Raw genomic sequence first — 115,343 nt, 5'->3', positions numbered from 1 at the left:
GATTCAATCTGGAAATCCTTGTATTGGATGTTCTGAAAAGAACTTTTGGGACGAAGGACCATTTTTCACAAGAAGAGCAAAAATTCCTGGAACACAAACGACGATTAATCCTGAAAAGGTAGGGTTATATGCAACAGGAGCAACTGCTGCTGGGATTGCAGGGCATGCGGCATTAACTGCTATGAAGAAAAAGAAAGACGAAAAAGCTAATAGTGAAAAAAATAGTTCACAAGAAGGTTGAGGTGACAGAAAATGACTGAACGTATTGTAGTCGATCCGGTAACGAGAATAGAGGGTCACTTGCGTATTGAAGCTGATATTGAAAACGGTGTCATAAAAAATGCGTTAAGTTCCGGAACGGGCGTTCGAGGGTTAGAGCAAATTGTAACGGGTCGTGATCCTCGAGATGTGTGGGCTTTCGTACAGCGAGTTTGTGGCGTATGTACAACGACGCATGCATTAGCTTCTGTTCGCTCGGTAGAAGATGCACTGGATATTAAAATCCCAAGGAATGCGCAGCTTATTCGTGAAATTATGAATGAAGCTCAGTTTGTTCATGACCATGTCGTTCACTTTTATCATTTACACGCCCTAGATTGGGTAGATGTTGTGAGTGCATTAAGTGCTGACCCAGAAGAAACAAGTAAAATTGCTCAATCGATCTCTGACTGGGCGAAGTCGTCCCCTGGTTATTTTAGAGAAGTTCAGCAAAAGGTCCAGAAGGTCGTTGACAGCGGCCAGTTAGGAATATTTGCAAACGGTTACTGGGGCCATGAAGCCTATAAGCTCCCTCCAGAAGTCAACTTACTCGCAGTTGCTCATTATTTAGAAGCGCTAGAGTGGCAAAAAGAAATTGTTAAAATTCATACGATATTAGGTGGGAAAAATCCACATCCACATTATGTTGTTGGTGGAATGGCGACACCGATTGATATTAATCGTGACAATTCTGTGAATGCCTCACAATTAACTCAAATCTCTGAAATTATAGATCGAGCAATGGAATTTGTTAATAAAGTTTATATCCCTGACTTACTAGCGATTGGTTCTTATTATAAAGATTGGCTCCACGGCGGTGGAATTCAAAATTATATGAGTTTTGGTGATTTTTCTACAGGTGATGTTCGGGATACTAAATTATATCGAATGCCGAGAGGAATCATTTTAAATGGAAATTTAAATGAAGTATTAGATATTGACCTTCGAGACCCTGAACAAATCAAAGAATTTATTGATTATTCATGGTATACGTATGATGGGAACTCAGGGGGAGGGAAACATCCTTGGGAAGGTGAAACAACATTAAAGTATAGTGGTCCGAATATTCCATATAAAAACTTAGATGAAGAAGAAAAGTATACGTGGGTGAAGGCGCCACGCTGGCGTGAGAATCCTATGGAAGTAGGCCCTTTAGCAAGGATAATGGTAGGTTATGCGAAAGGACAACCGGAAATTGTAAACATTGTCGATGATACGTTAAATAAGCTTAATGTACCGCTTTCAGCTCTACAATCAGCACTTGGAAGAACGGTAGCAAGAGGCTTAGAAACTGCATTAATTGTTCAGTGGTTAAGAAACGATATGGATGCTTTATTAAACAATATTAAAAACGGTGACCAAGTAACCTTTGACCGCACAATGTGGGATCCGGACAATTGGCCTAAAGAAGCAAAAGGTGTAGGTTGGATGGAAGCGCCACGCGGAGCATTAGCCCATTGGGTCGGAATTGAAAATGGCAAAACAAGTAAGTATCAGATGGTTGTTCCAACGACTTGGCTGGCTTCACCGAAAGATAATAAAGGTCAAAGTGGTCCGTACGAAGCAGCATTAAAAGACACGCCTGTCATCGATCCTGATCAACCTATAGAAATATTAAGAATCATTCATTCTTTTGATCCGTGCCTAGCTTGTGCTGTTCACTTAACGGACTTGAAGAACAAAAAGACAACTGAGATTAAATTAAGTTAGGGGGGGAGGAAATGGCCGTTCCCGTCAATGAAAAGAGGAATGTCTCACAATCGGAAGACCAATTAGAAAAGGTTTACGTTTGGCAGTTACCTGTCCGCATTTTTCATTGGATTGCAGCATTCAGTATTCTAATCTTAATTATAACTGGTCTCTATATCGCTACTCCATTTTTCTCACCAACTGTTCATACTGATGCCACATCAAATGAAATGGGATGGGTTCGTAATGTTCATATTTTCACCGCCTTTATATTTACGTTGAACTTCATCTTTCGAATTTATTGGTTTTTTGCAGGTAATCAATATTCGAGATCAAAGCCGTTCACAAAAGAATTTTGGCTAGGAACTCTTGAGACTATTAAATATTATTTGCTTATGAAAAATAAAAAGAAACATTATATTGGGCACAACCCATTAGCTGAACTTAGTTATTGGATCTTCTTCGTTATTGGTTCAATTATTGCAATATTTACAGGATTTTTCTTACTTTTCGAACCACAGCCTCATACGTGGTTAGCCGCTCAATTTGCCTGGGTACCCTATATCTTTGGGGGAGATAGTTTTGGAGTACGCTCTCTTCATAATTTAGTAACATGGAGTTTTGTTATTTTTTCAATTGTCCATATTTACATGGCTTTTCGTGATGATTGGCTCAGTAAAAATGGTGCGATCTCAAGTATGTTTACAGGCTACAAAATTGAAAAGAAGCAGGAAGATAAAGACGATAACTAAATGTAGGTGAAAAGTTATGAGTACAAGTGAAGTTAAACAAAAACAAATAACGATTTTAGGTATCGGCAACACCCTCTATTCAGATGAGGGTGTTGGCGTTCAAGTTATTCCGCTTCTTGAAGATATTTTAAAAGATTACGAAAGTAAAGTGGAAATTATTGAAGGGGCTACCGATGGTATTAAGCTATTAGGTCCAGTAGAAGATACCGAGTATTTGATTATTATTGACGCGATCAATGCCGATAAAGAACCAGGGTCGATTATCACAGTTGACCAAGATGAAATTCCGAAATATTTTGGTGTGAAGATGTCAATTCATCAAGTCGGTTTTCAAGAAGTACTGTTTGCAGCACAAATTAGAGAGAATTTACCGAAACAAATGATCATGTTTGGCATTCAGCCTGAATCTCTTAAATTAGGCGTTGAATTAACAGATACTGTGAAAAGTAAATTACCTGATTTAGCATGTTTAATAAAGGAGAAAGTTGAAAGTTGGCTTGATCAGCATGAATAGGCTTCAGTTTTTAGCTGAATTAAGGAAAAGTTTAATAGACACAACGAAAGGAATTACTTTTCCTGTAATTTCCGAGGAAATTGAAAAGCTAGATGAGGTCGCGGATCATATTGTTGGTATACAGTGGTTCCCACTTAAAACAATGAGCCCGAGTTCTTTTCTCGGTGCACAAGACCGTTTTATAAATAATCATTCTATTTTATTTTTTTCAGATGGAAAGAGTTTAAAAGCATACGAAAAAAAATGCATAAGCTGCAATTGTTTAGCGCAATGGATAACTTATGAAAAAAAGTTAAAATGCTTTAGCTGTGATAAAACGTATGATGTACAGAAAGATTCCGGCGAGCTTACATGTGAACGCCACTCAATGAAAGAAACAAACGGAGAATGGTTTATCGGCTTGAAGAGTCAGTAAATCATTCTCTTTAATAAAAGCAGTTAGCAACCGTTGCGAAAGGAAGATGTCCATGCATGAAATGGCGTTAATGGGTGATATTTTAAAAATTATCGGTGAAGATGTACAGAAACGGAATTTTTCAAAAGTAGAAAAAATAGAATTAATTGTAGGGGAAGTTAGTAACGCGATGCCTGATGCATTAGAGATGGCACTGGAGATTTACAAAACACAATCTATTCCTTTTTTGGACAAGAATACGAAACTAGTCATTATTAACGAAGAAGCAAAAGCAAGATGCTGCGTTTGTGAATCAGAATACATCCCAGAAAAAAGGTTATCTGTTTGCCCTACCTGTTGTATACCAAGTGGAGAATTAATTTCAGGAGAAACGTTTAAAGTTTATTCATATGAGGGGAGTTAAAAAAATATGAAAATTACGTTAAATGAAGATGTATTAGCCGACAACAATAGTGCCGCCGCTTTTTTGAGAGACGAATTTATAAAAAGCAAGACACTTGTTATTAATTTGATGAGTTCACCTGGTGCTGGAAAAACAACATTATTAGAAAGAACGATTCAAGAACTAGCCAATGACTATAAAATTGGTGTCATTGAAGGTGATTTAGCGACAGAAATAGATGCAGATCGTATACGCGCTGCAGGAGCTCGTGCGGTCCAAATTAATACAAACGGTGGTTGCCATTTAGATGCAAGAATGGTAGCTAAAACGATTCCAAACTTCAATTTAGAAGAGATAGATATTTTATTTATCGAAAATGTTGGAAACTTAGTTTGTCCTTCGGGGTATGACCTCGGTCAAAAACATAAAGTCGCCATTTTAAGTGTTCCTGAAGGGAACGATAAAATCCCTAAATATCCGGTCATGTTTCGGCGCACAGAGCTCGTACTTTTAAATAAAATAGATTTACTTCCTTATTTAAATTTTGATGTTGATACTGCGATAAAGGATTTAAAGGGTATTAATCCACATTCAAAGCTAATGAACATATCAGCGACAACTGGTGAGGGAGTTGAAGCTTGGGTTAGTTGGATTAAAGAGGCTTATGAAACTCGATAAAGCTGTCAAAATTGTAGTGAAAGGGCGTGTTCAAGGAGTTGGATTTCGCCCCTTTGTATTTTCGATTGCAAAAAAGTACTCCATTAAAGGAACGGTTCAAAACAATATGGATGGGGTGAACATTGTAGCAGAAGGGACTGCCGCTAACCTCCATAGTTTTATCGAACAGCTACAAAATAATCAGCCACGCTTAGCAAGAATCGATCATGTACAGGTAGAAGCTACTGCAATGTTTGAAAATTATCAAACTTTCACCATTATAGAAAGTGACCGTAAAGGAAAATCTTCACTTGTCATCCCTGTAGATGCCAGTGTTTGCCCAGCTTGTATCGCAGAAATGACGGATGAATCTGATTTTCGTTATAACTATCCATTTATTAATTGCACCGAGTGTGGGCCGAGGTACACGATCATAAAAGCGTTACCTTATGATCGTCCCTTTACGACGATGGAGAAATTTAAAATGTGCCCAGATTGTAAAGAAGAGTATGAAGACCCCCTTGATCGTCGTCACCATGCTCAGCCAATTGCTTGTCCGAGCTGTGGTCCGAAGTTATCGTTACTTTCAATGGAAGGGACTGTGGTCACCACAGGAGAAAGTGCTTTAGAGCAGTGTAAATGTCTACTAGCGAAAGGAGCAATTGTCGCGATCAAAGGGATCGGTGGCTTTCACCTTGCTTGTGATGCAACGAATGAAACTGCTGTTAGAGAACTAAGAAATAGGAAAAAACGTCCGAAGCGCCCGCTTGCAGTTATGGCTAATGAACGTAATACGATCGAAGAAATAACGAATTTATCGGAGGCTGAAAAGCACTTACTCGACTCTCCGGAATCGCCAATTGTCGTCGTTAAAAAAAATAATCATCAATTGATCCCAGAGTGTGTTGCTCCAGGGATGAAAACGATTGGTGTAATGTTACCTTATACACCGCTACACAAATTGCTTTTTATGAAGGCTGATTACGAAGTGTTAATCATGACGAGCGCTAACCCGTCAGGATTACCAATGTTATATCAAGATAATGAAATATTTTCATATTTAAGAGGAATTGCTGACTTTATTTTAACTTCCGATAGAGAAATAGAGCATCCACTTGATGATTCCGTTGTTCAAATCGTAAATAATGAGCTTCAGTTTTTTAGGCGAGCAAGGGGATACGTACCAGACCCTTTTTTTATAGATACTAATATAAATGGAATTGTAGCATTAGGTCCTCAGCAAAAAAATACGTTTGCAATAGGTCGAGGTGAGCAAATTTTTATTGGGCCGCACATAGGGGATATGGGAAGTGTCGAAGTAACGGATCATTTTTTACATGAACTTAAACATTTAATGAAGTGGGTAGGGATAAAGCATGAAGTCATTGCTGTTGACAAGCACCCCAATTATGAAACTACTTCGTTGGCAAGTGAGATGGAATGTAATCGCATTATTAAAGTGCAGCATCATCATGCTCACCACGTTTCTTGTATGGTTGATAATCAGATAAAAGAGGCTTGTTTTGGCATTATTTTAGATGGAACAGGCTATGGTGATGATGGGAATATTTGGGGATTTGAACTTTTGTACGGTGATGCCCTTAGTTATGAACGATTAGGTCATATGTCATATTACCCATTACCAGGTGGAGAAAAGGCGGTAAAAGAACCTTGGCGCAACGCCATCAGTTTGGTGCTATCCCACTGTGAGGGTGGTTTATGTCATTTACAAAAACTTTTTCCTTACAAGAAATCAGAAATTGAGACCATTCAACGAATGTTGAAACAAAACCTTAATAGTCCACTTGCTGGAACATGCGGTAGGTTATTTGATGCTGTTAGTGCTTTATTAAAAATTTGTGATATATCTACGCATGACGGTGAGGCGGCGATTCGTTTATCGGAATTAACCGATGAAACAGAGTGGGTTAACGATTACTATCAATTTAGTGTTATTGAGAACGGCGGCTTATTAGAAATTTCGCTTAAAGAAATGGTAGTAGAGTTATTGGAAGATATTCAGAAAAGAACTGAACAAAAACGAATTGTACAAAAGTTTCACCGTACTATTGTAGAAATGTGTCTAGGTTTACTTATGAAAGCATTTGAACAAAGGCCGTATCTAAATAAACAAGTCGTTTTATCAGGTGGTAGCTTTCATAATCGCTTCCTTTTTTATCATCTTGTGAGGCTATTAAAAGAGAATGGTTTTGAAGTTTTTACACATAAAAAAGTACCGTGCAATGATGGTGGAGTTTCATTAGGTCAGTTAGTCATAGCAAGCGCTCAAACAACGAACAAGAAGGGGGAGTAACACACATGTGTGTAGGAGTACCAGCAAAAATTATAAAAGTTGATGAGTATTCAGCGGTCGTTGATGTGATGGGCTCAAAAATGACGGTTGGAATTATTTTTATTCCTGAAGTAAAGTTAGATGATTATGTGATTGTTCATGCAGGACAGGCGATGTCGATTGTTGACGAAGAGTATGCGAAAGCAAGTATTGAAGAATGGAGGAAGATGGTCAATGATCGAGACGCTTAAACAGTTTTCTAGTAGTACGATCAGTCAAGCACTACTGAAACAAATCGAGCAAAAAGCGGGAGAATATAAAGAGAAATTTGGTCGTGAGCCGGCATTAATGGAAGTGTGTGGCTCACACACGATGGCGGTCGCAAAAACGGGAGTGAAAAAGTTACTCGCTGGAAAAGTAAAATTAATTTCAGGACCTGGTTGCCCAGTTTGTGTCACTGATCAAAAATCAATAGATGCTATGATTCAATTAGCCGAAAGCGATGAACGAATTATTTGCACGTTCGGAGACATGGTGCGTGTCCCAGGAACAAACCGAGCATTAATAGATGCGAAAACAGACGGGAGAGATGTGAGAGTCGTTTATTCTCCTTGTGATGCTGTAGAAATTGCCAAAGAAAACCCCGATAAACAGGTTGTTTTTTTAGGGATAGGCTTTGAAACAACGATTCCTGTATTAGCTGTAGCATTAAAAAAAGCTGATGATGAAAGGGTAACGAATTTTTCAATGTGGGTGACTACGAAGTTAGTTGAACCGATATTAAGAAAATTACTAAACGAAGGAGATGTTCAAGTCGACGGTTTATTGCTTCCTGGTCACGTTTCAATTGTTCTAGGAAAATATCATTATCAATATTTAGTGGATGAATATCGTGTTCCAGGAGTGATTTGTGGTTTTGAACCTGCAGAGCTTTTAAGTGGAATTTATAAGTCTATCGAACTATTATTAAATGAAAACCCTGAGATCATCAATTCGCACCAACATGTCGTTCGTGATGAGGGGAATCGTCAAGCTCAACTTATGATCGATCAGTACTTTCAAGTTTGTGATGAAGCTTGGCGTGGTATTGGAGTGATCGAAAATAGTGGTTTAGATATTCGTGACCAATTCATTCACTTAAATGCGAAATCCCGTTTTGATATTAAAGCAGGTGAACCGAAACCAACAAGATGTCGCTGTGGTGAGATTATTAGAGGGTTAATACCACCTGAGGAATGTAACTTATTCGCTAAAGCTTGTACACCTGTTAATCCGATCGGACCTTGTATGGTTTCGAGTGAAGGAAGTTGTGCAGCATCGTATCAATATTTGAGGGAGGAATAATAATGGTAGAAAAAATTAGTCTTGCCCATGGAGATGGTGGTGAACTCGCGCACCAACTTATTCAAAATGTTTTTATAACAACTTTTGGTCATCATGATCAAGCAAAACTAGATGCTGCCATACTGCATATACCTCAAGAAAAGTTAACGATCTCTACGGATAGCTTTGTCATTAAACCAACTTTTTTTCGTGGAGGTAATATTGGCAAACTAGCGATTTGTGGTACGGTTAATGATCTTGCAGTTAGTGGGGCTACTCCATTATATATTACGGTTGCTTTTATTATTGAGGAGGGATTTTCGATTCCACAACTACAGAAAATTGTCTCTTCAATGGCCGAAGAAGCAAAGAAGGCAAACGTTAGAATCGTTAGTGGAGACACAAAAGTCGTTGAACGAGGTAGTGTTGATGGGATCTTTATTAATACGACAGGAATTGGTGTCATAAATACTGAAGAAATGTTACCGAAAACGATTGATAAACAAGATGTGATAATTATTAGTGGGACGATTGGTGATCACGGCATATCAATTTTAAGTGCGAGAGGTGAACTCGGATTAGTTACTGAACTTAACAGCGATTGTGCCTCTTTAAATGATCTTACAAGTGAAGTTTTAAACGTGTCTAGTCGAGTGAAAATGATGCGCGATCCCACTAGAGGTGGCGTGGCAACAACACTCGTTGAGATTTGTGAAGATTTTAATGTGACAATCGAGATTAATGAAGATGCCTTACCAGTAAAAGAGGAAGTAGAAGGAGCATGTGATATATTAGGTTTCGATCCACTGTATTTAGCAAATGAAGGTAAATTGCTATTAATTGTTGCCAAAGAAGATGAAGAAAAGGTGTTAGCTGTGCTAAAAAAATTTGACATTGGTCGCGAGGCAACAACGATTGGACGTGTAAGCGAAGTTGAAACTAATGGTAGATTATTTTTGAAAATGTTGTTAGGCAGTCGCCGTCGCTTAAACCGTCTTGCCGGGATGCAATTACCGAGAATTTGTTGATTTCATTAATAATTGAATGCTTCATAATCTTCGCCATGGGTAGCCCTATGGCGTTTTTTGTATTATCACAATTGAGTGAATTTCATAATTACCAAAAATGAGCCACATCGTGCAATATATAGTGTGCGAATGGTTTTGACGCAACTATATATTGATCTTAGTGGGGAAAAAAGAATTATGAAATTTATTGAATTTATCATCAGATCATCGATAGTTTTAAATAAACTTCTTCTTGGTGAAAAGGTAAACTTTTTAAATATGAGACCTTTTTCACAAGTTAGTCATACATTTCGAAAACTACTCATTAATCGCATCATATATTAATTATAGGATTCACTTCAGGAACTGCCCTTCCAGCCAAAGTGAAAGGACTGAATTTTATGGAAAATAAAGATTACGAAAATAATGAGTGGTATAACTTAAGTGTGGAGGAAGTTGCATCGAAGTTGGAAGTAGTTATTGATGATGGTTTAACTGAAGAAGAAGTCAGCGAAAGAATTAATGTGTATGGGAATAATGAATTACCAGAACCAGAGAAAGAATCATTAGCAATAAGGTTTTTAAAGCATTTTAATGATGTACTTATTTATATTTTACTATTTGCGGCTGTAATAACGATTATTCTTGGTCATTATATTGATACTGCTGTTATTCTTATGGTTGTGATTATTAATGCCTTTATCGGTTTTTTTCAAGAAAATAAAGCCGAAAAAGCTTTGAACTCGATAAAAAACTTATTGTCACTAAAGGCAAATATATTGAGGGATAGAGAGAGAACGGAGGTTGACTCCTCACAATTAGTGCCTGGGGATATTGTTATCGTTAGTAGTGGTGATAAGATACCAGCAGATATGAGGCTCGTGCAATGCGAAAACTTACGAATAGAGGAAGCTGTTCTTACAGGAGAATCGATACCAGTTAAGAAAGTTTCAGAAAAAATTGAAGGTAAAACAGCTTTAGGTGATCAAATTAATATGGCTTTTTCAGGAACAGCAGTGACAGCAGGAACAGGAGTAGGGGTTGTAACTGCGACTGGTAAAGATACTGAAATAGGTAAAATAAGTAAATCGCTTTCAGAAGTTGATGAAATAAAAACACCTCTTATAAAACAAACAACTAAATTCGGAAAAATGGTATCTTTAGTTATTTTAGTTGCGGCGGTTTTCATGTATGCATTTGGTTATTTTATAAGAGGCTTCGATGCTGCAGAATTATTACTTGCCGTGATAGGGCTTGCAGTAGCAGCGATACCTGAAGGTTTACCGGCGATCGTCTCGATTATTTTAGCAATTGGTGTACAAAATTTGGCTAGAAAAAAGGCAATCGTTAGAAATCTCCCCTCTGTTGAAACGCTCGGTGCGGTCTCTGTCATTTGTTCAGATAAAACGGGGACACTCACCAAAAATGAAATGACAGTGACATCAGTTGTGACAGAAAGTGCCGAGTACGAAGTTACAGGAACGGGTTATTCTCCTGAGGGAGCTATTTTGAAAAATGGAACGCATATAAAGCTAAGTCAAGAATATTTGCTAAAAGAGATGCTGAAGTGCTTTAGAACATGTAACGATGCTAGTATACGTAAAACGGAAAATAACCAGTGGACGATAAATGGTGATCCAACAGAAGGTTGTCTCATTACATTAAGCGAAAAGGCTGATGAAAAAGTTGGAAAATTAAAGGTACAATCAAAGGTCCCTTTTGATTCTGAATATAAATATATGGCTGTATTAGTTGAACAAAATAATGAAAAAGTGATTTATATAAAGGGAGCACCTGACCGTTTGCTAGATATGACCGACTTAGAGCCATCAGATCGAGCATATTGGGAAGAAAAAGTACAAAAATACGCAAGTACTGGTCAAAGAGTTATCGGAGCAGCTTATAAAAAAGTGCCTCAAAGTGTGACCACTATTGATCATGAACATTTAACCGAGGGTGTTCAACTTTTAGGTTTAGCAGGCATTATGGATCCACCTAGAGAAGAAGCGATTTTAGCGATTGAAGAGTGTAAAAAAGCAGGAATAAAAGTAAAAATGATTACTGGTGATCATAAAAGTACGGCGATGACGATAGGAAAAGTTATGGGAATTGGCGATGGAGAAACCGCACTTGAAGGTAAAGATATTGATCAAATGTCCGATGAAGAGCTTGCAGAAGCAATTATGAAATTTGATATATTTGCTCGAACTAGCCCAGATAATAAATTGAGAATAGTGAAAGCCCTGCAAGAGAAAGGTCAAATTTGTGCAATGACCGGTGACGGTGTTAACGATGCACCTGCACTAAAAAGAGCAGATATCGGTGTTGCTATGGGTATAAAAGGAACTGAGGTTGCTAAAGATGCTTCACAAATGGTTCTCGTTGATGATAATTTTAAAACGATTGTAAATGCTGTCCAAGAAGGAAGAAGGGTGTATGATAACTTAAAGAAAACGATCCTTTTTATCCTCCCGACAAATGGTGCGCAAGCCTCTCTAATCATCGCAAGCATTATGTTTGGGATAGCGATGCCGCTAACACCAGTCCAAATTTTATGGGTGAACATGGTCATTTCTGTTACTTTATCTTTAGCTTTTGCCTTTGAACGTTTAGAAAAAGGAACAATGGAAAGGCCACCTAGAGAACTGAAAACCCCATTGTTAAGTGGTTATTATATATTTAGAATTATATTTGTTGCTTTAATGATTAGTGGTGCTTCACTCGTTTTAAACATCCACCTTCATAATCAAGGTTATGATCAAGCAGTTGTAAATACCGTTACATTGCATACGATTGTGATTCTCCAATTGTTTTATTTATTCAACTGTAGAAGTGAACGAAACTTTGCATTTAATAAAGATTTCTTTACAAATAAAGCTGTGTGGGTCGTCTCAAGCTTCCTAATTGTTTTACAAGTTGCGCTTATTTACGTTCCATTTATGAATACAATATTTGGTACCGCACCAATAAGTTTCAATTACTGGATCATTGCGATCATCATGGGGGTAGTAATTTTATTGATCGTGGAGGTTGAGAAAGTAATAACAAGAAAATTAGGCCTGTTTGTAAAGTGATATTGTTACAGAATAGATATGGTTAGGCACCAAATGAGGCCACCCAAAAAAAGTTTCAGACACTTATGGGGCAGCCTATTTTTATTTAGAAGGTTTAATGTGTGTGATCATACCGTCTTTATGAATGTACAACGGAATGTCTGGACGGAAATCGAGAAAACCTTCTTGCATTAAAACATGGTAGTTTACTCGAAAATTTGGATCAAAGGTAATAATGGGGGGCTGTTTGAACTGTTTGACATACCCATCAACAGCACGTTGAACACTATCTAGGGTGGCTGGTATTTCCTTTTCTTCCTCTTCAAAAATATCAAAGGTTTCTTTTGACATATAAAAATTTTTCGTAGGAATGCCCCCTATAATATGAGCAAGTTGTTCAAAATCAATGCTATTATCCTCGTTCACTAATATTGTAGTAAACACCCCTTTTGATAATCTATCAGAAAAGGTTATTACTGCGTTTCGGACATCTTGAATGGTAACATCTATGAATGGATATTGCTTTTTTTTCTTTTTACGTTTCGACCAGAACATGAATGCCCCTCCCCTCAAGGTGACTAACTGCTTGTTAATCCTTAAAATCAGGCATAATATACTTTTTGATCATTTTATAACCTGTAAAACTAGCTAAGCCTATTCCAGTGAAAAGTCCGATGAGTGTAAAAAGAGGATATTTTCCATAAGTCATGTCAAAATGAGTTCCTAATTTAAAACCAATAATACAAGAAAGAGCAAACATAATCCCAATACCTAAGTGTAATGAGGAAGCTTTTAAAAGCGTTTCTAAGTTCAGTTTTTGTTTATAAAGTACTTTTTTTATTTCATGTTCCATTCGAAAGGTTACGTTGTTTTCCTTAAAGAAGTCATCTAAATGATGCTCAATCGATTGCTCATTATTTTTCAAAAACATGGCTTTTTTTTGATATTCACCTCTTGAGTAATGAACATATACCCACTTTTCCTCATCGATAAATTCAAATTTCTCTTCGAAGTTGTCGTGCTTCTTTATGATCGTTCTCTTCATCTTCTATGCCCCCTGATTTAAACGTTTTTTTTGTTCTTCAACCGCTTTAGCACGAATTTGGTAAGCTTCATCACGGGCATTCTTAAGCAATTGTTCCGTTTCTTCCTTGCACTTCTTACGCATTTCCAATACTTCACGTCTCGTTTCTTCTAATAATTTCGTTTGTTCCTCTAATTTTTGTTTTGCTTCTTCTTTATATTGTTCAGTGACAGTAAGTTGGTTTTCGATATGCTTTTTCCGATTTTCTAATGCGTCGACAATTTTTTTGAAGCACAGCTTGTGAAGAAGCCAAAAGAGAACGGTAAAAATAAACGCTTGATAAAGCATGGTGCCTAACGCGACTGGAATTCCAAAGATCGTAATATCGCCCATAATCGATCCTCCTTGTTAAGATTAATGTTGTAGCCTTAAAGAAACATAAACCATCGTTAGCGTAACGAAAATATATGCTTGAAGCGCGCCGATAAATAGTCCAAATGCTAGCCAAATTAAAAGTGGTACAGCGGCTAGTATTCCAACAAAAATCCCTTTTTTTATTGAACCTATGAGTAGTAACAACATGATTTCTTTTGCGTACATATTTCCAAAAAGTCGTAATCCTAACGTTAGTGTGTTACTAAATTGTTCCATTATATTGGTAGGCAACAATGCTTTAAAGGGCTTAACATAACCGGTGATGTAATGATTAAACCCTAAAGTTCGAATGTCATTGTAATGGGAATAAACGATCATCATAATCGCTAAAGTGATTGGTACATGAGCATCAGATGTTGGTGATTTCCACCATATAGCGTGATCCTCTCCTGCAATAATCGTAAAAGGAAGCCCTAGTATATTGGCAGTGAAAATATAGAGTAATAGAGTAATTCCGCACGATAGCGTGAACATATTTCTAGAGGATCCGATTGTATTCCTCATTATTTTTTGGACGAATTCAACGATCCATTCGATCACATTTTGTCGACTAGTAGGAATTTTGGTCGTTACTGTTTTAGTAGTGAAGTAGACGAATAAAAACACAAGTAGTGAGGCTACTGTAGTAGTAAGGACAATGGAGAGATCGAAGGTCAATGAAAACCACTGGACAAGTGGACTTGAGTGGTGCATATTAGTTTCCCCCTCCCTTAAATAGAGAAAGCGTAGATCGATCATTAGTATTTCTAAAATTGTTTAAGGTGAATGGTTAATATATTACTTTCTTACTATATGTATATGGCGCTTCACATGCAGACGTTATGCTTAATGTGCTGAAAATTGTGAACTATTTAACTATTTTTTAGGAATTGTGTAACTTTTAATTTATAGATCTACCTTTTTTATACTCCTTTAATTTTAAGGTATACAAATTTGTTTGATATTTATAAAATAAAAATAATGTTTAGAATATTATAAAATAAATAAAGGTGATTGGGGGAGTTTGAAATGTTTATTCAACAACCGTTTGATGAATTTTTAGGATTTCAATATGTAAGAACGAATGAAAAAGAAATAAAGGTAACGTTACCGATAAAAGATTTATTTTTAAATAGTGTTGGTGTTGTTCACGGGGGAGTTATTTCATCATTAGCTGATGTTGCCATGTGTAACACAATACAGACAGATGTTTGTGGGGTACAAAAAGTTGTTACTGTAGATCTTAAAGTGACATTTTTAAAAGGCGCAAAAGGAAAGAACTTAGTAGCTTGTGCAGAGCTAATTAAGTCTGGAAGAACGTTAACTCATGTCGATTGTTTTATTTACGATGATAATGAAATATTAGTAGCTAAGGCAAATGGAGTTTATGCTAATTACTGATTTTTAGTGGCCGACAGTTTTACATATTTATAAATGTACTAAATGTGTCACAAAAAACATCAAAAAAATGGAGTATAGTTAAATAAAATAGAATGAGAGTAAAAGGGAAAATTCTCTTCAATCTAAATGAAGTTAATAATTGTAAATAAATATTTTAGAAGGTTTAACTGGAGTAGAAAGGGGGTACACATGAACTTAGTTTCTTTAACAAAATATTCTACTCTTTCGTTTTTAAAAGGTATTTTAGTAGCAAGCATCACATTATTAGGGGCATTTGTTGGATATATAAGCGTTCTTTTATTAGGGCTTTATACACCAAATACACCTACTTTTTTAGAAGATTTCATGAGTACGTTTTACTTTCTACTTATTACAGCGGTCATTGCAGCACTCATAGGCGAATTGTTTTTAATGCTAAAGCAGCGATTTATAGAAAGATTTCTTTCCATTTTTATCTACCACTTTTTCTTTTACTTTATAATAAGAATTGGAGACGCCTTTTTTTTAAATACAAAAGCTGGGTTTTCATATGAGGTAATAAGTCATATATTTCCTTCCTTCCTATTTGCTCTTGTCGTAGCACTATTATGGCGTCCGGTGGGTGAATTAACCTCTGTATTTAATGAAGCTTCTACCTATTTTAAATTTAGAAGTAATAAAAATTGGTTTTTTCGCTTCTTTATTGCCTGGATATGTTTTGTACCAATTTATTACTTTACGAGCTGGTTACTATCTCCTTTTATAGAACCTTACTATTCAGAAATAGGCGGTGAAGTACTAGTTGTTTTTAACTTTTACACTACGGTCATAATTAAATTTGTTATAGGAGCCTTGTTAGTTGCGATTTTAATGCCGATTTTTATTTTATGGAAACGTTCGAAAACTTCACTATTATTTTGGGTAGGTTTTCCTATTTTCATGCTGGCGGCGGTTTATTCTTCGCTTATTCAATTTTGGTTCCCGACAGGAATAAGGTTTCCTTACTTGATTCAATACACAGTGATCTGTTACTTGATAGCAATTATTTTTGTTCAATTGTTTTACGTACCTGATGAAAATGAAATTATTGATGACCATTTGAAATGGATGTATTGAGAAAAAGCTACGTCAGAGACGTAGCTTTTTCTTCTTTGACAACTTTGTCACATTTTTAGTTTAGTTGTGATTTATTTCACACGTTCAGAGTGACTTTCTTCACATTTCAAGCAATCCCCTAAAGATACAATGAGGCTTAGAGGTATATTAAAGTTGCCATTATAATCATGAGAGGTAAAGGGGGAAGCTTGAAATGGAACTTACAAGAAGAAGTTTACTAAAAGCAGCTGCGATTTCATCAGCTATGATTGCTGCTGGTTGTAGTCAAAAATCAACACAAGAGCCGAAGGAACCTGAGAGAGATCCAGCGGACATTGAAGCGCAATCGATTGAACCAGACGAATGGAAAACGTCTGTTTGTCGCTACTGTGGAACGGGTTGTGGAGTTTTAGTCGGTGTCAAAGATGAAAAAGTAATAGCGGTTAAAGGAGATCCTGATAACCGTTCAAGTAAAGGTTTAAATTGTATTAAAGGATATTACTTAGGGAAAATCTTATTTGGTAAAGACCGGCTAACTAAACCTTTAATTCGTGAAGACAATTCGAAAAAGGGGACAATGGATGGCTTTCGTGAGGCATCCTGGGAGGAAGCACTTGATTTAATTGCTAGTAAACTAAAAGAAGCCCATGAAAATGATCCGAATTCAATAGCTTTCTGGGGTTCTGGGCAACAAACGATTCATGAAGGCTATGCATCGGCTAAGCTATGGAAAGCTGGTTTATTAAATAATAATATAGATCCAAATGCAAGACTATGCATGGCGAGTGCTGTTGCTGGATTTATGTCAACATTCCAGTCAGATGAACCAATGGGCTGCTATGATGATTTAGACAAAGCAGATGTATTTGTAACTTGGGGTGCGAATATGGCGGAAATGCATCCCGTATTATACTCACGTTTAACTGCCAGAAAGTTATCTGACCCTAATGTTAAACATTATGACATCACAACCTATCATACTCGTACTTCTGAGACAGCTGATAAAGTAATGGTTTTTAGACCGCAAACGGATTTAGCGATCGCTAACTGTATTGTAAATTACTTATTAGAAACGGAGTCCTATGATAAAAAATTTGTTGATGAACATTTACAATTCAAAGCAGGTACTGAAAATCTAGGGCACTCTTTGAAAGATGATTATGATCAGACAGAAAAAGGTCAAAAAGCAGATGCTAATTGGAATATTAGTTTTGACGAATTTAAAGAAATGGTTTCAACGTATACATTTGAATATGTTTCTGAATTGTCAGGAGTTCCTGCCGCAGACTTAGAAGCGTTGGCAAAAGAGTTTGCAAATCCCAATAAAAAAATTATGTCTACGTGGACGATGGGAGTTAACCAACATACACGCGGAACGTGGATGAACAACTTAATTTATGATGTTCACCTTTTATCAGGAAAAATTAGTGAACCTGGCAGTGGCCCGTTTTCTTTGACAGGGCAACCTAGTGCTTGTGGCACTGCTCGTGAAGTCGGTGTGTTCTCCCATCGCTTACCAGCAGACTTAGTTGTGAGTAACCCTGAGCACCGTCGTTTTAGTGAAATGATTTGGAATTTACCAGAAGGATATTTAGATGCCATTGAAAAACCAGGACTTCATACAGTTGCTATGTTCAGAGAGCTTGGAGTGGGTAATGTAAAGTTTCTTTGGAGTATGTCGAACAACTGGGGTCAAACGATGCCGAAAACGAACCGTTATCGTGGAATCGATGAAGATGGTAAAGGGGTTATTGATGGGTTTATTGTCGTATCAGACGTGTATCCTACTCGTTCAACGGAGATGGCTAATGTCGTTTTACCGGCTGCAATGTGGGTGGAACGTGAAGGCATGTTTGGTAATGCGGAACGCCGGAATGCCATCTTTGAGAAGTGCCAAGAACCTCCTGGAGAAGCGAAGTGGGATTTATGGGCAATTGTACAAGTAGCTAAAAGAGTACTCAAAGGCAAAAAAATTGGTGACAAAGATGCTTTTGATGTGATTTTTGGTAAAGAGGGAACAGACATATGGGATTACGAAAAAAATAATTTAATCGAAGATCATAATGACGTTTGTCGCAGAGTTTTTAATGAATATCGTTTATTTTCGGCTCCTCACGTTCATCCGAATCCAAAAGTACAAGAGTTAGGATTTAAATTAAAAACGAGTGCTAAAGAGCTTGCTCCATACGATGAATACTTGAAACAACATGGGATTCGTTGGCCAGTTCGTGAAGTTAATGGAGAATGGATGGAGACGAAGTGGCGCTATGCTCATGGAAAACAAGAGGATGGTTTTGATCAAGTAGGAGTAGAAACGTTCGGTACTCCAGGTAAATATAAAAACCTTGATTTTTACAAATCTAATGATCATCGCCCAACCGTTTTCTTTCGCCCGTTTGAAGATGCTCCTGAAATTCCAGATGAAAAATATCCATTTTGGTTATGTACTGGTCGCGTTCTCGAGCACTGGCATAGCGGAACAATGACACGACGTGTTCCGGAATTGCATCGCGCAGTACCTGAAGCATTGTGTGAAATCCACCCTGATGATGCCAAAGCAATCGGTATTCAAGATATGGATTGGGTTATTGTTAAGTCGCGTCGTGGTGAAACGAAAGTGAAAGCAACTACTACGGGGCGTGGAAAACCACCAAAAGGTTATGTGTTCGTGCCTTTCTTTGCGGAAGAAACGCTAATTAACGACACAACGTTAGATGCATACTGTCCAATATCGAAACAGCCTGATTTCAAAAAAAGTGCTGTTAAAATTATGAAGGCATAGGGGGGAGACGAGGATGAAAAAACAAAATTACTTTCTATTTGCTGTCTCTTTAGCCATTGTGATCTTTGCGATCGTAGTTGGTGTATCGTTGTTTAATAATTCAGGAAGTGAAACAGCGCAATCACCACAAAGTACTGCAGGACAACAATCTACACAACAGGCAAACGTACCACAATTAAACGAAGAACGTGCAGATGCAGCAACAATGGTCTTAATTTCTGCACCAACATTACAACCGGCTGATCATGCAGGGCGATGGGACCCAAAAATAAAGGGTGATAGTTGTTTAATGTGTCATGCGCAAGGAGCAAGAGAAATACCGATTGATCACTTTGTTGATGAAGATCGTAATAAAGGGATTGTTGGAGAGAGATTTACGTGTGTTACTTGTCACGGTTTAGATACAGGTGACCCAAAACCAGCGTTTAATCGAGATAACTAATTTTAGTTACGGAGGTGTAAGCATGGTCATATCAGGATTTATGCTAATTACAGTAAAAGGAAAAACTGAGACAGTCATAGAACAACTTCACAAGCTTCCGGGAGTAGAGGTACATCATATTGAGCAGGGCGTAAAATTGATTTTAACCCTTGAAGCTCCTTCGGTTGATGAAAGTTATCGCGTCGGCGAAAAGTTTAAAGAAATTGATGGCATAGTATCGATATGTCTCGCTTACACAAACTTTGAAGATGATGAGGCGATGCAACACCAAGAATCAGTGATCAAACAATGACCGAAAAATTAAACCGTAGACAGTATATAAAGGAGAATTTTCGTTCGTCGTTTCAATTTTTAGGTTCCATTATTGGCGCTACAATAGAGCATGAGCGAAACTTTATTCGTCCCCCTGGAGCAGGGGAAGAACTAGGTTTTGTGGCTACATGTAGTCGTTGCGGTGAGTGTGAAGATGTTTGTCCTACGGCAACTATTAGTCTTTTTTCGAGTGACTACGGTGCAAAGCTAGCAGGAACACCATATATTAATCCGAATGAAATACCTTGTACGTTTTGTAATAAATGTATTACAAGTTGCCCAACGGGGGCACTAGAGGAAAGTGGAGAAAATGAAAAGATAGGAATTGCAGAAGTTGTTACTTATAACTGTTTGGCACATAAAGGGACTCTTTGCGATTATTGCGTTAGAGCATGTCCCTTAGGACCAATTGCTATATCAATGGAGGATGGAAAGCCGGTTATAAACGAAGAAAATTGTAATGGTTGCGGTCAATGTGTATCTGCTTGTATTCAATCTTATAAAGGGATTTATATTAGGGTGTAAAAGAACTGTGCAAGTGGCGTATCGGTAGCAAAAAAGAGGGCGCATTATCACCAGGGGCCGTTACCTATCGCAAAACTCCAATTTACACAATATAACGCACGCCTAATCGCACCGAAAAATGCGGTGTTTTTTGGAGACAAGTAATGATCCGGTTGATGAACTGGATCATTACTTGTATTATTTTCAATCGCTTCTTGAACTAATTCTAATCCTTTAGTTCAAGATGGAAATTGTACAGTATCGGGTAGTAAGCATTATGGGGGGAGTGTGCAGTAGACGTGGGTTGATGCAACGGAATTACATCATCTGTAAAATACATATATATAAAACCACGTATGACGCGTGCGAATTCCAGTATTTGTAAATCAAGCCGGTCAAAACCAGTGATAAGCGAGTGTGAATTCCAGTATCTGTTAAACGCGCTGGTCAAAATCAGTGATAAGCGAGTGTGAATTCCAGTATCTGTTAAACACGCTGGTCAAAACCAGTGATAAGTGAGCGTGAATTCCAGTATCTGTTAAACACGCTGGTCAAAACCAGTGATAAGTGAGCGTGAATTCCAGTATCTGTTAAACACGCTGGTCAAAACCAGTGATAAGCGAGTGTAAATTCCAGTATCTGTTAAACGCACTCGTCAAATCCATTGTATGGTCTAGGGTGACGCCAAATGATTACTCTCCTCGACTCAAAACAAGAGAAGAGTAATCCAAATGCTTGAATGATTACTCTTCTGAGCTCAAAGCAAGAGAAAGGGAATCGAAAGCTTAAAGTGAGCATTTTGCTCTCTCTTTTATATTGCAATTGCACACTCCCCCCGTAATACGAAAAAACACGATGTTGCACACTCTCCCCATAAAACGTAACTAGAGAGTGCGAACTACTGCACATCATCCCAAAAAAGTGACTACTAATTGTGTTGCAATTTAGTAGTCACTTTTCTTGCTACCTTTTATCGTTGTGTTGTCGTCCTGCTTGTCCAGCTTCGACATAAGGCTCACGAGCAAACTCTTGCTGAGGCGAGTTTCCTAAAGGGCTTACGTGTGCCCCGTGTTTGTTTTTACCTTCTTTTCTTGGGTTACTTTTTCGTTTTGTCAAAGAAAATCAGCTCCTACATTAAATTAAGTGAAACATGAACATTAATATTATGAACTTTTTTTCTTATTATATTTTAATGAATTTCATAATTCATTATTTTCGCCACTAAGATCAATATATATAGTTGCGCTAGAGCCATTCGCAAAGTATATATTGCGTGGTGTGGCTCATTTTTGGTAATTATAAAATTCACTCATTTGAGTAAATGTCATAGTTACTAAAAATGAGCTCTATAAACTATATGTAGTTGCGAGAGATTTAACGCAACTACATATGTGGCTTATGGCGATTATATTGAGTTATGAAATTCATTAATTTATCGTTAATTTTAGCTTTCACAACCTAAAGCGCTATGGTATGGTTACATTGATACTTTTTAAAATTATGGAGTTGGAGATATGCTTGAAACAAGTTTTGTAAATGATCAACCGTTAAAAGTTTTGAAAAAATACTTTGGTTATAGTAGCTTTCGTAAAAATCAACATGAACTAATATCTACAATATTAGAAGGAAATGACACGGTTTGTATTATGCCCACTGGTGGTGGGAAATCGATTTGCTATCAAGTTCCAGCAATGATTTTTAAGGGGATTACAATTGTCATAAGTCCGTTGATTTCGTTAATGAAAGATCAAGTTGATACACTAAATAACAGTGGAATTCCTGCTGTGTATTTAAATAGTACGGTTTCACAAAGGGACCAAGAGCGGATAAGCGCTGGATTAAAACAAGGTGCTTATAAACTTGTGTATGTCGCTCCTGAACGTTTAGAATCAAGTTCATTTATACATTTTCTTCAACAATTACCGATTGACTTTATTGCTGTCGATGAAGCACATTGTATTTCACAGTGGGGGCATGATTTTCGACCGAGCTATGCTAAAATTGGTCAATTAATACAACAGTTTTCTCCACGGCCCGTTGTAGCTGCACTTACAGCGACGGCGACGAAACAGGTAGCCGAAGATATAGAAGTAGGACTTAAGCTTAATACTCCATCATCGTTCATTTCAGGATATGAACGCGAAAATTTAGCACTATCAGTGGTGAAGACGGGAAACAAGCGGAAATACTTGCTCGACTTTATTCAACGTTACAGCGGTGAAAGTGGCATTATTTATACAGCGACGCGAAAAGATGTGGAACAGTTACACAACTATTTAGAAAAAAACGGAATATCGTCAGCAACGTATCACGGTGGAATGTCAGAGTCGGCACGAGCGGAAAATCAAGAAAACTTTATTTTTGATAATGAAAAAATTATCATCGCGACCAACGCTTTTGGAATGGGAATCGACAAATCGAATGTTCGCTATGTGCTTCATTATCAACTCCCGAAAAGTATGGAGGCGTATTATCAAGAAGCGGGTAGAGCCGGTAGAGATGGAGAAAATAGTGATTGTGTATTACTGTACACGAGTAAAGATGTACAAACACAAAAATTTTTAATAGAACAGTCTGCATCTAATATCGATCGTAAAAGCCATGAATATAGTAAACTTCAAGCAATGGTTGATTATTGCCACACGACCAAATGTTTACAAAAGTTTATTGTTAACTACTTCGGTGATCTAGCAAATCATGAGTGTGAAAAATGTTCTAACTGTAAATCAGATCTAGAAGAAATCGATGTCACTTTAGAAGCACAAAAAATATTTAGTTGTATTGCACGAATGAAAGAGCGATTTGGAGTTACATTAGTAGCACAAGTTTTAAAAGGATCGAACAATAAACGAATTAAAGAACTCGGGTTAAAACAGTTGACTACCTATGGATTAATGAAAGAAAAAACTGAAAAAGAAATTGCCGAGATCATCCAACTTTTTATTGCAGAAGGTTACTTAGGATTGACTACTGGACAATATCCTACGGTTCGTTTAACTGAAAGAGCGGTTGCTGTATTAAAAAGTGGAGAAAAAGTATTTCAAAAAGTGAAACCAGTCAAAAAAGAAGAGCCGATTCACTCTGAACTTTTTGAGGAGCTTCGCCTATTGCGTAAACAGCTTGCAGATAACGAAAACTTACCTCCATATATTATTTTTTCGGATGCAACCTTAAAAGAGATGTGTAAGTATTATCCGAAGACGAAAGCAAACATGCTCCAAATAAAAGGAGTAGGGGAGATGAAGTTTGACAAATATGGAGAAGAGTTTTTAAAAGCAATCGTCTCCTTTACAGAAGAAAATCAAATTTCAGATGCAGGTCAACAAGCTAATGAAAAACCTGAGAAAATAGATGAAGAGCCTAGTTATTTGACAACAGTAAAAATGTTTAGCGACGGTAAAGAGATTAACGAGATCGTTTTGCAACGTGGACTAAAACAAACGACGGTTGAACAACATCTTGTACAAGGAGCGATGGATGCTATAGACCTAGATTGGGAGAGGGCTATACCCACTTCCTATCGTGAGTTAATTGTTAAAAAACATGAGGAAATTGGCGATGGGAAGCTGAAGTCTTTAAAGGAAGCATTGCCAGAAGAAATTAGTTATTTTCATATTAAATTAGCTTTGTGTTTGAAGGATAAATAGACAAGCGTTCTTATGTTTTTGTAATGGTGTTGCGGACATCTGTTCTGCTAATTAGGTAATAATTGCTTTATTTAAAGTAGAACAGACATATGTCCGCAGTAAAATCTTTCTATCTATTTCAGCACGAGTTCCTTAGCTGTAATTTTTTCTATTTCTTTAATAATTGCCGAAATAGAATCAGGGTCACGGCTATCATAAGTTTCAATATCTAATCTTAGTATCGGGCATACGGTAAATTCATTTATCCAATTATGATAGCGCTCATATAAGTCTTCCCAAAACTTAATTGGAGTTTCGATTTCCATTTTACGACCGCGCATATTAATTCTCTCAATAATTTTTTCGAGTGATCCATCTAAATAAATTAAAACGTCTGGCTTGGGAAAATAAGGGGATAAAGTCATTGCTTCAAACAACGAGCTGTACGTATCAAAGTCACGATCTGTCATATTCCCTTGATCGTATTGTAATTTGGCAAAAATACCAACGTCTTCATAAATACTGCGGTCTTGCACGTAACCATAACCACTTTCAAACATCGCTTTTTGTTGTTTAAAACGTTCTGCTAGAAAATAAATTTGTAAATGAAAAGACCATTGTTTGAAGTTTGAATAGTAATCTTCTAGGTATGGATTACCATCTACTTTTTCATAAGATGCTTTAAAATGTAGCGCATTTGCTAAGTTTTTTGTTAATGTCGACTTACCCACACCTACCGTACCAGCTAACGTGATTAGGGCATTATTAGGAAGCGTAGTATCATTCATTATTTTCAGCTCCATTACTAGTTATTTACACAAATTTGATGATCTATTTTAGAAAAAATCATTTCGAGGTCCGTTTTATTTTTAATGAAATCAATTTGATCGCCATCGAATGTTAATACTGGGACGTGAGGATGATCGTTAATAAACTTTTCCATGAATTGATCATAATCTTTAGTCAACTGAAGTAAATACGTTGGATCAATATTTTTTTCAATTTCTCTACCACGGAGTGAAATTCTGTCTAACAATGTATTTAAACTAGCTCTTAAATAAATAATTAAATTAGGCTCAGGCATATCAGCGGTTAATATGTAATAGATTTGTCTATATTTATCATATTGGCTCGCCTCTAAGGTACGTTCAGCAAATATTTGGTTTTTAAAGATATGGTAATCTGAAACTACCGGTACCCCTTTTGCTAAATAACCTCTTTCAATGTCCTCAAGCTGCTTATAGCGGTTGCACAAAAAGAACATTTCAGTTTGAAAGCTCCACTCTTTTATATCGTTGTAAAAGTTTCCTAAAAAAGGGTTTTCCTCTACAATTTCATTTAATAACGTATATCGATATTGTTTTGCAATTTCTTTAGCCAAAGATGATTTTCCAACACCAATTGGCCCTTCAACTGCAATAAACGGTACATTTTTCAACAGGTTTCCTCCTTTTTCAACAAACAAATAGACAAAGGTTATTTTAACATAGAGACCTATCTTCTGGTAGGGTTATTATTTTATAGTTTAAGAAAGGTTCTTTTATAAAGGGATAAAGTATTTGAAGAACTGTTGGCAACAATTTAAATAATTATGAAATTCACTTAGTGGAAAATTATTGTTTATATAGAAAAAATAGTATATAAGCCTTTTATTTAGGAAAAACTAAATTTGACGCTACATAAAGGAGGTTTGTGTATGGAAATTGAAATGAGTGCTAATGATGTAATTAGTTCCATTAATCAATTACATTCTGACGGAGAAGCTCTCGCTAAGAAGAAAGTAAAAAAATCTCATCCTGATCTAATGAGAAGTGCCCTCCATTACTTCCCTAGTTGGGAACATGCTATCAAAGAAAGTGGCATTGAGTAGTAAAAAGATAAGAGCAAAAAAACTCTCACGGTTTTTTGCTCTTATCTTTTTTTATCCCTTCATGTATCTAAACTTAACAACATTAGAGTTTTTATAGTATGATAGAAGAAAATAATATTAATGCTCTTTTCTAAAAGAGGTTTTCAAATGGGGGTGCTTATTTTGAGTAAAGTAAAAATCGTTACAGATTCGACTGTAGACGTTCCTAAAGAGGAGTTAGATGCCTTAGGAGTGGAAGTTGTACCATTAACAATTACTATAGATGGGAAGTCTTACGTTGATGGAGTTGATGTTAGTGCGAAAGAATACATTACATTATTAAAGGAAGCAAAAGACATACCTAGAACGTCACAGCCAGCTGCTGGTGTTTTCGCAGAAATTTATGATCGTTTAGGTGCCGACGGCAGTGAAATTATTTCAATACATATATCGAATGGAATGAGTGGTACTTTTAATTCAGCACAAAGTGGTGCGGAAATTTCTAAATCAAAAGTTACTGTCGTAGATTCGAAATTTATTTCTTTTGCTTTAGGATTTCAAGTAGTAGAGGCTGCGAAAATGGCTAAAGAAGGTAAAACAGTAGAAGAAATTATTAGTCGTATAAATCAAGTTCGAGAAAATAGTTCGTTGTATTTAATGGTAGATACGCTTGAATATTTATTAAAAGGAGGAAGAATTGGAAGAGGTAAAGCTTTAGTTGGTTCATTATTGAAAATTAAGCCAATTGCCTCCCTAGCCGATGGTGTATACACACCTGTTTCTAAGGTTCGGACATATCCTCAGCTTATAAAATACTTTATCAAGCAGCTACAGGATGAGACAGCCAATAAAACGATCAAATCTGTAGGGATCGCTCACGCTGATACGCTAGAATTAGCGACAAAAATTAAAGAAGCGATAATTGCTGAAACTCAATTTAACGATATTAGAATTGTTGATACAACTCCTATTATAAGTACACATACAGGACCAGGTGCGATTGCCTTAATGTATTTTGCTGAATAAGAGATGAAAGGCGATAAAAGAGGGTGGGCCAAAACAAGTGTCAAACACTTTTGGCCCACCTTTTTGCGCTTTCGCTTTTCTTATCAACCTCTTGGTACTCGTTTATTATTTTTTTTCGCCTTTGCAATGTCTACATTTTCATCGGCAAATTCTTCGTTATACACACTTTCAGTCGGGGTGAAATTATTCTTAGCAGCAGCATCACGGAAATGTTTACGTTTCGTCATAGCTACTCCTATTTGCCATTAAGCTGTTGTTCAGCCATTTGAACAAGACGCTTCGTAATTTCTCCACCTACTGACCCATTAGATCTAGATGTGTCGTCTGCATTAAGTTTTACTCCGAATTCTTGGGCAATTTCATATTTCATTTGATCTAATGCTTGCTCAACGCCAGGTACAACTAATTTATTATTATTTGGCATCTTAATCCCTCCTTGCCTATATACTTGCCTGAGGGAATGAATATATGAATTGTAATCTTATCCAACGTAGTTATTTATAGGCTAACTGTTCGATATTTACTGCTTTGTTCAATGAAATGCTTCATTGTTGAAATCTCTCCTGTGAACTAATTAATATGATTGTATCCTTCATAACAATAATCACCTCATAAAAAATATTTATCAAAATTATAACTTGTTTTTTCATTAGTTGGAAATGAAAATAATCAACAATAAGTTAACAATTGTCAAAAAGATTTAATAAAAAGATGATTTTTTTTCAAAAAGTGATAAAAAGCATTTTCAAATCAGTTAGAAATAGCTTAAAGTAATAGTGAGGTAATGGTCATCTGATGACCAGATGGTAAGGGGATCATATTTTAATCTTATTACTAATGTCCGCATAAAGCGCATGTATATCGCTGTGGGCAACAAAGTTGCCCAAAATAAGCTAAATTCAAATGAGAAAGGAATTAAAAAAATGAAACAAAAAAATCGGTGGTTAATCGCGTTATCAGCAGTAGCAATTCACACATCCATTGGTTCCGCCTACGCTTATAGTGTGTTTCAAAATCCACTTTCAGAAAAGCTAGGGTGGGAAAGTACCCAGGTTACATTGGCTTTTACAATTGCAATTTTTATTCTAGGAATATCTGCGGCCTCTTTTGGTCAGTTTGTTGAAAAAAATGGCCCTCGTAAATCAGCATTGCTTGCAGCAATTCTTTTTGCATCAGGGATTATTGGTTCAGGTGTAGCTGTTAGCCTTGAATCTTTACCGTTATTTTATTTGACATACGGGGTGTTAAGTGGAATGGGGCTTGGTTTAGGTTACATTTCACCAGTATCTACACTTGTAAAATGGTTCCCTGATCGTCGTGGTTTAGCGACAGGAATGGCTGTATTTGGCTTTGGAGCGGGAGCCTTAATCGCTGGTCCAGTTGCTGCACAATTAATTGGCAGCTTAGGTGTGGCTTCTACTTTCTTTATTTTAGGGGCTGCATACTTTCTATTCATGACTTTAGGTGCTTTATATATAGCTAAACCACCAGTAGGATGGGCACCGAAAGGAATGGATCCGTCAGCTGTAGGTGGAGGAAAGTACGATATTAAAGGAACGCAAGACTTAGCGCAATTAACAGCGAAACAAGCTTCGAAAACGAAAAGGTTTTGGTTGTTATGGGTGATGATGTTTATAAATATTTCAACAGGACTAATGCTAATTTCAGTTGCTTCACCGATGGCTCAAGAAAAAGTTGGAATGACTGCAATCGCAGCTGCTAGTATGGTAGGATTTATGGGTCTTTTCAACGGTGGTGGTCGAATTGGGTGGTCAAGTGCCTCGGATTTTATCGGAAGGTCAAGAATATATCCAATATTTTTTGCAATTCAATTAGTGGCATTTTTAATTTTGCCTAACATTACAAATGTAATTGCCTTTCAAATTTTGATTTTCTTAGTTTTAACCATTTATGGTGGTGGCTTTGCAGTATTACCTGCATTTATTGGTGATTTATTCGGAACAAAACAATTAGGAGCAATTCATGGTTTAATTCTTACTTCTTGGTCAATGGCAGGAGTGATGGGACCACAACTAGTAGCTTATATTCATGGAGCGACAAATAGTTATAACTTAACATTCTATGTTTTCGTTGGTTTCCTTGCAATTGCTTTTATTACCTCATTGTTAATGATGAAAGATATTAAAAGAGTTAAAGCACTTAATGAAAAGAAATTAGTTGAAAAAGCTAGCTAATGATTAATGATATAAAAAAGGAGCCGAAATCCTATTGGACCGGCTCCTTTTTTTATGCAAGTTTTGAAATTTTTACGGCACACGCTTTATATTCAGCGGTTCCTGAAATAGGATCAAATTCATCAATCGTTAATGAATTCGTTGGTACTTCAGCCCAATGGAAGCTCATAAAGACGTCACCTTTTTGCATCTTCTTACAAATTTTCGCTTTAACTTTTACTTTTCCACGTCTTGATGCTACTTCAACATATTCGCCATCTTCAATATTAAGGCTAGCTGCATCGTCAGCATGCATATCAACGGTTTCCTCCGTTTGTTTTAATTTAATCTTTTCTGGATAATAGGCCGTTTGCGAATTTGTATTATATTGCTCATAACGTCTTCCGGTAGTCAGTGTCAAAGGATACTCATCATCGGTTGGCTCCGCTGGTGGTGAAAAATCAACGGGAACGAATCGTGATTTTTCTTTAAGTTCTATCCCTTGATGGAATCTTTCATGTAATATAAAAGTTCCTGGATGATCGACTGACGGACAAGGGTAATTTAGGCCCCCTTCATTGTCAAAGCGCTCATACGTCATTCCACCAAACATATGCGGCACTAAAGATCTTACTTCATTCCAAATTTCTTCACTCGAGTTATAGTTCATTTCATAGCCCATTAAAGTAGCAATTTCACATAAAATTTGCCAATCTCCTTTTGTGTTAGGATGAGCCTCGATTCCTTGACGAGTTCTTTGTACACGACGGTCAGCGTTCGTATAAGTACCATCAACTTCTGCCCAAGATCTTGCTGGTAATACAACATCAGCAATTTTAGCAGTTTCATGTAAAAATAAGTCTTGAACTATGAGTAAGTCAACGTTACGAATAGCTTGTGTAGTGTGATGCATATTAACATCGGCTAAGATTGGGTTTTCACCAATGACATATAATGCTTTCATTTTGCCAGCAGTCATTTTTTCAAGCATCGCTGTTTGTGTATGACCGACTTCCGCAGGCAGTTCGGCCCCCCAGGCATCTTCAAAAATTTTGCGATCAGCTTCATTAACCACTTTCAAGCCACCTGTAAGCTGATTTGGTAAGCAGCCCATGTCTCCAGCACCTTGCACGTTGTTTTGTCCACGTAGTGGCATGATCCCTGTACCTTCTTTACCAATATTCCCAGTAAGAAGTGCAATGTTAGCAATATCGAATACGTTGTTAACACCAAAATGATGCTCTGTAATACCTAAAGTATAGGCGATCATTCCATGATCTGCAGAAGCATACATGCGTGCCACTTCACGAATATCATCAGCAGCAACTCTAGTAATTTCTGAAGCGTATTCAGGGGTATACATACTTACTTTTTCCTTTAGTTCATCAAATCCTTCTGAAACTCTTGCAATATAATCTTTATCGTATAAACCTTCTTCAATGATCACGTGCATCATTGCATTTAAAAGCGCGATATCACTTCCAACTTTAAGTTGTAAATGTTTCTCTGCAGATTTCGTCATATCAATCTTTCTAGGATCAATGACAATTAGCTTCACGCCATTTTTTACCGCTTTTTTGATACGATTAGCAACAACCGGGTGAGCATCAGTAGTATTCGAACCAATCAACAGTAATACTTCGGCTTTATCGAAATCTTCAAAACGGTTTGTCGGAGCACCATCACCAAACACAGTTGCCAGACCGGCAACGCTAGGAGCGTGTCATGTTCGGTTACAACCGTCAATATTATTCATTCCGAGTACAGCTCTAGCAAATTTTTGCGTCACATAGTTCGTTTCATTCGTAGCACGAGCACACGCAAAAATAGACATGCTATCTGGCCCAAAATCTTTTTTAAATGATGTAAGTTTTTCAGCAATAAATGATAAAGCTTCTTTCCAAGTCGCAGGTTGGAGTTCGCCATTTTTGCGGATAAGAGGTGTTGTTAACCGTTCTTTAGCATGGACATAATTGTAGGCAAATGAACCTTTTATACAAGTTTGTCCTTTGTTAACCGCACTTTCTTTATCCCCTCTTACTTTTACAATTTTATTATCCTCTACTTCTACTATAAGACCGCAGCCTGTACCACAATAACTGCATATCATTTTGACTTCTTGTTTCCCCATTTTAAAAAACTCCCCTCTCATTTTTCTATCAAACTACTTAGAAAATGTATTAATTCCAAAGAAATATACTAATATAAAGATTAGGAATAATAATACACTACTAATTGTATCAAAATTTCAAAAATATAATAAGTACAAAAATCACAAACTTCTACAATAGAAATTAAGGAGTTTTTGTGAATAATAACAAAAGGGTTTATTGCGTAGAGTATTAAGATGAAATTATTTCGTGAAACGAAAAAATGTGGTAAATTAATAAATAAGTTTAAAAATGAAAAATTAGCGTTTATTAAGTAGATAAGCATCAATAAAATAAACATTTTAAAGCTATATTTTCTAGGACTTAATATAGTTCTCGAAAATATAGCTTTTTTTTTGTAAAAGTTGTTTAGGGGTTTGTAGGTTAGCAGAAAGTTGGAATAGATTTCGGTCGGCATTTACTTCTTATATGGTGACGGGTGCTTCGTCATTACAGTTTTGTATAAAAAAAGAACGAGTAATTTCGTGAACGAGCCTCTAAAATTCGCTAGAAGATTACAGCGAAGAGAAGGAAATTGCTCGTTCTTTTCCATATTAACTGGTGACGGTTACCGTCATGAGCGTTTTGTATGAAAAAAAGAAAGAGTGATATCCTGTATGAGCCTCTAAAATTCGTTAGAAGTTTACAGCGAAGAGAAGGAAATCGCTCGTTCTTTTAAATATTAGATGGTGACGGAATATCGTCATGAAGGTTTCTACAAATATAATGTGTATTTTATGTTATGATAAGTTTAGTTTTTATTGGAACGCTGTGAGGTGGAATTGTGATGAACACGCGTAAAGCTTATCGAATGTTAATTGTCGCTCTTTTTTTTATTTTTATCAGTTTAATTTCCAGGTCTATTATATACCTTGTGCTATCAGTGGCGATTGCAACGATGATTATCTTTTTACTAAGTAGTAACAAGAAACTCAAATCTGATGGAAATGAAAAAAAACAGACAGAAATAATTGAAGTTCAAAATAGACGTTTAAGTAGTTTTTTATGGGTAGCAGTTGTTATTGGTGCTCTTCTGTTAGGGTATGGTTCACTTTACTTTACTGAAAATACTATTTTTCATCAATACGTGCCATTGCCAGAACAGGTGATGACGGCCATTTCTCTTACGACTATCGGGGCTGGTGTCACTTTAACTAGTCTATTTTTTATAATTCGTGAATCGCTTGTTGTAAAACAAAATGTAATCATATGTCAACAATGTAAAGCCGGAAATAACGGAAATCATTTATATTGCCATAGCTGTGGACAAAAAATTCGATGAATTAGAGCACCTTTAAAGTGTGTTCTTTTTTATTTTCGCTTCAATTTTCAAACAATTACGTGTATAATATATTTAGGCACACGAAGGACTAGCGGAGCAGAGGTGTTTAATTATTAAGGTTCAAAGTAGAAATTTATTAATAATGTGGATTTGTAACTTTTTAGTTGCAGCCAGCGCGACGATGATTTTGCCATTTTTATCATTATATATCGGGACATTTGGTGAGTATTCAAGTGCCTACGTTCAAAAATGGTCAGGATTCGTGTTTGGAATTACGTTTTTAACGGCGTTTTTAATATCACCTTTATGGGGAAGGTTTGGCGACAAGCACGGCCGAAAGAAAATCTTAATCATTACCGGCTTCGGAATTGCTTTAAGTACGTTTTTAATGGGTTATGCTTCGTCAGTTACGGAGCTATTTATTTTAAGAATGTTTATGGGTGTTGTAACAGGTTTTATTCCAACTTCAATTGCACTAATTTCTGCTCAAACAGATAAAAAAAGAGCCGGAAAAGTGCTAGCAACGGTCCAAACTGGCACAGTTTCAGGTGGTTTATTCGGTCCATTAATCGGTGGTAGTTTAGTAGATGCAGTCGGTTTTCAATATACTTTTATTTTAACATCGTCTGTGATTGCTTTTGCGACTGTGATTGTTGCAGTCGGTATTAAAGAAGTAATGAATAAAGAAGAGGAAGGAACAAGCAAGAAGAACTATAGTAGAAAAGAAGTTTTTCAACTTGTCTTTAAAAGTAAGCTTTTACTAGCAGTTATGCTTTTATCGTTTTTGATTCAAACGGCCAACTTTAGTGTGCAGCCGTTACTGGCATTGTATGTTGATGAATTAACGAGTGCTGCTAATCTAGCTTTTTTAGCCGGTTTAGCTTTTTCGATTACCGGATTAGGAAACTTAGTTTCTACAAGAAGTTGGGGTAATTTGGGTGATAGGATCGGTCATGATAAAGTGTTAATGATTTGCCTAGGCCTTGCCATTGTATGTTTTATCCCGCAAGCGTTTGTAACAAGTATTTGGCAATTAATATTTCTACGTTTTTTATATGGGATTACGATTGGTGGTTTAATTCCATGTATGACTGCATACATTAGACAGTTAGCGCCATTATCAATACAAGGTGAGATGTTAGGTTATAACCAAAGTTTTCGCTTTTTAGGGAATGTAGCAGGTCCAGTTTTAGGAGGAGTACTTTCGGGCTATTTCGGCATTTCGTTCGTCTTTTATTTTGGAGCGGTATTATTTATTGCAGGTATTACAATTTTATTCTATTCCTTAAAAGCTGATAAACTCACAAAAGTTGAGGAAGAACATACATTAGAGAAAGTGAAAGGTTTTTAATGAATTGAGAATATATATTTTTAGGATGGTAGCCAAGCGGATGCTTGGTTTTTTTTGTTCCCCAGTTTTCGTAACATTATTGATTTAGAGGTCTTAAGTTAAGACAAAGAAAAAAATTTTTGCTACAATTTTATATAAGAATAAAATTGAAAACCTATGATTTACTATTACGAAAGGAAGATGAAATCATGCTTCTTACGTTAAAAGAGAAAAAGTTTCTCATTAAAGTGCTAGCTAAACAAAAAAGAAGTTTTTGGAACTCTAAAGAAGAAAGGCAAATGGCTGAAGAGCTATTAGAAAAGTTTCAGCAAAATACTAGAAATGAAAAAATGAACGAAATGAAAAATTCAAGATTATAAAAATATTAATATGATGTGACTTGTTTTAGTACTTTTTATCCTAGATGGTTGCGGTAACCGCATTAGCGTATTGTATGTAAAGTATATCTAACAGAGGAAATGCCTTGATCATATATTATCAGGTTTACCTCAGAGGTGCAAACAGGCTATTCGCAATTAAAACGCATGCGATTTCACAAAGTTATCGCATGCGTTTATTATTATAGATCACAAAGTGAACAGTCTGGGGGATTGTGCAGTAGTTTGTATTCTCTAGGTAGTACGTATTATGGGGGGACTGTGTAATAAAGTTGTGATGGATGCACCTGGATTACACTATTTTAAAATTCACACAGTAAAAACATGGATTGAAGTATGGGTATTACAATTTTTGTAAAATGTACGTATCAAAACACGGATTGATGCATGGATATTACAGTTTCTGTAAAAATTACGTATCAATAAGCCGATTGATGCATGGATATTACAGTTTCTGTAAAAATTACGTATCAATAAGCCGGTTGATGCACGGATATTACAGTTTCTGTAAAATGCACGTATCAATAAGCCGATTGATGCACAGAAATTACAGATTCTGTAAAACTCACGCAACAAAATGCCGATTGATGCACAGATATTACAGTTTATGTGAAAATCTACGTATCAATAAGTCGATTGGTGCACGGATATAGTGTGCAATATGGGGATTATGCGCAGTAAAAGAGAGAACAGAATGCTCATTTTGAAGCTTTGGATTTCTCTTCTTTTGTTTGAGCTGAGAAGAGAAGTTATTTGGCGTCACCCTATACCATACAGTTGATTTGACGAGCGCGTTTAACAAATACTGGAATTCACACTCGCTTATCAGTGGTTTTGGTCAGTGTATTTAACAGATACTGGAATTTATACTCGTTTATCTATGCTTTTGACCAACGCGTTTAACAGATACTGGAATTCACGCTAGTTTATCAGTGGTTTTGACCAGCGTGCCCTCGCCTCTTCCTTCATTTGAAGCATGTCTTCCGGAAGAGGGGTAGAGTCCTTCTTATTTTGCAGGAGGTTTTCTATGATCCGTAGTGGCTTACGCTTCCTGAGAAAATCAATGGTCACATTATGAGCAATTCGGAACAGCCACGTTTTCGTTTCTGCCTGGCGCTGGAACGTTTCATAGTTGTTATAGGCCTTAATAAAGGTCTCATGGGTCAAATCCTCAGCCTGTTGGTAATCCCGAGTCATCACGCAAATATATTTAAAGACGGCATCGCTGTAAAGGTTATACCACTCTTCCAATTCTCCGTTTCTACTATTTTTTTCGGTCAAATGAACCACCACCTTCCGTACTGTAAAAAATTCGATATTTAGACGAAATGACGTGAAAAAAAGTTACATTTTTTTAGTTTTTTTTTAATTGTTTTAGCTAACTTATTTTTTTCTCAAAAAAGGGAGAAGCGATAGTAAGATGTGAGTTCCTATTTTTATAAAAGGTAAGAAAGCATTAAAACTTGGAAAGCTGTCTAGCTCCAGCGAGGCTTCTACTTGAATCAACTTCCTCGCTGCAAAGCTCAAGGAGTAATTCGAAGAAGTTGCTTCGCTGATCAAGGCGCTTGCGCCTTTCCTATAGAAAACTATTTTTCTATTAGGTGCTAGAGTAAAGAGATTATTGAATTGACAGTATCTTCCTCACAATTAAAGACATTGACGAAAATGTTTTTACTGTAATCAACTTTATAACCATTATAAGACAACAAGGAAATAATAAAATAAGCGAGTTTAAATTATTAATGATTTTAATTTACAAACTAACAAACCATCAAATGTATATTTGTACAAAAATTGTGATCATAATTTCATGTATTTTTATATAATGTAACATATTTATGAAAACAATTTAATTAGTATGTACTAATTAAATGATTATGATATACTAATATTAATTAATCGTTAAAGGGGAGAAACAACTTGACACAATTTCAGTACATTCGCTTATTTGAAGAGATAGATAAAAAGGACATTTCATTAGTAGGTGGTAAAGGGGCAAATTTAGGTGAGTTAACGCAAAAAGGTGTTAATGTTCCTCCTGGTTTTTGTGTGACGGCAACCGCATACAGTGACTTTATTGAAAAAAGAGATTTAAATAAAAAGATAAATAGTATCACTAATTGCATTGATTATGAAAATACAGCAGAGTTACAAATGAGGTCTCAGCAAATAAGAAGCTTAATTGAGAAAACAGACATGCTAGAGTCCATTGAAAAAGAAATTCGTGAAGCATACAGTCAGTTTAGTGAATTGGTAGGTGTTGATGATCCTGATGTAGCTATTCGCAGTTCGGCTACTGCTGAAGATTTACCAGAAGCATCTTTTGCTGGGCAACAAGACACGTATTTAGAAATTTGTGGCGTTAATGAAGTCATTAAACATGTCAAAAAATGTTGGGCTTCTTTATGGACGGCACGAGCCATTTATTATCGTGAAAATCAAGGTTTCGATCACTTTGAGGTTTCCTTAAGTGCAGTGGTTCAAAAGATGGTAAATAGCGAAAAGGCAGGTGTGTTATTTACAGCAAACCCTGTAACAAATAATCGTAATGAAATTATGATTAATGCATCATGGGGCTTAGGAGAAGCTGTAGTATCAGGCATAGTTACCCCTGATGAATATTTAGTTGATAAAAAAACGCTAACTGTTAATGAAAAGCAAATTGCGACGAAAAACGTCCTTATCGTTAAAAATAAAGAAGCCGTTGGTGCAGTTGAAGTTGCCGTGAAAGATTATTTAGGATATGAACAAGTAACATCTCAATGTTTAGTAGATGAAGAGATTAGTCATTTGTGTACTAGCAGTTTAAGGATCGAAGAAATTTATAATGCTCCCCAGGATATTGAGTGGGCGCTTGATAGTGATACGAAAGAATTATATATATTACAAGCTCGGCCGATTACTACATTAAAGGAGGAAGATGGAGAAGTGAAAGATACTAAAGTAGATCGTCGACCACTTGTACGTGGATTAGCGGCTTCACCGGGTATGGTAAGTGGCATAGTAAGAAAAATAAAAGATATTAGTGAAATTACTCGTGTTCAAAAAGGAGATATTTTAGTAACGGTGATGACAAATCCAGATATGATTCCTGCGCTAAAGAAAGCTGCAGCTGTCGTCACGGATGAAGGTGGACGTACGTGCCATGCAGCTATCGTTTCAAGAGAGTTAGGGATTCCTTGTATTGTCGGTGCTAATACGGCTACACAATCGTTAGAAGATGAAATGGAAATCACTGTAGATGCAACTCGTGGAGTTGTATATAGTGGCAATTTAGTACAAGAAACGAAGCAAGAAGTTGCAGCAACGAGTACTCAAACGGCTATTGATGAAGCTTTGCTTGCACAACTTGCCCCAGTTACTGGAACAAAAGTTTATATGAACTTAGGAGAAGCAGAATTAATTCATAAATATAAGAACCTTCCGTTTGATGGTATAGGGTTAATGAGAACTGAATTTATATTTACGAATATTGGTGTTCACCCGATGTATTTAGTTAGAACAGGACAAGAGGAAAAATTAATTGACGGTATGTCTGATGCTATTACAACTGCAGCTGAAGTACTATATCCAAAACCTTTAGTCGTTCGACTAAGCGATTTTCGTTCTAATGAATTCCGTGGACTTACAGGTGGAGAAGAAGTTGAGCCAGATGAGGCCAACCCAATGATCGGTTGGAGAGGTGTTTCTCGGTACATTTCACCAGATTACGAAGCCGGATTTAGGCTTGAATGTCAAGCAATCAAAAAAGTTCGTGAAGAATATGGCTTAACAAATGTTAATGTTATGCTTCCATTTGTACGTACCCCTTGGGAAGTTGTAAAAGTAAAGCAGATCATGGCTGAAGAAGGATTAGTTCAAAACAATCAATTTAAAATTTGGATTATGGCTGAAGTACCTTCTGTCATTTTTGACGCAGAACAGTTTGCAGAACTTGTAGACGGTTTTAGTATCGGAAGTAATGATTTAACACAGTTAATTATGGGGGCAGATCGCGATTCTGGCATATTAAATAGTATGGGTTACTTTGATGAAAGAAGTCCTTCAGTGAAACGGGCGATTCAAATGTTAATCGAAGCAGCTCATAAGCATGGTAAAACGGTTTCGATTTGTGGGCAAGGGCCATCACTTTATCCTGAACTTACAGAGTTTTTAGTAGAAGCTGGAATAGATAGTATTAGTGTCAACCCTGATACGATTGCCTATACAAGAAGGTTAATCGCCTCAGTAGAACAAAAACTTATTTTAAATAAATTGCGTAAACTATAAAATATGGCTATCCTATAATAGTGTCAGCCACCTCACATCTTTATATGGTGAGGTGGTTTGACATTTATGGATAGCCATTTTGTGTGGGAAAGTTGGTTTGTTGGTTAGTGGTTAGTTGGTTAGGACCTTGAGGTTTTGTATGGAAAAAGGTGGATACTTTCGTGAACGAGCCTCTGAGATTCGAGAACAATATGAATGGTAGGAAACAGCTTAGACTAAAGGGGAGATCATTATTTTATTTTTTATGTTAAGTTTTTTTATAATGTCAGCCGTAGCGGCTAGGTTCAAAAATGTGAACTATAGTCGTTACATTATCGTTTCACTCGTATCTATATTATTTTTATTAAGTGGTTGTGTGGAAGAATCTCACGATGAAGCACAAATAATTGACGAAGGTGTTGGGACGAGTGTAAATGAAGAAAAAAATCAACAACGTGATGAAACGATTAGTGAAAACAAATCGGAAAAAGAAGAATCTAATGGCAAAAAAGAAACAAGTAGAAATGAAACAATAGATGGCGGGGCATATATTCACTTTATTGATGTTGGTCAAGGCGATGCTACTCTGTTACAAGGTCCTGATTTTACGATTCTTATCGATGCAGGTCGTCATGATCGTAATGATGTTGTGCCTTATTTACAAAATATTGGTATTACTAAATTCGACTTGGTGGTTGGAACACACCCGCACGCTGATCATATCGGGCAATTAGATAAAGTACTAGAGGCATTCCCAGTTCAAGAAGTATGGATGTCAGGAAGTACTCATACGACGAGAACGTTTGAACGTGTGATAAATGCAATTATTGAACATGAGGTTGATTATTATGAGCCAAGGTCTGGAGATGAGTTTCAAATTGGCTCTCTGTTCATTAATGTTATTAACCCTGTAACACTTAGTGGTGATTTGCATGAAGATAGTATTAGTTTAGTGGCCACTTTCGGTGAAGTGTCGTTTTTATTTACGGGTGATGCTGAAAAGCAAACTGAAGAAGCGATGTTGCAAAGAAATGAACTGGTTGAAGCTGATATTTTCCAGTTAGGGCACCATGGATCAAGCACATCAAATATTGAAAAATTTTTGCGAGCAGTCGATCCTGACATAACAATTTATTCTGCAGGGGCAGACAATTCATACGGACACCCTCACCGAGAAGTCATTGAAAGGTTATATATGATGGATATTCCTGTTTACGGTACGGTAAGTAACGGCACGATTATTATCACAACGGATGGAAAAACGTATACTGTCGATCCCGAAGCTGTAACTTTACCAAAAGAAGAAAATGATCATGTGACTAACAGCGAAGATGAAGAAGAAAAGTCACCTCTTACTTCAGGAGAATGTATTGACATAAACAATGCCTCATTAGAACAGTTACAAAATATAACTCAAATAGGTGAAGAAAGGGCTAAGCAACTTATTGAATTAAGGCCATTTTCATCCATAAATGAGTTAACGAGAATAAACGGTATCGGATCAGGAAGATTAAGAGAGATAAAAGCAGAAGGGAAAGCGTGTGTAGGTTAATTTAGAATGTAAAATTTAAAATAGAAAATAAATATCAAAAAATTGTTATTTGAGTGAATTTCATAATTAGCAAAAATGAGCCATATCACGCAATATATAGTTTGCGAATGGTTTTGACGCAACTATATATTGATCTTAGTGGCGAGAATAATGAATTATGAAATTCATTGATTTATAAAAAAGATACTTTCGGAGGCAACTTCAATAATTTTACATTCGTCAATTTTACATTTTACAATACAAAAGTGGCATCCTAACGATATGTATGATTAACGTTAGGGGGTACTCATATGCGTCGTTTAGCAACACTTTTTAGCATAGTATTGATAGGTATAATCTCAATTTGGTATGTAAATGACCATGGCCAAGAAGAGTATTATGGTCAAACAGAAATGTCACCGATACAAATGCAAGCATTCGACAAAATCATGGCAGAAGATCTTTCATATACAACGTCAATGTTTATTGATCAGCTGAAAAATCAATTAATTCGTTGGAGTAAAAAAGATCTTTCAAATGAAGAACTATTAGAAAATTTCAACGAAGAGTTAATTGAACACCATCATTTTGAATCATTTGCCCTAGTCGATAATGGGAAAGTTGAAATTATCGCTGGGGAGATGGATGAAATTGATGTGGAAAAAATCGTCCATTCTTTTGAAGAAATTAAAAGCTCTGATCCGTACACGAAATCAGGAAATGAGTATATGCTAATGAGTTGTTCAATTGACGAGGGAAAAGAAGTTGTAGGTGAAATTGATTTATCGTTTGTCAAAAAATATGTACGTGATTTAGCACATGTAGCAGATGCAAACGGAAATTTATTTATTGGCGGGGATGAGGTTGATGTAGATTTTGAAGGAGATGGTATTCGACCAGCTGGTGCAGTTGAAAGTGTCCCTGAATTAGGTTGGAAAATTGTAGTTTCATCAGATGAAGAAAAGCAGGTAGAACCAGATTACGTAGATCATGAAGTTGTATTAAGCTTCGTAGATGGGGTTAATGGTGATGAATGGATTAAGCATTCTCCTTTAGCTCTCGTCAAAAATGGAGGACCTTACTATGTTGTTTGTGATGAGACAAGACCAACAGAGCAATTAGTATATGAACTAAGCTTGTTGGAAGAAATAGAGGCGGTAGAACCAAATTACTTTTACACAAAGCAACAACAGGAACCGTTTGTAAGAAGAGACGGAGAGTTTCCTAATGATGAGTTTTTTGAACCTTATCAATGGAATTTGACGCAAATTTTTGCTGAAATTGGATGGGACATTACTAGTGGTTCAGAAGATATACCGATAGCAATATTGGATAGTGGTGCAGACCCAGAGCATGAAGATTTAAAAGAACGCATCATAAAGGGGTATAACGCATTTAAAGACGATGGTGAGTTTTATGATGAACATGGTCATGGGACGCATGTTGCTGGTATTACGGCTGCAATGACAAATAATGATATTGGGATTGCTGGAGTTTCTTGGTTCAACCCAATTTTACCTGTAAAAGTGTTAAATGAAGATGCAGAGGGTACGGCATTTGAAGTTGCAAATGGAATTCGGTGGGCGACGGACAATGGGGCAAAAGTTATTAATATGAGCTTAGGTGATACTTTTAACTCAAGGATTATGCATGATGCGATCCGCTATGCATATAAAAATGATGTTGTATTAATCGCTGCAGCTGGTAATGACAATGTCGAAACTCCGATGTATCCAGCAGCCTACGATGAAGTCATTGCTGTTTCAGCGGTTGACAATCAGCGTCATAAAGCCATTTTTTCAAATTTTGGAAACCATATAGAGGTAACTGCTCCAGGAGAACATATCCCGAGTACATTTCTTGATAACTCGTACGTAATGATGTCCGGTACATCAATGGCTGCTCCTCATGTTGCTGGTTTAGCGGGGCTAATTCGTTCAATACGTCCAGAATTATCAAATGATGAAGTAGCTGACATCATTCGTTCAACCGCTAATGATATAGGGCCTGAAGGTTTGGACCCTTACTATGGATATGGTGAAATTAATGTGTTAAGAGCTCTTCAAACGCTACAAAATAATTAAGAAAAATAATTGTAGATTAACAATAATTAAAGAAGCGCTTGTGTGCGCTTAATAGCGACATGCTCTTGCAATGGTTTCTCGCAAAAAAAGAAAAGGAGACCGGCAAAAGTCGGTCTCAATCTTCATTATAGTCTCGCCAATTGGCGAGTTTTCTTTATATTTGGATGGTTTGTAGTAGTTCTTCAATTTGACTGTCGACAACTGATGTTACATGTTGTAAAAGTTTCATTTCGTTTTCAGTTAAGGTGTTTCCTTCCATTTGCCTGACCATTAATTCATAACCTAGGTCAAAATTGGGCATGTCATTAAATTGTTGCATCATTATGTTTCCTCCTTCGATAATAAAAATACATAAATCGACGGAGGTTCGTGTTCGGAAACTGGCTGGCATATTAAATTTATTCAATGAAGCCCCTGTAGCTTTGCGTCACCATTTTTCAATGGTTTTGCCCTTTCGTACGATTTATGTTAGATAAATTATATTCTTTTAATCATTATTTATCAACAATAAAATAGTAAACTTGATGAATTTGTCACAATTTTTATGAACGTTTGTAAGAAGAAAGCGCCTAAATTCACAGCAAATTATTGTGCTTGACTGACGTTTTGTACTAAATTAAGTAGATCGTCTAACTCTTGACTACACTTTACCGTTTTCTTTGAAGTTAGTCCTGTGATGTTAGCTAAATAAATCATTTGCATTCGTTTTTTTTCAATGACTAATTTTAACATTGCCTTTCGGTCACTCCTTAAAACTGCTGTGAAACAAGCTTTTATTTCTTTCATTATTATTCAACAAAATCCAAGAAAATTAAACAGTTTCGCTAAAACTAGTCATAAACCCCTATTTATAGTACGAGTTCGTCAAATGATTATTAGAATCGACAATGATCAACAAGGTAAACCAAGGTGCTTGAGCTTTTCTATGTCCAGCTCAAGCACCTAGCTTCTCGAGCGTTTCGGTCCATCAAGATTTTGCCTATACATGATGTAAATCAATGAGGAGGCAAAACGTTGCTTGCCCTCCAACGCTTGTCGAAGCTCCCAAGGTGCTTGAGCTTTTCTACTAATATTCGATTTCGTCGTATGATTTTGGTTGGGGGTCGCGTTCATCAGGGGTATGAACATCGTATTTGATTTTGACGTCGGGTTCTTCGTCAGTTCGCTGTTTTTCGTTTACATTAATATTTTCTTTTTTGATTTCTTTCAATTTTTAACACCTCTTTTATGTTATGATATTCCATATTATTTCCTTTCTTTAAATTTTCATGTTGTAAAATCGACATTTTATATTATTTAATGAATTTCATAATTCAATATTATCGCCATTAAGTAACTATAAGTAGTTGCGTTAAGTCGTTCGCAACTACTTATAGTTTGATAAGGCTCTTTTTAGGTATTTATGAAATTCACTCAGATAGGAGAGTATGCAGTGGCTGATAATAGTAAAGAACTCATCTTTGATTGGGCTAAACAAGAAAAAGTTTTCTTGTACAAGCTAGGGTATGTTTTTTTGGTTAATGAAGAGAAGGTTGAAAATGCTGTTTTTACAACAATTAAATTATTGCAAGATGAGTTTCAAACCATCGATGGCCGATTTCAAGAAAGATTCATCAATACTTTTATAAAGGAATGTTTATCACAAGAGACAAAATCAGCCGAATTAATTGTTGGAAATGATAGTTTAAAACAACTATTTAAGTTAAAAGCAACAGAAAGATATTGTGTTTATTTAAAATATATCCTTAACTTTCGTAATGACGAGGTCGCCCAGTTTTTAAATTTACGGGAGGATTCTGTGATAGATCATTTAGTTGGAGGATTCGAACAGCTTGTTATCAACTCATCCGAACAAAATAGTAAAATTCCGATACATAATCTCTTATACTATCATGAAGGAAAACTAAGTTTTGACCAATATAAGCTTGTGAATGATAAACTATCACAGAACGAATGGTATAGAGAGCTATTAGAAAAACTGATCGGTGTTATGAATGAATTACAACTATTAGGGAACGATTTAATGCCTTCACCCTATTTTTTAGAGCCAAACAAACCATTGACGGAAAAACAAATAAAGGGAAAGAAACGGAAACAACTTTTTTTTACATCGGTAGTTAGTTTTATTTTTTTGGTCGGTATTTTAATAAGTTCCATTGGTGTGGGCGAGTTAGGTATGAGGTGGAAAGTTTGGACAGCGGAAACAGTCGGGTATGGAGAAAATGTTTATGTAACTGCGATAGATCAAGATATTGAGATTACCGTCACACAAGTTGCAGCAGATGATATGCAAACGATCATTTTTTATGAAGTTAGTGATATTGATGATAAGTACCACTACGTCACTGAATTTCATTCAGATAGGTTTGAAGTTCTTGAAACAGATATATGGGACGGTAATGCCCGTGACATTCACAGTCAGCCTCGAACATTTCTAAGGTATTTATCTGAAGATGAAATAAGTGAAGGTCGCCTATTTTTACCACCTATTAAAAACGATCAAGAAACGATCACAATTCGATTTCACCAGCTAGAACAAATGAACAAAGGGTTAGACTTATGGGATCGTGAAGCAAGACACTTTCAAGATCGAGAACTTATTTCAGGTGAATGGGTTTTAGAAGTACCGATAAAAAAATATGAAGCAAAGACGATAAATGTAGATCAAACCATTAAGGTAGAAGATCATAAAGTATACTTCGATGTTTTAGAAGTGAGACCAACCGGAACTTATTTAGTATATGAGCTTGAGCCTTTAAATGGCACCGAAGATGAGTACCACTATCAAGATTTACATTTTACTAAGATTGAAGGCGACGGAAAAAGGTATCAACCAGATTATTTTCTAGACAGGTGGCGTTACGAAAGTGTTAGCCCAAATCGGTGGGTACGCACGTTTCCTTTTGAATCGATTTATTATGATCAACCGAATGAGCTTCAATTGTTTTTAGGGCGACTTGTCGTTCAACATAATGTTAATGAAGAGGTCGAAATTGACATTGAAAGTTTACCGATGGAAATTGATTTTCTCGATACGAAAATTACTTTTGCGGACGTTAAGCTAGAAAACCCATTTGCGATCGTTCTCAAAGAGGAAGAAGACGAAAATCGCGGCTATGATAGTTTCCATTTTGATTTACATCCAGACTATTATAGTTTTAGTTGGGATGGAATATCTCGGTGGGGAATGTCTTCTGAAGGTATTTATGTCGATAGTGAAGGTAATCGTTTTAGTGATTATGAAGAAGTCCTCAAAAGTGCTAACATATATGACTTTTATAATATGCGCTATATTACTACTGAACAACGGATGGAGTTTTATTTTGAAGATTTTAATATTGATGAAATAGAAGATCTAAATTTCCCAAATAAATTTATGATTCACGGTTATACAACTTCTAAAATAATTGATGAAGAAATAAAAATAAACTTAAGTGAGTGAATTTCATAATTACCAAAAATGAGCCATATCACGCAATATATAGTTTGCGAATGGTTATGAAATTCAAAAAAGTGATAAATAATGTTTTTTTGGACTGGTTTAAAATAAGCAAAGACGTGTTTTTAAATCAGTCCTGTTTTTACAACTTCAATAGAAATGGATAGCCCTGAGGCCCTCAACATTGTAAAATGGTAAATATTTTAGAGATACGAGGGAATATTGTTACAGAATAGAAAACTCATATGTAACGCTTTCTTTTTTTACCGTTGTGGAGTAAAATGTAGATGGAAATTACATATTTTATAAAGGGGGATTATATTGTTACCAGTTAAAGCTTGTATTTTTGACTTAGATGGTGTGATTGTCGACACTGCGAAGTATCATTATTTAGCTTGGAGGCGGTTAGCTAACGAGTTAGGGTTTGATTTTAGTGAAGAGGACAACGAAAGGCTAAAAGGCGTTAGTCGGATGGATTCACTTAATATTTTACTTGAAATCGGTGGAGTACAATTAGATGAAGCCCGTAAAGAAGAATTAGCTAAAAAGAAGAATGAGTGGTACGTTGAACTCATTGCTCATATGGATGATAAAGAAATATTAGCAGGAACAACACAATTTTTAACAGAACTTCAAAAAGTAGGTGTGAAAATCGCCTTAGGTTCAGCTAGTAAAAATGCAAAAACAATACTAAAGCGAATAGGTTTAATGGAAATGTTTGATGTTATTATTGATGGAACAGATATTTCTAAAGCAAAACCGGATCCCGAAGTTTTCTTATTAGGAGCAGAAGCTTTAAAAGTAGAACCAAGTGCTTGCGTTGTTTTTGAAGATGCAGTGTCTGGGGTAGAGGCGGCATTGAGTGCCGGTATGCGTGTTGTTGGTGTTGGTTCTAAGGAAACGCTTTATAAGGCAAATGATGTTGTTAGTTCGTTAGCAGAAATGACGCTAGATAGGTTAGAAAAATAACTAGCCTTTATTTTAACAAAAAGTGTGCAAACGGTTGCCTTTTAATAGTTTAATAGAAGGGGTTGTTAAAAACTATGAAACAATATTTAAAGCTAGATGAATGGTCAATTATTGAAGAAGGTTTCGATCCAGAAAACCACGAAGTGTCGGAAAGTGTATTTAGTATCGGAAATGGTCACATGGGGCAAAGGGCAAACTTTGAAGAAGACTATACAGGGAAAACACTTCAAGGAAGCTATATGGCAGGGGTTTATTACCCAGACAAAACTCGTGTTGGGTGGTGGAAGAATGGCTATCCAGAATATTTTGCGAAAGTATTGAATTCAACGAACTGGATTGGTTTGAAAATCGAAATTGATGGCGAAAACTTAGACCTGCATAACGTAAATGTAAAAGAATTTGTTCGTGAGTTAAATATGAAAGAAGGTTATTTAGAGCGAACGTTTATTGCAACGTTAAAAGAAGGAAAAGAAGTAAAGATTAATACGAAAAGATTTGTTAGCATTGTTGATAAAGAAGTAGGTACAATTCGTTACTCGGTTACACCATTAAACTTTAACGGAGAGTTAAAAGTAACTTCATATCTTGATGGTGATGTAATAAACCAAGATGCCAATTATGATGAAAAGTTTTGGGACCATGTTGCTACCGAAGTAACAAACGATTATGGATCTGTGACTGTTAAAACGAAAAAGACCGAGTTTGTGCTATGTTCGACAAAGAAAACAGAACTCGTTCATAATGGAACGAAAGTGTCGTTTGCACCTGAGCTAATTGAAAAAGAAAAATTCGTTGGACATGCGTTTGCACAAAATCTTGAACAAGGAAAAGAAACGGTTATTTATAAATATGCTTCAAATGTTACATCAAGAGATCATGACGCTTCACAGTTAATTAAAGTCGGAATGGAGAGTTTACAAGCTGCTTTAAATAAAGGCTTTGAAAAGATGGAGGAAGAACAGCGCCAAGCGTGGGCTGATAAGTGGAAAGAAAGTGACATCGTGATTGAAGGTGATGTTGCCGCACAACAAGGGATTCGCTTTAACATTTTCCAATTAAATCAAACGTACACAGGAGAAGATGATCGCTTAAACATTGGTCCTAAAGGCTTTACCGGTGAAAAGTATGGTGGCAGTACGTATTGGGATACTGAAGCTTATTGCCTACCGTTTTATTTAAGTACAGCTGATCCCAAAATCGCGAGAAATTTACTTGTGTATCGCTATAAGCATTTAGAGAAGGCGATAGAAAATGCTGAAAAACTTGGTTTCTCTGATGGTGCAGCCCTGTACCCGATGGTAACGATGAACGGCGAAGAATCTCATAACGAATGGGAAATTACTTTTGAAGAAATTCATCGAAACGGTGCGATCGCCTATGCGATTTATAACTATGTAAACTATACGGACGACAAGTCGTATTTAGGTGAATATGGATTAGATGTTTTAGTCGGAATTTCTCGCTTCTGGGCACAACGTGTCAATTACGTAGCGGCAAAAGACCAATATATGATGCTAGGTGTTACAGGACCAAATGAATACGAAAACAATGTCAATAACAACTGGTATACGAATCGTATTGCTGCTTGGACGTTAGAATATACGCTTTCTGTGATGGATTATCTTAAAGAAACAGATGCTAACCGCTATGAAGCGTTACAGAAAAAGCTAAACATCAAAGGTGATGAAACATCAAAATGGGTAGAGATTATAGAAAAGATGTATTACCCATTTGATGAAGAATTAGGAGTATTTTTACAGCAAGACGGTTTCCTTGATAAAGAGTTAATACACGTAAAAGACTTAGATGAAAAGCATCTCCCGTTAAATCAAAATTGGTCATGGGATCGCATCTTACGCTCATGCTTTATTAAACAGGCAGATGTACTTCAAGGAATGTATTTTTTAAATGATGAATTTGATATGGAAACAAAAAAGAAAAACTTTGATTTTTATGAACCAATGACCGTTCATGAATCATCATTATCACCGTGTGTACATTCGATTTTAGCTTGTGAACTAGGTTATAAAGACAAAGCGTATGAAATGTATTTACGTACAGCGCGTCTTGATTTAGATAATTATAACAACGACACAGAAGATGGTTGTCACACAACAAGTATGGCTGGAACGTGGATGAGTGTTGTCCAAGGGTTCGGTGGTTTAAAGGTTAGAAACAACCAATTAATTTTAAATCCGTTTATTCCAGGAGAGTGGAAGTCATTTTCATTTAAAATCGTCTTTAGAGGTGCATTATTAAATATAAATGTTACCGATGAAACTATTCAAATTACGAATGAAGCAGATGTAACTACTCCGCTTATCGTTCACGGCACTAAATATGAAGTGAAAGGTAACGATACATTATCCATTCAGTATTAATGAATTAAAAAGGGACTGTCCCATAAGTGTCTGACACCAGGCAAAAATCACTAAATATAGACGTATAAATTTATTATCCGTCTATATTTGGTGCCTGACGGTGTCTGACACTTTGTTTGGGATAGCCCCTTTATTATTAAAACATTATTCAATCATTTTAAACGATTTGTTCGCAAAGCTCTTCGTCAATGTAGTATTCAGGTTTGGTTGCTCCTCTTAACATTAATTCACGGAAAAGCATACGATATTCTGAAATCGAATATGTATTATTTAAATAGCATAAAGAAGCGAAATCTAATAGTTCATTGACGTTTGAGGGCTTAGCTTCCTTTTCTAAAATAAATTGTTCAATAAGTAATTTTACTACCATAATAATGAACCTCCTCCAAAACTTTGAAAATACTTTTCTTGTTTCATCTTAACACGAGATGATAGCGATCTTTTTATTTTAGAATTTTTTAACTTCAGACATTTTTTTACATATATAGTTTATTTCCGCAAGTTTTATCGACAAACTAAATATTAATGGTGTAACTTGCCCGACTTTAATTTTTACATGCTAAATGGTGACGATGAATTGTCGTTTTTGTATGAAGAATGTCCGGACGATTTCTTGAGTGAGCCTCTAAAATTCGCCAGAGGTTTACAGCGAAGCGAAAGAAATCGTCCGGCATTTACATCTTAGATGGTGACGGATATGCCGTCATGATGGTGTTGTATGAAAAGTGATGTTTATTAAAGGTATTTTTACTAGTTTTGACGTATTAAGTTAATGGTGGAGTATTTTATCCATAATATTATATTTGAATGTAGGAAAAAAAATGCTTATTAGTTGAGGTGGAAATGTGAAAAATAATCAAAACATTATTGAAGTCGATAAGGATAGCGATCGTATTGTCGCCTATGTAGTGACTGAACCGAAAGACGTTTTGGAACAATTAAATAAGTTAGAGGAAAAAGAACATTTAAGTAAAAATTTTATTTATTTGAAAAAGCAATATTTGATTTTTTTTGCAGAAGCAAATTATAAAATTGAAGGAACGATGGCACGTTTTTTTGATGGTGAAGATGCAGTTTTAGTGTCAAAGTTTTTTAATAATGAAAGAAGTCGATCGAATTCTGACGAAAAAAATAAAGAAGTATTACAAATCGTAAGTAACGATACAAAAAATTTTGAAGACATCATAAAACCAAACGATGTAACGATTGAAAGGTTATGTGAAGATGACTTACAAGGGTTAACAGAATTATATAAAAAAGTTTTTGATCAATATCCAACGAACATTTTTGATGTAAACTATTTAAAAGAAGTGATTGAGGCTGAAAAATATATTTTTGTTATTGCAAAAATCGATGGGAAAGTAGTTGCAGTAGCTTCAGCAATGTTAACACCTTATGGTGGCGCAGAAATTACCGACTGTGCTACAGACCCAGCTTATCGGGGACAGCAATTATTAACCCATATCATTATTGAATTAGAAAAAGTTCTTATATCTCGTAGTGTATACATGTTTTATTCGATTACAAGATCCGTTTCCGTTGGCATGAATATGACAGTAAAGCGACTTGGTTATCATTTCGAAGGAACTCTTATTAAAAACTGTGTCATATCTTCTGGTTTGGAAGACATGAACGTATGGACGAAAAATGTAAAAAAATAAGAGAAGGGTGTTCCAAAACAAAGTGTCAGACACCGTTAGTCACCGAAATATAGACAGATGTTAAATCTATCTGTCTATATCACCTAGTTATGTGTGGTGTCAGACACTTTAGGAACTCCCTCTATTTAAGCTTTTTCCTTCAAGGTACCTCGTTCTTTTTCTGTTTTTGATTTCCACTTTTTCTCTTTCAATAAATCTCTCTTTTGGCGTTTATCCTTTAATGAAGCATGGCTATTATCAGTTTCATAGTTTTTACGTTTATTGATCCTCTGTGTTCCATTAGGAACTAACGTCGACTTTTGCTCCTTCATTAAAGCATGAACTCCAGTTGTTGTTTCTTCTTCTTGAATATTATAGTATTCATTAAAATATTCATCCGCTGTTCCGCTTTCGTAATTATTTGGTTCCGGATAGGATGTTATCACACCTTCAAAGTTTCGCAATATCACTTTTTCAGCACTTTGAGAAATGATGTAGTTAGGCTGGACAGAAATTTTACCCCCGCCTCCTGGAGCGTCAACTACAAAAGTAGGGACAGCATATCCAGAGGTATGACCACGTAGTCCTTCAATTATTTCTAATCCTTTAGAAATAGGAGCTCTAAAGTGGCCGATCCCTTCTGATAAATCACACTGATAAATATAGTACGGACGTACTCGTATTTTTACGAGGTCATGCATTAATTTTTTCATGATGGACGTACTATCATTAATTCCTTTTAAAATAACAGATTGATTTCCTAAAGGTATTCCAGCATTCGCTAACATTTCACAAGCTTTTTTCGATTCTTCGGTAATTTCTAATGATGTGTTAAAGTGAGTATTAATCCAAACTGGGTGATACTTTTTTAACATGTTACATAAATCTTCGGTAATTCTTTGTGGAAAGACGACAGGCGCTCTTGTACCAATTCTAATAATTTCAACATGAGGAATGTTGCGTAAATTTTTCAAAATATACTCTAAGATTTGATCATTAATGAGTAGTCCGTCTCCGCCAGAGATCAAAACGTCACGGATCTCTTCGTGTTCTTGAATATAGTTAATGACAGCATCTAATTGTTTTTTAGGAACCCCCATCCCAATTTGCCCGGAAAAACGTCTTCTCGTACAGTAACGACAATACATAGAACATTGGTTAGTGACTAAAAATAACACGCGATCAGGGTAGCGGTGAGTAAGGCCTGGTACTGGTGAATCCTCATCTTCTGATAATGGATCTTCTTTATCGTATTTTTCTTTTTCGATTTCAGCTGAAATAGGAACAGATTGCATCCTAATCGGACAGCGCGGATCGTCTGGGTCCATTAATGAAGCGTAATAAGGTGTTATGTTTAACGGTATCGTCCTTGTTGATATTTGAACGCCTTCTTCTTCATCTTCCGTAAGGTTAACGACTTTCTTTAAATCTTCCACCGTTTTTATCGTATTCGTTAGTTGCCAAATCCAATCATTCCACTGTTCATCTGTAACATCTTTCCATAATTCAATCTCTTTCCAATGCCTTTTCGGTTTGTATAAATCGTATTTCAAACAAATGACCTCCTACATTCTTTGTAATGTACACTTAAATATAATGCAATAAGTGTGCCAAGTTGCTTTTTGAGTTTTTGTAAAAAATAATCACTGGATAGAGCGCTGAATTAGGTCTCAGTAAGCTTAAATAGAGCCCGACACTATTAAAAAAAACTCATTTTGAACGAACGGCTTGTTTTGTGCTGAATTTTCGGCATGAGGACAAAAGAATAGATGCCGATTATTCGGCACCTTTAAGATTATATTTTGAAATTTTATATTGTAACGTTTGTCGGGGGATACATAGTAATTTAGCTGCTTCCTTTATGTTCCAATTGGTTTCTGATAAAGCTGATTGAATGAGCCGAATTTCTGTCTTTTCCATCGTCTCTTTAAGAGGTTGTATTTTGTTTGAAGCCTTCGTGTTGACTCTTTTTAAAAAATAATCAGGCAAATGGTTATATGTGATTGTATCATTATCAACCATGTTCATAGCTGCTTCAATAATATGTTCCAACTCTCTAACATTCCCTGGCCAATGGTACGAATGAAAAAGTTCACTGACATCATCATTAATGGTAGTTACAAGTTTTTGGAACTTATAGTTATATTTTTTTATAAAATGGGAGGTTAAAAGTGCAATGTCTTCTTTTCGGTCTCTTAAAGGAGGTAGGTGGAAAGAGACGACGTTTATTCGATAATAGAGATCTTCACGAAGAACTTCTTCTTTCACACAATGTAGTGGATCTTCATTCATAGCAACGATAACCCGTGTATTAACAGAATATCCATTCGTATTACCGACACGGCGGATAACGCCATCTTCAAGGGCTCTTAATAGTTTTGCTTGCAAGTCTAAAGGCATCGAGTTTATTTCGTCTAAAAATAACGTACCACCATGCGCTAATTCGAATAAACCTGCACGGTCAACAGCTCCAGTGAAGCTACCTTTTGTAGTTCCAAACAATATTCCTTCTAATAGTGAAGAGGGGATCGCTGCACAGTTTTGCGCGATAAAAGGTTCCTCACGTCTAGGTGAACTGTTATGGATGGCTTGAACAAACAATTCTTTTCCTGTTCCTGTTTCACCACAAACTAAGATAGGAGATGGAGTTGCAGCAACTTTTAATGCAGCTTCTTTTAATTGTTCCATATGTTTATTTGCTGTGATGATATCAGTAAGTTGAAATTTGGCGTTTTCGTTATGTAATTGCAATTTTTGTTTTTTGTTCGTATGAATTCTTGCTTCTAAGTCTAATAATTTTTCTGACAATTTTTTTACTTTTGTTAGATTCCTCGCAATTTCTACAGCACCGATAATCTTTTCGTCAGAAAAAATAGGAATCGTTGTGTTTACTGTATCGACAACTTCGCCGCGTAAATTTTGATATGTTTGATGTTGGTTATAAATCGGTTTTTTAATACTTATCACTTTTAATAGTGTGCTTGTTTGTTCGCATAATGATGGAAAAACCTCTAGTAAATGTTTTCCGACAACTTCACCCATCGCAAGCCCGTCGTGACTGGCCGCAACTTTATTGTAATAAATGGTGACGCCGTTCTCATCAACAACATGAATGGCCTCATCGATACTATCTAAAATTGCTTCGAGCATTCCTGTTGTTTCAGAACGATTGTAAATCATCAAATATTTGCCCCCTTAATTAGATTAGAAATCTATTAAACATTTAAAAATCTATTTATAATTAGCTTATTTAAAAATTTCTTAATTCATTATAACATTATCATAACATGGATCATTGGACTATGAATTGTTGTGCTGGTGGGAGGGGCGTGTGCACATTATGGGGGGAGTGCGCAGTATCGTGTTGCTTCGTATTATGGGGGGAGTGCGCAGCAGTTGGGCGGACATGTACTGTGGGGTATGATGATGATTTTGAGTTACTTTTTGATGGGTGTGGCACTCGGTTGGGTCACGCAAGAAGCTCTCGCGTTACCTTTTGGTGAGTGTAACGCTTCGTTAGGTAACACGAGAAGGTCTTGCGTTACCTTTTGGGTGATGTGACGGCTTCGTTCGGGAACACGAGAAGGTCTCGCGTTACCTTTTGGGGGATGTCACGCTTCGTTCGGGCACGCGAGAAGGTCTCGCGTTACCTTTTTGGGGATGTCACGCTTCGTTCGGGCACGCGAGATCTTCTTGCGTTCCCTTTTAGTTGATGTGAAACTCGGTTAGGTCAAGTGAAAAATTCTTACGTGCCCTTTATCTGTAACCGTCAAATCATCCACACCTTCTAAAGATAATCTTTTTCTGCGAAAGAAACTGATTACTCTTCCTAACTTAAAACTAGAGAAGAGAAATCGAAACGCCGAACTGATTACTCTTCTCGACTTAAAACCAAAGAAGAGTAATCGAAACGCCCGAATGATTACTCTTCTGAGTTCAAAATCAGAGAAGAGTAATCCAAACTCCGGAATGATTACTCTTCTGAGTTCAAAATCAGAGAAGAGTAATCCAACGCTCGAATGATGACTCTTTCTTAGTTCAAACCAAGAGATGAGCGCGTGAATGATTTCTCTTCCTAGCTCAAAAAAAGAGATGAGTAATCCAAAGCATCAAATTGAGCATTCTGCACTCGCTTTTACTGCACACTCCCCCCATATCACGAAATAATTAGAAGTTTTTTACAGTAGTTAGCGAATAATTGTTTTGTTGGCTATTCCTTTGCTTTTCATCTTTTGTAGTTCATCGTCTGTAATATCACGAAAAGTGCGAAATGTATATCCGTTTTTTTTATAAAACTCAATAACGTCAGGTAAAATTTTAGCAGTCGCCTTATTAGGGACGACATCATGAAATAACGTTACGACAAGATCTTTGTTTCTTGACCCTTTTTTTATTTGCTCTATCATTTTTTTCGGTTCATTTGCGATCGGGCTTGCATCTCCGGAGGATACGTTCCAATCAATATAATGGTATCCCTTATCTCGAACATCGGCAGTTAAGTTAGGCATAAACTGTTTTCCGCCATATTGAAACGAACTATGATTGGAAGAGCCCCCTGGAAAGCGGAAAAATGGCGGTGCTTCAAATCCTAATATGGATTTATACACATCTTCAGTTTTATAAAAGTCTTTATAAAACGTATCAAAAGTGGTATATATAGCATAGTCATGCGAATATGAATGTGGTAGTACCATATGTCCATTTTCGTACGTATTGTTGACGATTTCAGGATACTGTTCCATTCGTTTGCCGATCGTAAAAAAAGTAGCTTTGACTTCATGGTCTGCTAAAATGTCTAATATTTCGTTCGTTAGCGTTGTTGGTCCGTCATCAAAGGTGAGGAATACTTTTTTATCGTTTTCATCTTTTGGGTGTTTGGCTTGAATCTCATCTTTCAAATCCTTTAATTGTGTGTTTAAATTGTTGATCTTTTCTTGTAACTGTTCTATTTCTATTTCTTGCTTGTCAATCGTTTGTTTCTTTTCATTGATGATCTTTAATTGTTGTTTTATTTTACTCGTATCTTCACGTTCATTCTGTTCTAACTGTTGCTCATTTTCTTTAAGTTCTTTATTAAGTTCTTCATATTGTTTTTCTACAATTTGAAGTTGTTTTTCTGTAGCTTTGAGTTTTTCGTTACTATATTTAAGTTCGCTCGAGCTTTGCGTAAAACCGATCAAATAAGCTAAAAAAGTAAACAGGACAATACATAAAATGATGATCGCATACAACCATTTATTTTTCATAACATAGCTCCTTTCCCCGCTGCTTTTTAATATGTTGTGTGCTATGTTAGTAAGCGCTTTTCAGGGCTTACCAAGGCTTGCTTTTTTCTTATGACCTTCTTTATTTTAGACGTTTTTTGTTAATTAATGTTACAAAACTATTGGTTTTATTTGGAGGTGAATGGATTGGATTGGCCGATTATTATAATTGTAATTTTAGCGATTTTCTTATTTATAAAAGTAATTAGTAAATTAGTTAGAATTCTTATTGGTGTAGGAATACTTGCAGCTATCGTCTATTTTTTTCTGTCATTAGATTTAGCAATGATTATGTTTTTATAAGAAGGGGAAATGTAAAAAAGATGAACAATTAACGAAAAATTGGAGGGGTAGTTTTGTCTTATCGAATTGAAAAGGATACCCTAGGAGAAATTCAAGTTCCATCAGACCGTTGGTGGGGCGCACAAACGGAAAGAAGTCGCCAAAACTTTAAAATTGGAACTGAAAAAATGCCAATCGAAATGATTGATGCTTTTTTAGTATTAAAAAAAGCTGCAGCAGTCGCCAATCAAAGGTTAGGGAACTTGGAAAATGAAAAAGCTGAAGCAATTGTTATGGCCATTGATGAGTTAAGAAGGAGTGCAAACTTTGAACATTTCCCTCTCGTCGTTTGGCAAACAGGTAGTGGTACACAATCGAATATGAATGTAAATGAAGTTGTTGCATATAAAGCAAATGAAATTTTGAAAAAAAAGAATTCAACAGTTGCAATTCATCCGAATGATGATGTGAACCGATCGCAAAGTTCAAACGATACATTTCCGACAGCGATGCATATTGCTGCACTAATTAAAGTCGAAGACGAGCTACTACCGAGTGTACAAAGCTTCAAAAGAACATTGGCAAAAAAAAGTGAGGAATTTGCAGAAATTATTAAAATAGGGCGTACCCATCTTCAAGATGCAACACCATTAACTTTAGGTCAAGAAATTAGTGGCTGGCACCGGATGGTCGAAAAGTGCGAAGTGATGATTAAAGAGGGAGTACAACATATAAAAGAATTAGCTATAGGCGGAACTGCAGTTGGGACAGGCATTAATGCACACCCTAATTTTGGTCAATATGTCGCTGAAGAAATAAATCGTTCAACAAATAAGTCGTTTATGACAGCTAAGAATAAATTCCATGCTTTAACAAGTCATGATGAGTTAGTTTATTTACACGGCTCCTTAAAAGCGTTAGCGGCCGATGTAATGAAAATTGCTAACGACATTCGCTGGCTTGCTAGTGGTCCACGTTGTGGGATTGGTGAAATTTCGATACCGGCTAACGAACCTGGAAGCTCAATAATGCCAGGAAAAGTGAATCCTACTCAAAGTGAAGCGTTAATGATGGTCGCTTCACAAGTAATAGGCAACGATGCGACGATCGGCTTTGCTGCAAGCCAAGGTAATTTTGAACTAAATGTTTTTAAGCCGGTGACTATATATAATTTCCTTCAATCAGCAACACTACTTGCTGACGCTATTCGTTCATTCGATGAAAACTGTGCGATCGGGATTGAAGCAAATCTGGATGAGATCGATAATCATTTGAAAAATTCATTAATGCTTGTTACTGCGCTTAATCCACATATCGGTTACGATAATGCGGCATCAATTGCTAAAAAAGCTCATCAAGAGGGGTTAACCTTAAAAGAGGCAGCTATAAAAAGTGGCCACTTAACCGAAGTACAATATGATCAAATTGTTGATCCGAAAAAAATGGTGACCCCGGATTTTTAGTAAGGCGAAATAATTGTACAATAATCTAGAGAACGAAAAATGGAGGGAGAATAAAGGTGTCTTTACAGCAATTTTTAGAAGAACAAAACAAAAACTTAGCAAAGCTTTATACAGAATACTCAGAAGCAAGCTGGAAAACAGCGACCACTGGAGATCCTGAGTGGCAAAAGCTTACTGTTGATCGTGGTGTTGCAATAAAATCTTACTACAGTAATAAAGAATTATTTGAGAAGGTAAAACAGTATTTGCAAGAAACGGAAATTGATTCATTACATAAAAGGCAGTTACAATCCCTTTACTCAAACCTTGTAGAAAACCAACTCCCTGAAGAAGTTTTACGAAAAATGGTAGAAACTTCAACGGAACTTAGCAGTACCTTTAACTTATTTCGAGCTACATTAGATGGAAATAAAGTTTCTGAAAATGAAATTCGTCAAATTTTAATCAATAGTAATGATTTAGATGAAAGGAAAAAAGCATGGGAAGCAAGTAAGCAAATAGGAAATGAAGTTGCCGAAAAAGTGATTTCATTAGTAAAGATACGTAACGAAGCAGCTCTAAAGCTAGGTTTTAAAAACCATCATGAGATGGCGTTCAAACTAAAAGAATTAGATCGAGACGAGATTTTTTCAATGTTTCAATCATTAAAAGACCAGTCTGATGAATCTTTTGCAAAAGTGAAGGGTGAATTAGATGAAGAGTTAGCAGAAAGGTTTGGAATTACGGTTTCAGAATTACGCCCATGGCATTATGCCGATCCTTTTTTCCAAGAGGCGCCTCCGGCCAAAGATTTAAATTTAGACCAATATTATGAAGGCAAAGATATTGAGCAAATCACTGTCGATACGTTTACAGCGATGGGACTTGACATAACAGATTTATTGGAGAAAAGTGATTTATACCCACGTGACAAGAAAAATCAGCATGCGTTTATGTCTAACATCAATCGTGACGGTGATATTCGCGTGCTTTGTAATATTAATCAGTCGGATTATTGGATGGCTACAATGCTACATGAATTTGGTCATGCTGTTTATGACAAGTACGTTGATCAAAACTTACCGTTTATGTTGAGAGGTTACTCTCACATTTTAAGTACTGAAGCTATTGCGATGTTTTACGGAAGAATGTCAAAAAATCCAAACTGGCTTGAACAGTTCGCAGGCGTTCCTAAAAATGAAGCAGAAGAAATTACTCCAAAACTAAAAAAAGCCTTGCAAAGACAAATGCTCATAGCAGGTCGTTGGATTATAACGTTCGTATTTTTCGAAAGGGAACTCTATGAAAACCCAGATCAAGATTTAAATGCACTTTGGTGGAAAATAGTAAAGGAAGTCCAGTTTGTGAACCCGCCTGAAGGTCGAGATGAACCTGATTGGGCAGCGAAAATTCACTTTACGATCGCACCTGTTTATTACCAAAATTATTTACTAGGAGAATTAACAGCTTCTCAACTTCATCATTATATTGAAAAAAATGTAACCGAAGACTTTTTCACTCATGATGTAGGTACATTTTTAAAGGATCAATATTTTATCCACGGTGGTCGCTATCATTGGAATGAAAAAATCGAAAAAGTAACAGGTGAGAAATTAAATCCACGATATTTTGTTGAGCAGTTTATGTAAAATAGTTAGGGGAGAGTGCTACGGTGAAAATTATTGATACACATTGCGATGCATTATTAAAGCTTTGGGAAAATAAAGAACGATCTTTTACAAATAGTCCAGAAGTAGATACAAATGTAGAAAGACTGCAACAAGGAAATGTCAAAGGGCAGCTGTTTGCGATTTTTATCGAACCAGAAACTCCTTCTGATGAAAAATACAAACTAGCCTTAGAGCAAATTGACATTTTCCACCGTGAAGTCGTTGGTAAGCACGAGCAAATTAAAAAAATTGAAAATTGGTCTGATTTTAACACGTTGCAAGATGGAGAAATTGGAGCCGTGTTAACATTAGAGGGTGCAGATGCCTTCGGAAACGATATTAATAAGTTAAAACACCTTTACGATTTAGGGGTTAAATCGCTCGGGTTAACGTGGAACAATGCTAACTTAGTAGCAGATGGTGTTGGCGAAAGCCGTGGTGCTGGTTTATCGGACTTCGGTAAAGAAGTAGTTCAGCTAAATAATGCTCATCAAGTACTTACAGACGTTTCACATCTAAGTATAAAAGGATTTTGGGATGTGATGGAATTATCGAAATACCCGATCGCTACTCATTCAAACTCAATTACATTGTGTAACCATCGTCGGAATTTAAACGATGATCAAGCAAAAGCAATGTTTGCCAATAACGGATTAATCGGTATTGTTTTTACCCCACCATTTATTAGTGAAACGGGGGAAGCAACAATAGCAGATGTGATTCGTCACATCGAGCACTTTTGTTCACTAGGGGGCGAAAAACATATTTGTCTTGGCTCTGATTTTGATGGCATCACTAAATATGTGAAAGGGTTGGAAAACTCTTCTAAATATCCAAAATTAGTTCAGGAATTATTAAAGCATTACACAGAAGAACAAGTAGCGGGCTTTTGCTATCAAAACTTCATGAACTTTATTCCAAAATAATAATGAAAATGACAATGAATACTTAATCGTATCAAATAACGCGTTCATTAATTCCTTACACAAAACTATTAATATAATTAAAAAGGTCTGTTCCATCAGTGTTAGACACATTGTTTTGGAACAGACCTTTTCCATATTAAACATGGTGTAATGTCATGAACGTTTTGTATGCTTAAAAATTTCAGCTCTCTTTTAGATATGCTATAATATTTATGGAATTGTATCGAGATTTAGGTGGTGGTTAACGTTGACGTTACCGTTTGAAAGTTGGTTTAAAGTAATTGAGAGTCGACGTTCGAGAAGAACATTTATTTCAAAACCAATTGAAGATGAAGTTATTGAAACATTGAAAAAAGTAATAAGTCAATTAAATAAACTACATAAAGATGTTAGCTTGAAATTAGTAGACAGTGCTCCCGATCAAATTTTGAAAGATGTAGTAGGTCCTTACGGGAAAATTACCGGAGCACCTACTTATATTGCTGTAGTTGTACAAAATATCGATCCGTTCAGTATGGAAAAAGGTGGATATATGGGACAAGCTCTTGCTTTAGAAGTTACTGTACAAGGCTTGGCAAGTTGTTGGGTAGGGGGAGTTTTTAATGAAAAGAGCTCTAAAGAAGTAAAACTTAAAAAGAATGAGAAGATAATTTCAGTTCTGCCGATCGGCTATGCTAGAAAAAACTATAGTTTTACAGAAAAAATGATGAGTCGAGTCGGTGACTACCAACAACGAAAGCCTCTTTCCGAGTTAGTTGAAGGTATGGAAGCAGATAAGTGGCCTACATGGATTGAAGCCGCTCTTCAAGCAGCTCGGCTTTCTCCATCCGCTTATAATCGTCAACCTGTGCGTTTCGTTATCGGAGAGGATTATTCTATTACTGTAAAGTTAGACAAACCAGACGAAGAAACAAATGTACCGAAAGAAATCGATCGCGGTATAGCGATGCTTCATATTGATCTCGCATTAAAGCACCACAACATCAATGGAGAATGGCACTATTGCGACAGCAAAAGAGAAGTCATTTTTAAAAAAGTTGAGGAGCAGTAATTATGAACAATAAAGTTGCAAGAGTTTTATTTGTTATCGGTGTATTGACAATTATTTTCGGTGGTGCCGTGGGTGTTTTCTTAATGCTTTCAGATTTCACTGGCTTACTATTTTTTATTAGTGCAGTTGTCAGTGGCGTTTTCGTTATCGGCTTTTCAGAAATCATTAAGCTTTTGGATGAAATTAATAAAAAGATAAAGAGTTAGGTAGTTGGTTAGTTAGTTTGTTGGTTAGGGAAGCGCATGATATTTACATACAAGGTAATGATGGGAATTCAGGCATGGTGGCTTTTTCGTCTTAGACGGTGACGTTGCATCGCCATGGGGGTTTGTATGGAAAAAGAAAGCGCTGATCGATGTTTTTTATATAATCCACCGTTACAGGAAATAATGAAAAAGTATTTAACTGAGTGAATTTCATAATTTGAATGTAAATGGAGGAGCAAATGAGCGAGTTCGTTAAACCAAAGGTTGTAGTAAGCAAATGTTTAGAATTTCAAGAGTGTCGTTACGATGGCGAAATCATTCGAGATCAAACCGTTCGTAATTTAATGCCTTACGTACAGTTTATTCCTGTATGCCCAGAGGTGGAAATAGGATTAGGAACGCCTCGCGATGTAATTCGCGTAGTTGATGATCACGGCTTAGATACTCTCGTCCAGCCAGCAAATAATCTAGACTTTACTCATAAAATGAACCAATTTTCCGACCAGTTTTTAAGTGAAGTTGGTGATATTGACGGTTTTATTTTAAAAAACCGCTCACCGAGTTGTGGTATTAATGATGTGAAAGTATATAGTGGTATAGAAAAGTCCCCGGTTGTGCGCACTAGTAGTGGATTATTCGGCAAAAAAGTACTTGAAGAGTTTTCACATTTAGCCATTGAGGATGAAGGAAGATTAAAAAATTTTATGATACGTGAACATTTTTTTACGAAACTATTTGCGATCGCCCAGTTTAAAAAGTTAAAAAGCGAGGGTCTGTTAGCCGACCTCGTAGAGTATCATGCTCGTAATAAATACTTATTCATGGCTTATCAGCCAGCCGTTTTAAAAAAACTCGGAAATATTGTTGGCAATCATGATAAGAACCCTTTACAAGAAATCTTTACTTTATATGAAAAGTATTTATATAACTTATTTGCAAAATTCCCGAAATACACATCAAATATTAGTGTTAGTCAGCATTTATTTGGCTATTTTTCGAAAGAATTATCAACAAAAGAAAAACAATTTTTTATACAAATGATTGATAAATATCAAAAAAAGAAAGTCCCACTTAGTAGTGTAACAAGTCTATTAAAATCGTGGGCAATTCGCTTTGATAATCCATATTTACTAAAACAATCGTATTTTGAGCCGTATCCAGAAAAGCTAATTGAAATTAGTGACTCTGGAAAGGGGAGAGATTATCGATAAAAAAACGGGGGAAGATACTATGAAGTTTATTCATACAGCCGATTGGCATTTAGGTAAACTCGTTCACGGAATTCATATGACAGATGACCAAAAAAGTATGTTACAGCAGTTTATTAAAGTGGTTGAAGAAGAAAAGCCTGATGCAGTGATTATTGCTGGGGATTTATATGATCGTTCGGTCCCACCTACAAAAGCTGTCGACTTATTACACGATGTACTTTATACCATAACGACGGAGCTTAACACGCCGGTTTTAGCGATTTCCGGGAACCATGATAGTGCGGAGCGGATTCATTTTGGGAACCAACTTTTTCGAAAGAGTGATTTGTATATTGAAGGGAAACCGACACTAAATCCAAAGGCAGTGCAAATAAAGGGAGTTAACTTTCACTTAATCCCGTATTCTGATCCTGGAACGATCCGTTACTTGTACGATGACGATTCGATTGTAAACCATGAGGAAGCGATGAAACGAATTGTTGCTTCACTCGAGGAGTCGATGAATCCAAATGAAGCGAACGTTTTCGTTGGACATGCTTTCGTCTTAGGGGGAATGCAATCCGATTCAGAGCGAACTTTGTCCGTTGGGGGTTCGGAATGTGTAAATGCCGATGTTTTTTCGCCGTTCGATTATACAGCGTTAGGACATCTTCATAGTCCAAGTGCAATTAATCATCCGACAGTTCATTATTCAGGTTCTTTAATGAAGTACTCTTTTTCTGAAGCGAAGCAAAATAAGTCGATATCGATCGTTACGATGGAAGAAAACGGTCAATTCAATGTAGAGTATAAAAGTCTAGTTCCTGAGCGCGATATGAGAATTGTCGAAGGACATTTAGATGAATTGTTAGATGTTAGCTTTTACCAAAGTCAACAAGTAGAAGACTACTTAAAAATATCATTACTTGATGAAGGGGCACTCATTGACCCGATCGGCAAACTACGTTCAGTTTATCCGAATGTTCTTCATTTAGAGCGGAAGATAGAACAAAAAGATGCCAAAAAAACGAGTCAGTTCCATATAGATACGAATAACGGGCGTGACACAATCCATTTATTTAATGATTTTTATCAAGAAATGACAACTAATAGTTTTACAGATGAAAAGAAAGAAGTCATATCCGCCATCATTAATAATGTTGGTGCAAACAAGGGTGGTGGTTGTAAGTGAGACCATTAAAATTAACGATGCAAGCGTTTGGGCCGTATGCTAATAAGCAGGAAGTGGACTTTACACAACTAGGAGAAAAAACAATGTTTGTTGTTTCAGGCGCTACAGGGGCCGGGAAAACGACAATTTTTGATGGAATCAGTTTTGCTATTTATGGTAGAGCAAGTGGTGACGACCGGGGCGGTAGTGACCTTCGTAGTCAATTTGCTGATGACGAAACATTGACAGAGGTTACACTTGAATTTCAATTAAGGGAAAAAAGGTATTTCATCAAAAGAAGTCCACAGCAAGAAAAGAAAAAGTCAAGAGGCGAAGGAACAACAACCCAAGGAGCAAAAGCCGAACTTTATGAGTTAGGTGACGAAGAGACATTACTTGCGGCGAATGTTCGTGATGTTGAAGAAAAAATCAATGAAATTATGAAAATTGATTGCCATCAGTTTCGCCAGATTATGATGATCCCTCAAGGCGAATTTCGCAAGTTATTAGTTTCTGATAGTAAAGATAAAGAGAAAATATTACAAAAGCTTTTTCATACTGAGCACTATAAGCGTATTGAAGATGCACTTAAAGAAAAAGCTGGTCAATTGAGAAAAGAAGTAGAGAAGAGCGTCCATGAACGCAGCACCTATATAAGCCGTATTCAAGCTGAAGGAAATGATCATTTACAGCATTTATTAAAAGAAGATCATATAAATATAGAGCAATTGTTGGAGCATTTATCAATCTTAGTTAAAGATGATGAGGCAAAGCTAAAAGGCTTCAGTAATGAGATCACTAGTAGAGAAGAAAAGCGTCAGTTTATTGAAAAAGAAATTCACCATGGAAATCATTTGATCGAACAATTAGAAGCGAAAGAACGTATTCTTTCGCAAAAAGAGCAATTGCAATCACAAGAACAGGAATTTGAACACGTAAAAGAAAAGATTCAATTAGCGAACAAAGCACTAGTTATTGCTCAGCTAGAAGAGCAGTGTCTTGAAATCGATCGTCAAGTAGTGACGAAAGACCAAGAATTAAAAAATGCTAACAACCTTTTAGATAAATTAAAAAGTGAATTGCAACATAAGGAATCGAAGTTAAAAGTTGAGGAAGATAAAGTTAGTGAACGTGAAGCTTGCCAAAAAGGGATTAATGAGTTACAAGCACTAGAGAAAGATATTCTTTCCTTTTCGACGGTTGAAAAAGATGTAAACCTTTTAGGTAAGCAATTAAGTAAGATGAGTTCCGAGAAGGAAACGTTAGAAGAACAACTTGTAACGATTGAAGAGAGGTCGGAAGCTCTTTTACAAGAAAAAGATAGTATCAATGAAGCAAAGCTCGAAAAATCAGACCTTTCAATGAAATTAGTCAAAGAAACGACGATGCTCGAAAAAATTCGTGAATTATTAAAAAACAAAGCGAAGTTAATTAGTTTTGAAAAGCATTTCTCCGCTTGTGAAGATGATAGAGAAGATCTCGAAGACGAGTTAGAGGAAGAAAATGAACGCTTACAAGAACTTTTTGATGCTTGGAATAAAGGGCAGGCTTCGTTATTAGCACAAAAATTAACGGAAGAGGACCCTTGTCCTGTTTGTGGCTCAAAGCACCATCCAGATAAAGCAAATTTACATGAAGGTATGCCTACAGATGAAGAAATTAAAGAAGTACAAAAATCTGTTAAACAGTTAGAACAAAAAAAGCAAAAATTAGATGCGTCTTACTATGAAGCTAAGTCTCAGTTTGAGACGCAAATGGATTTAGTAATTGCACTTGCAGATGAAGTAAGTGAACAGCTCCCATATCAATTGCGCTCTTATGCTTTAGAAGAACTAGAAGAGCAGTGTGATCATCAATGTTTAGCGTTTAAAAATAAATTAAATGAACTTGAAGCAAAAACGAAAAAAGCTGAACAAGTAGAGAGTGACATTCATACCATTAATGAAAAAAGACATAGTTTGAAAGCTCAATTAAGTAAAGTGGTTGAACAATATGAAGGTCAATATACATCCTATGTTGAGAAGCGAAGGGATCTTGATCGACTGTCTGAAACAATTCCAGAAAGCTTGAGAAATGTGGAAGAGTTTAAAAAGAAGTTAACGGGTGAACAAGATCGAATGAATGCATTACAATCTGCATTACATAACGCTCAAAAAGCTGTCAATGAATCACTGCAGCAGATTGCTTCGGCGGAAGGAACAATATCTTCACTACAAAAGGTCGTTTCTGAACTAGCGAATAGACAAAAACAATTAAAGAAGGCATTTAATGAGAAATTACAAGAAGTGGGGTTTAATTCGCTTATTGAATATAGTCAAGCGAAGTTACCAGAAATTGAAATTCGTAAATTAGAAGCAAGTGTACAAGCTTATCGCGAAGAGGTTCGTTCTGTAACAGATCGTTATAACGAATTAGTTACACGTCTAGAGGGTGTAGAAAAGCCTGATCTTGAGAAACTGTATGAGCAATTGAACGCAATTAATACTGAAATTGAACAACTTCAAGAAAATAGAAACATTCTATACCATAAAGTCAAAACGAATAGTAGCATTATCGTTGCGATTGAAAAAATCAATAGTGAGATCGCTTCTGTTGAAGAGCAGTATAAAACGGTAGGAGAACTTGCCAATATTGCCACAGGTAAAAATACGTATCGAGTAACATTTGAACGATATGTTTTAGCGGCATTTTTAGACGAAATTTTAGTTGCAGCGAACGCTCGACTTAATAAAATGACAAGTGGACGCTATGAGCTACAAAGAAAAACAGAACGTTCAAAAGGAACTGCTCAAAGTGGTCTTGAGCTACTTGTTTTTGATCAATATACAGGAAAGACCCGTCACGTGAAAACTTTATCTGGCGGGGAAAGCTTTAAAGCTTCTCTTTCTTTAGCATTAGGGCTAGCTGATATAGTACAAAGCTTTTCTGGAGGAGTATCGATGGAAACGATGTTTATCGACGAAGGTTTTGGAACTTTAGATGCTGAGTCTTTAGAAAATGCGATTGAAACATTAGTTGAGATTCAAAGTACCGGTCGACTTGTAGGGATTATTTCACACGTTCCAGAACTAAAAGAACGTATCGATGCCCGATTTGAAGTGCTATCTACACAAGCAGGAAGTATTGTGGAGTACTATGGAGATACGATCTCGGGGTAAATACGAATGTTAGAGTGTTGAAAATTTCAGTTTCACAAAAAGTGTCAGTTCATCAAGGTGGCTACTACGTATAGACGTGAGAACGACTATGTTTAGTGGCTGCCGGTGCTGACACTTTTTTTGGATGCACTTTTTTAGGCGACCAAAAGAACAAATGATCCCGATATCGCTTTGTATTCTTCCCAAATCATTGTTGATATAGGTATTGATCTCATTTTTTATCTCCTAAATCTTTAATGTACATTAGGATTTATTGAATTTCAGCATTCAATATTATCGCCATTAAATATCTATATGTAGTTGCGTTAAGTCGCTCGCAATTACATATAGTTTGATATAGCTCAATTTAGGTAATTATGAAATTCTCTCGTTTGTGAACATATTGAAGATATTGTTCCCTGATGGTCGTTTATTAATGATGCGCTGTCATAAACGTTACTTTTGACACATAAGCTTTTTCTAAACCTATCGTTATTACAAAACGTTCATGACGGCATATCCGTCACCATCTAAAATGTAAAAGGAGGGCGATTTCCTTCTCTTCGCTGTAAACCTCTAACGAGTTTTAGAGGCTCGTTCAGAAAATCACCCACCTTTTTTCATACAAAAGTTTCTTAACGTATAAAAAAACTTTTCACTTCTTACAGTGAAGGTTTTTCTATAAACGTATTAATGAATTTCATCATTTAATGATCGCCATTAAGTATTTAAATACAGTTGCATTAAACCTCTCGCAACTACATCTAGTTTGATATGGCTCAATTTAGGTAATGAAATTCACTCACATGAAAACAAAATCTAAAGAAAATGGAGTGTTGTTATTCATGGAAAATAGGAAGCGAATTAGAAAAACGGTTAGAATGGTTTTACGAGATGTTAGAAAAGAGCGATTACAAAAAGAGGAACTTAGCTACGCAAGAGCAAAAGTAATTCGTAAAGAAAGTAATGATTAGTAACTATATCTTTGGCCTTGGTTGACTGTGAGGCTTTAACATTAATAATTAGCAACACACAAAAAGCCAGCTTTCAAATGAAAGCTGGCTTTAAATAATAATTTTGTTCCCCCGCTCTGACGTAGCTTGTTGTGCCTCAAAACCCGCTCTCAAGCAGGTGGGTATTCGCAGTTACTTTTTCAACTTCCAATTAGCTTACTTGGCTTGTTGTCCGAGTAACAATTTGAATTCCCGTAAACAATGCATCGGTTTGAGACATCTTAAGCCCACGTTCATCGCAGGTAAGTATCGCGTGTATTTCTATACTTATATATTATTATATTTGTTGAGAATAAACAATGGTATTTTTTAACATTCACAAAAAATTCGTTTTAGGCAGGAGATAGAATGGTTTTGTCTAATTAAACGATAGAGGTTTATCATACGAGGGGAGGAATGAGTTATGCTGTTTTTTGAAACGGATCGCCTAATATTAAGACCATTTGAGCTAAAAGATGCGCAAGCCGTTGAAAATTTGGCAAAAGATAAAGAGTTAGCTAGAACGACAATGCATATTCCGCACCCTTTTCCAGAAGGATTAGCTGAACTTTGGATTGAGCGATATAATGAAAAAATAAATAAAGGAAGTAGTTACTGCTTTGCGATTATTTTAAAGGGAACGATGGAGCTAGTAGGTTGTGTGATGTTATACGTTGCCTTAAACCATAAACGAGGCGAGTTAGCGTACTGGATCGGTAAAGACTATTGGGACAATGGGTTTGCGACTGAGGCTTCTAGAAAAATGATGGAGTTTGCGTTTGAGAAATTACAATTAAATCGTGTTTGGGCTGCAGTGATGAAAAAGAACATCCCTTCAATTGAAGTAATGAAAAAACTTGGTCTTCAACAAGAAGGAACATTCACTGAACACGTTTTAAAATGGGGAAAATATGAAGATGTCGTCTATTACGGGATTTTAAAAGCTCAGTATGAAAAACAAGTTCAATTAAATCGTAGCATAGCAAGCGAATAACGTTTCGTTGGTTAGTTGGAAAGCTGAAAGCTGGAAAGGAAAACCCTGAATTTTATATGTTAAATAGTGATGGCACGTCTTCATGCTGATTTTGTATGAAAATAGGTACTTGGAGGTGGATTTTCTTTCACGAGCCTCTAAAATTCGATAGAAGTTTACAGTGAAGTGAAAGAAAATCCACCTCCAATTTTCATTCTAGATGGTGACGAATTATCGTCATGAGCGTTTTGTATGAAAAAAATCGCACGTTTTTTTCACTTAGAAGGAGATGCTCATACGTCTGCTCACGCTTCGGGGGATTCTTTTTAAATGAATTTTAAAATATGGTAAACTAATTACGCGGTTCAGTTTGAATGTTTATGATTGAGCTGCTTTTTAGCGTATAATATGTTTTACAAGCTATTAGAGGAGGAAATTGCAAAAAATGCAGCCGATAGACGATAAAAAGGTTCAAGATGCTTTAAATAACTATAAAAATAAAACTATATATATACATTTAGAAACGACCAATGGTGCTTATGCAGCGCACCGCAATGATGCGGCAATGGCAGTTAGCGCTTTTATTAGAAATGGGAAAATTGTATTTTCTCAAGGGAAAATAACAGGTGATAACCCTTACCGTGTTGGGTTAAAAATGGACGATGGTTGGGTTTATGCACAAGGACTGACAGACTGGGAAATTGACACCGAAGAGCGGCTTCTTTTAGCAGGGCATGATACAGAAGGTAGAATAGCAGTTGCTTTACATCTAAGTGAAAAGCCATTTACATAAGGGGGATTATTAAATTGGAAGAAAAGCATGTATTAGTTGTATTTCCCCATCCAGATGATGAATCGTTTGGCGCTGGAGGAACGATTGCTCAATTTACAAAAGCTGGAGTTCCAGTGACCTATGCTTGTTTAACATTAGGTGAAATGGGTCGTAATATGGGGAAGCCCCCATTTGCTACACGGGAATCGATACCGAATCTAAGGAAAAAAGAATTGAAAGATGCTTGTGAAGTTTTAGGGATTAAAGACTTACGATTATTAGGATATCGTGATAAAACGGTTGAATTTGAAGAAGAAGAAAAAATCGTAAACGAAATTAAGGCTCTTATTAATGAACTTAATCCATCGTTAATTATTACCCATTACCCAGAACACGGAGTTCATCCAGATCATGATGCCACTGGAAGAGCAACGGTTGAAGCGGTTCGCCAACTAGCAAAGGGAAAACGACCGAAGTTATATTGTATCGCTATTACGAAAAATCGCGAAACTGTTCTTGGAAATCCTGACATTGTTAATGACGTTGAAGACACAATGAGTATAAAGGTCGAAGCAATTCGCGCTCATCGTTCACAAACAGAAGCGATGTTTCAAAAACCGATTGATGAAAATAATCGCATAAAGAAATGGTTAAAAGAAGAGATTTTCTGGCTGTATCAATTTCAGTCGATTTAAATAGTTGAATTTAGTAAAGCTTCGAAGTAAAACCGTTGTAATGTAAAATGCAATATTTAAAATTATGTGGGTGAGGCTCAGTAATACGATTTGTTATTGTATAAAGAAGAAGGCTTAAAGTGAAAGAATGCTTAAAGCCTTCTTTTTTATGCTCTTAAAAGTTTGTTACTATTTACTTATTGTGCTGTCAAAAACAATTGTCAGACATTTTTTTTTGACAGCACTTATTTAAATGACTTCCCACTGCCGCTGCTCTGCTATTTGTAAAAGTCGAGGTTCAGGTTTCACAGCTACTGGATTTCCAACGAGTTCTAGTACATCTAAATCTGAATAACTATCTCCATATGCAAAGCTGTTTTCCCAATCAATCGAGTCATTTGCTAGTTGGGCAAAAATTTTATCCTTCTTTCTTGCACCGTGTATGTGAATGATCGGTGTGTTTTTATCGAATAAGTCGTTCTTTAAAGGAACACTTGTGCCAATGATGCTATCAAAAGGAATGTCTTTAGTTACTGCTTGTAATAAAGGTAAAAAGGCACCTGAAACAAGCATAATATAATACCCATTTTTGCGATGTAAATCAATCCTTTCTAACACAGAGGCGTTTAAGTTTTTACGCATATCTGAACCTATTTCAAAGAAAAATTGATTGATTTCCTTTGCGGAAGCTTTTTTGAAAGATGAAATGTAAGTTCGCATTGAATACTCTTTCATTTTTTGCTCAGGATAAAAGTTCGTTTTATAAGCGACATAAATAGGTAAAATTTTTGTAATAAAACGACGGTATTTATTTTTATATTTTGGATGTTGCTTTAAATGATTCATCATTAAAGGAAATGTTTCTTCTGGAAATAGAGTTCCATCAAAATCAAAAATAGCTACTTTCAATTGATGCACCTTCCTATCTGTTTCTTAATAGAGTGAATTTCATAAAAATTGAGCCATATCAAGACTATATGTAGTTGTAAGCGACTTGACGCAACTCCATATAGATACTTAATGGCAATAATATTGAATTATGAAATTCATTAAATAATACCAATTGTATGATTTTGTTAAATGTAATTGCAAGTTTCTTTTTTCCTAAGTCAATACGTTATGGTGAAAGAGGTCATACTACAAGTAAGGAGGTGTTTCAACTTTGGGTAAGAAAAATAATAACAAAAGCTCTCAAGTAGCTGAAAATTCTTTTGATCCGTCTGATTACAATAGTTCCGAAGAAATTGATAAAGGCCTTGCAATTACACATGAACAAGTAAGTGATACGTTAACTGAAGGCACAATTGACGGGAAAATCGACAACCTAGAAGAAAAAGAAAAACAATTTCCGAAAAAGTGATGTCGAGATTAAGTGGGGAGGTTCCTCACTAAGCTTGGATAAAAAAACTATTCTCATCTAATGACCACATTGTTAGTCTTAATAAGAAAGGGGCCATTCCGATAAGTGTTGTCAGACTCTTATCGGACAGCCCCTTTATGAATTTTGTGTTGAGATTTTTATATTTTAAAACGCCCAATTACCGTCTTTAAATAATGGTTCACGTTTGCCATCCTTCGTTTCGGCTTCGATATTCATTTCACCTGAACCGATCATGAAGTCAACGTGAGTGATACTTGTGTTAGCGCCATTTTGTTGTAATTCTTCTTTAGACATTGTTTTTCCACCATCAAGGTTGAAGGAGTAGGCATTCCCAATCGCTAAATGGCTAGATGCATTTTCATCAAACAGTGTGTTGTAAAAAAGAATGTTAGAGTTTGAAATTGGTGAATCGTGAGGGACTAAGGCAACTTCGCCTAAGAAATGTGAGCCTTCATCCGTTTCGATTAACCTTTTTAATGTTTCATATCCTTCTTCAGCTGTAAAATCAACAACCTTTCCGTTTTCGAAAGTTAAGCTAAAGTTATCGATAATATTTCCGCTGTAGTTTAGTGGTTTTGTACTTGATACAACACCATTTACGCCATCTTTTTTCGGAAGCGTAAAGACTTCTTCTGTTGGCATGTTTGCAACGAACTCGACGCCAGATTCGTTAGGACCACCGCCCCCAACCCATAAATGTTTTTCAGGAAGTTCGATCGTTAAATCAGTTCCTGGTGCTTTGTAATGAAGTTTAGCGTATTTTTTATTGTTTAAGTAATCTACTTTACTTAGTAATTTACGATTATGTTCTCTCCAAGCAGAAACTGGATCTTCTAAATCGGCACGTGTTGCCATTAAAATTGCTTCCCAAAGCTTTTCTACGCTTTCGTCATCAGACGTATTCGGGAATACTTTTTTCGCCCACTCTTTTGAAGGCGCGGCAATGACACACCAACTTACTTTATCTGCTTGAACATAACTACGATACTTTTCCATCGCTTTACCAGCTGTTTTATTAGCATTTGCAATTCTTTCAGGATCTACTTCTTTCAGTAAATCAGGGTTAGAAGCGACAATGCTCATAAAAGCTGCACCGTTTTCAGCCATTTCTTCAAAGCCTTTCGCCTTCCACATAGGAAACTCTGTAAAAGCTTCATCAGGGGCAAGTTGATACTTTAATAAAGAAAGTTGTTCATCATTCCATTCAACATGAACGTTTTTAGCTCCTGCTTCATACGCCTTTTTAGCAACGAGACGTACAAATTCCATATTATTGGTTGGACCGTTAATCACTAACGTTTGTCCTTTTTGAATATTAATTCCGACTTTGACTGCAAGTTCTGCATATTTTTCTAAATTTTGTTCGAATGTACTCATCATTATGCTCCTCACTATGTAATATTTTCATTCATTTGTCTATTTTAACAAACATAAGGAGCGATGAACAATTTATTCAATTTCAAATCCTAAGTCTTCAATCATTTCATAATCTATATTTATTTCCAACAATTTCTTTTTTCAGAAATAGAAGTCATGAACACAATAAAACGGAAGGTTACTTTACTGTTATTAATAGGCTTGGATTGATAAAATAAAAGGGGAAAGGAGCGTCCTTCGTGAAACATAAAATTTTTAAAATAGTCAAAAGAACTGTCGCAATCATACTTGCTTTTTTTCTTTTATTTGTTGGTTATGTCATCGTATCTGTTCATTATTGGTCAATAACAGATGAAGGGCGACTGCCACCGAAAACAGCAGTCCTTCTTTATGCGATTAATAATAACATTGTGACACCAGATATGCAGCCGCCCCGTTTTTTAATACAACAGAGGCCAGCGACAATTGCTAGAGAGGATCTTTTAATGCCGGTAGAAGAAGGTGAGATCCCGATTAGAGTATACTACCCGAAGCGTGAGGGCCCACATCCGGTCATATTATATTATCACGGTGGGGCTTTTTTAGAGGGGTATGGGAACATTGAAACCCATGATAATATTATTCGGGCATTATCGGCACGAACGCAAAGTGTTGTCATTGCTGTAGGCTATCGTGTCGCACCACAATATGTATTTCCAACAGCGGTAGAGGATAGTTATGAAGCACTCTTGTGGGCATATGAGCATGCTGAAAGATTTAATGGTGATTCAGATCGCATTGCAGTTGCAGGAGATAGTGCTGGAGGCAATTTAGCGACGGCTGTTGCATTAATGACTAGAGATTTTCAAGGTCCCGAGCTCGTGGCACAAGCACTCCTTTATCCATTAACGACGTTTCAAGACTTACCTTTACAATCGAGGATTATTTATGATAGTGGTTATTATTTATTAGCAAGAAGCGTCATGTATCGTGCGAGAGATTTGTACACACCGGAAGAAGAGATGTGGCTAAGCCCATATAACTCGCCTTTGAATGCAGAAAGTCTTGAGGACTTACCACCGACGCTAATTATTACAGCTGAATTCGACCCGTTAAAAGATGAAGGCGAACAATATGGGGAAAGACTTGCAAACTCTGGAGTGCCTGTAAAGCATTTACATTATGAAGGGGTTATGCACGGTTTTATTTCTTTTTATGAAGTGATGAATTTAGGTAACCATGGCTTACGAGAAACAGTTTCTTATTTAAAAAACATGTTTGAAGGGGAAGAAGTTCAGCAAACGTTAGTAAAAGAAATGGTCTCTCCACCTAAAGGTAAAGAAGGGGTAAGAGAATATTTAGAATCGTATGCAATTGCTGCGTTTTTAATTGTTCAAGATTTGCTTAATTAAATCAATGATTGAATCGGACAACTAACAATAAAACCGATGGCATAAAAAGCGGTCACCGTTAAAATATTCATATAAAACGTTACTTATAACTGTGTTATAATGTTGTTATGTAACATAAGTGAAGAAGGTGTAAAAAATGGAGTTCGTCGAGGCAATTAAAGACCGGCAAAAAATAAGAGAGATTAAAGAGATATTATTTAAGCGGTCTAAAAGAGATTATCTTTTATTTACTTTAGGCATTAATACAGGCTTAAAAATTAGTGAAATCTTAAATATAAAAAAGGGAGAACTTGTAGAGGACGATATCATTAGGGAATTTCTAGTCATTGAAGGAACCGAAGAAACAAAAATTTTCTTAAATGAACAAGTGAAAGAAGCGATAGATATCTACATCCCAACAGTACCCTCCCTTTCTTCTGACAATTATTTATTTAAATCAAAAAAAGGCGATTTGCCGATTACGAGACAACAAGCATATCGAATTATTAATTCAGTCGCTAGAGAAGTAGGGATTGATTCAAAAATTGGTACACATACATTACGGAAAACGTTTGGATATCATGCCTATCGAGGGGGAGTTGCGATCTCGTTGTTGCAAAAAATCTTTCACCATTCATCGCGAGGAGAAACAATGAAATACATCGGCATCTCAAAAGATGAAGAAACATACCCAAAAATCGATGTAAATTTGTAAGGGAGAGGAAAGGCTTATGATTTATGGACAAACTATTTAATTATTTATTGTTAACGATTGGTTCCATCATTGTTGCAGTTGGACTTGAGTTAATTCTTGCGCCTAATGGGCTAGTTGATGGTGGAGTTACAGCAATTGCAATTATGGCACATCGTTTATGGAGTATTCCAATTTGGCTTGTTTTTATTTTATTAAATATCCCGTCATTAATTATTGCCGGTAAGTACATGGGGAAGAAATTTGTTTTTCGAACTTTTTATGCCAATGTAGTAACGACAATCGCTTTAATATATTTTGAACCATTTCCAGCGATCACATCTTCTGAAGTATTAATTGTTCTTTACGGTGGTCTATTACTCGGATTAGGAATTGGTTTAGTCGTTAAAGCTGGGGGCGCTATTGACGGCTCTGAAATGATCGCGATTTGGATTAATAAAAAATATAATATCAGTATTAGTAAATTTTTATTAGCAATTAACGCAGTTATTCTCTCGATGGCGGCATTTGTATTTTCATTGGAAAAAGCGATGTTTTCGATTGCGATATTTTTTATTGTAACAAAGGCAATCGACTTTATTTTAGATGGTATTAACCAAGGTAAATCAGTGATGATCATCTCAAGTAAACCAGTAGAAATCGGAGAGACGTTAATTGATGAATTAGGCATTTCAATTACATACCTAGATGGAACAGGTGGTTATACAGGAGAGCAAGTTCAACTAATCTATTGTATTACTGATAGGCTTATGTATCCGAAGTTAAGGGACATCGTCTTGTCAGTTGATCCATCGGCGATTTTGGAAGCATCTTTGGTAGCAGAAACAGCAGGGGTGAAAAGGAAGCTGTAAGAGAATATGTGGGATCGTATGCGATTGTGTCATTTCTAAAATGTTCCATTAACGGAAGATTTTCACTTTTCACTTGTTGGAAAAAGTGAATAAATTTCGTGCGGCGTAATTTGTGGGGGTACAATATTGTGGGATTACTCTTCTCTAGTTTTAAGTTAGGAAGAGTAATCAGTTTTTTTTGCATAAACAGATTATCTTTAGAAGGTGTGGATGATTTGACGGTTACAGATAAAGTGCACGTAAGAAATTTTCGCGTGACCTAACCGAGTTTCACATCAACTAAAAGGTAACGCAAGACCTTCTCGCGTGCCCGAACGAAGCGTCACATCACCCAAAAGGTAACGCGAGACCTTCTCGCGTGCCCGAACGAAGCGTCACATCACCCAAAAGGTAACGCAAGACCTTCTCGCGTGCCCGAACGAAGCGTCACATCACCCAAAAGGTAACGCAAGACCTTCTCGCGTGCCCGAACGAAGCGTCACATCACCCAAAAGGTAACGCGAGACCTTCTCGCGTGCCCGAACAAAGCGTCACATAACTCAAAAGGTAACGCAAGATCTTCTTCCGTGCCTGAACGAAGCGTCACATCACCCAAAAGGTAACGCGAGACCTTCTCGCGTGCCCGAACGAAGCGTCACATCACCCAAAAGGTAACGCGAGACCTTCTCGCGCGCCCGAACAAAGTGTCGCATCACCCAAAAGGTAACGCGAGACCTTCTCGCGCGCCCGAACAAAGTGTCGCATCACCCAAAAGGTAACGCAAGATCTTCTCGCATGAACCATTATCCTTATCCAGCTATTTTTAGATTAGTTTTACTAGAAATCGTTCTTTTTTGGATGACCCGAAGGCGTAAAAATAGAAAAACTGCTCCTGATGCAAGGCCTATAATTAACCCTAACCAATAACCGAACGGACCAAATTCTGTAAACTTAGCTAATACATATCCTAACGGTAAGCCGATTACCCAGAAAGAGACGACGGCTAAAAGAAATGTAACATTGACATCTTTATATCCTCGAAGTGCCCCTTGAATTGGCGCACCAATAGCGTCAGAAAGTTGGAAAAAGATTGCATAAATTAAAAATTGCTGGATTAAATCTAACACTTCCGGCTCTGTCGTATAGAGCATTCCAACTTGTTTATTAAATACAAATAAAATAACTGATGCTAAAACTCCTAAAATAAGCCCCGAACTTATCCCTAAATAACTATAGCTTCGCGCATCTTTAAACCGTTTTGCCCCGACTTCAAAGCCAACCGTAATCGTTAAGGCGATCGAGATACTTAATGGCATCATATATAAAAGCGATGCAAAATTCAGAGCAGCCTGGTGGGCGGCGATTGTAATCGTACTAAATTTAGCCATGAGTAATGTGACCGCTGCGAAAATACTTGTCTCACAAAAGATAGCTAATCCACTCGGTACGCCGATTTTTAATATTTCTTTCCAAGACTGAAAAGAAACTTTAAACCAATTTAAGAAAACTTGATATTCTGCAAATGGCGTCACTCGATGAATAAAATAAACGGCCATCAAAGTAATACAGATGTACGTAATTGTTGAGGCATATCCTGCGCCTACACCACCTAATTGGGGGAAGCCAAGTTTTCCAAAAATAAGAATATAGTTGAAAAAGATATTTATTGGTAATGATAACAGTGTAATAATCATCGTTACTCGAGTATGTCCTAACGCATCCATAAATGAACGTAGCACTGTATAAGCAAAAAGCGGAATGACCCCAATAGCTAAAGCGATTAAATACTCTCTAGCGATTTTCTCAACGACTGGATCGAGGTTCATTAAGCTTAATATTGGATTTAAGAATAGGAAACCCAATATAATAACAATGATCGCCAATGCGATAGATAAGTAGATTCCTTGGACAACAGCATATGGAACTTCTTTTTTATTATTTGCTCCAAGGTGTTGGGCAACAATAGGAGTAATGGCCATTAAAATTCCGGAAATTCCAGTGAAAATAGGAACCCAAAGGCTTGAGCCTATCGCAACACCCGCTAAGTCATTGGAACTTACGTTTCCACTCATCATTGTATCAAAAAGGTTCATTGAATATAGGGCAATTTGGGTGACTAAAATAGGAACTAATACATATAAAAATTGGGATATTTTTTGTCTTAAAGTTGTTGTCTCTTTCATTGTTGTCACCACCCTTAAAATAAGTCATACGAACGAAAGTATATCAGAAAACTACTAAATGGGACAGCCCCAAATTAAGCCATTAAACAAGGAAAGAGGCGGATGAATGAAATTAGGCTATGCATGTTTAAATGTGACATTAGGTTTAAAAATGAGAACGTGCCGCATTCGTACAGTAGAAATTGAAGGAATGAAAAAAATAAAAGAACTAACTTTATTAAATTTACATTCTGTTAAAACAATATTGGAATGGAATCAAGAGCATGGAATAAACTTTTTCCGTGTTAGCAGTGACATCGTTCCTTTCGGGAGTCATGAAATTTTAGCTTGGGATTGGTGGCGGGATGAAGATGTCCTAACAATTACCGAGGAAATTAAACAGTTACAGCAAACTAGTCATATGAGATTAAGTGTTCACCCAGGACAATACACGATCATTAACTCACCTAATGAAAAAGTGGTTAAAAATGCGTTACGTGACATTGAGTATCATAATAAATTACTTAATTTAATGGGTGGTACTGACATGGTCATCCATGTTGGTGGAGTATATGGTGATAAAACTAAAGCGAAAAACCGTTGGGTGAACAATTATCGTCAACTAAGCAATGACATCAAAAAGAAACTAATTTTAGAAAATGATCATAAATCATTTCATGTCCAAGATGTTCTCGACATTCATAGTGAAACAGGGGTACCAATTTGTTTTGATATTCACCACCATAATTGTAATCGCTTTGAGGAAATTGAAATTGCTAAACTGTTAGATCGTGTTGTACATAGTTGGGAAGGTGTTCGTTTACCGAAAATGCATATTAGTTCAGGGAGAAATTCAAAAACAGATACTGCTCATCACGACTATATTTTAAAGGGAGATTTTGATGCATTTATAGATTTATTATCAGGACGTAATATTGATTTAATGTTTGAAGCGAAGAAAAAAGAGTTAGCAGTTTTAAAAATAAAATCAGATCTAAAAGAGACGCAGTAGAAAACTTATCATAATTGTTCTGTTTAGAACTGTTTTTTGCTACAATACTTGTATTGTCAAATTGGAAAAGCTACGTATGAAAGGAAGCAGTGAAAGATGGAGCATTTAATTAATAACGAAGTGAAAAACATTCAAATTTCAGGAATTCGCCAATTTTTTAATATGGTTGCCAATTACCCTGATGCGATTCAACTTACGATTGGTCAACCGGATTTTCCGACACCTGATCATATTAAAGAAGCAGGCAAAAAAGCCATTGATAATAATAGGACAAACTATACGAAAAATGCCGGTTTAGATGAATTATGTATTGCCGCAAGTCAATTTCTCGAAAAAAAATATCAATTAGCCTATGACCCAAAAACAGAAGTCATAACGACGATTGGTGCGAGCCAAGGGATTGACATTACATTACGTACGATTTTAGAAGAAGGGGCGGAAGTAATTTTACCTGGGCCTGTGTATCCTGCCTACGAACCGATTATCAAAATGTGTGGTGCTACTCCTGTCTACATTGATACTCGAGGGACGAACTTCAAATTAACAGCGGCTCAAATTGAAGCTGCAATCACTGATAAAACAAGATGTGTATTTTTACCTTATCCATCAAACCCAACAGGGTGTATTTTAACGGAGGAAGAATTAGCGGATATTGCTGGAGTTTTAAGAGAGCGTGAAATTTTTGTTGTCTCGGATGAAATTTATAGTGAATTAGTGTACGGTCAAGAGCACCAATCAATCGCTTCATTTCCAGGAATGAAAGAAAAAACGATCATTATTAACGGATTGTCAAAGTCACACTCAATGACTGGTTGGCGCATCGGTTTTGTTTTTGCACCTGCGAATATAAGTAAACATATTCTTAAAGTTCACCAGTATAATGTGAGCTGCGCTAGTTCAGTATCACAACATGCAGCCCTTGAAGCGTTGACGGTTGGAATAGATGATGCACTCTCGATGCGATCCGAATATGAAAAACGCCGTGCTTATGTTTATGATCGTTTATTAAGTATGGGAATCGAGGTTGTTAAACCAGAAGGCGCATTTTATTTATTCCCATCAATAGCCAAATTCGGTATGACTTCAAATGAGTTTGCAACAAAACTGCTTGAAGAAGGAAGAGTTGCCTGTGTACCAGGAACTGCTTTTTCTGACTATGGCGAAGGTTATTTAAGGTTATCTTACGCTTACAGCATAGAAATTCTTGAAGAAGGCTGTGATCGCATCGAGAAATTTATTAATGAGCTCGAACTAGGTTAATATGCTGTAATTATGTTATTTAACGGGTGCTGTCCCCGTTTTTGTATGAGAAAATAATAATCAGAAAATTTATATTGACAATTCATAGTAACAATATTTAAAATATCAATAAAACATATAGAAAAAGTATGAATTTAAGTAAATACGTAAAAGGACGTTGAATTACACACATTGACTAGACAAACTAAAGGCGACTTTTCACTAGAGGAAATCTCTATTGAGGCGTTGCTTTTGGTTTTTTTTAGTATATATCTTTAAATTTGGGGAGGAAACAATGGCATATTTAAAACAGTGGGCTAAAGATGAACAGAATTTAAGTAAAGAGGAGAAGGCTAAATTAAAAAAAGATGGCTTAGATATTATTGGAGACATTGAAACTTATGCTAAGCAAGGTTTTGCAGCAATACCGAAAGAAGAGTGGGGACATTTTAAATGGGTTGGAATGTATTTGCAGAAACCTAGAGAAGCTGGATACTTTATGATGCGAGTTAATGTACCTTCAGGAATATTAACTTATGACCAAGCTATTGCACTAGCAAGTATTGGCAAGGATTACGGTAGAGATGTTATTGATATTACAACCAGGCAAGCAATTCAGTTTCATTGGCTTACAGTAGAACAGCTGCCGGATATATTTAAAAGGTTAGATAATGTTGGTTTGTCTTCTGTCGGAGCTGCAGGAGATATTCCGAGAAATATTTCAGGAAATCCATTAGCAGGGATCGACCGAAATGAATTAATCGATACGAGAGGAATAGTAGATGAATTGTTTCAGTTTTTCCAAAACAATAAGGATTTTTCGAACTTACCAAGAAAATTTAAAATATCAATTTCTTCCAATATAAACAATTCCAGTCAAGATCGAATTAATTGTCTAGCTTTTACTCCTGCTACTAAAGTAATTGATGGTATTGAAGTCACTGGCTTCCATGTTAAAGTAGGTGGTGGATTATCCGCGACTCCTCACTTAGCTGAGGAGTTAGACGTCTTTGTACGACCAGATGAAGTCAAAGACGTCGCTGTTGCAGTTACAACAATATATCGTGATTATGGTTACCGTCAAAAGAGACATCGAGCACGGTTGAAATTTTTAATGGCAGATTTGGGGCCAGAGAAGTTTCGTGAAAAACTAATTGAAATTTACGGGAGCGAACTTTTATCAAAAGGCAAAGACCGGATAGAAGAATGGAATGGAGGTTATTTCTACGGTGTTCACCAACAGAAGCAAGAAGGGTTTAGCTATATAGGGTTAAATGTTCCAGTAGGTAGAATCAACTCTGGAGAATTTATCGAACTTGCTCGGGTTGCCAAAAAATATGGAAACGGTGAACTGAGGACGTGTACGACCCAAAATATCATTATTCCAAATGTCCAGCATGAGAAAATCGATGAAATGTTAATGGAAGAAATTTTTAAAACTTTTTCTCCACAGCCGAAAAGTTTTATTGGCTATGCTGTTTCGTGTACAGGAAGTGAATATTGTAATTTCGCTTTAGTTGAGACAAAAACAAGAATACAGGAAATTACAGCATATTTAGATGAGCAAATTGAATTGGACGTGCCAGTTCGAATTAATGCAGTAGGCTGCCCAAGTTCCTGTGGCCAAAGGCATATCGCTGATATCGGCCTTCAAGGAAGTAAATTAAAAACGAAAGATTCGAAAATGGTCGAAGCTTTTGAATTATACGTCGGTGGAACACTAGAAAGAGACGAAGCATGTTTTAATCAAAAACTAACTGGGAGAATCCCGGTAACTTATGTTCAAGAAGTGTTGAAAGAGTTATTGTTTTTCTTTAAAGAAGAGAAAAAAATAGGCGAAAACTTTTATCATTTCACACATAGGGTTGGGGTAGATACTTTACAAGAAAAGCTTGACGAGGCTTTAATTTATAATCGGACTTTATAAGTGAATGCCTATTTTAAAAGATAAGAAAATTCATTTCTTTTTGAAGTTGGTAAGATGTCTAGCTCCAGCGCTACGAACTCGGCCACTTCAGTCCTTTCGCTCGTAGCACATGCGCTTTTCTTAGCTGTAACAACATTAACATAGTATAAGGATGCTCTTCTTCAGATTAAAGAACTGTTGAGAGCATCCTTATACTTTTTCATTGACTTTCATGAAGAACAGTCTTAAAATATCAATTAATCATATAAAATAACTAGGGATTTAATGAGCTACATATTCTCATGCAAAAAAGGGGGAGTAGAGGTGGTTAATAAATTTGAGAAAGAGCATGAAAAAGCTTTTTTAAAACTACAAGAAATGTTAAAGGATATTAAGTTCGGTTCGATTACATTAATTGTTCAAGATGGAAAAGTGATTCAAATTGAAAAAAATGAGAAGCATCGTTTGAAATAGCTTTAATTTTAAATTGTAAAAAGATTATAGGAGGAAAATGATGGCATACGAAAAAACATGGGCAAGTGATGGTACAAAGTTAAGTAAAGAGGAGCTTCATAAACTTGAAAAAGACGGGTTAGATATTTTAAATGATATTGACCATTATGCAAAAGAAGGGTTTGAATCCATACCTCAAGAATTGTGGGGGCACTTTAAATGGGCTGGCCTTTACTTACAAAAACCAAAAGAAGCTGGTTACTTCATGATGCGCGTTAACATTCCAACAGGAATTATTAGTAATGAACAAGCTGTAACTTTAGCAAATATCGGAAAAGATTACGGGCGAGACGTGATTGATATTACTACGCGTCAAGCGATTCAATATCACTGGTTGACGATCGAACAACTTCCTGACATTTACAAGCGTTTAAATGAAGTTGGTTTGTCGTCGGTAGGAGCTTGTGGTGATATCCCGAGAACGATTATCGGGAATCCGTTAGCAGGTATTGACCGAAATGAACTAATAGATACGCGTGAAATTGTTAATGATGTATATCATTTTTTCCAAAGAAATGAAGATTTTTCAAACTTACCACGAAAATTTAAAATGTCGATTTCATCTAATGTTCATAATGCAGGGCATGATCGTATTAACTGTTTAGCGTTTACGCCAGCGACGAAGGAAATAGACGGCGAAGAAGTCGTTGGGTTTCATGTGAAAGTTGGTGGTGGTCTTTCTTCAAAGCCATACTTAGCTGAAGAATTAGATGCATTTGTACGCCCTGAAGAGGTAAAAGACGTAGCGATCGCGATTACGTCAATTTACCGTGACTATGGTTATCGTGAAAAACGCCACCGTGCACGCCTTAAGTTTTTAATGGCAGACTGGGGTCCTGAGAAATTCCTTGGGAAATTAGTTGAAGTATATGGCAAAGAATTACCTACTAAAGGTGAAGATAAAGTTGAGAATTGGAACGCTGGGTATTTTTACGGAGTTCATAAGCAGAAGCAAGAAGGCTTAAGTTATGCTGGTTTTAACGTTCCTGTTGGGAGAATGAATTCAGAGCAATTATTAGCTCTAGCAGATGTCGCGAAAACATATGGAAATGGTGAGATTAGAACGTGTAACTCACAAAATATCGTAATTCCAAACGTTCCAGACGAAAAAGTTGCTGACTTATTAGCTGAACCAGTCTTTGAAACTATTACCGTTAAACCCAAAAGTTTTATTGGGTATTCAGTAGCATGTACTGGGATTGAATACTGTAATTTAGCGTTAGTAGAAACGAAAGAAGCGACTCGTAAACTTGCTGAATATTTAGATGAGCAACTTGAATTAGATGTGCCTGTTAGAATTCATATGGTCGGTTGTCCGAACTCATGTGGCCAACGGCAAATTGCTGATCTCGGCCTTCAAGGCGTATTAATGAAAACGAAGGATAAAGGGATGATCGAAGCATTTGAAATTTACGTCGGTGGTACGCTCGAGAAAGAGAGTGCTACATTTAATCAAAAGTTAAAAGGGCGAATTGCTTCTGATGACTTACCAGAAGTTTTAAAACAACTATTCACGTTCTTTAAAGAAGAAAAAGTAGCAGCTGAAAATTTCTACGACTTTGTCCAACGTGTAGGTGTGGAAACATTACAAGCAGAGTTAGACGAAATACTCGCAGGAGAGTAAAAAGTATGAAACTCTATCATTTTACTGTGTTAGTAGACAGCAAAGAAATACCGGTCGTCGTTGCAGCTGAAAGTGATGAACAAGCATTTAAGCGTGCAGAAATTGAAGTAGAGAAAAGTTTTTTGAAGTTTCCAGACATTAAAGAAGTTGTTCTATTAGAGCGTAAGAAGGTTACGAACAGCGGAACCGCTTTTGTCATAACTGAGAAGTTATAGTAAAAGCTCAATTTTCTCATAGCAAAAAAGTAAAGGGAGGTGACAGGATGCTTAAAGAAGGAGTCGTCTATTTAGTTGGTGCAGGTCCTGGTGACCAAAGGTTAATCACTGTAAAAGGGCTCAGTGCACTAAAAAAAGCAGAGGTCATTTTATATGACCGACTAGTTAATCCGCTTTTATTACAAGAAGCTAAACCGGACGCTGAATTGATTTATTGTGGAAAACTACCAGACCGTCACATATTAAGACAAGAAGCGATCAATGACTTGCTTGTCGAAAAAGCAAAACTTGGAAAAGTGGTTGTTCGCTTAAAAGGTGGTGATCCTAGTGTTTTCGGAAGAGTTGGAGAAGAAGCAGAAGCTTTGAAAAAAGAAAACATTCGTTATGAAATTGTTCCAGGGATCACCTCAGGAATAGCGACAGCTAGTTATGCAGGAATACCTGTCACCCACCGCGAGTACGGTACGAGCTTTACGGTAGTAACGGGTCATGATAAATCGGCAGACGGAAAGCCGTTGATTAATTGGCCAGCGTTAGCGACGGGAATTGATACAATAGCCTTTTATATGGGTATTAAAAACTTACCGTACATTTGTGAGCAGTTGATTTCTAATGGTCGTTCTCCTGAAGCGAAAGTGGCTGTTATTCAATGGGGAACAACAGGAAAACAAAAAGTAGTTGAAGGGTCACTGACGTCAATTGAAAGCGAAGTAGCTAAACATAACATTAGTAACCCAGCAATCACTCTTGTAGGAAACATCGCCTCTCTCAGAAAGAAACTGCAATGGTTCGAAAATAAATTATTATTCGGTAAGAAAATTATTTTTCCAGACAGTGATGCTAGTCAAAGAGAAGAGCTGTTGAACAATGGTGCAGAAGTGCTTGAATATCCGAAGCTCGTCGTTCAATCGGAGACTGAAAATCAAACGTATCTCGAAAAGCTTAAAAATTTAAAGAACTATAACGAAGTCTTCTTTTCCTCCAAGGAAAGTGTGCCGTTATTTTTTGATAGTTTATTAAATAATGGGATTGATATTCGTTCTTTAACAGCTCAGCTTTTGGCAAAAGATTCGGAAACGGTCGAGGCCTTAAAAAATAAAGGTTTATTTGCTGAACAAGCAACTGTAACTTCATTATGTAATTCGAGTTTAATTGTTGGATCTTTAGAGGAATTTAATAATGATAAAAATAAACATGATTATTTAATAACTCATGACTTTCAAACAAGTCATCCTGCAACAATTGCTTTTCAACGAGCGGTTGAAGAAGGCGGGTTTAATACGATTATTTTTTCATCACCGAAATCTGTAAAAGTTTTTATTGAGAATGTGAAAAAAGATGGTTACGACCCTTATGAATTAATTCGTAACTGTCAAGTTATTTGTTTTGGTGAGAATACTCTACTTGAGGCTAAGAAAAATAAGGTAGTTGTTGATCTGTATACTGATCGAAACGCTTTCGAGGATTTTGAGCAACTTTTGATGCAACATGAAAAAGTGATTTAATGAGGAGTTTAAAATAATGAAGGCGGTTCTTTTAGTTGGGCATGGTAGTCGAAAAAAAACATCTAATGAGCAATTCGTAAATTTTGCTCACATTGTCGGTCAAAAGTGTGAAACAAAGTTGTTTCGATATGCGTTTTTAGAATTGGCAGTACCTTCTATTCTCGATGAAGTAAAGATTTGTGTTGAAAAAGGTGCGAAAGAAATTGTTGTTTTTCCACTGCTTCTTTTGTCAGCTGGTCATGCAAAGCATGATATACCAGAAGTTCTAAAAAAAGCGAAAAAGTTGTATCCGAACATAAAGTTTCAGTTAGAAAATCCACTAGGTAGGCAAAACGCTATCTTTAATATTTTACAAGAACGGCTTGTTGAAAAACAGTTTCAAATTGAGCGTAACTCACTCGTCATTTTCGTCGGTAGAGGGAGCTTTGATAAAGAAGCGATCGCTGAGTTTACGAGAATTAGTGATCACCTAGGTGAAAAGCTTCTCCCTGCAGATGTACAGTGTTGCTTTTTAGTAGGTGGTGAAGCAACTTTTGAAGACGAGATCAAAAGTGCTAGGCAGTCTTCATATCAACATATTTATATTTTGCCCTACTTACTATTTAATGGCATCTTATTCAAAAGAATTCAAAAATCTGTTTCGGAAATTAATGATCAGCGTTTTATTGTTAGCGAGACGATCGGCTCTGATCAAAGAATGGTCGAATTAGTAGCACGACTCATTAATCAGGCATTGTAATTGCATATATCTACGAAGGGGCTATCCCATAAGTGTCTGACACCATGCAGAGCTTACCAAATATAGACGGATAATAAATTTATTATTCGTCTATATTTGGTGTGTAACGGTGTCGGACACTTTTTTTGGGGGACGCCTTTTTTGGTACTATTTCCGCATTTTCATCATATGATTTAATGGTGTAAAAAAAAATGGGTAAAGGGAGGAACGACTTCATGCAAAATTTCACACCGAGAAAATTTTATCACCCTTACGTAAGTCCATTTGATCCTTGTCCACCGATGACCGTTAAGTCATATGAAACACCACCTCATTTATATATGACTTTCCAGCCGTATGGACTACCACAGTTTTCGCCACAAGAAGCACTTTGTGCGGGAACGCTTTGGCCTGCGTTGTATGATCCATATTATAGCCCCTATAAAAAACACGAAAGGCAGGATGATCAATGATGCATAAACAACTGCCGAAGGAATTTTATCCGTTAATGCAAGAGCTTCAAGCGGTCGACTTTGTCCTATTAGAACTTACGCTATATTTAGATACACATCCGAATGATCAAGAGGCAATCCAACAATTCAATCAGTGTGTTCAAGTTAGTAAACAGTTAAAACAGCAAGTTGAGCAAATTTATGGACCACTTCAGCAGTACGGAAATAGCTTCAGTGGCTACCCTTGGAATTGGAACGACGGACCGTGGCCATGGCAAATATAGCGGAGGAGGGCTAATCTAAATGTGGATTTATGAAAAAAAGTTACAATATCCAGTTAAAGTAAGTCAATGTAATCCGATGCTTGCGAAATTTTTAGTTGAGCAATACGGGGGTGCAGATGGTGAGCTAGCTGCAGCTCTTCGTTACTTAAATCAACGATACACAATACCTGATAAAGTAATTGGGTTATTAACAGATATCGGTACAGAAGAGTTCGCTCATTTAGAAATGATCGCTACGATGATATACAAACTAACGAAAGATGCGACACCAGAGCAGATGAAACAGGCTGGTCTTGGTGACCATTATGCCGTTCACGATAAAGCATTACATTATCATGATGCTTCAGGTGTGCCGTGGACGGCAGCTTATATTCAAGCTAAAGGTGATCCAATCGCTGACCTTTATGAAGATATAGCCGCTGAAGAAAAAGCGAGAGCAACGTACCAATGGTTAATTGACATGTCTGACGATCCAGATATTAATGATAGCTTACGCTTCTTAAGAGAACGTGAAATCGTTCATTCTTTGCGCTTTAGAGAAGCCGTTGAAATATTGAAGGAAGAACAAGGAAAGAAACAGTTTTATTGATATAGAATAAATGTTGGGGCATCAGGACCTTACGAGTAAAAATAGTGTTGAGCTATATTTAAGGGGCTGCCCCCATAAGTGTCAGACACTTATGGGGCAGTCCCTTAAACTTTTTATACGAGCTTAAACTCACCGTTTTCCTCCAAAAGTAAACCTTTAAAGTTAAGTTTCTTTGGTAGAAACGGGTGTGTTTTTAACATATCGAGGTTTTTACTCAAAGTTTTCTCGACAGAGTTTACCGCTAACCAATCATGTAAAGTGTTTTTGCTAAACTGATCTAAATAGTCAAAAATCTCGAACTTCTCCTTTTCTATTCCTTCGCTCTCTAACCATTCACGGACGTCAGACTCATTTATTTCAATTTGTTCGACTTTAGAGACTACGATATAAATGTCACTAACGTACTCTTTGTAGGCAGAAACTAATATCGATTTAACGACGCTTCCGAAAGGCTGTAAGTCAGTTTGGATATTGCTTTGGATAGTAATCACTTCTTCTCGAGTTGTACTTAAATAGTTTAAAGCACGGTCTTTTAATTGCACATCACCACAAACATAAACTAAAGTTTTATTCATTGTTTTCATTTGTTTTCATCCCCTTATAAAATAGTAATTTATTGAATTCGAAAAGCTGTCTAGCTCCAAGACACACACTTCACTGAAATTGCTACAGAGCAAGTTTTGCGACGAGTAATCGCAGGAGCAGTGCCTAGCTTCTATCGAGCGTTTCGGTCCATCAAGGTTTGCCTATTCATGAAGGGAAATCAAAGAGGAGGCAAAACGTTGATGGCCCTCCAACGCTTGTCGAAGCTACCAAGGCGCTCAGGCTTTTCTTAAAATAACCAAGTTGCAATTGAATAGTAGAGTGGAATACCAATCGTTAAGTTTAATGGAAAGGTAATTCCTAATGCTAAACCTAAATAAATCGATGGATCTGCCTCTGGAACCGATGTTTTCAAAGCTGCAGGAGCCGCAATATAAGAGGCACTCGCTGCTAAAACTCCCATCAATGTCGCGCCACCTAAAGATAATCCTACAAGAGCTCCAACGAAAATTCCTAACACACCGTATAGTAATGGCATTATTGTTGCAAATAATAAAAGCTTTATACCATGACGGCGAACTACTGCTAGGCGTTTGCCGGCCATTAAGCCCATGTTAAGTAAAAATAAAATGAGCACACTTTGATATAAATCTATAAAAAGAGGTTCAATCAACGGTAACCCATTAGTACCTACAATAAGTCCGACTAGTAAACTACCAACGAGTAAAAGAATACTTTTACCGAAAAAGCTTTCTTTTAAGACCTCTTTATTAATATTAGCAAGCGGACTATTGGCTATAATTCCGACGTTTCTCGAAGACATCGTTGGCATGTGCTCCGAATCTTTCATTTGCATTAAACCAAATATTAGTAACGCCACTAATATTCCTGGAATTTCCATTAATACGACCATAGCATTCATAAAGCTTTCATAAGGAACTGTTAGATTTTCCAAAAATGAAATTGCGGCGCCATAGGTGACAATACTTACTGAACCATAAGTTGCAGCCAAGCCAACGGCGTTATTTAAATCCATCTTCATAAAATGTCGAAGAATATAAATCGTAATGATAGGGATAAGGGAACCTAAAAATAGTGTACCGACAATTGGCATTGAAACAGTTGCAAGAGTGTAATTTGAAAGTTCAATACCCCCTTTTAAACCGATAGCTACAAGTAAATAAATACTTAATGCTTCTCCGAACCCTTTAGGGAAATGAAAGTCCGTACTTACGATTGCAGCAATTATTCCTAGAACGAAGAAAAGCACAGCAGGTGAAAGTAAATTTTGCAAAACCATGTCTAGCATTTATAAAGACCTCCTTTACTTTTACATACAAAGCAGTCATGACGGCATTCCGTCACTATCTACTATGGAAAAGGCGGATGATTTCCCTCTCTTCGCTGTGACCTTCTAATGAATCTCAGAGGCTCGTTCACGAAATCATCCACCTTTTTTTCATACAAAACCCTCATGACGGCATGCCTGCCACCACCATCTAACATGAAAGTAGGGCGAGGGTCCTAACCAACGAACCACAAACCAACTAACCAACAGTTTGCTAATCAAAGAAAAAAGGCCAACGTAGATTGAGAAATCAACGTTGGCCTCTGGTGTACTCACTAAAGTTAGTGCTTACTACAGCAACCTTTATTCATTTAATTGTTTTTCTAAATTTTCTTTTAAGATAAAGACAATAATACGTTCAGCATTTCTAGTACTAATATCAGTATGAAAACTATCGACAGTGACGCCAGTTGCGGTAAGGATAATCTCTCTTAAATGATGATTTCCGGCTTCAATTAAGTCAGCGCGATTTTTTTTTATTGAAATCATTCCTGCTTCCGTTTTCGCAAGCTCTTTTTCAGCAGGAGTTAAAATACCTTTCAAGTGAACAATAACCATGTTTCTTAAAATGTCCGTTTTCACTTGGAGAGGGCCTCTACCTAGAAATTCTTTTTCCCACTTCGTAATAGCTTTACTTATATCCGCTTCTAATTGTCCTTTTTTTTGTAATGTAGTTTCCAAGATGTTACCTCCTTATGTTCAAAAAAGCGCACAAAGTAATTTAGTTTTCTCGTTTTACACAATAAGAATTAGTAACTTACATGGTAACTTATTTCGATAGGTAAAAATAAAAGTATATTCCTCTAAGTCTTTAACATATAAAGACGGAATATACCGGTTACTTTAAATCTATGCAAGTTATGAATTAGATTTTCCTTTTACCACTGTCATTTTATAACATTGATCTAAGGCTAATCTATGTGTTCTGTGCATGTATTTATTACTCGGTAAAATTTATTTAAGTTGATTATAAGGAAGAAAATTTGTACTGTCAATCATTTAATTTTGAAAATTTAAAATGATATTAAGATAATAGTGTTATTATGAAGGAAAAGTATTAATTGACCGGGGAAAGAACAAACGCCCTCCCACGGTCAAAGGATGAGTAGTACAAGGGTACAAAGGTGACCGCTCAATTATTTACGAGAAGTCACTTCATAAATGGCAAACTTTAAATAGTTGCCTTCATCGACCCCGAGTATTTCTGGATGATCATACCCTGCACCACTCCAGTGAATTTTTCTTAAAACTTTATGGGCGTCAAAAGCTGCGTCTTGAACCATTTCGCTAAACATATGAGGGTCAACGTGATAAGAACAACTGGCAGTAACGAAGTAACCACCTTCTTTTACTAGCTTTAAACCATTTAAGTTAACATCTTTATATCCTCGATATGCTTTTTTCACAGCGTGCCTCGATTTAGCGAAGGCTGGTGGGTCAACAATAACGACGTCCCATTGTTTTCCTTGTTGAACAGCGTCTCTTAAATAATCAAATGCATTGGCAACAACAAAATCAATATTTTCATTAAACTCATTAAGTGCAGCATTTCGTTTCGCCGTTTCGATGGCGTGCTCAGAAATATCAACCGCCGTAACGTGTTGAGCGCCGTAAAGGTAAGCATTTAACATAAACGAACCTGTATGTGTAAAACAATCTAAAACAGTAGAGTCATTTGTAATTAAAGGTTTAATAGCAGCACGGTTTTCGCGTTGATCAAAGAAAAAGCCTGTCTTTTGGCCATCTTCAATATCAACGATGTACTTAACTCCATTTTCCTCAATTTCAATTTCAGTTGGAGACTCTCCGTACCAGAAGCCTTTTTCTTGCTCTAACCCTTCTAATTCACGAACGTAAACATCGTTTCTTAAGTAAATCGCTTGAGGTTTAAAAACTTCAAGGAGCCCTTTTAAAATCCAGTCTTTACGAACTTCCATCCCTAATGAAACGATTTGTACGACAAGAACATCTTCATATTTATCAACGACAAGGCCAGGTAAAAAATCAGCCTCTCCATAAATCGCCCGGCAAGAACGAACACCTGGTATAAAGCGCTCCCGATGTTGCCATGCTTTTTCAATTTTGCGAATAAAAAATTGTTGATTAATTTCTTCATCATTGTGAGTTAAAATTCGCACAATCATTTGTGATTGTGGATTTATGTACCCTTTTCCTAAAAAATGATTTTGATGATTGAAAACATCAACAATGTCACCGGCCTCATATTCACCTTTGATTTTGGCCACTTCACTTTGATAAACCCAAGGGTGACCTTGTTCTAAACGTTTCCTGCGCTGTTTGTTTAAAATAACTTTCGTCACATTCTCAACTCCGTTTTTTCTTAGTATAGCCTTATCATCATACAGAAATTAGCTTTTATACGCAATGGATAGGTAGATGGTTAGTGGACTGTTGGTTTGTTGGTAAGCCAAAATCGCTTGTAGACAAGTTTTTCTATATGGTATAGTAAATGAATAATTATATCCACGTAGGAGTGATACGATGCTACATAACAAATGGCAAACAAGCCCGACAGTTAAAACGGTGAAATGTGTACATACAAATGCAGAAAAATATAAAGTGAATACCGCATTAACAGCTGGCAAAATGTACGAAGTAAAGAATGAAACCGAAGAATTTATTTTTGTGATTGATAACACTGGAAAAGTCGGCGGTTATTACAAAGATTATTTCGAGTTGTAAACACGTAACGTTACGGTTCCTTAATGAAGGGGCTATCCTAGAACAAAGTGTCAGAGACACTTATGGGACAGCTCCTTTCTATGATTCTAAAAGAGGAAGGTGAAGTGTTTTTGTCAAAAACCGCATTAATTATCGGTGCAACAGGTCTTGTCGGTGGACATTTACTTGAGCTATTAATAAAATGTGAAAATTATAATAAAATAGTTTTGCTTTCAAGACGCCCTTTACCTCTCGCAGATGAAAAGGTGCAGCAACATATTGTAGACTTTGATCAGTTAGATCAGTATCAACTTCTTTTTAATGATGTTGATGATGTTTTTTGTACGTTAGGAACAACAATGAAAAAAGCGAAAACAAAAGAACAGTTTGTTAAAATTGATTTTGAATATCCATTAAAGGTGGCCAAATTAGCAAAGCAAAATGGTGTTCAGCAATTTTTTATTGTTACAGCGATGGGAGCAAACCAACATTCACGCTTTTTTTATAATCAAGTAAAAGGGAATGTTGAGGCAGCTATTAGAGAAGTCGATCTTCCAGCACTTTTTATTATTCGTCCTTCACTTATATTAGGCGAGCGAAACGAACAGCGTTTTGGAGAAGATCTCGGGCAAAAAATCACAAAAGCTTTCCCATTTTTATTTAAAGGATTATTGAAAAAATACCAACCGAATCGTGCGCAAGATGTTGCAAAAGCAATGATTAACTTGGCATTAAAAGATGACGTCGGTACGTTTGTTGTTGATTCTTCACTTATAGAAAAACATAAAAAAAATCATAACGCTTATGAATAATAGCGCATATAAAGAAACTCTATCTGGAGCTTAAATAACCAGGTAGAGTTTTTTGTTTTTATAGAAGGTTATTTTCGTGAATTCGTGAACATTTTTGCTTATTAGAGTTCTTTTTTGAAACCGCTATTTTCGTATTAATTATTGCTTTTCAAATTAACCATTATCCCAAGTGATTTCTAGAGTTGGCATCTTTTCGTTTTTTCTGTAACAACAATAATTCCATGAAAACAAGTCATTTACCAACCTAATTTATAATAAAAGCAACAATCTTTACGAAAAGAGCCTTTGAAAAAGAGCCTTTTAAAAATAGTTGTTGACATTGATAAGCAGAATGGATAAGATAATCGTGTATTATGTGTACTATATAAAATAATACAGTTCATACATCTGAACTGAAATGAAACGAAGGAGAAGGAGATATGATCAAAGTAGAGAATTTAAATCACTCTTTTTTTGTCGGTAAGAAAAATCAAGAAAAAGAAATTCGAGTGTTAAAAAACGTTTCCCTACAAATTAACAAAGGTGAAATCGCTACAGTTGTAGGTCGTAGTGGATCTGGTAAATCTACGTTACTAAATATTATTTCAGGATATTTATCGGCAACTTCCGGTAATATCGCTTTAAATGAACATGATGTGACAAACTACACTGAGAAGAAATGGGCCCAATTTCGCCTCGAGCATTTAGGGTTTATTTTTCAAAGTTTTCAACTCATACCGAGTATCACAACTTTTGAAAATGTTGAGTTACCACTTACGCTCAAAGGAGTCGCACCTAAAAAGAGAGAGAAAATAGTACAGGAAATGCTTGAACAAGTTGGATTGCAAGAGCATGCAAACCATTACCCAAATGAATTATCTGGGGGACAACAGCAAAGAGTTAGTATTGCTCGAGCACTTATCACAAATCCATCGATTATTTTAGCGGATGAACCAACGGGAAGTTTGGATTCAGAAACCGAAAGAGAAATTCTGGAATTAATCAGAAAGCTCAATAAAGAAAAGGGGATTACATTTTTTATTATTACTCATGATGATTATGTTGCAGCGATTTCCGATAAAACTTACGAACTCCATGACGGTGTTTTAAAAGAGGGGAGTGTTTTTCATGCGACTAAGTGATCAAATGAAATTTGTCCGAAGAAATATGAAGAAAAATAGACTAAGAGTTTTTATGACCATTTTGGCTACGACGATGGGGTGTGCTTTTTTAATTGTGTTAGCGTCTGTAGGCTTTGGTGTTCATAAAAGTATCGTTGAAGAAATGACACAATATCAGATTTTGACTGAAATTCGCGTGAATGGTAAAGATGTCAATAATCGTTATGAGCCCATCGCTGAAGATGATATAGAAAAACTCAAATCAATAGAAGAAGTGAGTGCAGTAGTAAGTAGAGTAAATCTATGGGGAGAAATCGTAGCTGAATACGATGAACGAAAAGCTAATGTTTCGATTATCCTAACTGATATGAAAGAAGAGCTAAAGGCAAAATTTGAGCTAGCTGAAGGAAGGGTTCCAGAAAAAGAATCAGAAATTATTGTTGGCTATCATTTTGCAAAAAATTTATTAACTGAAGGAGAACAGGTCGAAAGACAAAGTTTCTATGAAACTGGTGAAGGCGAACTTCCAAGGGGTTATGTCGGTAATCTTATCGACGAAACAGTAACGGTCGTGATTGCAAAGCAAGAGGGGGAAGAAGTTTTTACAGAAGAGTTTGAGTTTACTATTGCAGGGATTGGTCGAGAACCCTCTCGTGATTGGATAGAAGACTCCAATCTATATATTGGTTATGAATATGAAGAACAAATGATTTCGGCAGTTTATCCAGAAGAAGTATTAGCTGAAAGACAGGGACAACCATATAGCGAAGTATTTGTTTATGCTCCAAGTGTCAATGAGATCGAAGCAATTTCAAACCAATTAAAAGAAGAGGGCTATTATGTTTATTCGATTTCTGATGAATTAGAGGGACTCAATTTATTTTTTACGGCCTTAAAAGCGGGGTTAATATTTGTCGGAACGGTGACCGTTTTAATAGCTTCTATTGGAATTTTTAATACGATGACAATGGCGGTTACAGAACGAACTCAAGATATCGGTATTATGAAAGCAATTGGTGGAGATCCTTCGGTGATCCGACAAATGTTCTTAATGGAATCAGCGTATATTGGCATATTAGGTTCGATCATCGGTGTTGCGTTTTCTTACGCAATAAGTTGGCTAGCGAACTTAGTTATTCCTCTAGTATTAGAAGCCGTAACAGACAGCCGTGGACCAATTGAGTTTACATTCTCATACATTCCGCTAAGTCTAGTTTTAATCTCCGTTTCTATTAGTATTGGTGTTGCTATCTTATCGGGTTTAAGACCAGCGGTTAAAGCGACTAATATAAATGTGTTATCAGCGTTAAGAAGGGAAATTTAGTATGCGTCAAGCAATATTAGAATTGTAAATTAAAGATTAAGAAGAGGTGTCCTAAAAGTGTCTAACACCACTCGTAATTACTTTATATAGACAAAAAGGCTTTGAAGTATATCTATATTAGGTGAGAAACGGTGTCTGACACTTGTTTTGGGCTACCCTCTTCTTATTTTATGTGAAAAAGTTCATCATAGCCACTGCGATATAGTTCTTGTGCAATCATATTATAGCTGGAACTGTTCGGATGAAGTCGAAGCTTACCAAGGCTCTTGCGCTTTTCTTAAAATATATCTACTCATCTAAGTAGGATTTTTAACATCAGTAGCGAATTATTATTTATTAAGGAAGTAGTGCTGCTTTAATAAAGCGATTTTCATCTTCCACAAGACCACAGCTCGCACATTGCACTCGCTTATCAGGACCACTATATTTCAAGTGATATGGTTCAAGGTTATCAAGAGGTAAATAAGTTCCGGTATTTGCATCAAGCTTCACTGATGTAATCACTTGATCAATGATATTGAAACGACTGCGAGCTTTACATGATGGACAACGATAAGTCGTCATATAGTAATACTCCTTTCAATTAGGAATTTCTTTTAGTATTTCTAACAAACCCAACATTATACAATAAGTCTTGTTGTGTTATTTTACAGAATTTCATACAAATCTCTCTTGACGACTTACCACTAGCTAGCATCTAACATGTAAAAGTCCTGGAGTGGCGCAACCTAACCAACTGACCACAAACCAACAAACCAACAATCCAAATCTCAAGGAGGAATTAATAATGCCATACGTAAACATTAAAGTGACGAGAGAAAACGGACAAGGAATAACAGTAGATGAGAAGAAGCAATTAATTGAAGGGACAACAAATCTGTTGCAAGATGTTTTAGGGAAAAATCCCGCGACAACGGTCGTTGTAATTGATGAAGTAGAAACGGACAATTGGGGGATAGCTGGACAAACTGTAACAGAGAGAAGGAAGGTAGGTAATTAGCTAATAAGTATGATTACCTCTTAAATGGAACATTTTATTTAATGGAACGGCCAATGTGGTAAACTCTTAAGGACAAGAGAGGCCTTATTTGTGAACAAAATAGTATTTTAAGAGAGTAGACGGACATCAGGTTCCTTATTTGCATAAATGAACGCCTAATTTAGCTGATTTTCATGAAATAAGTTCTCTAGTGTCCGTTTGCGTCAAAATTTGTTTCGAAACGATCAAATAAGGTTCGCTGTGTCCGTTAAGTGGGATATTAACAAAGCCGTTATTGAAATGCCCCTTGTTTTTTGGTCATTGAAGGTTCTTGATCTTTTCCTGTTAATTATCTAAGTTTGAGAGGGTTGGTAAAGAGAGACGCGCTATAATTTCATACCCGTTTCCCTGTCCAAAAGGTCTCACAATGACAGTTCCCATGTTTGGGATCCGACCAAAGCCGACACCTCTAGGTAAACTATGCCCGATAATAACCGTATTTCGGCCTGGTGATGGCTGAGTTTCTAATACTGCATCAAGTTGATTTAATATACTAGCCTGTTCCCATGCATTTAGAGTGCCACTCAACCGATAAGTTTCAACCAAAAAGGGGTCAATTTGAAAGTTTTGTTCACCAAAAGCAAGCTGAGCTGTTTCAATATTCCGGCAAAAGGGGCTAGTAATCACCGGATAGTTCACTGGTATATTTAAGCGACGTAGTTCTTCTCCATAGGTAAAGGCTTGTGACCTTCCACGATCGGAAAGATTTCTTTGCGTAGCACAATCATAAAAGCTAAGGTTGGGTAAGTCTCTGCCTATCGTAGCTTCCGCATGTCTAGCAAAGAGAATGTATCCACCTTCCCGTAATGAGTTAAGAAACATGCGCTCCTGTTGAGAGTTATCTAAATTTCTACTGGTTACCAATTTAATTTCTCCTCTGTATTTCAAGTTCTAGGCAATAACACATTGTTAATGTATGTAAGAAACACTTGAAATGTCACAAGACAGGAGCTTTAAACTAACTAGTCACTATTTAGTCTCATATTAATATTTTATAAATTAATATTTTATAAATTTCCACTTGTTTTTTTAATAAGTTTTAATGAATTGGCTTGTTGACTATTGATACCCCTAAGGCCTTTTTTCTTCGTCACATTCTACTATTAAGACGACTTCAGTAAATGGAGTCGGAACTTTGTTTCGTATACACATATTGATACAGAAAACTTCCAATGCAAAAAGAGTATAAATAGATTACAATAGGTAAGGTTGTTGATAGAGATTACGGAAGGGTTGAGGAGATTGAAACGAATTACAAAAGATACGATCGAATTATTAGCACCAGTTGGAAATTGGGATTGTCTTCGTGCAGCCGTTGCCAACGGAGCAGATGCTATTTATTTCGGGGTTGATAAATATAATGCACGTGTTCGTGCGAAAAATTTTCAAATGGACGAATTGCCAGAAATTATGGTTTATTTACACAAGTACAACGTCAGAGGTTATGTGACGTTTAATATTTTAATTTTTGAGCAGGAACTAGAAGAAGCGCGTCAACTAGTAAATGCGTGTATTGATTCCGGTGTTGATGCATTAATTGTTCAAGACCTCGGTTTGGTTGAGTTGATCCGTGAAATTTCACCTGACTTTCCGATTCACGGATCAACACAAATGACGGTTACTTCAGCAGAAGCGGTAGATTTCTTAAAGCCATATGACATTGAAGTAGTTGTTTTAGGGCGTGAAAATAATTTGAAACAAATTAAGACGATTTCAGATAAATCTCAGCTTCCGATTGAAGTGTTTGTTCACGGCGCACTTTGTGTGTCTTATTCAGGGCAATGTTTAACATCTGAGATGTGGGGCGGACGTTCGGCCAATCGCGGGGAATGTGCGCAAGCATGTAGGTTGCCGTACGACTTAATCGTTGATGGTGAGCGAAAAGAAATGGGAAATATCGCTTATGTACTTTCTCCGAAAGATCTAGCAGCAATTGAACTTGTTCCGGAATTAATCGAAGCAGGTGTATCTTCATTAAAAATCGAAGGACGTATGAAATCACCGGAATACGTAGCGAATGTCGTTAGTAAATACCGTAAAGCGATTGATGAGTATATAGCTGGTCGAGATTTTTCACCATCTGAGGAAGAAATGAGAGAGCTCGAGCAAAGTTTTAGTCGCGGCTTTACGTACGGGTTTTTAAAAGGAACGAATCATAAAACACTTTTGGATGGAACGTTTCCGAAAAGTCGAGGTGTCTATTTAGGAACCGTAAAAAAAGTATTGAAAGATGCAATTTTATGCCAAATTGAAGCTCCGTTAAAAAGGGGAGACGGGATTGTTGTGGACGCTGGGCGCCCTGATCAAAAAGAAGAAGGCGGACGTGTTTATGACATCCGAAAAAAAGGCAAAAAAATTGACGGTGAAGCGCGTGATGGCCTAATCGAAATTGTTCCAGGGCGTCATGATGTGAACTTAACAAAGGTTCGTGTCGGCGATAAACTTTGGAAAACGAGTGACCAACAATTAGAACGTCGCTTGCAAAAAACATTTGAAACAGAGCAAGCGTATCGCGCTTTTCCTTTAAAAGTTAAAGTGACTGGAAAGGCTGGTAAGCCACTCGTTACGCAATGGATCGATGAAGAAGCAGAAATTAATGTGACAGTCGAATCGAGTGTATTATTAGAAGAAGCGCTGAAGCGACCGTTAACTGTTGACTTTTTAGGAGAACAATTCGGACGTTTAGGTGGAACAATTTTTGAACTTGCAGAGATTGAACTTCTTGTGAGTGGTGATGTCATCGTCCCAGTGAAAGTATTAAACAAAATGCGTCGTGAAGCTGTTGAACAATTACTTAGTAAACGTCAAGAGCGTCAAGTATACGAAAAAAATAGTAAAGAAAAAGCGGTTGTTAAGCGCGAGTCGAATAAAGAACCAGCAAAGTTAATTTCACTTTGTCGATCTATGGAGCAAATCGAAGCATCGTGCCAAACTGACGTAGACTATATTTATGCAGACTTTGAGTTTACGAAAGATTATCCAGCGGCCGTTGAGGTTGCACAAGGTTATGGTAAACTAATTGCGCTTGCTACTCCGAGAATTCATATGCCTGGTGAGCAAGGGGTTTTAAATGGAATTTTAAGAGCTAATCCTAATGCGATTTTAGTTCGAAATTTAGGGGCGTTGCAGTATTTTCTTGATAAAAATGTAGAAGTACCGTTAATTGGTGACTTCTCGTTAAATGTTGCCAACCATAAGGCGGTTAATATGTTTTTAAATCGAGGCTTAGCTCGTGTAACACCTTCGTACGATTTAAACATTGAGCAAATGGTTGATCTATTAGAGGCAGCTCCTACAAATGAAATGGAAGTCGTTATTCATCAGCATTTACCAATGTACCATACCGAACATTGTGTATATTGTACGTTTTTAAGTGAAGGAACAGACTACACAAACTGTGGTCGTCCTTGTGAAGAGCACCGTATCTCTCTAGAGGACCGTGTTGGATTTTCACATCCTGTTCGTGTTGATGTTGGGTGCCGAAATACAGTTTTTAATGCGATTGACCAATCTGGAGCTGAATACATCAATGATTTTAAAGACTTAGGCGTCGCATACTATCGTGTCGAGTTTTTAGAGGAAGATGGGCGCAAAGTGAAAGAAGTGTTGGGTTTATACCGTGAAGCATTACTAGGTAAAAGAAATGGTACCAGCGTTTGGAAAGCATTAAAATCGACGAATCAATTAGGTGTCACAAGAGGTCAATTGGTTAAAAAATAGGTAATGTGGGGGAGCTGTTCGTAGGCTCTCTTTTTTGGGGGAGTTGGTTAGTAGTTAGTTGGTTTGTTGGTTAGGTTCTCGTCCGACCTTCATGTTAGATGGTGGTGCGTTAATTACGCCATAGGGGTTTGTATGGAAAAGGGAGTGGTTTTCGTAAACGAGGCCTTCGATCGGGACAAATGTCTTTTTATAGTGTTTGGCACCCAAATTTTACACTCTTATCCTCTTTTTTCATAGACTAATATTGCCTTGTACGTATATTAAATGAAGGGGAGTTTTAACATGAGTGAATTAGAAAATCAACAAAAGGTAATGGAACTAGTTGTCGATAAAGTGTTAAGAAAACACGGGGTGCTTGAGAACAAACCTGATCTTTCTGAGGAAGAAAAAGAAAAAATTGCTGATATTGTTCAGCATATAAAAAACGACGTTGAGAATTTTTTAGAAAATAGTCAAGTTGCTAAAACGGAACTTGATTTTCCAGAGGGAAACCTCTCGGAAGAGGTTGAGGAGACTGAAAGGGTAGTTAAAAACAAATCAGTATTTACAAGTGCAAATGACCTTAAATCCGTAAAAACATTTTTTAATAAGTAACCTGGTTGAGCCTCGATTTTAGGGGCTTTTTTTTAATAGTTGGTTTGTTGGCTAGGTGGTTAGTTGGTCAGAAAATTGCTCGATTTTCACATAAAAGAAGGAGGTGTATCGTCATTAGGGGTTTGTATAATAAAATAAGCCGATCAAAAATGTACGTATGTAGGAGGGGTAATGTCCATTCGTATGGCAAATAGCTGACATATAGTAAAGTGTACCGAATTATAAAAGGAGGAAAAAATCATGAACCAAGAAGTATTTCGTTCAAGTGATAATCAATCAAATTGGTCAGCGTTAGATGGAAGGCCACATCCTTTCTGCCCACCGAAAAATGATGATACGCAAGGAGCAGAACAAGTAAATAAAACATTGCAACTTTCTGAAGAATATATTTTTATTAAAGACTCTTGTGATGTAACCGTCACGACGACAGATACGAAAGCAGCTTTATCGTTGCAAGCATCATTACAAGCGATCATTGCGATAATTATTTCGATATCGATTGCGGATAGTTCTAGAGCAGAAAAGATCACACAAGATTTATTGCAAACAGCAAAAGTAAAACAAGTCACTTATCAAAAGACAGTGATTGAAAACTCTAGAAATGTAGATGTAGCAACAACGGATACTCAAGTAGCTGTAAATATTCAAGTGTTACTACAGTTATTATTAGCGTTGATTGTTAAGTTAGACATCTTATAAAAATTAGACTCTTTTTTTATAGGAGTAATGGCTCATACCATTGATAACCAGACATGAAAATTAAAGTTTTGAGAACTCTAATATTTGTAGGTGGAATGGCTTTTTTTCCATTTACAAATAAACTAAAATGGGGGCTCCATAATGAACTGGTTATTTACTTCATTCCGTACAGGTCGAAGAATGCAACAACTTTTAGGCATGGTCGGGTTAAGGCAACGTCGTAACAATAACCGCAGTTTAATGTTATCTATCGTTGGATTAGGTCTTGGGGCTGCTGCTGTTACAATGATGAGGGGTCGTGATATGAATATGAATAATATGATGGAACCTGTCAAAGAAGCAGTAGGAGACATGGACTTTCGCAATCCAATCGGATAACTAAAAGGAGTTCCGAGGGGCTGATTTGATCAGCCTCTTTTTACGTCTATTGTTTTTACAACTTAATGAATATCATAATTCTATAATTTCGCCATCAAATAACTATATGTAGTTGCGTAAAACCACTCGTAACTACATATAGATTGATATAGTTCAATGTTATTATGAAAATCACATAAAAGAATTAGGCGTGAAACTGAAAATGAGTTATAATTATCCTAAATACATTAGGCTTTTGGAGGGGGAAGATGAAAGACCATAAAGACGAATTAGATGAAGAACTAATAGATCCCGATTGGGAACCTTCGCCAGAAGACTTTTTACCCGATAAAAATGAAGAAGACGAAGACGAGCAAATTGAAAAAAAGAAAAAGAAAAATTGGGTAAAAATTATTTCGATTGTTATAGCGGTAATGCTCGTTTTTCAAGTAGTTGGAGTATTTTTAAGTACATATAGTATTGATGCACTTCGTTTTTTACAAACATCATACCGCCTGTCACAACAAGCCGATATTCAAGTTTACAAAGAAGCAGTCGTAACGGTGCAAGGAGAACGTTCAAGGGGTACTGGGTTTGCTATTTCAGATGACGGATTAATTGTAACGAATCATCATGTGATTGAAGGTCAAAACCAATTGATGGTTGGCTTTTATAAAGGAGAACTGTTTGAAGGAGAAGTCATTAGTAGCTATCCGGAAATTGACATTGCCTTTTTAAAGGTTGACGGAGAAAATTTACCGAAACTTCCGTTAAGTCAAAGTGATGCGACGAAGGATGAAGCGATATATGTTATCGGAAATCCGCTATCATTTACGCAAATTGCTAATGAAGGTGCAATACTTGATACGAGTGATCTGACCATTATTTCAGCTCCAATATACCGTGGGAATAGTGGTAGTCCTGTGATAAATATGGATGGAGAAGTTGTTGCAGTCGTTTTTGCAAAACGCCGTACGAATCAATATGATACGAGATCGGTTGGTCTTGCAATACCGATTGAAACAGTAAAAGAGCATTTGCCAGACAGAGCGAACGAGAATTAAATGTTTCCAAAATAAAACCCTGCAGTTGATGTTCGCTATCGACTAGCAGGGTTTTATTTTTCGGCAAGTGTTGACAACATCTTTTGTTCAAAAATAATTTATAAGGTGGCACGTGAGAGAATTTCATAATTACCAAAAAAGAGTCACATCAAACAATATAGTTGCAGAGTGTTTCGGTGCAACTTTATATTGATCTTAATGACGAAAATAATGAATTATGAAATTCATTAAAGTAAATGTGTTATAAAACTTATTTTTAAATCATAAGTGATAGGTAAAAGAGAAAAGGAGGGAGCGGATGATGAAATATAAAATTCCATTTTTTTCAAGTGGGAATAAAACTAGGATGAGTACGGCTACGGTAATTGACCAAGAAGAAAAAATGTTAGATGACGGTCGAATGATCAAAATTCAAAAGTGGAAGGAATCGAATTATATTTTTATTACTTATTTTTTTTCGATGGAAGAATTAGAAGAAAAATCAAAAGAAGAACTATATAATTACTTAGTTGCTAAAGGGGTAATGATCAATCAACCTTATTCTAAAGGGAGAGTAACTTGTCAAAAATTTTTGGACGAAAATAAACAGCAGTGTTGGGGGCTAACGGTCATTGCAGATAGAGCGGAAGTTGAAAATTAAAGAAAAGAGCAGTCCTAGTAAGTGCAAATTACTTCATTCGCTTATTAAATCGTGAAACTGACGGTTAATGAGTTAGGTGAAGTAAATCTACTTTTGGACAGCCCTTTTATTTTTATTAGGTAAGAAAAAGTTTGCTCACAAAAAGCTGTTTAGTTTTATGGAAGTTTAGTAATTGTCATTACACTAATTTTGTTGTCCAGCTCTCAACGTTCCAAACATCAGTAGCTACATCTTGATAAAATTCAGGTTCATGACAAATAAGAATAATACTGCCTTTATAATCTTTTAATGCTGCTTTTAATTCTGCTTTTGCATCAACGTCAAGATGGTTGGTTGGCTCATCAAGAATTAAAATATTTGTTTCCCGGTTAATCAGTTTACAAAGACGAACCTTGGCTTTTTCTCCACCACTCAACACGCTTACTTTACTTTCGATGTGCTTCGTAGTTAAACCGCATTTGGCAAGAGCAGCCCGAACTTCATATTGAGAAAGTGACGGGAAATCGTTCCAAACTTCATCGATACATGAATTGTTGTTTTTGTTTTTTACTTCTTGCTCAAAGTAGCCAATGTGTTGGTAATCGCCTTTTTCGACCGCACCTGAAAGAGGGTTAATTTCACCGATAATACTTCTTAGTAAAGTTGTTTTACCTATCCCGTTTGCTCCGACCAAAGCAATTTTTTGTCCTCGTTCCATACGAAGATTTAATGGTTTTGATAACGGCTCATCATAGCCAATCACGAGGTCATTCGTTTCAAAAATAAGTTTACTTGTTGTACGAGCAGGTTTAAAGCGAAACTCAGGTTTGGGCTTTTCTTTGGAAAGTTCAATAACATCCATTTTGTCAAGTTTTTTCTGACGCGACATCGCCATATTTCTCGTTGAGACACGAGCTTTGTTACGGGCAACAAAGTCCTTTAGTTCCGATATTTCTTGCTGTTGTCTTTTATAAGCAGCTTCTAATTGTTGTTTCTTCATTTCGTATACACTCATGAAATGATCGTAATCACCTACATAGCGATTTAATTCCTGGTTTTCCATATGATAAATGAGGTTAATAACACTATTTAAAAACGGAATATCATGGGATATTAAAATAAACGCATTTTCATAGTTTTGTAGATAACGTTTTAACCATTCAATATGCTGTTCATCTAAATAGTTCGTTGGCTCATCTAAAAGAAGAATATCAGGTTTTTCTAAAAGCAGTTTAGCAAGTAATACCTTTGTTCTTTGTCCACCACTTAAGTCTTGAACATCTTTATCAAGACCAATATCGTCAAGCCCAAGTCCACGTGCAATTTCTTCTACTTTCGCATCGATCACATAGAAGTCGTTGTTTGTAAGCATGTCTTGAATCGTGCCCATATCTTCAAGTAGCTTCTCTAATTCTTCCGGACTAGCATCACCCATTTGATCACAAATTGCATTCATTTCTGCTTCTAAATTAAATAGATATTGAAACGCCCCTTTAAGCACGTCACGCATCGTCATACCTCGCTCTAGTACTGTATGTTGATCGAGATATCCGACCCGAACATTTTTGGACCATTGAACTTTTCCTTCGTCAGGCTGTAGCTTTCCAGTAATGATGTTCATAAACGTTGATTTCCCTTCACCGTTTGCACCGATAAGCCCGATATGTTCACCTTTTAAAAGACGAAATGACACGTCATTAAAAATCGCGCGATCACCAAATCCGTGACTTAATTTTTCTACTGTTAATACACTCATGATTAACACCCTTTATTGTTTAGGGGTTGCCCCCGTAATTTTATAAACACACTTAATAGATTATAAACGAGATAGGACTTGTTTTCAAAGGTAAATTACAGAACTTCCCGAACGTGAAAGCCAATCTCCTTCAGATGTGGGAGTATCAGGTATGTCTGGGTAAATCGAGATTAATGGAAATTGGGAGTATATTTTTAATAGGGGGAATAAGTTACAAGAATAAACATAAAAAGAGGGGACCAAATGCTAAGCTTTTGGAAACCCCTCTGTAATCTTTGTTATTTCTTAACGGTTTCTAGATATTCATCATACGTCATTTGTTTGTCAATGAGTCCGTCTGGAGTGAATTCCATAATACGATTGGCAATCGTTTGAATGAATTGATGGTCATGGGATGCAAACATTAATGAACCTTTAAAAGCAATTAAGCCGTTATTTACAGCAGTAATTGATTCTAAGTCAAGGTGGTTTGTCGGCTCATCTAAAACGAGAACGTTCGCCCCGCTTAACATCATTTTTGAAAGCATACAACGTACTTTTTCGCCACCTGATAAGACACTCGCTTTTTTCAATACTTCTTCTCCAGAGAAGAGCATTCTTCCTAAGAAGCCGCGAAGGAAGCTTTCGCTATCATCTTGCGGTGAAAACTGACGTAACCAATCGACTAAATTAAGGTCGCAACCTTCAAAGAATTTAGAGTTGTCTTTCGGAAAATAAGCTTGAGACGTAGTGATGCCCCATTTGTATGTTCCGCTATCAGCTTCCATTTCACCCATTAAAATTTTGAACAGAGTCGTTTTTGCTAATTCATTCGGTCCGACTAAGGCAATTTTATCGCCTTTGTTCATCGTAAAGGAAACGTTATCGAGCACTTTTTCTCCGTCGATTGTTTTTGTTAACCCTTCAACGCGAAGTAAGTCGTTTCCGATTTCGCGGTCAGGAGTAAACCCGACAAAAGGATAACGGCGTGATGAAGGCTTAATATCATCAAGAGAAATTTTATCTAAAAGCTTTTTACGAGAAGTCGCTTGTTTTGATTTTGAAGCATTTGCACTAAAGCGCGCAATAAAGTTTTGTAATTCTTTAATTTTTTCTTCTTTCTTTTTGTTCGCATCTTGCGCCATTCTTGTAGCTAATTGGCTTGATTCGTACCAGAAATCATAGTTACCAACGTATATTTGAATTTTTCCAAAATCTAAGTCAGCAATATGTGTACACACTTTATTTAAAAAGTAACGGTCATGGGATACGACGATAACCGTATTTTCAAAGTTAATGAGAAACTCTTCCAACCACTGAATCGCTTTAATGTCTAAATGGTTCGTTGGCTCATCTAGTAAAAGTACGTCTGGTTTACCGAACAAAGCTTGTGCAAGAAGCACTTTTACTTTTTCAGAACCTGACAAGTCAGCCATTTTTTTATTGTGAAGGTCTTCGCCAATTCCTAATCCTTTTAATAGTACGGCAGCTTCAGATTCTGCTTCCCAACCGTTCATTTCTGCGAATTCGCCTTCAAGTTCAGCCGCTTTCATGCCGTCTTCATCAGAAAAGTCAGGTTTCATGTAAATAGCGTCTTTTTCTTGCATCACTTCGTAAAGACGAGCATGTCCCATAATAACGACAGTCATTACTTCTACTTCTTCATATTCATAGTGGTTTTGTTTTAGGACCGCTAATCGTTGACCAGGTCCTAAATGAACATCACCTGTCTGTGATTCAATTTCGCCCGATAAAATCTTTAAAAAGGTTGATTTACCAGCACCATTCGCACCAATTAGGCCGTAACAATTGCCGGGTGTAAACTTAATATTCACATCTTCGAATAATTTTCTATCTCCGTAACGTAAACTAACATTTGAAACAGTAATCATCTATTAATATTCCTCCAAACTTCAATATCTTTAAAATTATACCAGATAAGTGACTCAAGGACAAAATAGTTTACAAAAGTTATTGAATTCTGCTATATTTAAAATATATTTAGAATTGCGAAATAATTTAAGGGGTTGTTAAAGTGACTGAATATTTAATTGTACTAAACAAAGATGAGGACACGATTTCTTTTGTAAATCTAACAACAAATAGTGTGGAGAAAACGGTAGAAACAGATTATAATCCACACGAAGTTGTAGTAACACCTGATGGTAAAAAGACGTACGTGACTTGTTCGTTAGGCAACAAAATTAATATTATTAATAACGAAACGTTTGAAATAGAAAAAAGACTAGAACATCCTGATTTTAACTTTCCGCATGGGTTAGGGGTAACTCCTGATGGAAAGAAAGTTTACATGGCTTCTACATACAGTGAAAAAGTATTTATCATCAATGCTGAAACCGATGAAATTGAAAAGGTATTTCCTACATATCAACAATTATCACACATGATTTCTTTTGCTCCGGACGGGAAGAAAGTGTATGTGCCAAACATCGGGAGTCATAATATTACGGTTGTTGATGTAGATAGTGAAGAAATTGTTAATCATTTTCCAGTAGGGAAGGGGCCTGAAGGAGTCGCAGTACACCCGAATGGGAAGCATTTATACGTGGCAAATCAGCACGATAACAATTTATTTGTCGTCAATACGGAAACGTTAGAGATCGATTACAAACGTCGTATCGGCGCTGTGCCAATTCGAATTGTGTTCTCCCCAGACGGAAAGTATGCCCTAATTCCGAACCGCGAAAGTGGAGACCTTTCGATTATTGAAACAGAACATGAGTTGAAGGATAAAGTACGCCCTTGGGAAGTTAAGCGTATTCGTGTCGGTGTATGGCCAGGCGGCACCGTATTTAACGAAGACGGATCTTACGCATACGTTGCGAATAATAAAACGAATGATGTATCAATCATCAATATGTCGACGTTAAAAGAAGAAGGTTTGATTGAGGTTGGTACACATCCGGATGGGGTTGCTTATTTGAAGAAATAATAGGCAATAATTAGATTGGAGCACTGGCATACGGTGCTCTTTTCTACATGATAGGAAAATTTTGGCGTTTGAAACTAGTGAGCTAGGTGTCTAGAAATATAGCGGACATACGGTACGCTATTTTGCCAATAACGAGTGATTTTGGGATTGAGCGGACATGAGAGCCGTTATTTCTTGAAAAATCAGTGTTTTTGCAAGGGATTTAAGCAAATAAGGCCCCTAGTGTCCGCAAAAACAGAAAAAAGAGTAAAAATTTGAAAATAAGGTCTCTCCTGTCTGCAAACTTACCCCAAACTAACTTTAAACGATTTTAAGCATATATGCCCTTGCTCTTTGATTGCCACTAGCGATATATAGGATTTCTAATTCTACGAGTTGATGTAATATGCGTCTAGCATGGCGATTACTAATCTTAAGATGATTAGCAACTTCTTGAGGAGTAATCGGGCGTAGATTTCGGCGGGTGAAGCGAACAACTTCAGCTTCTAGATAGGTTAACTCTGGTGGAGTATTAGTTGAAATGAATTTTCCAATAAAAGCGAGAATAAGTTTTTGAACTTGTTTAGGCTCTTCTTTGATAGATAAAAAAGCGATCGGTAAAATTGTCCATCCTTCCAGAGCTAATAATGAATGTCGCCAACATAAATCTTTAAATCGACTAACTTCAATATCTCTAGCGTGGGGTCCGTACCCTTGAATCTCGATACATCCTTTAGCGTTTCCTGGCATATAAGCTAAGTCTAAGTAGCGGTAACGATTGTTGAAATCACGTACTTCCCATTCAGGGTATAAATGATCGAAGTTGCCTACAGTAGGAAACCAAACCCTTCGTAAAAATTCAATTGTTCCATGGCCAATCCCTTTTTCAAGTAAATCACGCCTTCGATGGTTTTTCTCCTTAGCGATATTTTCATGAACCCACTCTTCAAATTTTTGATTAAAATATACCAACGTACACACTTTCCTTTCTATTAAATTTTTGAATAAGATAGTTAGTTATAAAGTCACTACCAAATGCAAATTCTAGCAGTATTGCTTTGATAACCAGCTTTTCAAGAATAGTATAAAAAGAAGCGGAATTTTCTGCAATAAAAATAGTAATAGTGTAGAAGAATTTTTGTTAGGTGTACGTAATTTCATTTTGTTTTTTCGCTTTTTTTTCTGAGGACTTCCTATGTACAGAGTTAGTCAAAATCATGCAGTTGAACATCAATTAAAAAAAATTACAAATCGTGAAGGAAATTCAACTTAATTTGGGGAACTGCTAATGTTAAGAGTAAATTTATTGGAGGCAAAACCTATGAACATCATTGAAAAAGCGATTGAAGTAGCGGCAAAAGCACACGTTGGACAAGTGAGAAAGCTTTCGGCAGTTCCTTATATTTCACATCCATTTACTGTAGGCATGATTTTACAAAATGCTGGATATAGTGATGAGATTATATGTGCTGGTATCCTTCACGACACAGTTGAAGACACAGAACTAACCCATAAAGATATTGAAGAATTGTTTGGTGAAAAAATAGCGACCTTAGTAGCAGGCGCTACAGAACCAGAAAAAGCTGTACCTTGGGAAGAGAGGAAAGAGCATACGATTGCATCTTTAAAAAACGCATCTAAGGACATATGTGTTGTCGTTTGTGCCGATAAAATTCATAACTTGAGGACGATGAAATATGAAATTGAAGTGCAAGGATCAGACATTTGGAACCGCTTCGCTAGAGGGAAAGAAAAACAAGAATGGTACTATCGTGAAGTGCTAGACAGCATCAGTAATAAACTAGAAGGCGAACCATTACTTGAACAGTTGAAGTACGAATTTGAAGCTGTGTTTCGATGATTGGGTTAGAAATTTTAAAAAAATTGAATTTCAATACTTGTAGAGTAAGGCATTTGTTTACCTTAAGCTCAAAGCAAATGGTCATGTTAAAAAGATAAAAGTACCTAATAATTACGTAGTTTGAATAAGAAAAGATCGCTCAGCCACTGGCCGAACGATCTTTTCTTATTTTTCATCTTAATTACCTAGCACTAAGCACAAAGAAAGTACCCAACTACTTTAATAATGCTCCTAGGTTCAACAAACTCAACACTTAATCAAAGTTCAACAAACTCAAATTTAAAACTTATCACGCAAACTCACAAATTCAAAACTCACCACTCAAATCTTCTAATTAGACCTTCCGCGCGCATGTAAGTTTGTCGCTTTTACGGCCTCATTTAGTAGTTTATTGAAGTCACCTTCTTCTAACACATTTAACCCTTCAGCTGTTGATCCACCTGGAGTCGTTACTTGTTCACGTAACTCGCTTGCTGAATTTCCGTCTGCTAACATAGCTGCTGATCCACTGATCATGTTCACTACCAGTTTTCGGGCTTGGTCTTTACTAACGCCATATTGAATAGCAGCTTCTTCCAACGCCTCAACAAAGGAATAAAGAAAAGCAGGAGCACTGCCAGTAATAGCCGTTAAATCGTGAACTTGATCTTCCGTTAGTTCTTCATAATGACCGATAGATGCTAAAATCATTTCGATGATTTCTCGTTGTTCACTCGTCACGTAATGCCCACAAACGTATGTCGACATTGATGCTTGTAGTTGTGCAGCGGTGTTAGGCATGATCCAGCATACTGCGGCCCCTTCAGGTAAATGACCTTGCATAAATGTAGTATCAATTCCAGCTGCAACGGTAATGAAAAGCTGTTTGTTGATGAGTGGTGAAAGTTCGGACAATAACTGTTCGTGAGCACTTGGTGGTACAGCAGATATAATGACGTCAGCACCACTAACGGCATCACGCCAGTCATTAACAGTCGCAATTTCATGACGATTAGCAACTTCTTGTAAGCGTTGCGTATCTGATTTATTTGTTACCGTAATTTTAATGTTCTCATTTTTTTGATCTACTAGTCCTGAAATGATCGCTTCTGCCATTCTTCCGGCGCCGATCATTAAAATATGTATCGATTTCATTTGTTTTCCACGCCCTTTCCTTCACCTACAATACCAAAACAGCTCGGTGAAAGAAAGGAAAGTGGCTAGTTTTTAATGATTTTCATTGCATTACTTGCGACTACCATTTTATGAACATCACGACAATATTTCATTGTTAAGTCAAATGAAGTTGGTGTTTTAGTTTTTGAAAAGAATGGAGTAATCTCACTGCCAACTTGATACCAATCAGATTCATCGGTAAATGAATGACGAACATCTTCCCAAGCGTCTTCTAAAACTGGACTAAAAATAATTGGTTTTTTTGGGCGACATGAAAGACTTGTCATATCAAGCTTTTCTTGACGGCTTTTTGTAAACATACTAGACCAATAATCATTCCGTGAGCCTGTATGTTTTACTTTCATTGCAAATTTAGAGATATCACTATATAAATTTTCGATACCAAATAATTGACAATATAACTTTTTCCCGATTTCAATGCGGTGTTCTACATTAGTGAAATCACTTACAGTTGTACCAGTAAGGTGCATTTTTCGGTCTTTTACGTTAAACGGAAAAAGAACGTACGTAAACTGCAACACATCTTGAAGCTGAAAAATAATATTGTTTAGCACCTTTTCTTTAAACGAAGGGTGATGAACGACTCTTTTTTCAATATAGTGTTGTTCATTAATAATTAAGGCAACCGTTAATAATTGACTATTTTTATTTTCGAAAAAGTCGTTCCAAAATGGTCGCATAAATCGTGAAACGCCCAATTTCGGTAGTAAATAAAATAAGCTTTTATTACGTTCTTTACTAGCTTCATATAAAAGAAGCTGTCGGTATGCATCATGAAAAATGAGTGCATTTGCTCGTTCTAAAAAAGAAAAGAAATGCTCACGGGCATCATTAGATAAGACCCTATCTAATATAGAGCCCTTTAAGTCGGTCATATTCCAACCACCGTTACGAGAAACGAGGTGTGCTAAAAATGCCCAATGAACTTCAGGGTGTTTCTTGTAGTAGTCAAGATACGCTTTTGTCCTCGTAACATTGTTTCGATTTAACTCACTCGTTTTTTTATGAATGTTACCTACTAAACGGCGATCTGCTTGAGTCAACGGTGTCGCTTCATGTTTAAAATTACGGAGTTGTTGATCGATCGCTATTAATCTATCTTCCTGAAAAGACAACTCGTTCCATCGCACAACACTATTTTTTTCATATTTTTTTGCTTCGCGCTCATCTAGTAAAAATTCGTAACCTGCTTTCGGAAGTTGTATTCCTTTTTTTATGAAGTTTATTATCCCATCAATCATCGCATCCCCTCCATACTTTTAAAGTATGAAAAAAGGGACTAGAAAGTTCTTAACGCACTTCATTTGTTAAGGCATACAATATTATGACTATTTTTTGGAAGGGAGTTATGCTTTTGGAAACAATTATCCATCACAATCCACCAGTTGATGAGGTTAACTAGCTGCCTGTTTTTCCTTTGCGACCTTATCTAATTGGATCCGTCGATATATTTTTGATTTAGAAAAAGTGTAAAGTGCTAGAGCCACCCATATAAATGAAAAAGCTAGTAAATGGACGCTACTGAAAGGTTCTTTGAAAAGAAAGATCCCAATAAATAGTGTAATGGTTGGAGCTAAATATTGTAAAAAGCCGATCATCGATAGCGGGATACGTCGAGCTCCAATCGCAAATAAGAGGAGTGGTACGCTTGTTGCAATTCCAGCCCCAATTAATAAAGCGAAAGTTGATAGAGAGTGAACGTAAAAAGCATCGCTAACGGTGGCGTGAATCATCGTTAAGTAAATGAGAGCAATCGGTGTTACAAGCATCGTTTCGACGGCAAGACTTGTAAGTGCACCAACTTTAACGACTTTTTTTAACGCGCCGTAAAAGGCGAAGCTAAATGCTAACGTAAGGGCGGCGATTGGTGTGCCACCAGTGTAGACAGCTAAGATAGCAACTCCGATTGTCGCTAGAATAAAAGCAAGGCCTTGTGAGCGTGTCAATTTTTCTTTAAATATAACGACTGCTAGTACTACGCTAACGAGTGGATTAATGTAATAACCTAAGCTTGCTTCAACTAGTTGTTCGTTAGCTACTGACCAAATATATGTAAACCAATTTACGCTAATAAAAATCGAAGCGAGTAACATGAAAAGTAGTTGCTTTTTTGATGAAAAAATCATTTTTACATCTTTGAAAAAGGATGGCAACTTCCCTAAAGCTAGTAAAATTACAAACATTAATACAAGTGACCATATAATTCTATGTGCAAGCACCTCATCAGCAGGTACGTGATTGAGTAATTTCCAATATAGAGGAAATACCCCCCATAAGATATACGCAGCCAGTGCCGCGAAGATCCCGATACTTTGTTCATTTAATTTCTTTCCCATCGTTCTAGCCTCGATTCCTATCAATTTACTATCCATATTTTAACGAGATAAAGGACTTTAGTAAATGAAAAATTTAGCCAAACGAATAAATTCTCGAACACTAGCTTTCGTCTTTAAATTTAATGTTTACACTAGGACGAGCTTGGGAACAGATTAGTAAGGTACTAAAAAATAAGGTTATCCGTTACGTAAACGACTTATTAGTAAATGGCGCAATCGACTTAGTTTAGTAAAAAAAGATTGGAGGATGATCTTCTTTATGAAACCGGAAAAAGAACAAATTGATGAGATGATCAACGAAGGATTAGGCGCGGGTAAAATTGATGATTATAAGGATAAAAAACAGTTAGAAAATCCAATCTCAAAAAAGCAAGGAGACGAGCAGCGCGAAAAAGACAAAACTCTAAATACTATGGCAACAGATTTAGAAGATGTAAAAAAGCTTGGTAAAGAAATGGAGAATATGAAAACGAATAAAAAAGTTAAAAAAGAAGGGATGACACCAGACCCAATCCAAGAATAACGAATGAATTTTTCCTAATAGTCTGAATTGATGTAAAAAAATACTGTGTCTATAAACTGTAACGCCCGCATTAGCGGGTGTTTTTTTAAAAAGATAAGAAAGTATATAATATTTGAACTTGGAAAGGTGTCTAGCTCCAAGACGCTTCAATGAATATGCTGCAGTGGAGTTTTGCGACGAGTAATCGCAGGAGCAGGCGCCATCGGCTTGACCGCTTCAGACTTTCCCTTGCGGTCTAAAACCTGACCGCTACGGGAAGGTCTTCCACCGGTTTTCGCCGATAGGCGGGCGCCTTGCGCTTTTCCTTACGGGGAGTTTTTGTACTAAAACTATATTTAATGAATAATAACTTTGATGTATTATTATTCATTAAATAATAGAGCTTAAAGAAGGTGACTAGAAGCTTAATGCTATTAGTTGCCTTTTTTCTGTGAAAAAAGATTTGACCATGAAGTTATGGTATAGTAATGGGTAGCTAACTTGAAAGGATGTTTTTCATGAAAAAAGTAGTGTTATGTGAGAAGCCCTCTGTCGGAAGGGATATTGCGCGCGTTTTAAACTGTCCGAAAAAAGGCAACGGCTTCCTTGAAGGAAACGAATATATTGTAACTTGGGCGCTCGGTCACTTAGTGACACTAGCTGACCCAGAAACTTATGATGATAAATATAAAGCATGGCGATTAGAAGATTTGCCAATGCTTCCAAAAGATTTAAAATTAGTCGTTATTAAAAAAACAGGGAAGCAATTTCAAGCGGTTAAATCGCAGCTAAATCGTAAAGATGTGAGCGAAGTGATAATCGCCACCGATGCTGGGCG

Annotated in this window: 108 protein-coding genes, 1 other RNA gene, 1 pseudogene and 1 riboswitch (2 of these 111 only partly in view); of the genes and pseudogenes, 75 read left to right on the top strand and 35 right to left on the bottom strand. The window is 36.5% G+C overall.

Annotated features, from left to right (window positions below; translation table 11 throughout):
* The 12 genes from BKP35_RS01970 to BKP35_RS01915 all read left to right on the top strand — a co-directional run.
* Positions 1-241 carry the final stretch of a hydrogenase small subunit gene (locus BKP35_RS01970; protein ID WP_071311707.1) on the top strand. The gene continues 851 nt to the left of window position 1, outside the view, so 241 of the gene's 1,092 nt are visible here — the last part of the coding sequence; its start codon lies off the left edge, out of view; it ends in the stop codon at positions 239-241.
* An 11-nt stretch (positions 242-252) separates the two neighbouring features.
* Positions 253-1,968: a nickel-dependent hydrogenase large subunit gene (locus tag BKP35_RS01965; protein ID WP_071311706.1), complete on the top strand. Its 1,716-nt coding sequence runs from the start codon at positions 253-255 to the stop codon at positions 1,966-1,968.
* Between the two features lie 11 nt (positions 1,969-1,979).
* Positions 1,980-2,699 (top strand): Ni/Fe-hydrogenase, b-type cytochrome subunit, encoded by a 720-nt coding sequence (gene cybH / locus BKP35_RS01960; RefSeq protein ID WP_071311705.1) that lies wholly within the window; start codon positions 1,980-1,982, stop codon positions 2,697-2,699.
* A 16-nt stretch (positions 2,700-2,715) separates the two neighbouring features.
* Positions 2,716-3,213, top strand: a complete 498-nt coding sequence (locus tag BKP35_RS01955) for a HyaD/HybD family hydrogenase maturation endopeptidase (RefSeq protein WP_071311704.1) — start codon at positions 2,716-2,718, stop codon at positions 3,211-3,213.
* Positions 3,206-3,628 (top strand): hypothetical protein, encoded by a 423-nt coding sequence (locus BKP35_RS01950; protein ID WP_071311703.1) that lies wholly within the window; start codon positions 3,206-3,208, stop codon positions 3,626-3,628. The genes BKP35_RS01955 and BKP35_RS01950 overlap by 8 nt, the downstream gene beginning before the upstream one ends.
* Before the next feature lie 52 nt (positions 3,629-3,680).
* Positions 3,681-4,031 (top strand): hydrogenase maturation nickel metallochaperone HypA/HybF, encoded by a 351-nt coding sequence (locus tag BKP35_RS01945; RefSeq protein WP_071311702.1) that lies wholly within the window; start codon positions 3,681-3,683, stop codon positions 4,029-4,031.
* A 6-nt stretch (positions 4,032-4,037) separates the two neighbouring features.
* Positions 4,038-4,688 (top strand): hydrogenase nickel incorporation protein HypB, encoded by a 651-nt coding sequence (gene hypB / locus BKP35_RS01940; protein ID WP_071311701.1) that lies wholly within the window; start codon positions 4,038-4,040, stop codon positions 4,686-4,688.
* Positions 4,675-6,981: a carbamoyltransferase HypF gene (hypF, locus tag BKP35_RS01935; protein ID WP_071311700.1), complete on the top strand. Its 2,307-nt coding sequence runs from the start codon at positions 4,675-4,677 to the stop codon at positions 6,979-6,981. The genes hypB and hypF overlap by 14 nt, the downstream gene beginning before the upstream one ends.
* 5 nt (positions 6,982-6,986) lie before the next feature.
* Positions 6,987-7,211, top strand: a complete 225-nt coding sequence (locus tag BKP35_RS01930; RefSeq protein ID WP_071311699.1) for a HypC/HybG/HupF family hydrogenase formation chaperone — start codon at positions 6,987-6,989, stop codon at positions 7,209-7,211.
* On the top strand, positions 7,195-8,304 hold the full coding sequence (gene hypD / locus BKP35_RS01925; protein ID WP_071311698.1) for a hydrogenase formation protein HypD: 1,110 nt from the start codon (positions 7,195-7,197) through the stop codon (positions 8,302-8,304). The genes BKP35_RS01930 and hypD overlap by 17 nt, the downstream gene beginning before the upstream one ends.
* 2 nt (positions 8,305-8,306) lie before the next feature.
* Positions 8,307-9,311: a hydrogenase expression/formation protein HypE gene (gene hypE, locus BKP35_RS01920; RefSeq protein ID WP_071311697.1), complete on the top strand. Its 1,005-nt coding sequence runs from the start codon at positions 8,307-8,309 to the stop codon at positions 9,309-9,311.
* A 380-nt stretch (positions 9,312-9,691) separates the two neighbouring features.
* Entirely contained in the window at positions 9,692-12,364 is a 2,673-nt protein-coding gene (locus BKP35_RS01915) for a cation-transporting P-type ATPase (protein ID WP_071311696.1), read from the top strand.
* 81 nt (positions 12,365-12,445) lie between these two features.
* Here BKP35_RS01915 and BKP35_RS01910 read toward each other — a convergent pair whose 3' ends face one another.
* Genes BKP35_RS01910 through atpB form a run of 4 tightly spaced genes read right to left on the bottom strand, consistent with a single transcriptional unit; the run spans position 12,446 to position 14,495 of the window.
* Positions 12,446-12,898, bottom strand: a complete 453-nt coding sequence (locus BKP35_RS01910; RefSeq protein WP_071311695.1) for a DUF3939 domain-containing protein — start codon at positions 12,896-12,898, stop codon at positions 12,446-12,448.
* 34 nt (positions 12,899-12,932) lie between these two features.
* Positions 12,933-13,388 (bottom strand): AtpZ/AtpI family protein, encoded by a 456-nt coding sequence (locus tag BKP35_RS01905; RefSeq protein ID WP_071311694.1) that lies wholly within the window; start codon positions 13,386-13,388, stop codon positions 12,933-12,935.
* Positions 13,389-13,391: 3 nt separating this feature from the next.
* The gene (locus BKP35_RS01900; RefSeq protein WP_071311693.1) at positions 13,392-13,760 is read right to left on the bottom strand and encodes a F0F1 ATP synthase subunit B family protein; all 369 of its coding nucleotides are present in this window, start codon (positions 13,758-13,760) and stop codon (positions 13,392-13,394) included.
* Positions 13,761-13,781: 21 nt separating this feature from the next.
* Positions 13,782-14,495, bottom strand: a complete 714-nt coding sequence (atpB, locus tag BKP35_RS01895; protein ID WP_071311692.1) for a F0F1 ATP synthase subunit A — start codon at positions 14,493-14,495, stop codon at positions 13,782-13,784.
* 315 nt (positions 14,496-14,810) lie between these two features.
* On the opposite strand from atpB, the gene BKP35_RS01890 reads away from it, so the two are divergent.
* From BKP35_RS01890 to BKP35_RS01865, 6 genes are all read left to right on the top strand, one after another.
* Positions 14,811-15,182, top strand: coding sequence for a PaaI family thioesterase (locus BKP35_RS01890; RefSeq protein WP_071311691.1), 372 nt, complete (start codon positions 14,811-14,813; stop codon positions 15,180-15,182).
* Between the two features lie 189 nt (positions 15,183-15,371).
* A complete protein-coding gene (locus tag BKP35_RS01885) occupies positions 15,372-16,277 on the top strand; it encodes a hypothetical protein (protein WP_071311690.1) in 906 nt (301 codons plus the stop codon).
* Between the two features lie 193 nt (positions 16,278-16,470).
* Positions 16,471-19,038, top strand: a complete 2,568-nt coding sequence (gene napA / locus BKP35_RS01880; protein ID WP_071311689.1) for a nitrate reductase catalytic subunit NapA — start codon at positions 16,471-16,473, stop codon at positions 19,036-19,038.
* A gap of 13 nt (positions 19,039-19,051) precedes the next feature.
* On the top strand, positions 19,052-19,480 hold the full coding sequence (locus tag BKP35_RS01875; RefSeq protein WP_071311688.1) for a nitrate reductase cytochrome c-type subunit: 429 nt from the start codon (positions 19,052-19,054) through the stop codon (positions 19,478-19,480).
* 22 nt (positions 19,481-19,502) lie between these two features.
* The gene (locus BKP35_RS01870) at positions 19,503-19,772 is read left to right on the top strand and encodes a chaperone NapD (protein ID WP_071311687.1); all 270 of its coding nucleotides are present in this window, start codon (positions 19,503-19,505) and stop codon (positions 19,770-19,772) included.
* A complete protein-coding gene (locus BKP35_RS01865) occupies positions 19,769-20,317 on the top strand; it encodes a 4Fe-4S dicluster domain-containing protein (RefSeq protein WP_071311686.1) in 549 nt (182 codons plus the stop codon). The genes BKP35_RS01870 and BKP35_RS01865 overlap by 4 nt, the downstream gene beginning before the upstream one ends.
* A 942-nt stretch (positions 20,318-21,259) precedes the next feature.
* Here BKP35_RS01865 and BKP35_RS19335 read toward each other — a convergent pair.
* Complete coding sequence (locus tag BKP35_RS19335) at positions 21,260-21,412, bottom strand: hypothetical protein (protein ID WP_169819123.1); 153 nt, start codon at positions 21,410-21,412, stop codon at positions 21,260-21,262.
* 398 nt (positions 21,413-21,810) lie between these two features.
* Between BKP35_RS19335 and recQ the strand changes: the two genes are divergently transcribed.
* Positions 21,811-23,943, top strand: coding sequence for a DNA helicase RecQ (gene recQ / locus BKP35_RS01860; protein ID WP_071311685.1), 2,133 nt, complete (start codon positions 21,811-21,813; stop codon positions 23,941-23,943).
* Positions 23,944-24,056: 113 nt separating this feature from the next.
* Here recQ and BKP35_RS01855 read toward each other — a convergent pair whose 3' ends face one another.
* Together BKP35_RS01855 and BKP35_RS01850 are read right to left on the bottom strand one after the other, a co-directional pair.
* On the bottom strand, positions 24,057-24,710 hold the full coding sequence (locus BKP35_RS01855) for a deoxynucleoside kinase (protein WP_071311684.1): 654 nt from the start codon (positions 24,708-24,710) through the stop codon (positions 24,057-24,059).
* A gap of 17 nt (positions 24,711-24,727) precedes the next feature.
* A complete protein-coding gene (locus BKP35_RS01850) occupies positions 24,728-25,360 on the bottom strand; it encodes a deoxynucleoside kinase (RefSeq protein WP_071311683.1) in 633 nt (210 codons plus the stop codon).
* Positions 25,361-25,618: 258 nt separating this feature from the next.
* Here BKP35_RS01850 and BKP35_RS19330 point away from each other — a divergent pair, with 258 nt between their 5' ends.
* Both BKP35_RS19330 and BKP35_RS01845 read left to right on the top strand, forming a co-directional pair.
* Positions 25,619-25,792, top strand: coding sequence for a hypothetical protein (locus BKP35_RS19330; protein ID WP_169819122.1), 174 nt, complete (start codon positions 25,619-25,621; stop codon positions 25,790-25,792).
* A 162-nt stretch (positions 25,793-25,954) separates the two neighbouring features.
* Positions 25,955-26,797 carry a DegV family protein gene (locus BKP35_RS01845; protein ID WP_071312211.1) on the top strand — a complete coding sequence of 281 codons (843 nt, stop codon included), beginning with the start codon at positions 25,955-25,957 and terminating at the stop codon, positions 26,795-26,797.
* Positions 26,798-26,880: 83 nt separating this feature from the next.
* On the opposite strand, the gene BKP35_RS19325 is transcribed toward BKP35_RS01845, so the two are convergent.
* Both BKP35_RS19325 and BKP35_RS01840 read right to left on the bottom strand, forming a co-directional pair.
* Positions 26,881-27,024, bottom strand: coding sequence for a hypothetical protein (locus BKP35_RS19325; protein ID WP_169819121.1), 144 nt, complete (start codon positions 27,022-27,024; stop codon positions 26,881-26,883).
* Positions 27,025-27,032: 8 nt separating this feature from the next.
* Positions 27,033-27,221, bottom strand: a complete 189-nt coding sequence (locus tag BKP35_RS01840; protein WP_071311682.1) for an alpha/beta-type small acid-soluble spore protein — start codon at positions 27,219-27,221, stop codon at positions 27,033-27,035.
* Between the two features lie 499 nt (positions 27,222-27,720).
* On the opposite strand from BKP35_RS01840, the gene BKP35_RS01835 reads away from it, so the two are divergent.
* Positions 27,721-28,992, top strand: a complete 1,272-nt coding sequence (locus BKP35_RS01835; RefSeq protein ID WP_071311681.1) for an L-lactate MFS transporter — start codon at positions 27,721-27,723, stop codon at positions 28,990-28,992.
* A gap of 52 nt (positions 28,993-29,044) precedes the next feature.
* Here the strand turns inward: BKP35_RS01835 and fdhF are convergent, their stop codons facing one another.
* Both fdhF and BKP35_RS20175 read right to left on the bottom strand, forming a co-directional pair.
* Positions 29,045-30,967, bottom strand: coding sequence for a formate dehydrogenase subunit alpha (gene fdhF / locus BKP35_RS20180; protein ID WP_337959632.1), 1,923 nt, complete (start codon positions 30,965-30,967; stop codon positions 29,045-29,047).
* Positions 30,947-31,081: pseudogene (locus tag BKP35_RS20175) on the bottom strand (hypothetical protein); the annotation flags it as partial. The pseudogene BKP35_RS20175 and the gene fdhF, both read right to left, overlap by 21 nt.
* Before the next feature lie 827 nt (positions 31,082-31,908).
* Here BKP35_RS20175 and BKP35_RS01820 point away from each other — a divergent pair.
* The 3 genes from BKP35_RS01820 (at position 31,909) to BKP35_RS19320 (ending at position 34,113) form a co-directional block, all read left to right on the top strand.
* On the top strand, positions 31,909-32,403 hold the full coding sequence (locus BKP35_RS01820) for a hypothetical protein (RefSeq protein ID WP_071311678.1): 495 nt from the start codon (positions 31,909-31,911) through the stop codon (positions 32,401-32,403).
* Between the two features lie 142 nt (positions 32,404-32,545).
* Positions 32,546-33,754: an MFS transporter gene (locus BKP35_RS01815; RefSeq protein WP_071311677.1), complete on the top strand. Its 1,209-nt coding sequence runs from the start codon at positions 32,546-32,548 to the stop codon at positions 33,752-33,754.
* A 188-nt stretch (positions 33,755-33,942) separates the two neighbouring features.
* Positions 33,943-34,113, top strand: a complete 171-nt coding sequence (locus BKP35_RS19320) for a hypothetical protein (protein WP_169819120.1) — start codon at positions 33,943-33,945, stop codon at positions 34,111-34,113.
* A gap of 939 nt (positions 34,114-35,052) precedes the next feature.
* Here BKP35_RS19320 and BKP35_RS01810 read toward each other — a convergent pair.
* On the bottom strand, positions 35,053-35,412 hold the full coding sequence (locus BKP35_RS01810; RefSeq protein ID WP_071311676.1) for an RNA polymerase sigma factor: 360 nt from the start codon (positions 35,410-35,412) through the stop codon (positions 35,053-35,055).
* A 639-nt stretch (positions 35,413-36,051) separates the two neighbouring features.
* Between BKP35_RS01810 and ppsA the strand changes: the two genes are divergently transcribed.
* From ppsA to BKP35_RS01795, 3 genes are all read left to right on the top strand, one after another.
* A complete protein-coding gene (gene ppsA, locus BKP35_RS01805; protein ID WP_071311675.1) occupies positions 36,052-38,400 on the top strand; it encodes a phosphoenolpyruvate synthase in 2,349 nt (782 codons plus the stop codon).
* Positions 38,401-38,644: 244 nt separating this feature from the next.
* Positions 38,645-39,931, top strand: a complete 1,287-nt coding sequence (locus BKP35_RS01800; RefSeq protein WP_245741831.1) for an MBL fold metallo-hydrolase — start codon at positions 38,645-38,647, stop codon at positions 39,929-39,931.
* Between the two features lie 290 nt (positions 39,932-40,221).
* The gene (locus BKP35_RS01795; RefSeq protein ID WP_071311674.1) at positions 40,222-41,994 is read left to right on the top strand and encodes a S8 family peptidase; all 1,773 of its coding nucleotides are present in this window, start codon (positions 40,222-40,224) and stop codon (positions 41,992-41,994) included.
* A 154-nt stretch (positions 41,995-42,148) separates the two neighbouring features.
* Here BKP35_RS01795 and BKP35_RS19315 read toward each other — a convergent pair whose 3' ends face one another.
* The 3 genes from BKP35_RS19315 to BKP35_RS19310 form a co-directional block, all read right to left on the bottom strand.
* The gene (locus BKP35_RS19315; protein WP_169819119.1) at positions 42,149-42,316 is read right to left on the bottom strand and encodes a hypothetical protein; all 168 of its coding nucleotides are present in this window, start codon (positions 42,314-42,316) and stop codon (positions 42,149-42,151) included.
* 50 nt (positions 42,317-42,366) lie between these two features.
* A riboswitch (cyclic di-GMP riboswitch) is annotated at positions 42,367-42,455 on the bottom strand.
* Between the two features lie 124 nt (positions 42,456-42,579).
* Complete coding sequence (locus BKP35_RS18825; protein WP_420534783.1) at positions 42,580-42,780, bottom strand: aspartyl-phosphate phosphatase Spo0E family protein; 201 nt, start codon at positions 42,778-42,780, stop codon at positions 42,580-42,582.
* 280 nt (positions 42,781-43,060) lie between these two features.
* A complete protein-coding gene (locus BKP35_RS19310; protein WP_169819118.1) occupies positions 43,061-43,204 on the bottom strand; it encodes a hypothetical protein in 144 nt (47 codons plus the stop codon).
* 222 nt (positions 43,205-43,426) lie between these two features.
* On the opposite strand from BKP35_RS19310, the gene BKP35_RS01790 reads away from it, so the two are divergent.
* The 3 genes from BKP35_RS01790 to BKP35_RS01780 all read left to right on the top strand — a co-directional run bounded on the left by BKP35_RS01790 (position 43,427) and on the right by BKP35_RS01780 (position 48,783).
* Positions 43,427-45,436 (top strand): DUF4179 domain-containing protein, encoded by a 2,010-nt coding sequence (locus tag BKP35_RS01790; protein ID WP_071311673.1) that lies wholly within the window; start codon positions 43,427-43,429, stop codon positions 45,434-45,436.
* Between the two features lie 318 nt (positions 45,437-45,754).
* On the top strand, positions 45,755-46,402 hold the full coding sequence (gene pgmB / locus BKP35_RS01785; RefSeq protein WP_071311672.1) for a beta-phosphoglucomutase: 648 nt from the start codon (positions 45,755-45,757) through the stop codon (positions 46,400-46,402).
* Positions 46,403-46,476: 74 nt separating this feature from the next.
* Positions 46,477-48,783, top strand: a complete 2,307-nt coding sequence (locus tag BKP35_RS01780) for a glycoside hydrolase family 65 protein (protein ID WP_071311671.1) — start codon at positions 46,477-46,479, stop codon at positions 48,781-48,783.
* Between the two features lie 157 nt (positions 48,784-48,940).
* Here the strand turns inward: BKP35_RS01780 and yppF are convergent, their stop codons facing one another.
* Complete coding sequence (yppF, locus tag BKP35_RS01775; protein ID WP_071311670.1) at positions 48,941-49,153, bottom strand: YppF family protein; 213 nt, start codon at positions 49,151-49,153, stop codon at positions 48,941-48,943.
* A 475-nt stretch (positions 49,154-49,628) separates the two neighbouring features.
* Here yppF and ablB point away from each other — a divergent pair, with 475 nt between their 5' ends.
* The gene (ablB, locus tag BKP35_RS01770; RefSeq protein ID WP_071311669.1) at positions 49,629-50,444 is read left to right on the top strand and encodes a putative beta-lysine N-acetyltransferase; all 816 of its coding nucleotides are present in this window, start codon (positions 49,629-49,631) and stop codon (positions 50,442-50,444) included.
* A 125-nt stretch (positions 50,445-50,569) separates the two neighbouring features.
* On the opposite strand, the gene kamA is transcribed toward ablB, so the two are convergent.
* From kamA to BKP35_RS01755, 3 genes are all read right to left on the bottom strand, one after another.
* Entirely contained in the window at positions 50,570-51,976 is a 1,407-nt protein-coding gene (gene kamA, locus BKP35_RS01765) for a lysine 2,3-aminomutase (RefSeq protein WP_071311668.1), read from the bottom strand.
* 223 nt (positions 51,977-52,199) lie between these two features.
* On the bottom strand, positions 52,200-53,603 hold the full coding sequence (locus BKP35_RS01760) for a sigma-54 interaction domain-containing protein (RefSeq protein ID WP_071311667.1): 1,404 nt from the start codon (positions 53,601-53,603) through the stop codon (positions 52,200-52,202).
* A 1,007-nt stretch (positions 53,604-54,610) separates the two neighbouring features.
* Positions 54,611-55,669: a polysaccharide deacetylase family protein gene (locus BKP35_RS01755; protein WP_071311666.1), complete on the bottom strand. Its 1,059-nt coding sequence runs from the start codon at positions 55,667-55,669 to the stop codon at positions 54,611-54,613.
* A gap of 165 nt (positions 55,670-55,834) precedes the next feature.
* Between BKP35_RS01755 and BKP35_RS19305 the strand changes: the two genes are divergently transcribed.
* The 10 genes from BKP35_RS19305 to BKP35_RS19300 all read left to right on the top strand — a co-directional run bounded on the left by BKP35_RS19305 (position 55,835) and on the right by BKP35_RS19300 (position 67,736).
* Entirely contained in the window at positions 55,835-55,990 is a 156-nt protein-coding gene (locus BKP35_RS19305; protein ID WP_169819117.1) for a hypothetical protein, read from the top strand.
* A gap of 53 nt (positions 55,991-56,043) precedes the next feature.
* The gene (gene fumC, locus BKP35_RS01750; protein WP_071311665.1) at positions 56,044-57,432 is read left to right on the top strand and encodes a class II fumarate hydratase; all 1,389 of its coding nucleotides are present in this window, start codon (positions 56,044-56,046) and stop codon (positions 57,430-57,432) included.
* 56 nt (positions 57,433-57,488) lie between these two features.
* The gene (locus tag BKP35_RS01745) at positions 57,489-59,060 is read left to right on the top strand and encodes a M2 family metallopeptidase (protein WP_071311664.1); all 1,572 of its coding nucleotides are present in this window, start codon (positions 57,489-57,491) and stop codon (positions 59,058-59,060) included.
* A 23-nt stretch (positions 59,061-59,083) separates the two neighbouring features.
* Entirely contained in the window at positions 59,084-60,007 is a 924-nt protein-coding gene (locus tag BKP35_RS01740; protein ID WP_071311663.1) for a dipeptidase, read from the top strand.
* A 247-nt stretch (positions 60,008-60,254) separates the two neighbouring features.
* Entirely contained in the window at positions 60,255-61,058 is an 804-nt protein-coding gene (locus BKP35_RS01735) for a nitroreductase family protein (RefSeq protein WP_071311662.1), read from the top strand.
* Between the two features lie 2 nt (positions 61,059-61,060).
* Entirely contained in the window at positions 61,061-61,264 is a 204-nt protein-coding gene (locus BKP35_RS01730; RefSeq protein ID WP_071311661.1) for a hypothetical protein, read from the top strand.
* 239 nt (positions 61,265-61,503) lie between these two features.
* Positions 61,504-62,475 carry a YbgA family protein gene (locus BKP35_RS01725; RefSeq protein WP_071311660.1) on the top strand — a complete coding sequence of 324 codons (972 nt, stop codon included), beginning with the start codon at positions 61,504-61,506 and terminating at the stop codon, positions 62,473-62,475.
* 19 nt (positions 62,476-62,494) lie between these two features.
* A complete protein-coding gene (locus BKP35_RS01720) occupies positions 62,495-63,646 on the top strand; it encodes an exonuclease SbcCD subunit D (protein ID WP_071311659.1) in 1,152 nt (383 codons plus the stop codon).
* Positions 63,643-66,783 carry an AAA family ATPase gene (locus BKP35_RS01715; protein WP_071311658.1) on the top strand — a complete coding sequence of 1,047 codons (3,141 nt, stop codon included), beginning with the start codon at positions 63,643-63,645 and terminating at the stop codon, positions 66,781-66,783. Before BKP35_RS01720 ends, BKP35_RS01715 begins: the two co-directional genes overlap by 4 nt.
* 785 nt (positions 66,784-67,568) lie before the next feature.
* A complete protein-coding gene (locus tag BKP35_RS19300; protein ID WP_169819116.1) occupies positions 67,569-67,736 on the top strand; it encodes a hypothetical protein in 168 nt (55 codons plus the stop codon).
* Between the two features lie 104 nt (positions 67,737-67,840).
* Here BKP35_RS19300 and ssrS read toward each other — a convergent pair.
* Positions 67,841-68,023, bottom strand: a non-coding RNA gene (gene ssrS, locus BKP35_RS01710) — 6S RNA.
* Positions 68,024-68,178: 155 nt separating this feature from the next.
* On the opposite strand from ssrS, the gene BKP35_RS01705 reads away from it, so the two are divergent.
* The 3 genes from BKP35_RS01705 (at position 68,179) to bshB2 (ending at position 70,194) form a co-directional block, all read left to right on the top strand.
* Positions 68,179-68,748 carry a GNAT family N-acetyltransferase gene (locus BKP35_RS01705; protein WP_071311657.1) on the top strand — a complete coding sequence of 190 codons (570 nt, stop codon included), beginning with the start codon at positions 68,179-68,181 and terminating at the stop codon, positions 68,746-68,748.
* Positions 68,749-69,172: 424 nt separating this feature from the next.
* Positions 69,173-69,520 carry a YojF family protein gene (locus BKP35_RS01700; protein WP_071311656.1) on the top strand — a complete coding sequence of 116 codons (348 nt, stop codon included), beginning with the start codon at positions 69,173-69,175 and terminating at the stop codon, positions 69,518-69,520.
* 14 nt (positions 69,521-69,534) lie between these two features.
* A complete protein-coding gene (bshB2, locus tag BKP35_RS01695; protein ID WP_071311655.1) occupies positions 69,535-70,194 on the top strand; it encodes a bacillithiol biosynthesis deacetylase BshB2 in 660 nt (219 codons plus the stop codon).
* Between the two features lie 228 nt (positions 70,195-70,422).
* On the opposite strand, the gene BKP35_RS01690 is transcribed toward bshB2, so the two are convergent.
* Positions 70,423-71,091, bottom strand: coding sequence for an HAD family hydrolase (locus BKP35_RS01690; protein ID WP_337959625.1), 669 nt, complete (start codon positions 71,089-71,091; stop codon positions 70,423-70,425).
* 244 nt (positions 71,092-71,335) lie between these two features.
* Here BKP35_RS01690 and BKP35_RS01685 point away from each other — a divergent pair, with 244 nt between their 5' ends.
* Positions 71,336-71,533, top strand: a complete 198-nt coding sequence (locus tag BKP35_RS01685) for a YozQ family protein (RefSeq protein WP_071311653.1) — start codon at positions 71,336-71,338, stop codon at positions 71,531-71,533.
* Between the two features lie 165 nt (positions 71,534-71,698).
* Here BKP35_RS01685 and BKP35_RS01680 read toward each other — a convergent pair whose 3' ends face one another.
* Positions 71,699-72,931, bottom strand: coding sequence for an aminopeptidase (locus tag BKP35_RS01680; protein WP_071311652.1), 1,233 nt, complete (start codon positions 72,929-72,931; stop codon positions 71,699-71,701).
* A gap of 239 nt (positions 72,932-73,170) precedes the next feature.
* On the opposite strand from BKP35_RS01680, the gene BKP35_RS01675 reads away from it, so the two are divergent.
* The 3 genes from BKP35_RS01675 (at position 73,171) to BKP35_RS01665 (ending at position 75,864) form a co-directional block, all read left to right on the top strand.
* Positions 73,171-74,322: an alpha/beta hydrolase gene (locus BKP35_RS01675; protein WP_245741829.1), complete on the top strand. Its 1,152-nt coding sequence runs from the start codon at positions 73,171-73,173 to the stop codon at positions 74,320-74,322.
* A gap of 136 nt (positions 74,323-74,458) precedes the next feature.
* Positions 74,459-75,016 (top strand): tyrosine-type recombinase/integrase, encoded by a 558-nt coding sequence (locus BKP35_RS01670; RefSeq protein WP_071311651.1) that lies wholly within the window; start codon positions 74,459-74,461, stop codon positions 75,014-75,016.
* Between the two features lie 23 nt (positions 75,017-75,039).
* Positions 75,040-75,864, top strand: a complete 825-nt coding sequence (locus tag BKP35_RS01665; protein WP_071311650.1) for a YitT family protein — start codon at positions 75,040-75,042, stop codon at positions 75,862-75,864.
* Between the two features lie 788 nt (positions 75,865-76,652).
* On the opposite strand, the gene BKP35_RS01660 is transcribed toward BKP35_RS01665, so the two are convergent.
* Positions 76,653-78,026 (bottom strand): MATE family efflux transporter, encoded by a 1,374-nt coding sequence (locus tag BKP35_RS01660; protein WP_071311649.1) that lies wholly within the window; start codon positions 78,024-78,026, stop codon positions 76,653-76,655.
* A gap of 106 nt (positions 78,027-78,132) precedes the next feature.
* On the opposite strand from BKP35_RS01660, the gene uvsE reads away from it, so the two are divergent.
* The 11 genes from uvsE (at position 78,133) to BKP35_RS01605 (ending at position 88,062) form a co-directional block, all read left to right on the top strand.
* Positions 78,133-79,017: a UV DNA damage repair endonuclease UvsE gene (gene uvsE, locus BKP35_RS01655; protein WP_071311648.1), complete on the top strand. Its 885-nt coding sequence runs from the start codon at positions 78,133-78,135 to the stop codon at positions 79,015-79,017.
* A gap of 96 nt (positions 79,018-79,113) precedes the next feature.
* Entirely contained in the window at positions 79,114-80,277 is a 1,164-nt protein-coding gene (locus tag BKP35_RS01650; protein ID WP_071311647.1) for an aminotransferase A, read from the top strand.
* A 274-nt stretch (positions 80,278-80,551) separates the two neighbouring features.
* Positions 80,552-82,183 carry a nitrite/sulfite reductase gene (locus BKP35_RS01645; protein WP_071311646.1) on the top strand — a complete coding sequence of 544 codons (1,632 nt, stop codon included), beginning with the start codon at positions 80,552-80,554 and terminating at the stop codon, positions 82,181-82,183.
* Positions 82,184-82,486: 303 nt separating this feature from the next.
* Positions 82,487-82,636 carry a YezD family protein gene (locus BKP35_RS18820; protein ID WP_245741828.1) on the top strand — a complete coding sequence of 50 codons (150 nt, stop codon included), beginning with the start codon at positions 82,487-82,489 and terminating at the stop codon, positions 82,634-82,636.
* A 40-nt stretch (positions 82,637-82,676) separates the two neighbouring features.
* Complete coding sequence (locus BKP35_RS01635) at positions 82,677-84,299, top strand: nitrite/sulfite reductase (RefSeq protein ID WP_071311645.1); 1,623 nt, start codon at positions 82,677-82,679, stop codon at positions 84,297-84,299.
* A 5-nt stretch (positions 84,300-84,304) separates the two neighbouring features.
* A complete protein-coding gene (locus BKP35_RS01630) occupies positions 84,305-84,514 on the top strand; it encodes a DUF3906 family protein (protein WP_071311644.1) in 210 nt (69 codons plus the stop codon).
* Positions 84,515-84,561: 47 nt separating this feature from the next.
* Positions 84,562-86,019 (top strand): uroporphyrinogen-III C-methyltransferase, encoded by a 1,458-nt coding sequence (cobA, locus tag BKP35_RS01625; RefSeq protein ID WP_071311643.1) that lies wholly within the window; start codon positions 84,562-84,564, stop codon positions 86,017-86,019.
* Positions 86,020-86,035: 16 nt separating this feature from the next.
* A complete protein-coding gene (locus BKP35_RS01620; protein WP_071311642.1) occupies positions 86,036-86,758 on the top strand; it encodes a sirohydrochlorin chelatase in 723 nt (240 codons plus the stop codon).
* Between the two features lie 215 nt (positions 86,759-86,973).
* On the top strand, positions 86,974-87,210 hold the full coding sequence (locus tag BKP35_RS01615) for a spore coat associated protein CotJA (protein WP_071311641.1): 237 nt from the start codon (positions 86,974-86,976) through the stop codon (positions 87,208-87,210).
* On the top strand, positions 87,210-87,473 hold the full coding sequence (locus BKP35_RS01610) for a spore coat protein CotJB (protein WP_071311640.1): 264 nt from the start codon (positions 87,210-87,212) through the stop codon (positions 87,471-87,473). Before BKP35_RS01615 ends, BKP35_RS01610 begins: the two co-directional genes overlap by 1 nt.
* A gap of 19 nt (positions 87,474-87,492) precedes the next feature.
* Positions 87,493-88,062: a manganese catalase family protein gene (locus BKP35_RS01605; protein ID WP_071311639.1), complete on the top strand. Its 570-nt coding sequence runs from the start codon at positions 87,493-87,495 to the stop codon at positions 88,060-88,062.
* A 113-nt stretch (positions 88,063-88,175) separates the two neighbouring features.
* Here the strand turns inward: BKP35_RS01605 and BKP35_RS01600 are convergent, their stop codons facing one another.
* From BKP35_RS01600 to BKP35_RS01585, 4 genes are all read right to left on the bottom strand, one after another.
* Positions 88,176-88,646, bottom strand: coding sequence for a carbonic anhydrase (locus tag BKP35_RS01600; RefSeq protein WP_071311638.1), 471 nt, complete (start codon positions 88,644-88,646; stop codon positions 88,176-88,178).
* Positions 88,647-88,894: 248 nt separating this feature from the next.
* Positions 88,895-89,914, bottom strand: a complete 1,020-nt coding sequence (locus BKP35_RS01595) for a sodium-dependent bicarbonate transport family permease (protein WP_071311637.1) — start codon at positions 89,912-89,914, stop codon at positions 88,895-88,897.
* Positions 89,915-90,256: 342 nt separating this feature from the next.
* Positions 90,257-90,634 (bottom strand): Na-translocating system protein MpsC family protein, encoded by a 378-nt coding sequence (locus tag BKP35_RS01590; RefSeq protein ID WP_071311636.1) that lies wholly within the window; start codon positions 90,632-90,634, stop codon positions 90,257-90,259.
* Positions 90,635-91,089: 455 nt separating this feature from the next.
* Positions 91,090-92,274: a class I SAM-dependent rRNA methyltransferase gene (locus tag BKP35_RS01585; protein WP_071311635.1), complete on the bottom strand. Its 1,185-nt coding sequence runs from the start codon at positions 92,272-92,274 to the stop codon at positions 91,090-91,092.
* A 181-nt stretch (positions 92,275-92,455) separates the two neighbouring features.
* Here BKP35_RS01585 and BKP35_RS01580 point away from each other — a divergent pair, with 181 nt between their 5' ends.
* The 4 genes from BKP35_RS01580 to BKP35_RS01565 all read left to right on the top strand — a co-directional run bounded on the left by BKP35_RS01580 (position 92,456) and on the right by BKP35_RS01565 (position 95,871).
* The gene (locus BKP35_RS01580; RefSeq protein ID WP_071311634.1) at positions 92,456-92,656 is read left to right on the top strand and encodes a DUF6501 family protein; all 201 of its coding nucleotides are present in this window, start codon (positions 92,456-92,458) and stop codon (positions 92,654-92,656) included.
* A gap of 110 nt (positions 92,657-92,766) precedes the next feature.
* On the top strand, positions 92,767-93,447 hold the full coding sequence (locus tag BKP35_RS01575) for an oxidoreductase (RefSeq protein ID WP_169819115.1): 681 nt from the start codon (positions 92,767-92,769) through the stop codon (positions 93,445-93,447).
* A gap of 419 nt (positions 93,448-93,866) precedes the next feature.
* Positions 93,867-94,568 (top strand): ABC transporter ATP-binding protein, encoded by a 702-nt coding sequence (locus tag BKP35_RS01570; RefSeq protein ID WP_071311633.1) that lies wholly within the window; start codon positions 93,867-93,869, stop codon positions 94,566-94,568.
* Entirely contained in the window at positions 94,555-95,871 is a 1,317-nt protein-coding gene (locus tag BKP35_RS01565; protein ID WP_071311632.1) for an ABC transporter permease, read from the top strand. Before BKP35_RS01570 ends, BKP35_RS01565 begins: the two co-directional genes overlap by 14 nt.
* Before the next feature lie 336 nt (positions 95,872-96,207).
* Here the strand turns inward: BKP35_RS01565 and BKP35_RS01560 are convergent, their stop codons facing one another.
* A complete protein-coding gene (locus tag BKP35_RS01560; protein ID WP_071311631.1) occupies positions 96,208-96,435 on the bottom strand; it encodes a DNA alkylation repair protein in 228 nt (75 codons plus the stop codon).
* 223 nt (positions 96,436-96,658) lie between these two features.
* Here BKP35_RS01560 and BKP35_RS01555 point away from each other — a divergent pair, with 223 nt between their 5' ends.
* Positions 96,659-96,871, top strand: a complete 213-nt coding sequence (locus tag BKP35_RS01555) for a tautomerase family protein (RefSeq protein ID WP_071311630.1) — start codon at positions 96,659-96,661, stop codon at positions 96,869-96,871.
* A gap of 324 nt (positions 96,872-97,195) precedes the next feature.
* Here the strand turns inward: BKP35_RS01555 and BKP35_RS01550 are convergent, their stop codons facing one another.
* Entirely contained in the window at positions 97,196-97,774 is a 579-nt protein-coding gene (locus BKP35_RS01550; protein WP_245741827.1) for a histidine phosphatase family protein, read from the bottom strand.
* Positions 97,775-98,152: 378 nt separating this feature from the next.
* On the opposite strand from BKP35_RS01550, the gene BKP35_RS01545 reads away from it, so the two are divergent.
* The 6 genes from BKP35_RS01545 (at position 98,153) to BKP35_RS01520 (ending at position 103,984) form a co-directional block, all read left to right on the top strand.
* The gene (locus BKP35_RS01545) at positions 98,153-100,630 is read left to right on the top strand and encodes a U32 family peptidase (protein WP_071311629.1); all 2,478 of its coding nucleotides are present in this window, start codon (positions 98,153-98,155) and stop codon (positions 100,628-100,630) included.
* A 282-nt stretch (positions 100,631-100,912) separates the two neighbouring features.
* The gene (locus BKP35_RS01540) at positions 100,913-101,224 is read left to right on the top strand and encodes a hypothetical protein (RefSeq protein ID WP_071311628.1); all 312 of its coding nucleotides are present in this window, start codon (positions 100,913-100,915) and stop codon (positions 101,222-101,224) included.
* 240 nt (positions 101,225-101,464) lie between these two features.
* Positions 101,465-101,923: a spore coat protein gene (locus BKP35_RS01535; RefSeq protein ID WP_071311627.1), complete on the top strand. Its 459-nt coding sequence runs from the start codon at positions 101,465-101,467 to the stop codon at positions 101,921-101,923.
* Between the two features lie 141 nt (positions 101,924-102,064).
* Positions 102,065-102,301, top strand: coding sequence for a hypothetical protein (locus tag BKP35_RS01530; RefSeq protein WP_071311626.1), 237 nt, complete (start codon positions 102,065-102,067; stop codon positions 102,299-102,301).
* Positions 102,302-102,549: 248 nt separating this feature from the next.
* Positions 102,550-103,344, top strand: coding sequence for a S1C family serine protease (locus tag BKP35_RS01525; RefSeq protein WP_071311625.1), 795 nt, complete (start codon positions 102,550-102,552; stop codon positions 103,342-103,344).
* Positions 103,345-103,642: 298 nt separating this feature from the next.
* Entirely contained in the window at positions 103,643-103,984 is a 342-nt protein-coding gene (locus BKP35_RS01520) for a hypothetical protein (RefSeq protein ID WP_071311624.1), read from the top strand.
* Between the two features lie 178 nt (positions 103,985-104,162).
* Here the strand turns inward: BKP35_RS01520 and BKP35_RS01515 are convergent, their stop codons facing one another.
* Together BKP35_RS01515 and BKP35_RS01510 are read right to left on the bottom strand one after the other, a co-directional pair.
* Entirely contained in the window at positions 104,163-105,719 is a 1,557-nt protein-coding gene (locus BKP35_RS01515) for an ABC-F family ATP-binding cassette domain-containing protein (protein ID WP_071311623.1), read from the bottom strand.
* A gap of 278 nt (positions 105,720-105,997) precedes the next feature.
* Positions 105,998-107,590: an ABC-F family ATP-binding cassette domain-containing protein gene (locus tag BKP35_RS01510; protein WP_071311622.1), complete on the bottom strand. Its 1,593-nt coding sequence runs from the start codon at positions 107,588-107,590 to the stop codon at positions 105,998-106,000.
* 143 nt (positions 107,591-107,733) lie between these two features.
* On the opposite strand from BKP35_RS01510, the gene BKP35_RS01505 reads away from it, so the two are divergent.
* Positions 107,734-108,651, top strand: coding sequence for a YncE family protein (locus BKP35_RS01505; RefSeq protein WP_071311621.1), 918 nt, complete (start codon positions 107,734-107,736; stop codon positions 108,649-108,651).
* A 300-nt stretch (positions 108,652-108,951) separates the two neighbouring features.
* Here BKP35_RS01505 and BKP35_RS01500 read toward each other — a convergent pair whose 3' ends face one another.
* Positions 108,952-109,602, bottom strand: coding sequence for a transcriptional regulator (locus BKP35_RS01500; protein ID WP_071311620.1), 651 nt, complete (start codon positions 109,600-109,602; stop codon positions 108,952-108,954).
* 349 nt (positions 109,603-109,951) lie between these two features.
* On the opposite strand from BKP35_RS01500, the gene BKP35_RS01495 reads away from it, so the two are divergent.
* On the top strand, positions 109,952-110,491 hold the full coding sequence (locus tag BKP35_RS01495; protein ID WP_071311619.1) for an HD domain-containing protein: 540 nt from the start codon (positions 109,952-109,954) through the stop codon (positions 110,489-110,491).
* Positions 110,492-110,821: 330 nt separating this feature from the next.
* Here BKP35_RS01495 and proC read toward each other — a convergent pair whose 3' ends face one another.
* The 3 genes from proC to rarD all read right to left on the bottom strand — a co-directional run bounded on the left by proC (position 110,822) and on the right by rarD (position 114,039).
* A complete protein-coding gene (proC, locus tag BKP35_RS01490; protein WP_071311618.1) occupies positions 110,822-111,625 on the bottom strand; it encodes a pyrroline-5-carboxylate reductase in 804 nt (267 codons plus the stop codon).
* Positions 111,626-111,690: 65 nt separating this feature from the next.
* Positions 111,691-112,908: a DUF2515 domain-containing protein gene (locus BKP35_RS01485; protein WP_084031398.1), complete on the bottom strand. Its 1,218-nt coding sequence runs from the start codon at positions 112,906-112,908 to the stop codon at positions 111,691-111,693.
* Positions 112,909-113,061: 153 nt separating this feature from the next.
* Positions 113,062-114,039 carry an EamA family transporter RarD gene (gene rarD, locus BKP35_RS01480; protein ID WP_245741826.1) on the bottom strand — a complete coding sequence of 326 codons (978 nt, stop codon included), beginning with the start codon at positions 114,037-114,039 and terminating at the stop codon, positions 113,062-113,064.
* Positions 114,040-114,262: 223 nt separating this feature from the next.
* Here rarD and BKP35_RS01475 point away from each other — a divergent pair, with 223 nt between their 5' ends.
* Both BKP35_RS01475 and BKP35_RS01470 read left to right on the top strand, forming a co-directional pair.
* Entirely contained in the window at positions 114,263-114,526 is a 264-nt protein-coding gene (locus tag BKP35_RS01475) for a hypothetical protein (RefSeq protein ID WP_071311616.1), read from the top strand.
* Between the two features lie 497 nt (positions 114,527-115,023).
* Positions 115,024-115,343 carry the 5' end (the start) of a DNA topoisomerase III gene (locus BKP35_RS01470; protein WP_071311615.1) on the top strand. It continues 1,870 nt past the right edge of the window, so the window shows 320 of its 2,190 coding nt (coding positions 1-320); it begins with the start codon at positions 115,024-115,026; its stop codon lies off the right edge, out of view.

It is taken from the genome of Anaerobacillus arseniciselenatis, assembly GCF_001865995.1.
In the GTDB taxonomy this organism is placed as follows: Bacteria; Bacillota; Bacilli; order Bacillales; family Anaerobacillaceae; genus Anaerobacillus; species Anaerobacillus arseniciselenatis.
The sequence above is the reverse complement of the archived record's forward strand: the minus strand, read 5'-3'. Positions and strand labels throughout refer to the sequence as shown.

Coding starts and splice junctions, on each gene's coding strand:
- BKP35_RS01965 (WP_071311706.1), top strand. CDS start 253: ATGACTGAACGTATTGTAGTCGATCCGGTAACGAGAATAGAGGGTCAC.
- cybH (WP_071311705.1), top strand. CDS start 1,980: ATGGCCGTTCCCGTCAATGAAAAGAGGAATGTCTCACAATCGGAAGAC.
- BKP35_RS01955 (WP_071311704.1), top strand. CDS start 2,716: ATGAGTACAAGTGAAGTTAAACAAAAACAAATAACGATTTTAGGTATC.
- BKP35_RS01950 (WP_071311703.1), top strand. CDS start 3,206: ATGAATAGGCTTCAGTTTTTAGCTGAATTAAGGAAAAGTTTAATAGAC.
- BKP35_RS01945 (WP_071311702.1), top strand. CDS start 3,681: ATGCATGAAATGGCGTTAATGGGTGATATTTTAAAAATTATCGGTGAA.
- hypB (WP_071311701.1), top strand. CDS start 4,038: ATGAAAATTACGTTAAATGAAGATGTATTAGCCGACAACAATAGTGCC.
- hypF (WP_071311700.1), top strand. CDS start 4,675: ATGAAACTCGATAAAGCTGTCAAAATTGTAGTGAAAGGGCGTGTTCAA.
- BKP35_RS01930 (WP_071311699.1), top strand. CDS start 6,987: ATGTGTGTAGGAGTACCAGCAAAAATTATAAAAGTTGATGAGTATTCA.
- hypD (WP_071311698.1), top strand. CDS start 7,195: ATGATCGAGACGCTTAAACAGTTTTCTAGTAGTACGATCAGTCAAGCA.
- hypE (WP_071311697.1), top strand. CDS start 8,307: ATGGTAGAAAAAATTAGTCTTGCCCATGGAGATGGTGGTGAACTCGCG.
- BKP35_RS01915 (WP_071311696.1), top strand. CDS start 9,692: ATGGAAAATAAAGATTACGAAAATAATGAGTGGTATAACTTAAGTGTG.
- BKP35_RS01910 (WP_071311695.1), bottom strand. CDS start 12,898: ATGTTCTGGTCGAAACGTAAAAAGAAAAAAAAGCAATATCCATTCATA.
- BKP35_RS01905 (WP_071311694.1), bottom strand. CDS start 13,388: ATGAAGAGAACGATCATAAAGAAGCACGACAACTTCGAAGAGAAATTT.
- BKP35_RS01900 (WP_071311693.1), bottom strand. CDS start 13,760: ATGGGCGATATTACGATCTTTGGAATTCCAGTCGCGTTAGGCACCATG.
- atpB (WP_071311692.1), bottom strand. CDS start 14,495: ATGCACCACTCAAGTCCACTTGTCCAGTGGTTTTCATTGACCTTCGAT.
- BKP35_RS01890 (WP_071311691.1), top strand. CDS start 14,811: ATGTTTATTCAACAACCGTTTGATGAATTTTTAGGATTTCAATATGTA.
- BKP35_RS01885 (WP_071311690.1), top strand. CDS start 15,372: ATGAACTTAGTTTCTTTAACAAAATATTCTACTCTTTCGTTTTTAAAA.
- napA (WP_071311689.1), top strand. CDS start 16,471: ATGGAACTTACAAGAAGAAGTTTACTAAAAGCAGCTGCGATTTCATCA.
- BKP35_RS01875 (WP_071311688.1), top strand. CDS start 19,052: ATGAAAAAACAAAATTACTTTCTATTTGCTGTCTCTTTAGCCATTGTG.
- BKP35_RS01870 (WP_071311687.1), top strand. CDS start 19,503: ATGGTCATATCAGGATTTATGCTAATTACAGTAAAAGGAAAAACTGAG.
- BKP35_RS01865 (WP_071311686.1), top strand. CDS start 19,769: ATGACCGAAAAATTAAACCGTAGACAGTATATAAAGGAGAATTTTCGT.
- recQ (WP_071311685.1), top strand. CDS start 21,811: ATGCTTGAAACAAGTTTTGTAAATGATCAACCGTTAAAAGTTTTGAAA.
- BKP35_RS01855 (WP_071311684.1), bottom strand. CDS start 24,710: ATGAATGATACTACGCTTCCTAATAATGCCCTAATCACGTTAGCTGGT.
- BKP35_RS19330 (WP_169819122.1), top strand. CDS start 25,619: ATGGAAATTGAAATGAGTGCTAATGATGTAATTAGTTCCATTAATCAA.
- BKP35_RS19325 (WP_169819121.1), bottom strand. CDS start 27,024: ATGACGAAACGTAAACATTTCCGTGATGCTGCTGCTAAGAATAATTTC.
- BKP35_RS01840 (WP_071311682.1), bottom strand. CDS start 27,221: ATGCCAAATAATAATAAATTAGTTGTACCTGGCGTTGAGCAAGCATTA.
- BKP35_RS01835 (WP_071311681.1), top strand. CDS start 27,721: ATGAAACAAAAAAATCGGTGGTTAATCGCGTTATCAGCAGTAGCAATT.
- BKP35_RS01820 (WP_071311678.1), top strand. CDS start 31,909: ATGAACACGCGTAAAGCTTATCGAATGTTAATTGTCGCTCTTTTTTTT.
- BKP35_RS01815 (WP_071311677.1), top strand. CDS start 32,546: ATGTGGATTTGTAACTTTTTAGTTGCAGCCAGCGCGACGATGATTTTG.
- BKP35_RS19320 (WP_169819120.1), top strand. CDS start 33,943: ATGCTTCTTACGTTAAAAGAGAAAAAGTTTCTCATTAAAGTGCTAGCT.
- BKP35_RS01800 (WP_245741831.1), top strand. CDS start 38,645: ATGTTAAGTTTTTTTATAATGTCAGCCGTAGCGGCTAGGTTCAAAAAT.
- BKP35_RS01795 (WP_071311674.1), top strand. CDS start 40,222: ATGCGTCGTTTAGCAACACTTTTTAGCATAGTATTGATAGGTATAATC.
- BKP35_RS19315 (WP_169819119.1), bottom strand. CDS start 42,316: ATGATGCAACAATTTAATGACATGCCCAATTTTGACCTAGGTTATGAA.
- BKP35_RS18825 (WP_420534783.1), bottom strand. CDS start 42,780: ATGAAAGAAATAAAAGCTTGTTTCACAGCAGTTTTAAGGAGTGACCGA.
- BKP35_RS01780 (WP_071311671.1), top strand. CDS start 46,477: ATGAAACAATATTTAAAGCTAGATGAATGGTCAATTATTGAAGAAGGT.
- yppF (WP_071311670.1), bottom strand. CDS start 49,153: ATGGTAGTAAAATTACTTATTGAACAATTTATTTTAGAAAAGGAAGCT.
- BKP35_RS01760 (WP_071311667.1), bottom strand. CDS start 53,603: ATGATTTACAATCGTTCTGAAACAACAGGAATGCTCGAAGCAATTTTA.
- BKP35_RS01755 (WP_071311666.1), bottom strand. CDS start 55,669: ATGAAAAATAAATGGTTGTATGCGATCATCATTTTATGTATTGTCCTG.
- BKP35_RS01730 (WP_071311661.1), top strand. CDS start 61,061: ATGAACAATAAAGTTGCAAGAGTTTTATTTGTTATCGGTGTATTGACA.
- BKP35_RS01725 (WP_071311660.1), top strand. CDS start 61,504: ATGAGCGAGTTCGTTAAACCAAAGGTTGTAGTAAGCAAATGTTTAGAA.
- BKP35_RS01720 (WP_071311659.1), top strand. CDS start 62,495: ATGAAGTTTATTCATACAGCCGATTGGCATTTAGGTAAACTCGTTCAC.
- BKP35_RS19300 (WP_169819116.1), top strand. CDS start 67,569: ATGAAAACAAAATCTAAAGAAAATGGAGTGTTGTTATTCATGGAAAAT.
- BKP35_RS01705 (WP_071311657.1), top strand. CDS start 68,179: ATGCTGTTTTTTGAAACGGATCGCCTAATATTAAGACCATTTGAGCTA.
- BKP35_RS01700 (WP_071311656.1), top strand. CDS start 69,173: ATGCAGCCGATAGACGATAAAAAGGTTCAAGATGCTTTAAATAACTAT.
- BKP35_RS01680 (WP_071311652.1), bottom strand. CDS start 72,931: ATGAGTACATTCGAACAAAATTTAGAAAAATATGCAGAACTTGCAGTC.
- BKP35_RS01670 (WP_071311651.1), top strand. CDS start 74,459: ATGGAGTTCGTCGAGGCAATTAAAGACCGGCAAAAAATAAGAGAGATT.
- BKP35_RS01665 (WP_071311650.1), top strand. CDS start 75,040: ATGGACAAACTATTTAATTATTTATTGTTAACGATTGGTTCCATCATT.
- BKP35_RS01660 (WP_071311649.1), bottom strand. CDS start 78,026: ATGAAAGAGACAACAACTTTAAGACAAAAAATATCCCAATTTTTATAT.
- uvsE (WP_071311648.1), top strand. CDS start 78,133: ATGAAATTAGGCTATGCATGTTTAAATGTGACATTAGGTTTAAAAATG.
- BKP35_RS01650 (WP_071311647.1), top strand. CDS start 79,114: ATGGAGCATTTAATTAATAACGAAGTGAAAAACATTCAAATTTCAGGA.
- BKP35_RS01645 (WP_071311646.1), top strand. CDS start 80,552: ATGGCATATTTAAAACAGTGGGCTAAAGATGAACAGAATTTAAGTAAA.
- BKP35_RS01635 (WP_071311645.1), top strand. CDS start 82,677: ATGGCATACGAAAAAACATGGGCAAGTGATGGTACAAAGTTAAGTAAA.
- BKP35_RS01630 (WP_071311644.1), top strand. CDS start 84,305: ATGAAACTCTATCATTTTACTGTGTTAGTAGACAGCAAAGAAATACCG.
- cobA (WP_071311643.1), top strand. CDS start 84,562: ATGCTTAAAGAAGGAGTCGTCTATTTAGTTGGTGCAGGTCCTGGTGAC.
- BKP35_RS01620 (WP_071311642.1), top strand. CDS start 86,036: ATGAAGGCGGTTCTTTTAGTTGGGCATGGTAGTCGAAAAAAAACATCT.
- BKP35_RS01615 (WP_071311641.1), top strand. CDS start 86,974: ATGCAAAATTTCACACCGAGAAAATTTTATCACCCTTACGTAAGTCCA.
- BKP35_RS01610 (WP_071311640.1), top strand. CDS start 87,210: ATGCATAAACAACTGCCGAAGGAATTTTATCCGTTAATGCAAGAGCTT.
- BKP35_RS01605 (WP_071311639.1), top strand. CDS start 87,493: ATGTGGATTTATGAAAAAAAGTTACAATATCCAGTTAAAGTAAGTCAA.
- BKP35_RS01600 (WP_071311638.1), bottom strand. CDS start 88,646: ATGAAAACAATGAATAAAACTTTAGTTTATGTTTGTGGTGATGTGCAA.
- BKP35_RS01595 (WP_071311637.1), bottom strand. CDS start 89,914: ATGCTAGACATGGTTTTGCAAAATTTACTTTCACCTGCTGTGCTTTTC.
- BKP35_RS01580 (WP_071311634.1), top strand. CDS start 92,456: ATGCTACATAACAAATGGCAAACAAGCCCGACAGTTAAAACGGTGAAA.
- BKP35_RS01570 (WP_071311633.1), top strand. CDS start 93,867: ATGATCAAAGTAGAGAATTTAAATCACTCTTTTTTTGTCGGTAAGAAA.
- BKP35_RS01565 (WP_071311632.1), top strand. CDS start 94,555: ATGCGACTAAGTGATCAAATGAAATTTGTCCGAAGAAATATGAAGAAA.
- BKP35_RS01560 (WP_071311631.1), bottom strand. CDS start 96,435: ATGACGACTTATCGTTGTCCATCATGTAAAGCTCGCAGTCGTTTCAAT.
- BKP35_RS01555 (WP_071311630.1), top strand. CDS start 96,659: ATGCCATACGTAAACATTAAAGTGACGAGAGAAAACGGACAAGGAATA.
- BKP35_RS01540 (WP_071311628.1), top strand. CDS start 100,913: ATGAGTGAATTAGAAAATCAACAAAAGGTAATGGAACTAGTTGTCGAT.
- BKP35_RS01535 (WP_071311627.1), top strand. CDS start 101,465: ATGAACCAAGAAGTATTTCGTTCAAGTGATAATCAATCAAATTGGTCA.
- BKP35_RS01530 (WP_071311626.1), top strand. CDS start 102,065: ATGAACTGGTTATTTACTTCATTCCGTACAGGTCGAAGAATGCAACAA.
- BKP35_RS01525 (WP_071311625.1), top strand. CDS start 102,550: ATGAAAGACCATAAAGACGAATTAGATGAAGAACTAATAGATCCCGAT.
- BKP35_RS01520 (WP_071311624.1), top strand. CDS start 103,643: ATGATGAAATATAAAATTCCATTTTTTTCAAGTGGGAATAAAACTAGG.
- BKP35_RS01515 (WP_071311623.1), bottom strand. CDS start 105,719: ATGAGTGTATTAACAGTAGAAAAATTAAGTCACGGATTTGGTGATCGC.
- BKP35_RS01510 (WP_071311622.1), bottom strand. CDS start 107,590: ATGATTACTGTTTCAAATGTTAGTTTACGTTACGGAGATAGAAAATTA.
- BKP35_RS01495 (WP_071311619.1), top strand. CDS start 109,952: ATGAACATCATTGAAAAAGCGATTGAAGTAGCGGCAAAAGCACACGTT.
- proC (WP_071311618.1), bottom strand. CDS start 111,625: ATGAAATCGATACATATTTTAATGATCGGCGCCGGAAGAATGGCAGAA.
- BKP35_RS01485 (WP_084031398.1), bottom strand. CDS start 112,908: ATGATTGATGGGATAATAAACTTCATAAAAAAAGGAATACAACTTCCG.
- rarD (WP_245741826.1), bottom strand. CDS start 114,039: ATGGATAGTAAATTGATAGGAATCGAGGCTAGAACGATGGGAAAGAAA.
- BKP35_RS01475 (WP_071311616.1), top strand. CDS start 114,263: ATGAAACCGGAAAAAGAACAAATTGATGAGATGATCAACGAAGGATTA.